A 113,410-nucleotide genomic window follows, 5' to 3' on the forward strand; every position below is an offset into this window, starting at 1 on the left:
TTCGAGGCCTATTGGGGTGACGACAAGGACATCTCGCAGGATGCGGTGCTGACCGAGATCTGCACTAAACTCGGGATCGATCCGGCGCAATTCCTTGCCGGCATCGGCGACCAGGCGATCAAGGATCAGCTCAAGGCCAACACCGAGGAGGTGATGGCGCGCGGCGGTTTCGGCTCGCCGACGATCTATCTCGACAAGACCGACATGTATTTCGGCAACGATCGCCTGCCGTTGATCCGCGAGGCGCTGGCACGCGTCAAGGCGCGGGCCGCCTGATGCCGAAAGCCGTCGTTTGCCGCGAGCTGGGCCTGCCCGAGCGCTTGCAGCTCGAGAACTTTACCTCGGCGCCTTTGCAGCCGGGCCAGGTGCGGGTCGCGATCCGCGCCGCCGGGATCAACTTTCCCGACATCCTGATGGCCGCCGGCGAGTACCAGCTCAAGCCGCCGCTGCCGTTCACGCCGGGCTCGGAAGCCGCCGGCGATGTCGTCGAGGTCAATGACGCAGCCGGTGTCGCAGTTGGCGACAAGGTGATCGTCAAGATGCGCTTCGGCGCCTATTGCGACGAGACGGTTGCAACGCCGTCGCAACTCGTGCCGGTGCCGTCGACCTTCGACTACGCGGAAGGCGCGACCTTCCTGGCCGCGCATGGCACCGCCTATCATGCGCTGATCGACCGCGGGCAGATCAAGCCGGGCGAGGTGCTGCTGGTGCATGGCGCCGGCGGCGGCGTCGGACTTGCCGCGGTCGAGATCGGCAAGCTGCTCGGCGCCACCGTGATCGCCGCGGCTTCGAGCGAGGACAAGCTTGCGATCGCCAAGGCGCGCGGCGCGGACCATCTCGTGCTCTATGCGCGCGAGCCGTTCCGCGATGCGGTCAAGCGCCTCACCGACGGTCGCGGCGCGGATGTCGTGTTCGATCCTGTCGGCGGCGAGGTGTTCGAGAATTCGATGCGCTGCATCAACTGGGGCGCACGGATTCTCGTCGTCGGCTTCACCGGCGGCATCGGTCTCGCCCGCACCAATCTGTTGATGATCAAGGGCGCGAGCGTGCTCGGCGTTCGCGCCGGCGAGGCAGTGCGCAAGGATCCCGCACTCGGCGAGGTCAGGTTCAAGGCGCTGAGCGAATGGGCCGAGGCCGGCCGGGTGCGGCCGAATATCTCGCACCGGCTGCCGCTGGAAGACTATGCGAAGGCGATGCGGCTGTTGATCGAGCGCAAGGCGATCGGGCGTGTGGCGCTGCTGACGAGGCCGTGAAGCCATAGATCCGTCGGGCAGGCGGCTTGCCAGCGTCCGCCATGCACCGATAGCAGACCAAATTCTGCAGTGCAGCCAAATGACGCGATGGGCCCGGCGTTCAAGGAATCGAACCCAGGTCCGTCGGGTGATATCCTCTGCCGGCTGAGTGTCGTTGCAGGGGGGAGGATATGACATGCGTATCGCTGTGATGGCGGCCGGTGCCCTCGGCGGTTATTTCGGAGCACGTATGGCCGCGGCAGGGCACGACGTGTTCTTTATCGCACGCGGCTCCAACCTCGAGGCGATCAGAAAGAACGGTCTCAAGGTCGAGAGTGTGCTCGGCAATCTTCATTTGCCCGAACCCAACGTGACCGATGATCCTGCCATGGTCGGTCCGGTCGATATCGTGCTGTTCGCGGTCAAGCTTTGGGACAGCGAGACGGCAGCCAGGTTGTCTCTCCCCCTGGTCGGACCGCGCACCCGGGTGATCCCGCTGCAAAACGGGGTCGATAGCGCCGAGAGGATCGCCCCGATTCTCGGCGCCGACAATGTGGTCGCCGGAAGTGCCTACATTGCTACAGTGCTGTCCGCGCCTGGCGTCGTCACCCACACGAGCCAGTTCGCGCGCATGGTCTGCGGCAGAACCGACGGTAAGCCCGATGACGGCCTCAAGGCCTTTGCCGACGCCGCTCAAGCGGCCGGCATCGACATCTCGGTGTCCGACGGGATTGACCGCGAGCGCTGGCAGAAATTTGTATTCCTCGTCGGACTATCAGGCGCGACCGCAACGGCTCGCCAGCCGCTGGGGCCGATCCTGGCCGACCCGGATACGCGAGCGTTCTTTTACAGCCTGATGAGCGAGGTGGTGGCGGTCGGCCGTGCCAAAGGCGTTCCCATTCCGGAGAATTTTGCCGAGGACCGAATGAAATTCGCGGAAGCCTCGCCGCCCACCTTCAAGGCTTCCATGCTGCACGATCTCGAACGCGGCAACCGGCTCGAACTCGACTGGCTCGCCGGAAAGGTGGTGGAGTTCGCCCGCCCGCTTGGCATTCCTACGCCAGCCAACAATGCGGTCTATGCCATGCTCAAGCTGCACAGGATGGGTAACGCCCACGCCTAGTCCACCTGACGATTTGTGCTGAATTGCCCCTCTCGCAAGAACGCGATGGTCTGCGCGATCGCATCGGCGTTGCGCACCAGCCAGGGATGCGAGGTGCGGATCACGATGTGATCGGCCATGCCCTCGAGCCTGGTGTTGGTAACCGACACCCGGCCGTCATGCGGTCGCGGCAGGGCCATGGAGGTGATCGGATAGACCGAACGGTTGCCGGCAATGATGCCGGCGGAATAGTCGATCGGCGGCAGCAGCGCGCTGGTCGCGGCATCGCGGCGGGTGACGAGCTGCTGGCCGGCCGGACCGAAATAGGCGCGATAAGCCGCGAGGTTCTTCAGGCGGTCGGCGATCTCGCTGCCGCCGTTCGGTGTGCCCAGCATCACGACGCGGCCGAGCCGCGCCGGGCGATGCCTTGCCAGATAGACGCGCGCCAGAAGACCGCCCATGGAATGGCAGACGAAGTTCACGGAGCCGTCGAGGCTCTCCGCGAATTGATCAAGCGAAGGATGGATGTCCTCGGCCAGCGCGTCGAGCGGCTTGCGCCGGCTGTCATAGTCGAGATTGAGGGTGGCAAAGCCGGCAGCCTTCAGTGCCAGCTCCATCCTGCGCAACGAGCGCGCCGTCCTGCTGATGCCGTGCAGCAGGACGACGCCGTCAAGTGTGAACGCCGCTTGACGCCGTTCGTTCACTTATAGTCGCGCTCTTGCCACCACGGGAAATAGTCGGGCATGTCCGACGACACCTTATTCTTGAACTGCGCGGGGCGCTTTTCCAGGAACGACACCACGCCTTCCTTGACGTCGTCGGAGCGGCCGCGGGCATAGATGCCGCGGCTGTCGACCTTGTGCGCCTCCATCGGATCGTCGGCGCCCATCATGCGCCACATCATCTGGCGGATCAGCGCCACCGACACCGGCGCGGTCTTGGCCGCGAACTCCTTGGCGAGCGCACGCGCGGTCGGCAGCAGATCGTCCGGCGGCACCAACTTGCTGACGAGCCGCCCGGCAAGCGCTTCCTGCGCCGGGAAGACGCGGCCGGAATAGCACCATTCCAGCGCCTGCGAGATGCCGACGATGCGCGGCAGGAACCAGCTCGATGCGGCTTCCGGCACGATGCCGCGCTGGGAGAACACAAAGCCGAAGCGCGCGGCGTCGGAAGCGATGCGGATATCCATCGCAAGCTGCATGGTGACGCCGATGCCGACCGCCGGGCCGTTCACGGCAGCGATCACCGGCTTCAGGCACTTGAAGATGCGCAGCGTCACTTGCCCGCCGCCGTCACGCACCTGCGGATCGCTGTAGTCGACGCTGCCGTCGGCATTGCGCTTGACCGGGCCGCGCCGCGCATCGCGGTCGAACGTGTTGGCGCCGGAGGAAAGATCGGCGCCGGCGCAGAAGCCGCGGCCCGCACCGGTCACGATGATGGCCCTGACGTCGTCGTCCTTGTCGGCTTTGTCGAACGCGTCGATCAGCTCCTGCTGCATCGTGGCGTTGAAGGCGTTGAGCTTGTCGGGCCGGTTCAGCGTGATGGTCAGGATCTGCTCGGCGACCTCGTACTTGATCGTCTCATACGCCATGGGGATGATTTCCTCTCGGTTTTCTTGAATGAACGGCGCTGGCGCGCGTCTCCATCCAGTTAACCCGGCAATCATCCGTTGTGAAGAAGAGGGATGCGCGGGCCTGGCTCCGCGCATCCTGACTTGCGTTGAGGCGCTGCTTTACTTCTTCGGCGGCGCGGGCCACGGCTTCTGCGGGCCGCGCAGGCCTTCGAACGCCTTGCCCATGCCGAGCACGCCGATGTCGTCGAAGCGGCGGCCGATGATCTGGACGCCGATCGGAAAGCCCTTCTTGTCGTAGCCGGCGTTGATCGACAGCGCCGGGTTCTCCGACATATTCCACGGCACGGTAAAGCAGATGTGCTCGAACGGCTTTGCCGGGTCGTTGAGCGGCGCGGCGAACTCCGCCGGGAAGTTCACCACCGGCGATACTGGCGAGATCACGTAGTCGACCTCGCAGAACAATTTCGCGGCGGCCGCGCGGATCGCCATCGTCATGTTGAAGCCGCGCACCACATCGACGCCGGAGAGCTTTGCGCCGGCTTCTGCCCAGTTGAGGATGTAGGGCAGGGTCTTGCCGCGGTCGGCCTGCGACAGTTTCGACAGCTCGTCCCAGGTCCTAGCGCGCCAGAAATTGTCGAGCCCTTCGAGCATCTCGGGCGTCAGGATGCCGTCGATCTCGGTGATGACGGCGCCGGCGGATTCGAACGCCTTCGCAGCCTTCACGACGACCTCGCGAACCTCCTTCTCGACCTTCTGGCCGGAGCCGGCGTCGAGCATCAGCCCGATGCGCAGCTTGCGCGGCGACTTCTCCAGCGCCTTCCAGTTCACCTCGAGCGCCGGCAGGCTCATGCCGTCGCGGCGATCGGGACGCGACAATACGCTCATCATCAGCGCGGCGTCGTCGACGGTGCGGGTCATCGGACCGGCGACGCGGCCGACATAGGGCGGGTCGATCGGCACGCGGCCGAGGCTCGGTTTCAATGCGACGAGGCCGCACCAGTTGGCCGGCAGCCGCACCGAGCCGCCGATATCGGTGCCGAGATGCAAGGGACCATAGCCGGCAGCGCCTGCCGCGCCCGCGCCGGCGCTCGAGCCGCCGGGGTTCTTGCTGACATCCCAGGGATTGCGGGTCAGGGGATGGAACGAGGACAGGCCCGACGACAGCATGCCGTAGTCCGGCATCGTGGTCTTGGAGAAGATCACGCAGCCGGCCTCGCGCAGCCGCGCCGCAGGCGGTGCATCCTTCTCCGCGGGCGCCAGCTTGACGCTCGCCGCGCCCAGCGGCACCGGCTGCCCCTTGGTCGCGACATTGTCCTTGATGGTGGCGGGAACGCCATCGAGCGTGCCGGCCGGCTCGGCCTGCTGCCAGCGCTCGGTCGAGGTCCTGGCGACCTTCCGCGCCCCTTCCGGGTCGTACAAATACAGCGCCTTGATGTGCGGCTCCCAGGTCGCGACCTGGGAGATGATTTCCTCCAGCACCTCGGACGGCGAGAACTGCTTGGCACGATAGCCGGCGAGCAGGTCGACGGCGGAGAGATCGTGCAGCGACGTGATGGCGTCCCCTTTGGGCTTATGCATGCGCACCTGCCGGCATGCGTTTCTCGATGATGCGGGCGAACATGCTGGCGCCGATCGGCAGGATCTTGTCGTCGAGAACGTAACCGGGATTGTGAACGGGCACGGAGCCGTCATGGCCGACCCAGAAATACGCGCCGGGAATGGCCTGCATCATGTCGGCGAAATCCTCGCTGCCCATCTTGGGTGTCGAGCGGGTGATGACCTTGGCCGGGTCGACGACGGTGCGCGCGACTTCCTCGACCACGCGGGACTGCTCTTCCTGATTCACCAGCACGCTGAAGCCGTCGCGGATCTCGACCGAGATTTCGGCGCCATATGCCGCCGCAAAGCCGGCGGAGATTTCGCGCATGCGCTTGCGGATCAGCTCACGAATCTCGTCGGAGAAGCAGCGCACCGTGCCGCACATCCAGGCTTCGCCGGGAATGACGTTGTACGCCGACCCGGAATGGATCTGCGTGATCGACAGCACCGCAGCCTGCAGCGGATCGACGTTGCGGCTGACGATCGACTGCAACGCCTGTCCGAGCGTCATTGCGATCACGACCGCGTCCTTGGAACGCTCCGGCATCGCGCCATGCGCGCCGTAGCCCTGGATCCTGATGTCGAAGAAGTCGGCTGCGGCCATTGCCGGGCCCGGCAGGATCGCGATCTCGCCATGGTTGAGGTCCGGCGCGTTGTGCAGGCCATAGACCTCGTCGCAGGGGAACTGCTTGAACAGGCCGTCCTTGATCATGGCGCGCGCGCCGCCGAGGCCTTCCTCGGCCGGCTGGAAGATGAAATGCACGGTGCCGTCGAAATTGCGGGTCTCGGCGAGATAGCGCGCCGAGCCGAGCAGCATCGTGGTGTGGCCGTCATGGCCGCAGCCGTGGAAGCGGCCGGGGATGGTCGAACGCCACTTCAGATTGGTGTTCTCCTCCATCGGCAGCGCGTCCATGTCGGCGCGCAGGCCGATCTTCTTGGTGCTGTTGCCCTTGCCCTTGAGCACACCGACCACGCCGGTGCCGCCGAGGCCGCGATGCACCTCGATGCCCCAGCTCGTCAGCTTGTCGGCGACGATGCCCGAGGTGCGGACCTCCTCGAAGCCGATCTCGGGATGCGCATGCAGATCCCGTCTGATGGCGGTGAGTTCGTCGGCAAAACTGTCGATGCGCTCAATGGTCGGCATGGCTCTCTATCCGTTTGTGCGTGATGGGGAGGTGGGTGTGAAAGTAGGGCCGTTCGGCTTGATACGAATGCCGGGACGCAAATGTTTCCACGGCAGCGTGGCGGTATCGGCGGGCATCGCGCCGGGGGCGGCGCAGATCAAGAGCTTCTCGGCGATCGGCTCGAAATCGGCGCGGAAATGCACCGAGCTCTTGTTGACCAAAATCTTCTGTGCCGTCGGCTCGATGCCGACATAGCGGTACATCGCCTGGTCGGCAAGCTGGGCCTTGTAGGAGCCGACCACGACGCGCACGTTGCCGACCCGCAGGCAGGCCGAGGGGCCCATGTCCATGTCGCGGCCGCCGAAATAGGGACCGGGAGCCACGAATTTTCCATCCGAGAGCTGCTCGACGACAAAAGTCTCCCGGTATGGCGCGTCGCCGGGAATGCCGGACTTGCCACCGAGCTCGAGCGTGACTGATGCGCCGACACCGGCGGTGTGCGCGGCCTTCGCGGATTGCGGGTCGTAGATCACGCCGGTTGCGGCACTCGCCCTGTTGCGCACCAGTGCGCGCAGCATGCCGGTGGTGTCGGAATCGCCGCCGGCGCCGGGATTGTCCTGGGTGTCGGCGATGATAATCGGCTTGCTGGCCGATTTCGCCAGTTCCATCGCCAGCCGCACGCCTTCGTCGGGCGAATAGATCCGGCCGTCGAAATCATCCTCATGGCTCTCGACCAGGGCGACGACCTTGTCGGCGGCGGCATCCGCATCGGCCTGGGTCCGGCCGTAAGCGAATACGCTCGGCCCGCAATCCCTGAAATCGGCGGCCGGGAAGCCCGGCGCAAACGACAGCGTCGGCACCGCGTCGCTCTCGAGGGCGGCGAGCTTCTGATAGATGCCCTTGGTCGGCTGGTCGTTGGTGCATTGCCAGCTGATCGGGATCAGGAACGGCAGTTGCCGGAATGCCTTTGCGAAGCGCTGCCTGGACTTGAGCATCAGCGCCAGATGCCGGGCGCAGGCGCGGCCGGTTTCGGCCATGTCGACATGCGGATAGGTGCGGTAGGCAATCAGCGCATCGGCATGCTCGATCATCTTTGGCGAGACATTCGCATGCAGATCGAGGCTCGCCACCAGCGGCAGCTCGTTGCCGATCGCCTTGCGCACGCGGGCCAGCGTTTCGCCTTCGCCGTCGTCATAATGCTCGGTGACCATGGCGCCGTGCAGGTCGAGATAGACGGCATCGATCGGTCCGGCCGCGGCGATGCCGTCGACCATTTCCGTCACGATCCGCTCGAACGCATCCTTGCTGACATGCGCCGACGGGCTCGCCGCGGCGAAGATCGTCGGCACCAGCTCCCAGCCATTGGCTTCCGCCGCCTCGACAAAGCCGGCGAGGCCGACATTGATCTTGCGCATGACCTTGAGCACGTCGGCGCCATGCGTCATCGACGGCCAGCCGCCGCCATGCACGAAATCGTCATAGGTTGCCTTCGTCGGTGCGAAGGTATTGGTCTCGTGCAGGAAGCCGCCAACGGCAATGCGGGTCATCAAGTCGGTCTCGATACGTTTCTTCGATCATGATGCGATCATAACGACGCGCGTCATGATCTCATCTCGTTGGTTGGAGCGTGATCTCCGGGGAAGACCGGCGTCCACCTTCAGGGCCACGCTCTAGCGCGCGACGTTAAGCGTGTCGTCGCGCCCAGCGCAAGCCGGGGAGCACCAGCGGATTTGCATGCCCTGTGGGCGGAAAGGCTTGAGGCTAAAGACCTAGGCCGTCGCCACAATGCCTTCCGAAACGGGGCGGAAGTTGGCGAAGTCCCAATCGCGTCCGGGCGCCGCATCGAGCAGCGCGCGGGTATAGGCCTGCTGCGGATTGGTCAGCACCTCGGCGGCCGGTCCCTGTTCCACGACGCGGCCATGCTGCATCACGGCGACGTCGTCGCAGATTTGTGCGGCGACGCGCAAATCATGCGTGATGAACAGCAGCGCGATGCCCAGCCGGCGCTGGATTTCGTCAAGCAGATCCAGAACCTGCGCCTGCACCGAGACGTCGAGCGCGGACACCGCCTCATCCGCGACGAGCACGTCGGGATCGAGCGCCAGCGCGCGCGCGATCGCGATGCGCTGGCGTTGGCCGCCGGAGAACTGGTGCGGATAGCGCGAGATCGCGTCGGGCGGCAAATGGACGAGCTCGAGCAGCTCGCGCGCCCGCGCCAGCGCATCCTTGCGCGGCATGCCATAATTGACCGGGCCTTCCGCGATGCTCTCGCCGACGGTGACGCGCGGATTGAGCGAGCGGTAGGGGTCCTGGAAGATGATCTGGATCTTCTGGCGATGCGGCTGCAACAGCCGGCGCGACAGGTCGGAGATCTCGCGGCCGGCGAGGCGTACCCCGCCCGAGGTCGGATCGATCAGGCGGACGATGCAGCGCGCCACCGTCGACTTGCCGGAACCGCTTTCGCCGACGATGCCGAGCGTGCGGCCCTTGCGCAGAGTGAGCGTGACGTTGCTGGCGGCGGCGACCTCGCGGGCTTTGCCGTACAGCGACCGCTCCCGGTAGACCTTGCTGAGCTCGTTGGCTTCCAGCACCACGGGCTCGGTCGTCTCCGGGCGCGGCGCGCGCGGCACCAGGCTCGGCACCGAGGACAAGAGGTTGCGGGTGTACTCCATCTTCGGATTGCGCAGCACGTCCTGCAGCGGGCCGGTTTCGACCAGGCGGCCGTGCCGCATCACCGCGACGCGGTCGGCGATCTCGGCCACCACGCCCATGTCGTGGGTGATAAACAGAACCGCGGTGCCGTGATCGCGTTGCAGGTCGCGGATCAAGGTGAGGATCTGCTTCTGGGTGGTGACGTCGAGCGCGGTGGTCGGCTCGTCCGCGATCAGGAGCTTCGGCTCCAGCACCAGCGCCATCGCGATCATGATGCGCTGGCGCTGACCGCCCGAGAGGCGGTGCGGGTAGGAGGAGAAGATGCGCTCCACGTCCGGCAGCCGCACATGCTCCATCATCGCCAAAATCTTCTGGCGCCGCGCGCGGGCATCGAGATCTGTGTGGGCGCGCAGCACCTCGTCGATCTGGCGGCCTACCGGCACCACGGGATTGAGCGCGGTCATCGGCTCCTGGAAGATCATCGCCATCCGCGTGGCGCGGAGTTGCCGCAGCCGCCGGTCGCTGGCGGTGAGCAGTTCCTCGCCGACCAGTTTGACGCTGCCGCCAGACGGCACCAGCGTGCCCTTCTGCTGCAGGCCCATCACGGTGAGCGATGTCACCGACTTGCCCGAGCCGCTTTCGCCGACCAGGCACAGCGTCTCGCTTTCACGTACCTGCAGCGAGAGGTCGTCGATGATGCGATGCGCATCCGCCTTGCGGCCGAGGCCGACGACGAGATTGCTGATGTCGAGGACGACGTTGGTCATGTCAGGGTCTCTTGGCGCTGTGAAGGAATTTACCCACTGTCATTCCGGGATGGTGCGCCAGCACCAGACCCGGAATCTCGAGATTCCGGGTTCGATGCTTCGCATCGCCCCGGAATGACGGCTTCAGAAGAGCTGAAGCCGTCACTTGCCCTCACGCTGCTTCATGCGGGGATCGAGCGCGTCGCGGGCGGCGTCGCCGATCAGGTTGACGCTGAGAATGGCGATCGAGAGCAGCAGCCCCGGCCAGAAGATCAGCGACGGCTTGACCTGGAAATAGGCGCGGCCCTCGGCCATGATGTTGCCCCAGGTCGGCGTTTCCGGCGAGATGCCGGCGCCGAGGAACGACAGGATCGCCTCGGTCAGGATCGCGGACGCGCAGACATAGGTGCCTTGCACGATCAGCGGCGCGATCGTGTTCGGCATCAAATGCCGCCACATGATCTTCGGCAGGCTGGTGCCGAGCGAGATCGCGGCCTCGACATAAGGTTCCTCGCGTGCGGTCAGCACCACCGAGCGCACCAGCCGCGCCACGCGCGGGATCTCGGGGATGGTGATCGCGACCATCACGGTCCAGATGCTGGCGCCCGACAGCGACACCACGGCGATCGCGAGCAGGATGGCGGGGATCGCCATCAGGCCGTCCATCACGCGCATCAGCACCGCATCGACCCAGCGGAAGAAGCCGGCGACGAGGCCGATCAGAAGGCCGATGGCGATCGAGCAGACGGCGGCGCCGAGCCCGATCACCAGCGAGATCCGTGCGCCGTAGATGATGCGCGACAACAGGTCGCGGCCATAAGCGTCGGTGCCGAGCAGATATTGCGCGCTCGACGGCTTCAGCCGCTGCGACGGCGTCAGCAGCAGAGGATCGTGCGGCGCAAGCAGCGGCGCGAAGATCGCCATCAGGATGATGAGGGCGAGGCTGATCGTCGCAACCGCGATGATCGGCGTCGACGTCAGGAAGCCGAACTTGACGCGGAACGGCCGGGTAACGGGAAGCGAGGATTCGGGAAGGGTTTCGATCGCCATTGCTCAGTACCGGATACGAGGATCGAGCAGGGTGTAGGCGAGGTCGATCAACAGATTGACCGCGACGTAGATACCCGACGTCAACAGGATCATCGCCTGGATCACCGGATAGTCGCGCGCCAGCACCGCATCGACGGTGAGGCGGCCGATGCCGGGCAGATTGAACACGCTCTCGGTGACGACGACGCCGGAGATCAGCAGCGCGAAGCCGGAACCGATCACCGTGATGACCGGCACGGCGGCGTTGCGCAGCGCATGGCGCAGCAGCACGCCGGTCTCGCCGATGCCCTTGGCCCGCGCCGTGCGCACGTAATCCTCGCCGAGCACATCGAGCATCGAGGCCCGCGTCATGCGTGCGATCAGCGCGACATAGATGAAGGAGAGTGTGCAGGTCGGCAGGATGAGGCGCTGGAAGAACGGACCGAAGCCGGCCGAGATGCTCTTGAAGCCCTGTACCGGAACCCAGCGCAGATCGATCGCAAAGATCTGGATCAGCACATAGCCGATGACGAACACCGGCACCGAGAAGCCGAGCACGGAAAGCCCCATCACGAAGCGGTCGATCCAGGTGCCGTGCTTCCACGCCGCGATCACGCCGAGCGGCACCGCCACCAGGATCGAGAGGATGATGGTGGCCAGCGCGACCGAGATCGAGGGCTCGAGGCGCGGGACGATCATTTCGAGGATCGGCTTGTTCGAGATCAGGGAGACGCCGAGGTCGCCGTGCAGCAACTTGGCGATCCAGGTGTAGAACTGGATGTAGATCGGCTCGTTCAGACCAAGCGAGGTCCTGATACGTTCGAGCTGTTCGGGAGTCGCGTTGTCGCCGGCGAGGATGGCGGCCGGGTCGCCCGGCGTCAGCCGCAGCAACAGGAACACGAACAGAGCCACCACGCCCATCACGGGAATGGCGGCGAGGATGCGGCGAAGCAGATATCCGAGCAAATTTGATCCGTTGGGTTGTGGTCGATGAAGTCCCCAGCGGGACCGTTGCACACCAGACCGTAGCACAGATGGTAGCAGACTCACGGTAGAACTTGAGCAAGTCCCATGCCATCGGTGCTGCGGATTTTGCGGTGCAGCTAATCAGTCCTGTTGGCCGCGATTATTCCTCCGGTGAAGTTTGAAGCAGTCCACTGGAAGGTGGATTGATTTCAGCTTTGCGCGCGTCGGCGGGCACGTCGAGCCCGGCACCGAACGTCGGCGCCATCGGCGGCGTGTCGAGGTCGCGCCAATCGTCGATCGCCTGGGCCACCATCTGCGCCGTCGCCGCCGACAGTGTCCAGCCAAGATGACCGTGGCCCGTATTGTAGAACACGCCCGGAATCCGTCCGGCGCGAACCACCGGCATCATGTTCGGCATCATCGGGCGCAAGCCCGCCCATGGCACGACTTTCGACGTGTCGATCTCCGGGAAATGATGCCGCACCCAGTCCACCAGCGGTTGAATGCGATCGGCGCGAATGTCGCGGTTGAAGCCGTTGAACTCGGCGGTGCCGGCGACGCGGAAGCGGTCGGCGCCGAGCCGGCTGGTGACGATCTTCGCAGCTTCATCGAGCAGGCTGACGGTTGGGGCCGCATTCCGGCTTTGCGGCGCATCGAGCTGCACCGTGATCGAATAGCCCTTCACCGGATAGACATTGACGCGGTCGTTGAGCAGGCTGGCGAAGTGGCGGCTCGCCACGCCGGCGCAAATCACGATCCCGTCCGCCTGCAGCTGCTGGCGCGTCGCGACCGCAGCATCATGTGAAGCAGCTTCGTTCCAGCCGATGCGGAAGCCGTCATCGCCGTGTGCGATCGTGTCGACGTCGGCTTCATGGACGAAGCTCGCGCCACGGCGGATGCAGGCGTCGGCAAGCCCACGCGTGAATTTGTGAATATCGCCGGTCGCGTCCGACGGCGTGAAGAAGCCGCCATAGCAGGTTGTCTGCAGCGCGGGTTCGATGACGCGGATCTCGTCCGGGGTCACCGGCCGGCGGTCGAGCCCGCCTTGCTGCAGCAGCGCGTTGACCTTGAGGCCGGCTTCGAAGCCGGCCCTGTCGTGATAGACGTGCAGGATGCCGCGGCGTTCGAGATCGAAGGCGATGTTTTCGCGCTCTGCGATCGAGAACAGATGCTTGCGCGCTTCGATGGCGAGCTTCGTGGTCTCGATGGTGTTGCCGCGATAGCGCGTGATGTGGCCTACGAACTCGCCGATCCAGGAATATTTGTGCCAGCTCGGCTTCGGGTTCATCAGCAGCGGCGCGTCGCTTCTCAGCATCCAGCGCAGCCCCTTGAGGATGGTCGCGGCGCTGTTCCACACCTCGGCGTTGCTGGCGGAGAGTTGTCCGCCATTGGCGAACGAGGTTTCCATCGCGGCGTAGCGATGCCTGTCGAGGACAGTCACCTTGTAGCCGCGTTCAAGCAGGGCATAGGCCGTCGTTACGCCGGTGATGCCGGCGCCGATGATCGCGATGTGTGGCATGATAGTTGTCAGGCTCCCGTGGGTTAGAGTCGCCGAACCGCCGGTGAAACCGGCATCGGCGCCCCATCTGTCACGGTACCTGAGAGCTTGATCCGCATCGGGCTGTGGCCAGAAGCGAACTATCCCCTTCGGTGGACGTCATGGCCCTTGATGTGCGGCCATGTTCGTCTCTCTCCAGATCGTCCTGACGATACAGTCCTTTTGCCTGAGAGTTTCCGGGGCGGTTGCTCCGTCGGCGCCGAAGCCAACAACACGATTGTTGTCGGTTCGATCTCTCCCGCATCGTCGCGTTGGACGGCCGGACCGTAGGCGAAGCCTTAAAAATGGACAAGGCTAAATTTCGATCCGGCAGTGCCAACGTGTTGTGCAGTGCAAATCGATGTCAGTCCAGCGTCGCCAGCAGTGCCGCCATCAGGCGGCCGCGTTCGGCGAGGCTGTCGACCTCGATGTGCTCGTTGAGCGTATGTGCATCGGCGCCGCGAACGCCGAGGCCGTCGAGCGTGGGGATGCCCATCGCGCCGGTGAAGTTGCCGTCCGAGCCGCCGCCGGCGCTGCCGTGCGGCAGATCGAGACCCATCGCTGCAGCAAGGCCTTTTGCCTTTTCATAGAGCGCCATGGTGCCCGCATCGGGCTCCCACACCGGGCGGGTGACGCCGCGCGTCACCTTGAACGTCACGTCGTTGGCGGTGCCCGACAGTGCCAGCATGCGCTCGACGCCACGGTCGAGATCGGCCTGGCGCTTGGCCATGCTGAGCGCTTCGCCGGTACAGGTCGTCGCGACGCAATTGACCCACTGGCCGCCATGCACGATGCCGACCGAGAAGGTGCAGTCCTCGGTGGTCATGCCGTCGATGGCGATGATCTGCCGCGCCATCTCGCGGATCGCGGAGCGACCGGAAGACAGCGTTGCGCCGGCATGGCTGGGCTTGCCGGTGGCTTCCAGGTTGAAGCGCGCGATCGCATAACGGCCGGTGACGACGCCGTTGTTCGGACGGCCGGGCTCCGGCACCAGCACATATTTGTTGCGCGCGGCTTCCGCCTCGATGATGTCGCGCGTCGACGGCGTGCCGACCTCTTCGTCGGGGGTGAACAGCACGGTGATCGGCAGCGGAGTCGTGAAGGAGGCGCGCGCCAATTGCCTGATCGCCTCGATCGACAGGTAGTTGCCGCCCTTCATGTCGAAGATGCCCGGCCCGAAGCACTTGTTGCCTTCGCGCCGCCACTTCAGCTTTTCGATCGTGCCGACGGGGTGAACGGTGTCCAGATGGCCGGCGATCAGGATGCCGGGCTGGCCTTGTTTCGGATGGGGGAAACGGGCGCGGACGCAGCCCGCGAAGCCCTGGCGTCCGGCGATGCGCTCGATCGTCGCACCCATGATCGCCATCTCGCGGGCGGCGAGATCGAGCATGCGTTCGACCGCGGCGGCGTCCCAGGTCGGGCTTTCGCATTCCACCCAGCTGCGCAGGCCCTGCAGCATCGTTTCGGAATCAAAGGGGAGATTGGCGGGGTTCATCGTTGTTCTCTCTTGTTGTTCTGACGGCGCCGGCATCGCGCGCGCGTTACGAAAATCTCAGCCGACGATTTTGTAAAGCCAAAATCTGGCGCGCGGCCTCATTCGTTTGTGTACGTCCGATGCGACCTGAAACCGATTGACGCGCTTGGCGCTTGGTGCAAGTCTCAATTTCACAAGCCATACAGCATGTTAGTTCGCCTAAATAACGAACCACATGCATAACGAATAAGCCGGCTTTGACCAGTTACACGTCAGGAGAGATTGCATGTTCCCTATCTCGCGTTGGAAACACCGCACGCTAGCGGCCGCGTTGACGGCGCTCGCGCTGTCGTTCGCGCCGCAGGAATTGTCATTCGCGCCGCAGGCGATGGCCGCGGGCAAGACCATCACCGCGGTGATGCACTCGGATCTGCGCGTCATCGATCCGATCATGACCACGGCCTACATCACCCGCGATCATGGCTACATGATCTATGACACGCTGCTGGCGACGGATTCCAATTTCAAGATCCAGCCGCAGATGGCGGACTGGAAGGTTTCCGACGACAAGCTGACCTACACGTTCACGCTGCGCGACGGTCTGAAGTGGCACGACGGCGCGCCGGTCACCGCGGAAGACTGCGTCGCCTCGCTGCAGCGTTGGGGCAAGGTCGACGGCATGGGCCAGAAGCTGATGGACTTCGTCGCGAGCCTGGAGGCGACCGACGCCAAGACCATCACGCTGAAGCTGAAGGAACCCTACGGCCTCGTGCTGGAATCGATCGGCAAGCCGTCATCGCGCGTGCCGTTCATGATGCCGAAGCGTCTGGCCGAGACGCCGCCGGACAAGCCGATCCCGGAACAGATCGGCTCCGGACCGTTCAAATTCGTGCAGGCGGAATTCCAGCCGGGCGTGAAGGCGGTCTATGAGAAGAACAAGGACTACGTGCCGCGCAAGGAGCCTGCGAGTTGGACCGCGGGCGGCAAGGTGGTCAAGGTCGACCGTGTCGAGTGGGTCACGATGGCCGATGCGCAGACCGCGGTGAACGCGTTGCAATCCGGCGACATCGATTTCATGGAGAACCTTCCGTTCGACATGCTACCGGTGCTCGAAGCCAATCCGGATCTCAAGATCGACGTCCTGAACAAGTTCGGCTTCCAGACCCTCGGACGCATGAACTTCCTCTATCCGCCGTTCGACAATCCGAAGGTGCGCCGGGCTGCGTTCCTGGCGATGAACCAGAAGGACGTGCTCGACGCGCTGGTCGGCAACGCCAAGTACCAGAGGATCTGCGGCGCCTTCTTCGTCTGCGGCACGCCGCTCGAGACCGACGTCGGGGCCGAAACGCTGGTGAAGGGCAACGGCCTGGCGGAAGCCAAGAAGGCGCTTGCCGCATCCGGCTATGACGGCACCCCCGTGGTGATCATGGCGCCGGGCGACGTCACGACGTTGAAAGCCCAACCGGTCGTGGCTGCGCAGCAGTTGCGCGAGGCCGGCTTCAAGGTCGACCTGCAGGCCACCGACTGGCAGACCGTGGTGACCCGCCGCGCCAGCCAGAAGCCGCCGAAGGAAGGCGGCTGGAACATGTTCTTCACCAACTGGGTCGCGGCCGACGTCTCCGACCCGATCGTCAACGCGTCGATCACCGGTCGCGGCAAGAATGGCGGCTGGTTCGGCTGGGCCGAAGACGCGAAGATCGAGGAGTTGCGTGACAAGTTCGCGCGCGCCGGCTCGGCTGAGGAAAAGAAGAAGATCGCCGCGGAAATCCAGACCGAGGCCTACGATCAGGTGATCTACGTTCCGCTCGGCCAGTACACCATTCCGAGCGCATGGCGGAAGTCGCTGACCGGTGTGCTCGACGGCCCGGCAACGCCGATCTTCTGGAATATCGACAAGTCCGAGTAAGCTTGCGGCTTGACGCAAAACAAATGGCCGGGACTTGTCCCGGCCATTTTTCTTTTCGCGCTATCGCTTGTCAGGTGTGGCTGTCGCGGAGCTGCTCCAGTCCGTCGCTGAGCGGTGGTCCGCCTTGTGGTGCGTGCTGCGGCGGGGAGGGGCACTCCTTGCGCTGATCGGGTTGGTCGGTTGCGCGCTGCGCGGATGGATCGTCGTTCGGCATCGTCATGCTCCAATTGCGGCATGACAACGAATACGCAGTGCACGGGTTCCGAACCGGCGACCGCTAATCGCCGTGGCCTGGTGTTATGCTGCTCGGGCTCGACAAGCTCGTGAGCTGTGTCTGTCTGGTGCCGGTTCCGCTCATCCAGACCGCCGCTCCAGCGGCAAACGTGAGCAGTCCGTACACCATGATCGCGCCGCGGATCCATCGCCGGTAGATCGCGCGGTCGTCGGGCGCAGCGTTGCGGAAATTCTGGGCATTGAGCCCGTTGCTGCAATGAGCCGCATCGTCGCCATGCTCGAGAGTAAGGGCACCATGATCGCGCGCCGTTTCGCTGGCAATCCGATTGCTCTTTGCAATCTCCATCGCCGATCTCCGACCAAAATTGATTTCGAAATGCAACAGCCGCGAAAATCCGCGGCCGGAATTTCCAATGCGGGTAAGACTACGACAATCAGCGATCGCGGCGTGTGAACTGCGCCACAGCCGGGAAACACGACGCTGGCCCGCTCGGGTGCGTGTGGCATGCGAAGGTTGGTGCGGGCGGTGGGACTCGAACCCACACGACGTTGCCATCGAGGGATTTTAAGTCCCTTGCGTCTACCAGTTCCGCCACGTCCGCGTTGCGCCAGGCGCGCCGATTTCTAGCGCGTTTGGGCGCGGAGTGGAATTGTCATTATCCGGTGCTAACAGGTGAGCTTTCAAAGGCTTAAGCGGCGGCCCGCAATTCCATTTGCCTCGGCGGCCGAGCATTGGGATAAGCAGCGCGCCGCCGCGATTGAGCCTCAATCCGGACACCGGTGGCTGCTTTAGGCAATCTCAACACTGTCCGGTTAAGAAAGCTGAATGTCTGTTCGTTTCCCACGCCGCCTGAAGCTGTCGCGCGCGGCGGCCGTCATCGCGCTGCTCGCCTCGGCTGCGGGCGTTTCCGGCTGCGCGCAGATCGGCGACACCGTGCCGTCGGCATTCGCCGATCCCGCCAAGTACGAGCTTTATGATTGCAAGCAGCTCGAGAACGAGCGCAGCAATCTCAAGACCCGCGCGGCGGATCAGGAAAAATTGATGGCCAAGGCGGAGACCGGCGTCGGCGGTACTGTCGTCTCCGAGATGGTCTATCGCAACGAGCTGATCTCGATCCACTCCCAGCAGAAGCTGGCGGATGAGGCCTGGCGCAAAGGCAGGTGCCATGAAAGCACGCCGGACACGCCTGCGGCCGCGGCCCCCGCGGCTTCCACGCCGGCGGCGAAGGGCCCGCGCGCACCGCGAGGCCTCGTCCACTAAGCTTGCGTTTCCAGACGGGTCGGTCGTGATTGGCCGAGCTCAGGCTCGCCAGTCGTAGATCCAGTCCTGCCGCGCCAGCATGCGCTCCGGACCGATGGCGCGGATCGCCAGATCGCGCGCGATCGCCGCCGGCCCGCGCAAATGATAGATGCGGCCCTGCTGTCGCGCCAGGCGCTGCACTTTCAGCACGCGCCCGCGCCGCACCCGTGCGTAGCGCGTCAACGCCGCGGGAATGCCCGCGGTGTTTTCCCCGGTGCCGTCGCTCAAGGCCTTGGCGAGCACGGCCGCATCCTCGATCGCCATGCCGGCGCCTTGCGCGGCGAACGGCAGCATCGCATGCGCGGCATCGCCGAGCAGCGTCACCGCGCCTTCGCTCCAGCGGCCGATGTCGGGCAGGGTGAACAGCGCCCATTTGCGCCAGCCGTCGACCGCGCCGATCAGCATCCGCGCCGTCGCGGGCCAGCGCGCGGTGGCGAATGCAGCCTTGATCTCGTTGATGTCGCCGGGCTCGCTCCAGCCCGGCCGGTTCCAGGTGCCCGATACGATCGCGACCACGTTGATCTGGCGTCCGGCCGAGATGGGATAGGCGACGAGATGTGCGTCCGGTCCCATCCAGAGCTGCACGCGCGGTGCGGTGTATTCACGCGGCAGGGCGGTGGCGTCCAGCGTGCCGCGCCAGGCGATCAGGCCGGAGAATTGCGGCTGTACATCCGGAAACAAATGCCCGCGCACCGACGACCAGATGCCGTCGGCGCCGATCAGCGCGACGGCCAATTCCTCCTGCCGTGAATTGCCGCGGCGTTGCACGACGGTGAGGCCTCGCGCATGCTTGGTCACATCCTCGAACTGGCAGCCGAGCCGCAGATCGATATCGGGATGGTCGCTCGCGGCGGCCTGCAGCGCCGCCTGCAAATCGGCGCGGTGGATCACCCAATAGGGTGCGCCGGCGCGGAACTCGGCGGCCTGGCCAAGCGGCATCCGTGCGATCTCGCCACCGGCCCGCGCGCTCAGGATGTTGACGGATTCAGGCGTGACCGCGCGCCGCGCAAGCGGTTCCTTGAGCCCGAGCTCGACCAGGATGCGGCTGGCATTGGGAGAGAGCTGGATGCCGGCGCCGGCTTCCTCGAGCCGTTCGGCCTTCTCCAGCACGACGACGCGAAAGCCCTGTGCCGCCAGTGTCAGCGACGCCGTCAGTCCTCCGATCCCGGCGCCTGCAACGATGACGGTTCGCGTCAGCGCCACGGAGCGGTCAGGCGACCTTGTCTTTCAGCACGCATTCCGGCGGTCGCGCTTCGCCGGCCGCGAGGTCGGATGCGAAGCGATAAAGCGTCGAGCAGTACGGGCAGATAATCTCGTTGTCATTGCCGAGGTCGAGGAACACGTGCGGATGGTCGAACGGCGGGTTGGCGCCGACGCACATGAACTCCTGCGATCCGATTTCGATCACCGAGACACCGGCATCGTTATGGAAGTGCGGGACGACGTGGTCGGACATATTCTCACCTTGATGGCAACGATGGGCAGACGCAATCAACAGCATGCGGCATCGCGAAATGCCGCGCACCATACTGGCGGGAACAGTTGATTCCTAGAGCCCCGATGGCTCATTTGCTCATGCAAATTCGACACAATCTTGTCGTCCCAGAGAAGCCCTCCTTTGGTCGGAGCCGTTGTGTCGCAAAAACGGCACACTATCTCCAAGGCGAATAAAACTAGAGGTTTTATCGGGATGAATCGGGTGCGCGTCAGCTTGGCGGTGGTCGGCGTGGCAGCAAGTGCTGCCGTGGGCGCGGCTATTTGGCCGCACGCCCGTGATGCCGGCACCGTGCTGGCGGCGCGGGACGATCCCGCTGCGCTCGCCGACATCAGGCTCAATTCCGTGCTGCGCAACAACCCGGCGTTGATCGCGGACAATATCGAGGCGGCACTGGCTTCCGGCGATGCCGACCTTGCGGCCAGCTTTGTCGAACTCGCCGGCGAGAAGAGCATCGCACTTAGTGACGATCTCACCAAGCGCGTCGATGACGCGCGCGCCGAGCAATCATCCAGCATGCATTACGCCAAGGGCTTCGCCACCGGCCTGGTGACCGGCAATGCCGACGATGTCGCAAGCCTGTCCGGCACGGTCGCCGGCGACCTGTTCGTATTCGGTGATGTCCGGGACGTCGTGCGCGAGGGCAAGCACCTCGTGATGGGCGAGGACACCGACCAGCTGGTGCTCGGCCTCGCGGCCGCCGGGCTCGCGGTGACCGCGGCCACCTATGTGTCGGTCGGCGGCGCCGGGCCGCTGCGCGCCGGGCTGACGCTGGTCAAGGATACGCGCAAGGCCGGACGGCTGAGCGAGGGGATGATCGAATGGGCCGGGCGTTCGACCCGCGAGGTGGTCGACCAGCCGGCGCTGCGCGAGGCGGTCGCATCCGGCTCGGTGCTGCGGCCGGTGCAAACCGCAACCGCGATCCGCGCGGCCTTCCGCGCCGAGAAGGCCGGCGCGCTGGTGCGCGTCGCCAAGGACGTCGGGCGCATCGGCGAGGCGGCCGGGGTTCGCGCTGCGCGGGATACGCTGAAGGTCGCCGAGAATCCGAGGGAGATCGCGCGGGCGGCGCGGATAGCCGAGGTCAAGGGCGGCCAGACCCGCGCGATCCTGAAGCTGCTCGGCCGCGGCGCGCTGCTGCTGGCGGCCGGCGCATTCAATCTCACCATGTGGCTGTTCGGCGCGCTGCTGGCGCTGTTCGGCTTCCTGTCGTCGATCAAGGCCACCACCGAACGGGCCACCGCCGGGTGGCTCAGACGAAGCAAGGTGCTGCGCCTGAAGCAGCAGATGGCCGCTCAGGCTACCTTGGCGAGTATGCCCGCCCAGGGTTAGGCTTGCGGTCGCCTGTCGATCGCCAATCGCAAATCCCAAGAACAAACGGAATGGATGATGCCGAGTTTCCATCACGGCGATGTTGAAATTGCCTTTATCGACGAAGGCGCGGGCGAACCGATCGTGCTGGTGCACGGCTTTGCCTCGAGCAAGAACGTCAACTGGATCTACCCGACCTGGGTGTCCGATCTCGTCAAGGCCGGCCGTCGGGTGATCGCGCTCGATAATCGTGGCCACGGCGAATCCGCCAAGCTCTACGATGCCGCGCAGTACGAGATCGCGACCATGGCCGGCGACGTGATTGCGCTGATGGACCATCTCGGAATCGCGCGCGCCGACATCATGGGCTATTCGCTGGGCTCGCGGATGACCGCGATCCTGGCGCGAGAGAATTCCGATCGGGTGCGCTCGGCGATCCTTGGCGGGATCGGCATCGGACTGATCGAGGGCGGCGGCCCCGGCGAGGCGGTCGCGCTGGCGCTGGAGGCGCCGTCGCTCGACGATGTCACCGACCCGGTCGGCCGTACCTTCCGCGCCTTTGCCGATCAGACCCGCTCCGACCGCCGCGCGCTCGCCGCCTGCCTGCGCGGCTCGCGCCGCCTGATGACGCGCGAGGAGGCGGCCGGCATCCGCGTGCCGGTTCTGATCGCGGTCGGCAGCAAGGACGAGATTGCGGGCTCGGCGTCAGCGCTCGGCCGGATCATTCCGGGTTCGGAGGTGCTCGACATTCCGAACCGCGATCACATGCGGGCGGTCGGCGACAAGGTCTACAAGACCGGGGTCACCGACTTCCTGTCGCGGCGAAAATAGATCGTCGGCTTCATCCCTGGCGAAGGCGCGCGCGGCCGCGATCAGCACCACGAAGGTCGCGACCCACACCATGCGCGCGCCGTAGCGGTCGTGCGGTCCCGAGATCACGCCGCAGACAAAGGCATTGCCGAGCAGGGCGAGAGTGACTGTGCCCGCCAGCAACGTCAGATCGTCGAGCCGCCGCTGCCACAGTCCTCGGCCGAACAGGATGACGACCAGGAGCATCGAGCCCAGCGCGACCGGCACGTGGATGCGGTTGATCGCGGTGAAGTCGAGGTGCCAGCGTTGCTGCCGCGCCGCGCGCATCGGCCTGACCTGTTTGGGAATGTAGCGCTCGATGATGCCGTAGGTATGCGGGATCCAGCCATTAGCGCCTTCGCCTGTCGCGACATGCATGAGCTGGTCGGCGGTTGCCGTTAGCGCCGCCTTTGCCTGCCATTCCGGATATTCGGCCAGCGAGCGCAGCACGATGGTGCCCATCTCGTCATTCAGTCCCTTGAAGCGGCCGAGCGTGTTGAACATGCTGTGGCCCCACAGGAAGTCGTCCGCGGTCGGCGGCAACTCGTTGCGATAGGGGCAGAGCTTCAGCTTCTCCGTCGCGCAATGATCGTGCAGGTATTGCGCGACGATGCCATCCTGCAGCATGCGGCCGAAGGCGACGCCATAGCCGCCGGGCGTCCAGGCCAGCTGTCCGGACAGCGCAAAGTTCGCCGCCAGCAGCATCGCCGCGCCGGCGACGGTGGTCAGGCTGCCTTGCACGAGGCCCGCGAACGGGATGCGCTGCCCGAGCCATGGACGCAGCATCCAGCCGACGCAGCACAGGCCGAGCAGCACCGCCAGCGTCGCGCTGTGCGTGGCGGCCGAAAACGCGATGAACCCGAACAGCACCGCCTTCTCCAGCGTCGAGATCCGTTCGCCGTGCAGGATCAGGATGAAGAGCGCGAGCACCGAAAGGCCGGCGAAGATGTCGGTCAGCAGCATGCTGGCCAGCCAGGGCAGGGCGGTGGTTGCGATCAGCGCGAGGCTGATCGCGATCAGCCGGACCGGCCGGGCGAGGCCGAGCACGCGCAGCGTCAGTTGCAGGATCCACAGCGTCGCCAGGGTCTGGATGCCGAGGTTGAGCCAGAAATCCGATGTCTCGCCGACATGGAGGTAGATGCCGAATACCGTGGACCGGCTCGGCACCAGGTAGCCCTCATACCAGCGCGCCAGATAGCCGCCGGTATCCCATTGGAGCAGCGGATAGCCGTTCCAGAAGGCAGGGGCGAGCAGCAGGAGGGGGATGGCAATGGTCGCGATCCAGACCGACCGTGCATCGGTCAGGCGGGCACCTAAACTCCGGGTATTGATGATTTTCCCCCTTTTATTGGGGCCGACCATGCCCAAAACCACACGGGGGACGAAATCCGCCAATAGTTGCAGAAGCACGGCTTGATTTCGGCAAAATCCCGACCAATTGCCCTAGACGCCGGCCCGGGGGTGTTCGGCTGGGGTTTACCGTACTGAGCCATCCCGGGACGCGCTGGGTCCATCGTGCTATAACGCACATCAGAACAACCGAATTGCGAGAGCAGCTATGGCAGTTCATCAGGTCAATCCGCAGGGAGGCAAGCTTGCGGCGCTCGATCCGATCTGGGATCGAATCCGCGGCGAGGCGGAGGACATCCTGCGGCGCGAGCCGGAACTCGCATCCTTCATCTATGCGACCGTGCTGCATCATGAGCGGCTGGAAGATTCGGTGGTCCATCGCATTGCCGAGCGGCTCGATCACGCCGCGCTGTCGGGCGATTTGATCCGCCAGACCTATGGCGAGGCACTGCGCGACGAGCCCGATATCGGCAACGCGTTCCGCGCCGATCTCGTCGCCGTCTATGACCGCGATCCGGCGACCTCGCGCTTCATCGATCCCTTGCTCTACTTCAAGGGCTTTCACGCGCTGCAGACCCACCGTCTCGCGCACTGGCTCTATCAGAAGGGCCGCAAGGATTTTGCCTTCTACCTGCAGAGCCGCTCCTCGGCCGTGTTCCAGACCGACATCAACCCGGCCGCCAGGATCGGCCGCGGCATCTTCCTCGATCATGCCACCGGTTTCGTCTGCGGCGAGACGGCGGTCATCGAGGACGATGTCTCGATCCTGCATGGCGTCACGCTCGGCGGCACCGGCAAGGAGAACGAGGATCGCCATCCGAAGATCCGCCACGGCGTGCTGATCGGCGCCGGCGCCAAGATCCTCGGCAATATCGAGATCGGTCATTGCGCGCGCATCGCGGCCGGCTCGGTCGTGGTCAAGCCGGTACCGCACAACGTCACGGTCGCGGGCGTGCCGGCGAAAATCGTCGGCGAGGCCGGCTGTGCCGAGCCGTCGCGCACCATGGACCAGATGCTCGGCGCGATCGGGCTTTGATTTCACTCGCTTTCTGATCGCGGCGAAAAAGCGCCCAAGCAAGAGTCGTGTGCGCAACATCACGTCGCCAAAGCCTGAAAAGGCTCTGGCGATCTTTGCCGTCTCGTCCTAAAACTCCCCCGAAAATCATCGACCCGATTGGAGACGGCCGTGGACGTTCAGGAAGTCAGGAAGCTCGACGCGTATCTCAAACGCGTGTTCAGCAATCCCAAGATCCGCGTGGTGCCGCGGCCCAAGAAGGACGACTCGGCCGAGGTCTATATCGGCGAGGAGTTCATCGGCGTGCTGTTCGTCGACGACGAGGACGATGATCGCTCGTTCCAGTTCCAGATGGCGATCCTGGAAGAGGATCTGGCCGAGTAAGGCGGAACAGCCTCGCCTTCACACGTCGTTACGACGAACTCGCGACAAAATTGCAGAGCGATCTTGCGCTGGAGCGACCATCCTTCGCGGACACGTCGCTCCGCTTGCAATGACAGTGTCATCCCTTCGCGCTGTGCATCTGCGCGGAGAGACGGTTCATCGCGGTGGCGATGTCGCGCCACTGCGCGAGCCAGCTGCGCGGAAAGCGAAAGATCAGGTCGGCGCCGTCGATGCGCCGCTCACTCAGGCACATGCCGGGCGTCGAGGTGTCGCGCGTGCAGCGCGCGGTCAGCTGCGGCTCGCTCGCGGTGAACAGGTCCTCGCCGCCATAGGGCGTGCCGTCGCGGAACGCGCGCGCCGTCAGGCCGTCATCCATGTTTGCGCGCTCGTCGAGATAGCGCGGATAGATCGTGCGCAGGCGCATGTCCGGCGCGAGTGAATCGTGGTGCGCCGCGATCGATACGAAGATCCTGTCGATCGGCTGCACCTTGTCATCGACCGTATCGGCGCTGTAGTGCTTCGGCGCGGCGGGCGCGTCCAGCGACGGATAGAGGAAGCTCAAATCGACGCGCTCCTGCGGCCCGGAGTGGCGCTGGATCTTCATGCGCACCGCCATCGTCGGCACGTTGAACAGCGTGCCGCCGACGCTCACCGGCAGCCGCGACGGATCGCTCGGCGGGATGGTCGTGTAGGTCGGCCACAGCAGATAGGCGACAAGCGCGACCGCGCCCGCCGCGATCACCGCCGAGGCGATGATCGGAACGAGATGCGCGCGCGGGTTGCGGCGGGTGTCGCGGGCGAGATGTTGGGCGGTCGAGAGAAGCGTCATGAGCGAGGCTGAGATCAGGTCGGGAGTGGCCGAATCATCTGCCGAATATGCCACGTAGCGGGGAATTTCCGTACGATTCCAATGGAATCCGGGACCGAATGGCCATGCGCAAACGCCGCGCCTGATGTGTCCGGTTAACCTTTCCTTAAGGATGATGTGGCGGCAGGCTGCCAATTCTGCGAAGCAGGGCGGGTGGCCTGTTGCGTAGCGGAAGTTCCGATGTCGCCCGATACCTTGAATTCCCTGTTCTCGCTCTTGATCGGTTTCGCGCTCGCGGGCGCGCTGGCCAACGGTTACCACGCGATGGCGGAGCGCCCGGCCGGTTTCGGTCTGCTGCAGGAGGGCGCGGCGCCGAAGACCTTCGCCGCGGTCCCGTTCCTCGTCTTCGCCGCACCGTTCATCATCATGCGCAACACGCTGCGCGGGGCGCGCATCGAGCGCCGCCGCTTCGAATTCGTGATGATGGCAACCGTCATCTCCGGCTTCTGGAGCCTGATGTCGGGCACCTTCTTCGTGATGACGCTGCGCGCTGCGGGCGTGCTGGCCTGATCCGATCATGATCCGCGGCCGATCACGGTCGCGCTTGCTTGAAACCATGTCGGCCGTCGTGCCAAGGTCTCCTGCGATCAGGGCTTCGGTTCTGATTGAATCAGAAACCGAAGCTCTGGATTTTCGTTTCGACGCGTTTTCTTCACGCGAACCGGTGTCCACTTCGCTCGAAAACGCTCCAGGGAGACCTCAATGGCGATCTACGAACTCGACGGGCAGGCGCCCGATCTTCCCGCCGACGGCAGCTATTTCATCGCCGACAATGCCGTGGTGATCGGCAAGGTCCGCCTCAAGTCCGCCGCGAGCGTCTGGTTCGGCGCCGTGCTGCGCGGCGACAATGAGTGGATCGAGATCGGCGAGGGCTCCAACGTCCAGGACAATTCCACCCTGCACGTCGATCCCGGCTTTCCCCTCAGCATCGGCAACAACGTCACCATCGGCCACAATGCGATCGTGCACGGCTGCACGCTGGAAGACGGCGTGCTGATCGGGATGGGATCGATCGTGATGAACGGCGCGCGGATCCGGCGCGGCAGCGTGGTCGGTGCCGGCTCCGTCATCACCGAGGGCAAGGAGTTTCCGGAAAATTCCCTGATCGTCGGTGCGCCCGCGCGTGTGGTGCGTACGCTTGACGCTGCGCAGGCCGAAGCGCTGTCGCGGCCGGCGAAGTCCTACGCCATCAGGGGCCCGCAATACAAAACGGGACTGAAGAAGATCGGCTGAAGCTTCAGCGCTTGCGGCCGCGCTTGCGCGCGGCGTTCGGTGCGGCGGGGCGAGGCTTCGCTGCGCCTTGCGGTCTCGTTGCCTGTTGAAGTCTTGTTGCTTCCTGAAGTCTTGCGCTCTTGCGCAGCGCATCCTTCAGGTCGATCGGAATGCCGTGCTTCTTGAGCAGGTCGGCGAAAGCTTCGTCGGCGAGCTCCTGCAAGGTCGCCATCCGGTCGCGCCCGAGTTGCTTCAGCTTGTCGAAAGTGTCGTCGTCAAACTCGATCAGCTTGCGCAAATTGCATTGCTCCCAAACTGTATTGCTCCAACGCCTGCGGGAACCGGCGTTTTGCGGACTCGTTGACGTCCGCAAGGGAGAATTGCCATGCGCAAATTATCTGTCACCACCGCGCTCGCGACAATCGCGATTGTGCTGACGCCCGCGGTTACCGTCGCCCAAGGTACCGGGAGCGGCGCCGGGACCGGCAGCCCTTCGTCAGCCAGCCCGACATCGCCGCAAGCCACGTCGCCGCCGGCCGGGACCAACAGCGCCGGGACCGCGCAATCCTCCGGCGGCCCCAATACCGGCAGAGGCGTTACCACCGGATCGGCATCGACGACCGAGAGCGTCGACAAGGCCATCGCCGACGAGAACGAAAAAGTCGAGCGCCGTACGAAAGGCATCTGCCGCGGCTGTTAACTTCTGAAGGCCGTGCTTTGATGAACGCGGGTCGCGCAGATGTGAGCGCGACATAGGCGCGCGGTAGAAGCCGCGGTCCTAGATTGAGCTAGCATACGCAGGACGCGGCGGAGGAGGCTTGAAAACAAAGCCTTTGAAAAGAGGAGTAACGGGTAATGTTGCGTAAAACGATGATTGCCTTGCTGGCGACGGCCTCGGTCGGTCTGTTCACCGTCGATGCTGCGTCGGCACGCGGTGGCTTCGGTGGTGGCGGCTTTCATGGTGGCGGCGGCTTCCGCGGCGGTGGCGGATTTGGCGGCTTCCACGGCGGCGGCGCTGCATTCCGGGCGATGGGCGGAGGCGGTGGCTTCCGGTCGGCTGCGATCGGCGGCGGCGGTTGGGCCGGCCGCGGCTGGCACGGCGGAGGCTGGCGTGGTGGCGGCTGGAACGGCGGCTACTATCGACGCGGCTGGGGTGGCTGGGGCTATCCGCTCGCGGCGGCAGCGGTCGGCTTCGGGGTGGGCTATGGCGCCTACGATTACTATGACGGCTACTACGGCAATCCATACTACGCCGGCTACGGCTATGACGACGGCTACGGCTACGGTTACGGCGGTTGTTACGTCGTGCGCCGCGGCGTGATGACACCGTATGGCTGGCGCGTTCGGCCGGTGCAGGTTTGCAATTGAGCCATTCGCTCATGCATGGGCGGTCCATTCGCTCGCCATGCTGATGGTCTTGCAATGATCGGCGCGGCCGGCGTTTCGATGCCCGGCCGCCGCGTTGTCTGTCGCGCACTAGTGTGCTGAATGCGAAGTTCGTGCGATTTCGCGGCAGCCACTTTCACGAACTTCGCATTCATAAAGCACACTAGAATCATAAGTTTGCTAGTGTCCTTATCGAATCCGAAGTTCGCTCCGAAGGTCCGGCAAATGATGCGAACTTCGGATTCGGGACACTGGTATGCAGCTTGCACCGCCTTGCAGCAGTCCGTGCGTGAGCGCGCCGCGAAAACAGATGGCCCGGCCGCGATTGAAGCCGGGCCCAGAGGACATCCAAGATGCTGACCATTCCTGACCTGACATTGCTGCTCATGGTGGTTGTTGCGAGCCTTGCCGTTGCGCTGATCTACATGCTGCGCGAGCTCGAGCCGAAGCTTGCGCGGCTGCGACTGCGAGGTGGTCGCGTCTTGCGCGATCGCACCGAATAGGGCGGCAATTCCGTTCGTCGCGGCTTTGGCCGCGGTGATGCTGCGCATACAGAGTCGTCAGCCGAGCACGCCGTGTTTCTTCAGGCGATCTGCGTCTTTCGCGCGGCGAGGGCCGCCTTCGGGATCTCGAGCCGGAGCTTTCCTGGTGGGCGGTCCCGAGCGGGATTCAAGGACCCCAAAAAACAAGGCCGTCGACGTAGTATACCGTCAACGACCTTGCCAGCCCCGGATATTGAAATCGGCTCACGCCATCCGGTCATTCGAAGATGACTCGGATTCGAAGGCCGATATGTGAACCAGTTCACAAAGTCAGGATTAATTCACGGTAACGGGCACTCATGATCGGCCGCCGCCGGCAGCCCTCGAGCGCGAAAGTTCCCGTTAATTGATGATCTTGCTCGGGATTTGGCGCATTTTTATGGCTGGTCACCTGGGTGAGCGGGGTCTGCGGGGGCGTCAACCGCGCGACCTGTGGCGCTTCCGGTTGGCGCTACGGGTGGCCTTCGAGCGCTTGCGCGGCGCGGGCTCGGCGGCCGGCTCGTTGGCCTGCGCACTCGCCAGCGACTGGCGCAAACCCTCGACCTGTTCGGTCAGCGCGGCGACCTGGTCGGAGAGCCTCTTCGCATCGGCCGCCTGCAAGGCGAGCTGCTTGCGCATGGTCTGCAGCTGGTCCTGCACCTCCTGCAGCTGGTCGATGGATTCCTGCTGGGTCGCCTCCATGCCCTTGGTCTTTTCCACCAGGGCCTCGGAGACCTGCGCGGTCCGCGCCTGCAACTGCCGCGCGGCGACCATGCGGTCGGTCTCCGGCACGTTGCCGGTGTAGGCGCGCCACAGCGCGATCGAGCCGATCCCGAACAGCACGAGCACCAGCGCCACGGCGCCGATCGCAATCGGCTGCACGCCAATCAGGCTGCTGGCTTGTGAATTCCGGGGGGCAAGTTCGACCATGCGACCAACAACCGGACATCAATTGAAAGGTCCGAAATAGCACAAACCCCGGCGCGGGCAAAACCGGGGGGTGTGTAGACCACTGCGGCAGCAGCGAAATTTGTATCATATGTTAGTTTTCGACCGTGCTGCCCGGCCTGCTCGAGGCACGATCGGCCTCTGGCCGACCCGAACTCAACCTCCCCGAATTCAGCCTCTGGGCGCGATCAGGCCGACCCGCATGTCCTTTGCCAGATAGACGCAAGCGCCGTCTGCGAGCACCCGGCCGTCGGCGATGCCCAGCACCAGCCGGCCGCGCCTGGCCTGGCGTATGTCGACCTCATAGCGCACCAGCCTGACATCCGGCGTGATGTGCCCCCTGAACTTGACCTCGCCGACCCCGAGCGCGCGGCCCTTGCCGGGCGAGCCCGACCAGCCGAGCCAGAAGCCGATGATCTGCCACATGGCGTCGAGGCCGAGGCATCCGGGCATCACGGGGTCGGCGGCAAAGTGACAGGCGAAGAACCAATGGTCTGGCGCAATCTCGAGTTCGCTAGCGACATGGCCCTTGCCGAACGCGCCGCCGTCCAGGCTGATCTCGGTGATGCGGTCCATCATCAGCATCGGCGGTGCCGGCAGCTGCGCATTGCCCGGGCCGAAATAGCCGCCTTCGCTCGAGCGCAGCAGATCCGGCTTGCTGTAGGACGATTGCGGTGCGTGAAAATCGTGCGGATTGAACAAGATGGCCACCGATGTTCGGGTTCTGGCTGAAGCTTAGCTGCGGCTGCGCCGCGTGGCTCTTGGCCGCGCGGACATGGGTTTGGCGGGTAAGCGCAGCGCGGCGGCCATGAAGGCCCAGATGTCGCCGGTCAGCCTTGCCGGATCCGGCCGTCTTTCGCTCGTGAGCGCGCCGATCAGCGCCTGGCGGATGCCGCCGATCATCAGCGCGATGGTGAGGTGAGGGTCGATGCCGCCGGGCACGATCCCGTCGCGCTGGGCCGCTTCGATCATGCGGGCGCCGGCGTCAAGCTGCCGGCCGGTGAAGGCGGTCTCGACATCGAGCACCTCGGGCGCGCGGCTGAGCGGTCCGATCACGAGGGGCGCAAACGGGTGGTCATAGTGAAAGGCGACATAGGCGCCGATCCGCTCCTTTTCCCGGTCCGCCCAGTCCGTGGCGGACAGCTTGGCACCGCCGAACGCCGCCGCATCAAGTTGTTCATAGAAGCCTTCGACCACGGCGGCGATCAGGCCGGCCTTCGATCCGAAGTGGTGGTAGGCGAGCCCGACCGAGACCTGCGCCCGCCTTGCGACGGCCTGCATCTCGAGGTGCCCATGGCCCTCGATGAGCTCGGCCTGCGCTGCCGAGAGCAGCCGTTCCCGTGTCCCGAGGCTCGCCGCGTCCATCGTGGCCCCATAAGCTGAATTGAATTCAATTCAATATCGCCGATGCTAGGATGTCAAGCCGCCGACGTGGATGGCAAAGCGAGCCGGTGAAGGAAGGCGATGGCGTTTGCGATCAAGACCGAGATCCGAAATCCGCGGGCGAAGGTGTTCACCTTCACCGCGCAGAAGACCATGTACGGCGGCAAGCACATCGCGGCCGATGACATCGTGTTCGTGTTCGCGAGCGAGGGCGGCAGCGGCCTGATCGCCCGCGCGGCGACGGCCGGCCCGAGACCGAGCTGAATTTCAAATTCTATCGCCAGGCCACCAACAAGATCGTCGGCATCTCAGACGAGACCGCGGCGTTTCTCGAGCGGTTCTTCTAGTGTCCCGAATCCGAAGTTCGCATCATTTGCCGCACCTTCGGAGCGAACTTCGGATTCGATAAGGACACATAGCAAACTTATGATTCTAGTGTGCTTTATGAAATGTGAAGTTCGTGAAAGTGGCTGCCGCGAAATCGCACGAACTTCGCATTCAGCACACTAGGCGTCGGTCGACGCCGCTCAAAAAAGGTGCGGCCACCCTTTGGGGGAAGGGTGGCCGCGCGCGAACCGGTCTGGGACGGGGAGGGGTGGGGATGTGACCGGGTCGCGAACTCGAAATTTCCTGTTCTGCTCAGCGCGAGCTTGCCGTTGCAACTGCCGGGCGGTTGTCACCGAGCGAGACCCACACATTGGGATCGCCCTGCGACTGCCGCTTGACGAAGCGGTAGCCAGTGTCGGTCCAGGCGACGATGCTCTCGTTCTGGTTATCGAGCACGAACTCGCCCTTGTCGGTCTTCACCGTCAGCACTGCGTGGCCTTCGCCCTTCTTGTCGCGGACCACCGTGATCAACAGCGCCTCGCGGGGCCAGCCGGCGTCCATCAGCATCTTGCGCTTCAGGAGCACGTAGTCCTCGCAGTCGCCGTAACCGTCGGATGGCAACGACCATTTCTCGATCACGCCCCAATGATCCATGTCGGTCATCGGCTTGATGGATTCGTTGACCCACTTGTTGACCCGTACGAGGTCCCGCCAAGCGGTCTGCGACAACACGATGTCGCGTGGTTGCGTCGCGCCGCCGCGGCATTCGCCCGGATTGTCGGCACAGAATTCGACCCAGCCGATCGGCGAACGCGCAACGTCACCCAGGCTGGCGTAGACCACGTCGCCGGCCTTGGCCGACACGCACGTCGCAAACAGAATGGCGGCAACCGCCAAACCTTTCCCCTGTCCCCTGAACCCAAACATCGTGGCCCCCGTTCTTCTTGTTGGGACCACGTTTCGCACAAAGCTTTTGCGCCGCCGCTAAGTACGCAAAGTAGATTTGACGCGAATACTGGTAAAACCTGCGGCGAATTCGAACTGTACTTGAATCGAATTCGTGTAAAATTTGAAACAACTGCAATTGATTCAAATTTTATGCATTAACGCCGCGCGCGCTGCGCCAGCGCGATTTGTTGCGCCAAACGCTGCGGCCGTTAACCGCCGATTTTCACCGGGCCAAACGCGCCGAAGGCGGCCACCGGTGCACCGGTGGCCGCCTTCGCGGGCCAAAAAAGGGGTCTTGAGCGGTTTTCGCTTTACCTCGCGGTAACGCTCTCTTCGAGCGTTTCCGCCGATTGCTCGTGGACGAACTCGAGCGCGAAGCCTTCCTCGAGATTTCGCACCACGCGGGACTGTACCCGCCCGAGCATCACGAGCGATTTCAGCGGCGGGCGGTTCTCGGCAGCAATCGCAGCACCGGACAAGGAAAGGTCGATGATGCGGCAGGTCATCCGCGTGCCGTCTTCCTGGGTCAGCAGGGCGATCGGGTTGCGCGGCACGATACGGTCGTGGCGGCGATCCTCGGGCAGATTGAGGATGTCGCGGTTGGCGAGCCAGGTCAGCTGTGCGGCGAGCTTGTCGCGCTTGCGCGCGGTGGCGCCGATCGTCATCGCAAAGCCGTTGTCGATGATGCGGGTGATGCGTCCCTCGACCCGGCCGATATGGTCGAGATAGGCGATCACACGGTCGCCGACATTGCCGATGCCCGGCGCCAGCAAAGCTAGGCCGCCCGGCGACATGTTGATAATCTGGCAGGGAAACTCGCGCCGGTCGGGCAGCATGTAGCGGCCGAGCAGGTGCACCTTGACGCGCTGGAAGCGCCGCCGCTCCTCGGCTACGGGGACGACGGTAGTTTTCTTCTGTGCAAACGACATCACGACAAACCCGGCCACCGTCCATTCGGAGCCCCGACGACCCTAAGGCTGATAGGGTTAACGGGGCGTTACGGTTGTGAAAGGGAACTCGGACACGGAGCGAGAGAGACGAGCGACGAACACGTGCACCGTACCCGAGGACGTCAGGCTCATTCATGTGCCGCGTCAGGTTCTCCGAACCATCGCGATGCGGCTTGAGCAGTTTCCTCCAGATCCGGCTCAATGTCTGTGGCCCAAGCCACAAACCCGTCGGGTCGCACCAGCACCGCCCTCAAGCCGAGCCGATCGCCGACCTCGCATGCGACATAGCCGATCCGCCCATGCCAGCGATCGGCAAGCGTTTGCAGGGGCGCGCGCCGATCAAAGTCCAGCAGCAGGCCGCGACCATCCCTGAGCAGCTCGCCGAGCTTAGCCCCGCAGGCGAGCTCGAAGTCGGGCGCGCTGCGGCCCGCCAGCGGATGGTTGCTGCCAAGATCGTAGCGCAGCGTAACGCCCCACACGCGCTCGGCAAAGTAGGTCGCGCCGTCTGATGTCGCGATCAGGTCGCGGATGATGGCTTCGAGCGCGCGCGAACTTCGGCTTGGCCGCATCAGCGCGACTTGGGCGCGCGACCAGTCCAGCACCTGCGCGCCCACCGGATGCCGCTCACGCGAGTAGCTGTCGAGCAGGTCCACCGGTGCGTCGCCGCGGATCGTGGCCGCGAGCTTCCAGCCGAGGTTCATCGCATCGCCCAGCCCGAGATTGAGCCCCTGGCCGCCGAGCGGAGAATGGATATGCGCGGCATCGCCCGCGAGCAGCACGCGGCCCTTGCGGTAATCCGTCGCCTGACAGGTGCGATCGGTCCAGGTGGTGGCAAGCCGGAGCGCCGTCAACGTGACGTCCGTGCCGGAGACGCGGCGCAGCACCGCCTGCACATGCTCGCGCGTGATCGGCCGGGTTCGGTGGAAGGCGCCGCCGTCGAACTCCACCGTCGCGATCGTGCCGGGCCGTGCGTAGGTATACATGCCCGTCGGCGTGTAGTGACGGCCGGTACGGAGCTTGTCCGGATCTGATATCTCGACCTCGACCGAATAGCCGGTGAACTCGGGATCGGTGCCGACGAATTCAAAGCCGCCGGCCTTGCGCACCATGCTGCGGCCGCCGTCACAGCCGACCAGCCAGGGCGCATGGAACGTCTCGGCACCGGCGCGACCGGTGACGCCGTCGTCCGACTGATCGAACGCATCGACACTCAGGTCGCGCCTGATCTCAACCCCCATCGCGGTTGCGCGCGCGGCGAGGGCGGATTCGAGCGCCTCCATCTCGACCGCCATGCTGGTGCCTGCCGGGCTCGGCAGACGAAACGGCCATTTCGACGTGTCGAGATCATCGTGAAAGAACTGGATGCCGGCAAAATGGCCGGCCGGGCGGCGCGGATGTTGCATCCAATGTGTGCCGTTTGGCGTACTGGCCGTGCCATCCTGCACACGCTGAGCCACCGCGATGTCATCCAGCATCCCGCGACGATAGAACGCCTCGATGCTGGGCGCCGAAAGGCCGCGCATGCCGAAGGGCAGCCGCTTCAGCGGCGAATGCGGGTCGGCGGCCTGCTCCAGCACCAGGACCGAGCACCCCGCGAGCCGCAGCTCGCAGGCGAGCATCAAGCCGACGGGGCCGGCACCGGAAATCACGACATCATGGGGAAGGGGGCGGCTGGCGTGCATGAACTGCTCCTTTGTCGGTGTTCGACCGGAGCGGTTCGTCGGGTTGAGAACCACACGGACGAACATTGGGCGCCTGGATGGCGTCCGGTGTTCGTCGTGGGGATCTCATGCACGAGGCAGGAGACCAGAGCTTTCGCTTTCGAAAGGACTTCGTTTCCGAAAGGACTTTCGTTCTCGAAAGGACTTGGGCTTACCAAGCCAAGTCTGCCTTTTCCGACGCGGCGTATATAGCTGCGTGGCGTTCGATCCGCAACGGAAGATGCGCGGCTGCGGATTACTGGAACAATGCGCGGCCGCGATGTCGCGGCGCGACTGTATCGGCGTTGCCTGGTTCGTCGACGCGGCGCGCGCCCGGGCGGGGCGCAAGATCGTCCGGCGTCTTGATGTTGCTCGCGAGTCCTGCGGCTTCGAATGCCTTGATCAACCACCAGCCGAGGTCGATCTGACCCGGCAGCAGCCCGAGCTTCGCGGAGCCGGGATAGGCGTGGTGATTGTTGTGCCAGCTTTCGCCCATGCTGATCAGGCCCGCGATGCCGACATTGTAGCCCTGGGCCGCGACGCCTTCGATGATCCAGGTCTGTCCGCCCTTGCGATGCGAGTAATGACCGATCAGCCAGTGACCGGTGACGCAGACGGCGACGCGGACGCAGATGCCCCAGACCAGCCAGCTCCACGAGCCGATCGCGAGGAACAGGATCGCCCAGGGCAATTGCTGCCACATCCAGGTTCGCTCGACGAAGGCGTAGAAGGGGTCATCGGCGAGCCGCCGTTCGAGCCGGAATTCGGGCGGGTGTTTCGGCACCAGCGTGCAGTGCAGTTGCCACCACGCGTCGCGCCAGAAACCCGCGCGGTGGCAGGAGTAGTCGTGACACGCCGTCTGGCGCTGCGCCCAGTCGCGGAAATCGTGCAGCCGCACCATGCCGTAGGGGCCGGCCATCCCGACCAGCGTGCCGAGATAGACGCAGAGCCGCTCCAGCCACAGCGGACAGTCGAAGCTCGCATGGATCAGGCGGCGGTGCATGCCGACCGAATGCCCGAAGCACAGCGTGATCGCGCTGGTGACGATGAATAATGCGAACGCGCTCCACGTGAACAGCAGCGGCCCGAGGATGATCGCGACCGCGGTCATGCTGCCAAGCCACAGCGACTTCGCCGGCGCCCATCGCACGCGCCCGTCCAGCGGATCGGTGCTGGCGTCCACGAAGATTCGCTCCGAGCCGGGTTGCGGCTTCATTCCGTCACCTGAGGTTGCATCGCAGGTTGCGGTGAAGCGATCGTCGCTGTCAATCGGCCGCGCACGTCCGTCATGTCGCAGCCCATATTGGCGTCTGCGGCGGATTCACCTAGGTGACGGCGCCCGGCGGATACGGGGTGTGCGGAAGCGGCGCGGTGAGGTTATTTGGCCTCGGCGTCCATTTCCGGTTCGACAGCCGTTTCCGGTTCGACTGCCACCGCTGGTGGTTCAACAGCCACGGCTTTCAGCATCTTTCGTTTCGCCGCGCGGACCTCAATCTGCAGCGGCGGCTGATAGGATTCGCTTGGCGGCACGAAGACGAAGGCATGGTGTCCATCGCCCTTGTTGAGCTTGAGAAGATCGTTGCGGAACTGATCGGCGACGACTTCGCCAACGAGATTGCCGTTGAAGTAGATATCGATCGCGACCCTCTTGTCGGGGTGTTGGTTGTACAGCGCCCAGCCGGAAATCCTTTTTTCGTTGACGACGTCGACATGGCCGGTGATCTCGCCATACAGACTCTCGATGCCGGCCTCGATCACCTCGAGGTCGCTCCTGTAGATCGATCTCGTCACATCGAAGCTGAAATTCGCCGTATCGACGCATTGGTCCAGCAAGCCCTGTCGATGCTCCTTCATCCGTTGCAGCGTGTCCAGTTCGCCCAACTTGACGTACATGCCGACGATACCTTCGATACCAGGATTCATGGTGTCATTCCCCGCAATGCTACCAGCCAATTCGCCCTCGGCTGCTTTCACAATCGATGCCTCCTTGCGGAAAATACTCCGCCAGGACGAGAAGCGCCTCGTTCCGCCAAGGTCTGTCATCAAGACCTTCATGACAGGCCTTCATGACATCCCAATCGTCCTGACTTAAAGTCGGCTCGGCCGAACCCGGCCCAACGACAAGGACAGGGAGAGCGAACCGATGGAGCAGATCCGCGTCTGCACGCATGATGGACCTGGAGCCAAGCCGGTAATCCGGACAGTGCCATGGCCGGAAATCGGCAAAAAGGCGGCCTTGATCAAGGTGGGTGCCTGTGGCGTTTGCGGAACCGATCTGCACATCCTGAAGGGACATTGGCCGAAGCCGTTGCCGTGGCCGTTCACGCTCGGCCATGAGCTCGGCGGCGTGATCGTGGAATGCGGCGCGGAGTTCACCGAGGATTTCATGAGCAAGCCGCTGCAGGTGGGATCGAAGGTGATGATCCCGCCCTTGATGCCGTGCGGCCGCTGCTACTACTGCATCCATTATCCCGAGAGCGCCAACAAATGCCTGACGCCGGTCTATTACGGCCGCTATCTCGGTTTCGACAAGGCGCCGCACATGTGGGGCGGCTGGGCTGAATATGTCTATGTCGATCTCGACATGCTGCCCGGCACCAAGATCTACAAATTGCCCGACGACATGTCGCTGCGGCTCGGCGCGCTCTCCGAGCCTCTGACCTCCTGCATCCGCGCCTTCAACCGCGCCACCCGCGCCGGCGGTTTCAGCTGGGGCGACACGGTGGTGATCCAGGGCTCGGGGCCGATCGGTATCCTCGCGGTCGCCGCCGCGCAGGAAATGGGCGCGGGGCGCGTGATCTGCGTCGGCGCGCCGGAGGCGCCGCGCCTTGCGCTGGCGCGCAAGTTCGGCGCCGAGGCGACCGTCGATATCGAGCAGCTCAAGACGCCGGAGCAGCGCATCGAGGCGGTGCGTGACATCGTCGGCGGTTTCGGCGCCGACCTCGTCATGGACTGCTCGGGCCATCCGACCGCCGGCCCCGAGGGCATCGAGATGCTGCGCGACGGCGGCACCTATGTCGAGATGGGGCAGTTCACCGATGCCGGCTCGATCAACACCTCGTGGCACCGCATCTGCACCAAGGATCTCAACGTGCTCGGCTCCTGGGGCTTTACCGGCAACGACCTGCCGCTCGGCGTCGACATGCTCTACCGCACGCGCAACAAATATCCCTGGCTCGACATGCAGACGATCTATCCGTTCACCGAGGACGGCGTCGCCCGCGCGGTTGCCGACGCAATGGCGATGAAGACGGTGAAGTCGACCATCGTGCCGTGGCCGGAATTGGTCGGGTGAAGCAGATCGCGGATGCTGCAAATCCTGCTGCAGTGCTCCCAAGGATTTGTGTCCAGGGTGCGGCCGATTGGGCCCTGATATCGCTCGCCGGGACGACGGCCCGGCGCTAACATCGGATCATGCATTCGAACCGTGTGCCGCCGAGCGCGACGTTTGCGTGGGGAAACGTGTCCGAGGACTTCGCGCTGTTCAGAACCCTCAGCGCGGAGCAGCGGCTGATCGCCTTTGGCGCAATGACCCGGCGCGACCTCGTGCGCGGCGAGCTGCTGGTCGAGCAGGGCGGCGCCTCCGACGCGCTGTTCCTGGTGCTGCATGGCGCGCTCGCGGTGTACCGAACCAGTCATCCCGAACCGATCGCGGAACTTCGCGCCGGCGAACTGGTCGGCGAGATCGGCTTCTTTGCCAATATCCCGCGCACGGCCAACGTGATTGCGATCCGCGACACCAGCGTGCTGGTGTTGACGCGCGCCGCCTATACGACGCTGGCGCGGGAAACGCCCGAGATCGTCGAGGCGCTGCTGGCTGCGCTCGCGCGGCGGTTTGCCACCGAGACCGCGCGTCTGTTGCCGCTCCGGGCGTCGCCGAAGGCGCGCACTGTCGCGCTGATCCCGGGCGGACGGGAACCGGTGCCTGCCGCCTTTGAGCACAGGTTGCGCGAAGGCCTTGCCGCTGCGGGTGCCGAGATCGTCGACCTCGCGCGGGTCCAGGCGATGTTTCCCGGCCGCGCGCTCGACGCATCCGAGGTCGCCGACTGGCTCAACAGGATCGAGTACGACGCGCCGCTGGTGGCCTATTTCGGTGGTCCCGACGCATCGGAGTGGGCGCGCAAAACCATCCGCCAGGCCGATCTTGTCGTGTTCGCCTGCCGTGGCCATGCGCCGACGCCCGATCTGACCGAGATCGAACGCTTCGCCTGCGCCGTGCATCCGGCGTCGACGCGGCGTCTCGTCCGGGTTCATGACGTCAGGCGCCACGAGGTCAGCGGCACCGCGGCGTGGCTGGCGCGGCTGCCCTGCTTCATGCATCATCACGTCGCGCTCGAGGACCAGCTCGACATCGACAGCCTGGTTCGCTTCCTGTGCGGTCGCGCCGTCGGATTTGTCGCCGGCGGTGGCGGCAGCCTCGGCACCGCGCATGTCGGCGTCTACAAGGCGTTTCGTGAGCGCGGCGCGATGTTCGACATCTTTGTCGGCACCAGCGTCGGCTCGGCGATGGCGGCGGGCTTTGCCAAGAACTACGACGCCGAGCATCTCGAGCGCGGCACGCATGAGATCTTCGTCTCCAGTCGCAGCTTCCGCCGCCCGACCTGGCCGCGCTACGCCTTGCTGGACCACAAGGCGTTCGATGCCGCGCTCGCCGATCAGTACGGCCACAATTGCCGGATCGAGGACTGCTGGCGGCCGTTCGCGGCGGTCGCGACCAATCTGTCGACGCACAGTCTCGAATTGATCCGCACCGGTCTGCTGTGGCACGCGGTGCGGGCGTCGAGCGCCATCCCCGGTCTGCTGCCGCCGTTCTATACAAAGGACGGCTCGATGCTGGTCGACGGATGCCTCGTCGACAACGTTCCGCTGGCGCAGATGCACCAGATGAAGAGCGGACCGAATCTGGTGGTCCATTTCGGCGACCCGGCAACCGAGATGTTCGACGTCGACTATGCCGCGCTGCCGGGGCGGCTAGAGCTGTTTGCGTCGCTACTGACGCCGTTCCGCAAGAAATTGCTTCCGGCCGCGCCGAGCGCCGTCAACGTGCTGTGGCGAAGCCTCGTCGCGCATCAGCGCTATGATACGCTGCCGACCACGCCGCTCGACATGGTGATGCGTCCCCCGACGCCCGACGGCATCGACGTCACCGATTTCGACCGCCATCAGGAAATCTTCGAATCCTCGTACCGCTGGGCCCGCGAGACCATTGCTGCCTCGGAGGCGGCACATAATCCTGCCATTGCGGCCATCGTCGCGTCGGCCAACGAAGCGGACAAGGGATCGGACATGGTCGCCGACGAGGGCGTGGATCGCGCGACAGCGACCGCGCCGGTTTCTGAGCAGGCCCGGGTCGGTTGAGCGGCTTGCGGGCGCCGGCGAAGTCGACCATCGTGCCGGACCGAATCCGGAGAACACGATGCCTTTCGATTTGATCCTGCGCGGCGGACGGGTGATCGACCCGTCGCAGAAACTCGATGCCGTGACCGATGTCGGCTTTGCCGCGGGCAAGGTCGCTGCGCTCGGCCGTGAGTTGCAAGCCGATCCCGCCACCGAGGTCCGCGACGTCTCGGGGCTGATCGTCTCGCCGGGGATCATCGACCTGCACACCCATGTCTATTGGGGCGGCACCTCGCTCGGCATCGATGCGGAGGAGTTTTGCCGCAACTCCGGCGTCACCACCTCGGTCGACACCGGCAGCGCCGGCCCCGGCAACTTTGCCGGCTTCCGCAAGCATGTGATCGAGCCGAGCCAGGTCCGTATCCTCGCCTATCTGCACGTCTCGCACGCCGGCATCTTCGGCTTCTCGGATCGCGTGATGGTCGGCGAGAGCGAGGAGCTGCGGCTGATGAATCCAATCGATGCGGCGCGCGTCGCCGACGAGAACCGCGACCTGATCGTCGGCATCAAGGTGCGGGTCGGCCTGTTCGCCTCGGGCACCTCGGGGCTGGTGCCGCTCGAGATCGCGCTCGAAGTTGCCGAGCAGGTCGGCATGCCCCTGATGGCGCATATCGACCATCCGCCGCCGAGCTATGAGGAGGTGCTCGCGCGCCTGCGTCCGGGCGACGTGCTGACCCATGCGTTCCGTCCGTTCCCCAACACGCCCGCGACCGCGCAGGGCACGGTGAAGAAGGTCGTCCTGGAGGCGCGCGAGCGCGGCGTGCTGTTCGACATCGGCCATGGCAAGGGCTCGTTCGCCTTCAGGACGGCGCGCGCGATGCTCGCCAACGGCTTCTATCCCGACACCATCTCCTCCGACATCCATCAGCTCTGCATCGACGGCCCGGCATTCGACCAGGTGACGACGATGTCGAAATTCCTCTGCATGGGGATGCCGCTGCCGGACGTGATCGCGGCGTCCACCGTCAATGCCGCGATGGCATTGCGGCGGCCCGAGCTCGGCAGCCTCAAGCCGGGCAGCGTCGGCGACGCCACGCTGCTCTTGGTCCGGCAGGGGACGTTCGACTATGTCGATGTGGTCGGCGAGCACCTGACCGGCGATCGCAAGATCGCATCCGAAGGCGTCGTGATCGGCGGACGCTGGTGGCATCCGCGTTAGGATTGATCGCCGCCGCGGGCATCGAGGTGACTGGCATGATCTTCTGGATCGCGGGTGTGGCTGGACTGGCGATCGCCTATCTGCTCGGTTCGACGCCGACGGGGTATCTGGCGGGGAAGCTGCTGAGGGGCATCGATATCCGCCAGCATGGCTCCAAATCCACCGGGGCAACGAACGTATTGCGAACCCTGGGGAAGTGGCCCGCATTGGCGGTGCTCCTTGTCGACGTGCTGAAAGGCGTAGCGGCAATCCTGTTCGCCCGCTGGTTTTATCCCTGGTTGTACACCTTGCCATCCGTCACGCCGCCGGCAGCGCTTGATCCGCAAACCTGCGTGTCCTGGGCTGTCTGCCTGGCCGGGCTTGCCGTGTTGCTAGGGCACGGCCGTTCGATCTGGCTGAATTTCACCGGCGGCAAATCCGCTGCGACCGGGCTCGGCGTGTTGCTGGCGATGTCCTGGCCGGTAGGCCTCGGCGCTGCGGCGGCCTTTGGCGCTGTGGTGGCTGTCTTTCGGATTGTCTCCCTCGGCTCGATGCTGGCGGCATTGACGGCGATCGTCCTCGTCTGCGGCCTGGAGCAACCGTTGCCCTATCGCTTGCTGGTGATCGCAGGCGGCATCTACGTGATCGTGCGCCATCGTGCCAACATTCAGCGGCTGCTGGCCGGCACGGAGGCGCGGCTCGGGCATTGATAAGTGGTTCGGATTTCCTCAGAGAAGGCCGATCGATCAATCCGATGATCCGGCCTCGAGCGCTCCGGAGCGAAGCCGGTACCGGTTCGCGTTAAGAAAACGCGTTTGAACCATGGATATGGAATCCCGTTCCGATTCAATCGGAACGGGGAAGGCTCTAGTCGGCGACGACCGGCCCGAAAGGCTGCCACCGCTCACCGGTGAAGCGCATCATCCGGAACTCCTTCACCACGCGATAGTCGGCGCGGCTGGTATTGATGGCGAGGCCGGGCAACGTCGTCCCTTGCCAAATTTCAACTAGATCAGCGAATGCAGAGCCATGACCGCGGCCTCACGGCTCTCCATCGGAACAAAGAAGCTTACCGAATGCGATGACAAAACATACTTGTCGGCGATGATTCCGTGGCGTTGCAGAATCTGAACCGCCTTGTACGGCAGGTCCGAGGAAATACCGCCGAAGCAAGTGAGGCTCACCGAACTCAGCGTCTCGCGCTGTTTGCGCAGGTCTTTGCTCCGTTCCAGTGTACGCAGCAACGCGTCGAGTGTCTCAGAATCGCAAGTCATCATGATGCGGGTTTTTTCGGCGGTGAAAGCCGAGGCGAGGAGTTGCGGCCAAGGCAAGCCATTTTGCTGGAGATGCTGCGCGAACTTCTCAAAGCCTTGATTGAGGTCCGCCGAATCGATCTCCACATGCTCGATGCGAGCCATCGAGTTGACGGCCAGGACTTTTCCGTTCTCCATGTCTGCGACCTCCTTCATCACTTGCGTGCTGTGTCGCGCGCCGCCCCACTTTCTCAGGACCAAAGGCACGTTTTGGCTGTGGGCCAGCTCCACGCTGCGAAAGTGCAGGACCTTGGCGCCCCAGAAGCACATTTCGGACAGGGATGCGAAATCCAGCTGACGCAAGGGTTTTGCGTCCGCGACGATGCGCGGGTCAGCCGAGCAAACTCCGTCGACCTCCTTGATGATCTCGCAGCACTCCGCCTTGAGCGCCGCAGCCATGGCGACCGCGGTGGTATCGCTGCCACCTCGGCCAAGCGTCGTGATTTCCTTGGTCAGCGGGTTCACGCCCTGAAAGCCCGCCAAAACCACGATGCGTCCACGATCGAGTTCTTCGCGCACGCGAATGGGCCGCACGTCCAGAATGCGTGCGGAGGAATGGGACCCGTCGGTCATGACACCGGCCTGACTGCCGGTAAAGCTGATCGCCGGCACGCCGAGATCAGACAGCGCCATGCTCATCAAGGACATGCTGATGCGCTCGCCGGTGGTCAAGAGCATATCGAGTTCGCGGCGATTGGGGTGCGGGCTGACCTGATAGGCCATCCTGACGAGTTCATCGGTGGTCTTGCCCATCGCTGAAACGATCGCCACGACACGATGACCACGGCCATGCAAATCGGCGACACTGCTCGCGGCCGCGCGGATTCTTGCTGGTGTTTCGAGACAGACGCCTCCGTATTTTTGCACGATGATGGGATTGCTAGGCATTGTTGCCCGCGTCGTGTTGGAAGGCGCAGCTGAACCCGATCAGATCGTTCTCCCCTTCGACGCCTTTGCGGTCTTTGATCGTTTTGCCACGACCCGCACAGCGCCCCGGTCGCGCTTCTTGCGATCCGCTTCCGCGTGCTGAGCTTTCGTCCCGCCGCGGTGAGCGGCGTATTCCTTGCCGTCGATCGGCGCGACATGTGGTGGATCTCGATCGAGATACGGTCGCCCGATTCCAAAATCCGGTCCACGCGCATCGATCCATTTCCAAAGGGCCTCGGTGGAGACCCAACGCTCCGCCCGCGTCGCGCCTCTGACGCTCACGACATCGACGGCAAGCCCGTGGCCATAGCCGCCGCGGAAGCTCCCGCCATGGTATGACTTGTCGGACGCCGCCTTCAGGCCGCTCGCGATCGATTGACGGTAGTCATCGCGGAACGCGCTGGTGATGCCAGGCGCCAACCCGGCCTGCTCCGCCGCGTAGAGCGCGTGAAACAGCTTGAGTTTGAAGCTCCGATCCACCCCTCCAATCACGTAGTCGATCATCGGCATGCCCATTCGCTCCGCCGCCTTCGGATCCTTCCACGTGAAATCGTTATCGACGCGCCTGGTGAACGTCCTGGTGACAGTCACCGTCTTGCGCTTCTTCTTGACGGTCACTTTCCGCTGCTCTTGTACGCTGATGGTGTCTTGCTTCGGCGTCCGCTGGTAGAGCGCCCACAGGTACCGGTCGATGCAGACATCGACGACGAGGCACTCCTCGAAAATATCCAGGGGTCTCGCGGCCTCCTCGGTGTCACCAGACACTGGAGGCGGGCTCGCCGTCGCCGCTTGCACCGGCGATGTTTCGACCGGCAGCGTCTGCGACGAATCCGGCAAGGCAGCCACGACGATTGACTTCGGCTCGCTCGAGGTTGCTGTCGCATCAGGGGGCGTCGCCGGCACCGATTCAACCGCCATCGCCGCATCGGCGTTGGCGACAGCGTTACCCATGACGCCTGCCTGCGGCGGGGCCATCGTGTCGGACGCCGGCCCCGTTAGGGGTTCTGCAGCCATCGCTGCTTCAGCATTCACTTTGCTGACGTTGTCGACTGCCGTGGCCTGTCGCGTATCAGCCAGTTCGGCGTTGGCGGCGAGAGATGGTGCGAGGTCCTCGATGGACACTGCGCCGCTGTTCCCGATGCCGGCAGAGCCGGCAAGCCAGGCAAGGAGCCAACCTGCGAGAACGACCGTCCCGCACAACTCCGGAGTCGCAATTCGCCGCGGGTTCATCACCCCGTAGCCTCCAAAGGCTCGATCCGAGCCCTGTTGCACCGCCCAGCACGCGACGGCATCGATCATTCGGATCAAAATGGAAATGCGCAATGGGCGGAAGCCGTAGGCGCTACGCTTTTCCAGAAAGTGTTGCCCGACCGCAACGCGCGGCCGCGAGCAACCCGGCACGGCGCGTGCTGCTGCGTTCGGTGATTCACCTGCGCTCGAGCTTTGATTCCCATTTTGGGTCAAAAGCCGCCCATAGCGACCGAGCCGGGTGACTTCCGGTTCACCTCGAAGAGCCGACGTTCGCGATCGTCATGCAGACCGTCAGCTATGCGCCAGAGGACTAAACCGCTCGCGCGGTAGGGCGCGACGGCTGGCAGCACGGCTGAGAGGATAGCGCAACGAGGCGTCCTGTCTTGAGATGAGGGGTTCGCAACCTTCACTCAAAACAGGAGCATCCCCATGACCGACGAGGCAGTGAGCCCGCTGCGCCGGCGCATGATCGAAGACATGACGATCCGGAAGTTCGCGCCGAAGACCCAACATGACTATGTGCAACGGGTCAAGAACTTCGCGGCGTTTCTCGGGCGATCACCTGATACGGCGAGTTTTGAGGACGTGCGGCGCTACCAGCTGCATCTGGCATCGAGCGGCGTTGGCGTGCCGACCATCAACCAGACCGTCTCGACGCTGCGGTTCTTCTTCAGGGTCACGCTCAAGCGCCACGAGATCGTCGAGCACACCCACGTCATTCACGAGCCGCGCAAGCTGCCGGTGGTGCTGAGCCCAGAGGAAGTGGCGCGGCTGCTCGATGCGGCACCGGGGCTGAAGTACAAGGCGGCGCTGAGCGTGGCCTACGGCGCCGGCCTGCGCGCCGCCGAGGTGGTCTCGCTCAAGGTCGCCGACATCGACAGCAAGCGGATGATTATCCGCGTCGAGCAGGGCAAGGGCGGCAAGGACCGCAACGTCATGCTGTCGCCGCACCTGCTTGATCTGCTGCGGACCTGGTGGAAGGCGGCGCGGCCGCAGGGCTGGCTGTTCCCCGGCCGCGATCCGGCGCAGCCGATGACCACGCGCCAGCTCAATCGTGCCTGTCATGCCGCCGTGCAGATGGCGGAGATCAACAAGCGCGTGTCGCTGCATACCCTGAGGCACAGCTTCGCCACCCATCTCTTGGAGCAGAACATCGACGTGCGCGTGATCCAGGTGCTGCCCGGTCACGCCAAGCTCGACACCACGGCGCTCTATACCCGGGTCGCCACCAAGACGATCAGCGAAGTGATGAGTCCGCTGGAACACATCGCGATCAAGATGAAGGAGGCTCGGCCACCCGGCTGACGGCGCCCGTGTCCCGCCCGGTTCTGGAGGTTGCGGATATCCTCCGCAGCCATGGTCCGGCGTGGCGCAAGGCCCATGCCGGCCACGTCAGCCTCGACCAGTTGAAGGTGATGTCGGCGATCGAGCGCTGCCGCACGGCAGCCCTCGGCGGCCATGTCGCGCGCTGTGAGAACTGCGCCTACACGACGATCGCCTACAACTCCTGCCGCAACCGGCATTGCCCGAAGTGCCAAGGCGCTGCGGCGAAGCAGTGGCTCGCCGATCGCGAAGCCGAGCTGCTGCCGGTGCCGTATTATCACGTCGTGTTCACGCTGCCGGCTCGGATCGCCGACATCGCCTATCACAACAGGGCTGCCATCTACGACCTGCTGTTCAAGGTCTCGGCCGAGACCATGCTGACGATCGCCGCCGACCCGAAGCATTTAGGGGCCAGGATCGGCATCACGTCGGTGCTGCACACCTGGGGCTCGGCCATGACCCACCACCCCCATGTGCACATGATCGTGCCGGGCGGCGGTATCTCCCTCGATGGTCAGAGCTGGGTACCCTGCCGGCCGGGCTTCTTCCTGCCGGTGCGCGTGCTCTCACGACTGTTCCGGCGCCTGTTCCTGGGTCGCCTTGCTGCCCTCCACCAGGCCGGGCGCCTCAGCTTCTTCGGTAACGACGCTCATCTCGCCGGAGCACAATCATTCGCCGCATTGCTTGCAGCGTCGCGCAAGACGGAATGGGTCGTTTATGCCAAGCGTCCGTTCGGCGGCCCACAGGCCGTGCTGGCCTATCTGTCGCGCTATACACACCGCGTCGCCATCGCCAACAGCCGCCTGATCGCCCTCGACCAGCAAGGCGTCACCTTCAGATGGAAGGATTATCGGGTCGATGGCCGCAATCGTCACAAGCGGATGACGCTCGCCACCTTCGAGTTCATCCGCCGCTTCCTCATCCACGTGTTGCCAAAGGGCTTGCACCGCATCCGCCACTACGGCCTGCTGGCGCGGGGCCCCTGCGCCGACAATATCGCACGCGCGCGCGAACTGCTCGCCGTCAGCGATCGTGAGAATGAGCCCACCGAGACCATCGCCGCCGGCAAGCCGCCGTGCCCATGCTGCGGCGGTCGCATGATCGTCATCGAGGTCTTTGAGCGAGGCGCAACGCCCAGCCATCAACAGACCGCGCCAACCCGCGCCATCAGGATCGATACGTCATGAGCGCGCAACCGTCATTCTGCAAAGCTGCTCGCCATGCCCGCCGCTCATCGACCGGCCACGGCGGAGCGCACCTGAACGCTCATCGGTCGTCGCCCATCCGTCCATCATTGATCGCGTTCGACGCCGCCCACCGCCCATTCAATGATAGCGACAGCGTCGTGCCGACCGCTGCACCGGTTCGAACTCCATCGGCCAGGTCGCCTGCAGAGCTCAAATCCCCATAGAGCCCGCCGCACTTTCCTGCCCACCATGCGCGGTTTCCTTGTATGGGCTTTGTCAAGGGAGGCGTTTAAATAGGCGATAGGTCGGCGCATCTTTTCCTTCGTCAGTTTCTTTGTTCGATCTGAGGCCGTTTCTTCGTCCCGACCCGCACTTCGCTTGCGCTGGCGCGCGCAGAAGCTGTCAAGGTTGGCCGCCGCACGAATCGTACGACAGGCTCCGCCGTTGCCAGGCCACACCTTGACAGCTTCGAGCACGACGGCATCGCTTGGTGCGATCGGGATGACGATCGGAGGGGAGCCCGCTTGCGGGCGCGATCAATCGCGCCACAACCTTGTATCCGGTGGGTCCAAGGACCCCGAACCATGATGCAGTCATGCGCATCGGCAGCGAAGCTCCGAAGCGGCGGACCCATTCTCCCTTTCGGCATCGAAGCCAAGGAAACACGTCGGGACCCCGCCACCTCGAACCGTCATCGGCGACACCGTCACAGGCGGACGGAAGGCCGAAACTGTTGGGGTGTCCTTCCTCCGTTCATGATGCCGGCCGCAGAACGACGCCGTCCGGCACTACGCCCTCCCGCACGAGTCGCCACAGAGCGATCAGGAGCTTGCGCGCCAAGGCCACGATCATGGTCTTGCGCGTCCCGCGGGCATTCTCGGTACGAGTTCGAAACCACTGCGCCAAGACGCTGTCCTTCTGGAATCTGAGAAATCGCCACGCCAATTCGATCATGCCTCGTCTCACTCGGGCATTGCCGGAACGGGTCAGCCCTCTCTCCCGGCGTTTTCTGCCGCTTTCGTCAGGCGAGCCAGTGAGGCCGGCATAACGCGCTATCGCCCTTCGGTCGCGCATGCTTCGCGATAGTACCTCCTGCACCAGCATGTCGCCGGTCTCGACACCAACCCCGATTACCCGCGCCAACAGGCGCTCCATTGCGTGTGGTCCATCACTGGGCGTTTGCTTGAGACGCTCCAGGCGAGCCTCCTCGATCTGCCGTATCTGATCGCTGACGAGCCGCCGGCGCGCCATGTCGCGACGCAGCTCAGCCAGGGTGTTGGGCGGGATCGGCTCTCCTTCGGGGGTGCGCAAGCCGTCAAGGCGTTCGGCGGCTTTCTTCAGCTTGGGATTGAAGCCGCGGATGCCGAGCCGTATCAACGCTGCTTTCATTCGGTTGACGATCCGACTTTGCTCTCCGACAAGGCTCTCGCGCTCACGGGTGGGGCGCTTGGCATCTTCGTCCTTGATTGTCGGGATCGCGACCATCTTGCAGTGATCACGCTCGCCCCGCAACCAGCCGAGAAAAGAGCGTTTCAGCAGTTCGGTGTCGAGACGATCGGTCTTGGCGCGCCGGTGCTCGCGCGATACCGCTATGCTCGATGCGTGAATGACATGCGCCTCGATGTCGCGCACCCTGAGCCAGCGGGCCAGCCAGAAACCGTCACGGCCGGCCTCGAAAGCGACCGCGATGCGTTCGATGCGGTGTCCTGCCTTCCGCGCCTCTTCTCGCCAGCGATTGAGCAGCTTCAGCAAGGCGTTCTCGTCGACCTCAAGCTTCTTCGACGGCTGGCGCTCGACACCAGGCACAATCCCCGCAACGAGCCAGCTCGACAGGCTCATCTCGATCACAGCGATCAGCGTACCGTCCGGTTTGAGGGGTGTGAGGGATCGGCTCAGGTCGTTCAACTTCTGCATGGGGTGCTCCATCGGTTCACATCAGCGCCGATGAATGCCATATCCTCACCGTCCTCACCGCCGCCGCCCGCACCATAGCATCTCCCTTGGAGGCTTTCGGACGCCGGCCGCCCGAATGTGCCGCGCCGTCAATCATGCGGCCGGCATCCGAAACCCTTCACAAAACCGGAAGTGCTCGCATTCACCCCATTTCTAAAAATTGCCTTACCTCCTCGAGAAATTGGGCCATTCCGGGATCGTTTTCCAACAGTACGTGATTTTTGCCAGGGAGAGATACAAACCTCGAACCAGGAATAGCTGCGGCTAGGCGGCGGCCTTCTTCTATGGGCTGCATAATTTCTTCTCGGGCATGTAAGACGAGCGTGGGTACAGAAACTTCGGGCAATAGCTCAGTAATGTCGAAATTGCTCACTGTCTCGTAGTAGCGAACAGCGTTCTCTGGCGAGGTAGATTTTCGCTGCATGATGTTGAAGGCGGCTGCCTGTTCAACGGTCGCTGTCGGAGCGAGCTGTGATGTCAGCAATTGTCTGAAAGTTGGCTCATCTGAATTCCAACCCACTCGTATTAACGTTCTAGTGGCATTGTAGCGATCGAGGTCTGCTTCGGTCACGGATGGCCGCTTGCAGCGTCCGGTAGCGAAACCTCCATAGAGGATCAACTTTGATACACGGTTTGGGTAGCGGTTTGCGAAAGCCACACTGACCGCGCAGCCTTGTGAATAGCCGAAGAGTGGAAAACGTTCCAACCCGGACGCATCAACAACAGCTTTTAGATCAATCACCCAAGCATCAAGCGACATTTCACTTACGTCCCAATCGGACAAGCCGCTTCCTCGTGCGTCGTAACGAACAAGAGTGTTTCGCCTCGCAAGCTCTACCAGCATGTGGCGGTAAATTGGCAATTCCCAATCGAGCTCCAGATGGCTAAGCCAGTTTGCGGTTTTTACCAAAGGCGGCCCGGTCCCAACTCGCGAGTAAGCCAGTCGCACACCGTCAATTGATCTACAATATTGTACCTGCTGGGCCGAGGGGACGCTCCGACTAGCGTCGACCGCCTCGTTAAGTACGGCAAAATAGATGTCCACCGGTCGCTCAATATTTTTCAGTTTTTGCAGACCCCGCGACGCAAAAGAGACATCGATCTTGCGATCCACCTGATCATAGACGACAGCTGATACGCAAATTCCACCAGGGTCACAAATACCTTCCAATCGCGCGGCGATGTTTACACCGTCCCCGAAAATGTCGTTGTCATCAAATATGATGTCACCAACGTGGATGCCTATACGAAATTCGATACGCCGATCCTGTGGCCCATTAGGATTATGCTCAGCCATGCTACGTTGGATTTCAACTGCACTGCGGATCGCATCGACTGAGCTGCCAAACTCAACCAACATACCGTCGCCGGTCGTCTTGACGATACGGCCTCGGTGAGAAGCTATAGACGGATCAACGATCACTTTTCTGACGGTCTTTAAGCCGGCGAGCGTCCCTTCCTCGTCAATTCCCATCAGGCGGCTGTACCCAGCAACATCCGCCGCCAGCACGGCCGCCAGCCGTCGTTCCATCCGTTCGCCCGTCAAGGACTTGCTCCCAGATTGGTGATTTCGGCATCAAAGCATATTGGGTTGGCGTCGGGCTAGGTCCCATATCGGCTGTGGGTCAAAAGCCGTCCACGGCGGCCGAGCCAAGGGACTTCCGGTTACTCTCGAAGAGCCGGTGGTCATGCAGACCGTCAGCTTAGGGGCCAAAAGCCGACTTCATCGACTTTCCCCGGCAGATCTAAGGCAGCATCGCCCCGTCCGGCCAAACTAGGGCAGCTATAATGTGAAACGCGGATCGGCTGAGAGCGCCGATCGGGCGACGTAGTCGAGTTCGCCCCGTGCAATCCCGATATCCATCAACTCTCTGTCGCTCAGATCGTCCAGCGCAGCACGCAGCCTCTCGCGTTTGCGCCACTCACGAAATGCATTCCAATATGCCTCGAGGGGACTGTAAAACTGCCGCCTTGCCGTTGCTGGTCCAAACTCACTGGTTCCGTGGATGGTGCTCATTGGAATGTCCAGGTTGGTCTATTTCTGCCAAGCGAGATTGCGGGCACATCCCCTGGCGCGCTTAACAGTTGGCTTACATTTCCCTTACGGGCAGCTTATTCTTGGGGTTTCAGAGGTGGCCGCGAGAGGGAATGCAGCTTGCGTTTTCTTTTTGAGGATTACGCATTGGATACCGACAGGCGCGAACTGCAGCGCGCAACGGAAGAGGTCGTTGTCGCACCCCAAGTATTCGACCTGATTGAATACCTGATCCGGAACAGGGAGCGCGTCGTCAGCAAAGACGACCTCGTCGGCGCCGTTTGGAAGGGTCGCGTCGTCTCGGATGCCGCGCTAACGACTCGCCTGAACGCCGCCCGAAGCGCAATCGGCGACACGGGCGAGAAACAGCACTTGATCAAAACATTGCCGCGCAAAGGTTTCCGCTTCGTTGGCGCAGTGAAGGAAGACCGGAGGCCCGCAAATGAGACGATTGGCCCAATTGAGCGAACCGGCGAAGCGCCGCCGCGCCTATCCATCGTCGTGCTACCCTTCGCGAACCTGAGCGGTGATCGTGAGCAGGACTATTTCGCGGACGGTATAACCGAGAGTCTGACCACGGACCTGTCGCGCATCGGTGGTTCATTCGTAATGGCACAGAACAGCGCCGTCTCATACAAGGGCAGAGCTGTCGATGTCCGCCAAGTCGGCCGCGAATTGAATGTTCGCTACGTGCTCGAAGGCTCAGTGCAACGCAGCGGCAAGCGACTTCGGATGAATGTTCAGCTGATCGATGCCAGGAGCGGCCAGCATCTTTGGGCCGATCGCTTCGAGAAGCCTGTCGTCGACCTGTTCGATATGCAGGACGAAATCGTGTCGAGGCTCGCCGGTGCATTAGGTGCCCAGCTCATCGAGGCTGAGGCGCGACGAGCCGAGCGTACGCTGCATCCCGATGCGATGGACTTGTACTTCCAGGGCCGGGCCTGGTTCATGAAGGGGATTAGCCTTGAATGCGTGACGCAAGCGCGGGGCTTCTTCGAACGCTCGCTGGAGTTCGATCCCGGCAACGTCGAAGCAATGATTGGTCTGGCAAATGTTGATACGGTAGTTGGAGGTAGCTTTACGACGGATGATGGGCCCGCGCGGCTTGCGGCGGCCGAGGCGATGATGAACAAGGTATTGTCGATTAGGCCGAACAGTGCCTCAGCCCACATGGCTCGGGGTTGGGTCCAGACCTTTACGAACCGGGCCGCCCAAGGCATCCGTGAGTTCGAACATGCGTTGGCGCTGGCTCCGAATTTGGTCCACGCTCATGCTGCCCTTGGTTTCGCCAAATCCTACATAGGTCGCGCTACCGAGACCGAAGGTCATATACTCGAAGCTTTACGGCTCTCTCCTCGCGACGTTTTCGCTTACCAGTGGGCGTGTTTTGCGGGCGTGGCCAAGCTACTGCTTGGTTCAGACGTCGAAGCCGTCAGTTGGCTGCGACGAAGCACCGAGGCGAACCGTAACTTTCATCTCGCTCATATATCGCTCGCCGCTGCCTTGGCCTTGACCGGCGCGCTCGATGAGGCGCGAACTGCTGCGAGAACGGGACTTGCGCTCAACTCAGGTTTCACCATTCGTCGCTTGCTCGCAGCTCAACAAAGCGACAATCCAATTTACCTTGCCGGGCTGCAGCGCTTGTGTGAAGGCTGGCGCCTCGCTGGCGTGCCGGAAGGGTGATGAGCGCTTCGGGCCGACTTCGGTGCTTTACTGCCCTGCGTCGGCTTTGGGTCAAAGTGCGACATCTGGGCCTCCGGGGCCGGTATCAGTTGTACTCTCGTATCCGGACATCTCCGCGATGGCCCGGAGGTCAGGAACGATGACAGAAGCCGACATCTGAGCTGGCCTTCGGCACGTCTGCGTTGGTTGGCTGGACAATCGAACTACCCACCAAGCGAACGGAAACTCAATTCCTAGTTGCTTTCGAGCTCCTGTAGTCGACAACGGAGTTCGTTGTCGACAGTTGCTGCATAACGGCTGTCACTTTGATACCAGTCGGGAGCAAAGTCGGTGCATCGTAGTCTCATCTCGATCGCCTTGTGGCTATTCTTCTGCATGTCTACTGCAAGGCTGCTTCGAGAAAACGGACTGGAATAGGACGAGCTATCCTTTCGCGTGTGGGAGCGCGCGCTGAACGAGGATAAGACGACGACGCACATGCAAGAGGCGTTTGCGCGATTTCGGAATATTGGAAATGTATCCCTGAGTTGCCCGACGTGTCAAGTTGCCTTGTCGAACGCCGGCAGCCGCCAGCTCCTTTGCATGGGGTTGTTTTCGATATTTTGGCCGCGCGCAGCTGCGGCGGTCGCTTGGGGGCGAAGGGGGTCTGCGGACAAGCCGATTGCTTATTCGGTCTTGTCGACGTTCCAGAACACCGGCGGCGCCGGGCCTTCCAGCACGCCGGCGAGCGATTTGCGCCAGGCGCTCGGCAAGCGGAACTGGCCGAGCGGGATATAGATCACCTGCTCGTAGGCTTGCTTTTGAATCTCGACCGCGACCTTCTTCTGCTCTTCAGGGGAGGTGGCGCGCGCATAGGCGTCGCGCATCTGCTCGAGCTTGGCGTCTTCGGGCCAGCCGAACCACGCCCGCTTGCCGTTGGCGGCGATCTGGTTGTTGACGATCGGGTTCATCACCTCGGTCGCGCCAGTGAAGGTGAAGAACAGGTTCCAGCCGCCTTCCTTGGGCGGCTTCTGGCTGGCGCGGCGGCTCACTACGGTCTGCCAGTCCGTCACCTGCGCGTCGACGTTGAAGCCGGCCGCGCGCAACAGCTGCGCCGCGACCGTCGGCGGCCCCTTCAGCGTCTGCACGTCGCCGGGGATCATGATCACGACGGGCGTGCCGTCATAGCCCGAGGCGGCGAGCGCCTTCTTCGCCTCGGCCATGCCGTTGCCCTTGATCAGCGTCTCGGCGCCGGCGTCGCTGGCGAGCGGCGTGTCGCAGGCGAAATAGGAGCCGCAGATCTCGTAATATTTCGCGTTGCCGACGGTGGCGTCGAGCACGTCCTTCTGGTTCATCGCCAGGAATGCGGCGCGGCGGACCTTGGCGTTGTCGAATGGCGGGTGCAGGAAATTCATCCGGCCCTCGATCTGGAAGCCGAACTTGTTCAGCACGGCCACGGTGAGGTCGGAGTTCGCCTCGAGCACCGGCAGCAGGTCGACCGACGGCTGTTCCAGGAAGTCGATCTCGCCGGATTGCAGCGCGTTGATCGCGGTCTGCGCGTCGGGCATCGTGACCCATTCGACGCGATCGACCTTCGCGACCTTGCCGCCCGACAGCCAATCCGGCTTGTCCTTGCGCGGCACGTAGTCGGCGTTGCGCTCATAGACCGCTTTCACGCCCGGCTGGAATTCCGCGCTCACGAACTTGAACGGCCCGCAACCGATCTGCTCGGCGATCTGCTTGCCCGGCGGCGTCTCCGCGAGCCGCTTCGGCATCATGAAGGCGACGTAGGAGGAGGGCTTTGCCAGCGACTCCAGCACGAGGCCGTACGGCTCCTTGAGCTTGAGCACGATCGTCTTCGGCCCGCTCGCCTCGAGGGAAGCGGTGAATTCGGCCAGCTTCTGCGCCATGCCGTCGACGGCGGTCCAGCGCTTCAGCGAGGCGATGCAGTCCTCCGCGGTGACGGGCGCGCCGTCATGCCATTTCAGGCCGTCGCGCAGCGTGAAGGTGTAGGTGAGCTTGTCGTCCGAGATCGTCCAGTCCGCCATTTGCGGGCGGACCTTGAAGCTCGAATCGATGCCGAGCAGCGTGTCGTAGACCATGTAGCCATGGTCGCGGGTGATGTAGGCGGTGGTGAAACCGGGATCGATGATGCGCAGGTCCGAATGCATCACGGCGGTGATGGTCTTGCCCTTGCTCGCGGCAAGGGCGCGCGATGACAGGACGGCTGGCGGTACGCCGGCCGCAAGCTTGAGGAGCGTTCTGCGCGAAACTTCGACCATTCGCCGTCTCCCGATCTGCCCTTGCGCCGGCATGCTTCACCAATCCGTTGTTGAAAGCAAGCAAGAGCCGCGCCATCGCGTTCGGTCCGGTTGCGAGGTTGCAAAGCCGTGTGCGCTCACTGCTTGAGCACGTCGCCGAGCAGGCGCTGGTTCCGGGCTTCGCCGCGCTCAGCACGTCCCGACGAGGTTGAGGAGGACTTAACCGGCTGCTGACACTTGTATCGCCTGGGTTAGCCGGGGTTGGACACCTTTCCGGTAGCTTGTTTGATGAGTGTTCGGCGGTCGAACCGCCGCGTCCCTTTGAGAGGCAAGACGTTGAGAGGCAAGACGCCATGCGCCGCGGTCTGCTCGTTCTTCTCGTGTTCATCGGCGTGGCGGTGTCCGGTCAGGACGTACGCGCCGCGGAGTTCGGCACGCGATACAGCTACCAGCAGCTGCAGGACCTGACCGAGAAGGGGCCCAAGGGCGAAGCCCTCGCGCTAGGCTATGTGAGCCTCACGCACTCCTTCATCCTGCCCTACAAGATGACTGGCTACTATGCCCTGATGGTCAAGGGCTCCGGCAAAGACCTCAACGGCCGCCCGCTCAACGTTTACCACGAGCTCTCGCAGGAGAAGATCGAGCAGATGCAGCGTGCCGGCGCGCTGCCCAATCCGCTTCCCCCTTACCGGCGCACGATCTTCGAATACATGTTCGGCTACGTGTTGTGGTGGTGCATTCCGGCGGCGCTGCTCGTCATCGGGATGTTCTCGATGCTTGGGATCGGCTCCGGCAAACGCGGTCAGGCCTGACCGATCTGGTTGGCGGCCTCGTCGCGGCGGGTCGCGAGCGCGCCCCAAAGCAAATGCCGCGCGCCGCCGCCGGCACCGCACAAGTCCGCATCCTGCATAGGAGCCTGCGCTTCCTGCCGCACCTCGCAGGCTGTTCGGACCCCGATCCGCCGTGTAGGCTCGCGATCTGCCGGCCAGCAATCAATAAGGCCACATCCCGCAAATCCTAAGGGAACAAGCAGTCGAGGGAGACCGAAAGAACCGTCATGACCGATATCCGATACGTAGCACCGCGCACGCTTGACGAAGCGATTGGCGCATTTGCTGCCGCCGGGAGTGCCGCCCGCATTATGGCAGGGGGCACCGACTTATTGGTGCAAATGCGCTCCGGCCTGGTGCGGCCGGGACTGATCGTCGACATCAAGAAGATCGGCGAGATGACCGAAATCAGCGAAACCGCCGATGGCGGTTTCCGTGTGGGTGCCGCCGTCTCCGGCATGGAGCTCGCCGAGCATGCGCGCTTTGGCAAGGTGTGGCCCGGCGTGCTCGAGGCCGTGAACCTGATCGGCTCCAAGCAGGTGCAAGGCCGCGCTTCCGCCGGCGGCAATCTCTGCAACGGCTCACCGGCCGGCGACAGCGTGCCGGCGATGATTGCGGCGGGTGCCGTCGTCACCGTGCAGGGTCCGAACGGCCGGCGGGACATGAAGGTTGAGGATGTGCCGGCCGGACCTGGCCGTACCAACCTCAAGCCGGGCGAGATCCTGGTCAGCTTCACCTTGCCGCCGCGGCCGAAAGGCTCGGGTGACGCGTACCTGCGGATGATCCCGCGCACCGAGATGGACATCGCGGTGGTCGGCATCGGCGTCAGCCTGACCTTGAAGGATGGCGTCTGTACCGCGGCCCGCGTCGGCCTCGGCGCGGTGGCGCCGACCGCGCTGCTGGTTGAGCCTGCGGCGAAGGCGCTGACCGGCTCGAAGCTCGACGATGCCGCGCTCGAAGCCGCCGCTGCCGCATGCCGCGCCGCCTGCCGTCCGATCGACGACAAGCGCGGCACCATCGCCTACCGGATCAAAACCGCCGGCGTGCTGCTCAAGCGCACCGCCGCGATCGCCGCACAGCGCGCGGGAGGACTCTAGCACCATGGCGAAACTGCACGTCACCACCTCAGTCAACGGCGAGCCGGTCGAATTCCTGTGCGAGCCCTACGAGACCATGCTCGACGCGCTGCGCGGGCAACTGGGGCTCACCGGCTCGAAGGAGGGCTGCGCGTCCGGCGATTGCGGCGCCTGCTCGATCACGCTCGACGGCCGCCTGGTCTGCTCCTGCCTGATGCTCGCGGCCGAGGCCGAGGGCCACGAGATCGGGACCATCGAGGGCATGGCCAGAGGCGAGAAGCTGCATCCGTTGCAGCAGAAGTTCCTCGAGCACGCCGCGCTTCAGTGCGGCATCTGCACCTCGGGCATGCTGGTCGCCTCCGAGGCGCTGCTCGCCAGGAATTCAAACCCGACCGAAGAGGAAGTCCGCTTCTGGCTCGCCGGCAATCTCTGCCGGTGCACCGGTTACGACAAGATCGTCCGCGCGGTGATGGAGACCGCGGCTGAAATGCGGGAGGCTCGCCCATGAACGTCGTCAACAACAAATGGATCGGCCAGCGCACCATCCGGCCCGATGGCGTCGACAAGGTGACCGGCCGCGCGGCGTTTGCCGCCGACACCACCATGCCCGGCATGATCTGGGGCAAGGTGCTGCGCAGCCCGCATCCGCACGCCCGCATCAGGTCGATCAACACCGCCAAGGCCGAGGCGCTGCCCGGCGTCAAGGCGGTGGTCACCGCGCGCGACATCGTCGACTTCACGATCGAGAAGGGCGCCGTCATGCTCGGCATCCAGGACATGCGCTGGATGTGCCGCAACGTGATGGCGCGCGACAAGGCGCTGTTCCCCGGCCATCCCGTCGCCGCCGTCGCCGCGACCACGGAGGCGATCGCGACCGAGGCCTGCAAGCTGATCGAGGTCGACTACGAGGTGCTGCCCTGGGCGATCGAGATCGACGACGCGCTGAAGGCTGATGCGCCGATCCTGCACGAGTTCAACAAATTCGACGGCAAGCCCTCGAACATCATGGGCCGCCTCGAATCCAAGAAGGGCGACATCGCGCAGGGCTTCAAGGATGCTGAAGTCATCATCGAGCGTTCCTTCACCACACGCCCGGTGCATCAGGGCTATATCGAGCCGCATGCCTGCCTGATCTCGGTTGCGGCCGACGGCAAGACCACGATCTGGTCGTCGAGCCAGGGCCAATTCATGGTGCGCGCGATGACCTCGATGCTGACCGGCATCCCGCAGAGCGACATCCGCGCCATCCCCGCCGAGATCGGCGGCGGTTTTGGCGGCAAGACCATCGTCTATCTCGAGCCGCTCGCCACCCTGCTCGCCAAAAAATCCGGCCGCCCGGTGAAGATGGTGATGACCCGCGAGGAGGTGATGCGCGCCACCGGGCCGACCTCGGGCTCGAAGAGCACGGTGAAGATCGGCGCGAAGAAGGACGGCACCATCGTCGCCGCCCATGGCAGCTTCTATCTGCAGGCCGGCGCCTTCCCGGGCTCGCCGATCCGCGGTGCGGTCGGGTGCAGCTTCGCGCCCTATGACATCCCGCATGTGCTGTCGGAGGGGTTCGACGTCTGCTCCAACCGCTCCAAGGTCGCGGCCTATCGCGCGCCCGGCGCGCCGATCGGCGCTTATGCGGTGGAGTGCGTGCTCGACGAGCTTGCCGAGGCGCTCAAGATGGACCCCTTGGCGCTGCGGCTGAAGAACGCGGCGAAGGAAGGCACCAAGGCGGCGCACGGCCCGGTGTTCCCACGCATCGGCTATATCGAGACGCTGGAAGCCGCCAGGAACCATCCGCATTATGCCGCGCCGCTCGGCAAGCTGCAGGGCAGGGGCGTCGCCTCCGGCTTCTGGTTCAATGCCGGCGGTGAATCCTCCGCGCAGGTCAACATCACCGAGGACGGCAACGTCGTCGTCACGACAGGGCACCCCGATATCGGCGGCTCGCGCGCCGGCATCGCCAATATCTGCGCCGAGTTGCTCGGCATCGACTACAAGCGCGTCTCCGTCATCATCGGCGACACCCAGACGGTCGGATTCTCCAACCTCACCGGCGGCAGCCGCGTGCTGTTCGCCTCCTCGATGGTGGTGACGCAGGCCGCCGACAAGGTGATCGCGACCTTGCGCGAGCGCGCGGCGAAGGTCTGGGAGATCGACCCTGAAGCCGTGAAGTGGGAGAACGGCGCCGCGCATCCGGTGAGCCCGAATGCCGGCCAGTTCGAACCGCTGACGCTCGCCGACCTCGCCGAGAAGGCGCCGTCGCAGGGCGGTCCGATCGGCGCCAGCGTGCAGCTCAACACCCAGGGCGCCGAGGGCGGCTTCGGCACCCATATCTGCGACGTCGAGGTCGATGTCGATCTCGGCATCGTCCGCGTCGTTCGCTACACCGCCGTGCAGGATGTCGGCCGCGCCGTGCATCCGAGCTATGTCGAGGGCCAGCTGCAGGGCGGCGTCGCGCAGGGCATCGGCTGGGCGCTGAACGAGGAGTATATCTACAACAAGGACGGCAAGGTCGATAATCCCGGCTTCCTCGATTATCGCATGCCGGTCTGCTCCGACCTGCCGATGCTCGACTGCGCGCTGGTCGAGGTGCCGAACCCGAAGCATCCGCAGGGCGTCAAGGGCGTCGGCGAGGTGCCGCTGGTGCCTGTGATGGCCGCGGTCGCCAACGCCGTCCACAACGCGCTCGGCAAACGCTTCTACAGCCTGCCGATGTCGCCGCCGAAGGTGTCGGAGGCGCTGGACGCACCGACGCAGCAGGCCGCGGAGTAGGGAGCGTAGGGCGGGTTACGCCAACGCAAACCCGCCCTACGGTTCTACTACGGTCGCCGCGTAGCCCGGATGAGCGAAGGGATATCCGGGGGGAGACCGGCCCCGCATGTCGCTGCGCTCATGCGGGCTACTCGTTGCCATCGCCGCCGCAAAGGGCGATTGACGTAACCGGCATTGCCTCGGCAAGATCGATCGGACGCATCAGGCTCACCGTGAACGGCTGAGATGACCCACCCCGACGAGCTGTCAGCCTACATGATCTTCGGCCGCAGCGATTGGGCGGCCTTGCGCGCCAGCACGTCGCTGACGCTCTCGGACGCCGATCTCGCGGCGTTGCGCGGCTTGAACGAGCCGATCAATTCCGCCGAAGTCAGCGACGTGTATCTGCCGCTGACGCGCTTGTTGAACCTGCATTTCGCGGCGGCGCGCAACCTTGCGCACGTCAAGGCGGAGTTTCTCGGCCGCCCGGCACGCCGTTCGCCCTACATCGTTGCATTGGCCGGCAGCGTCGGCGTCGGCAAGAGCACCTTTGCCCGCGTGCTGTGCGCGCTGCTGGCCCGCTGGGCCGATCATCCGCGGGTCGAGCTGGTGACGACCGACGGCTTCCTGCATGCCAACGGCGTTCTCGAAGAGCGCGGGCTGATGCGGCGCAAGGGTTTTCCCGAGAGCTACGACCTGCCGCGCATGCTGCGATTTCTCGCAGCGGCGAAGGCGGGCGAACGCGAGCTCGAGCTGCCGGTCTATTCGCATCTGATCGGCGATATCGTGCCGTCGGAACGCCAGGTCATCCAGCAGCCGGACATCCTGGTCTTCGAGGGCCTCAACGTGCTGCTGGCGCGCGGCACGGCGCCGGTGGTGGTGTCGGATTTCTTCGACTTCTCGATCTATCTCGATGCCGATGAGGCCGACATCCAGTCCTGGTATGTCGAACGCTTCCTCAGGTTGCAGCCGACAGCGTTCCGGAATCCCGCCTCCTATTTCCACCACTACAGGGACCTGCCGCCGGGTGACGCGCGCGAGGTCGCGGAGCGGCTGTGGCGCGAGCATCATCGCGCCAATCTCAGGGAGAACATCTTGCCGACGCGGACGCGGGCCGACGTCGTGCTGCGCAAGCGCGCCGATCACTCGATCGGCGAGGTCTGGCTGCGCGAGACGTAGAAGTAGCCCGGATGAGCGAAGCGATATCCGGGGAGGCTGATCCCGCATGTTGCGGAGCCCTTCATCGGGCGCGCATTCGTGCGACCCGTTGGCTCATGCGGGCTACAGAACAGTTCCGCTTACCGCAGCTCCTTCCCCAGCTGCGCAAGCACCGTCTCGCAGGTCATCAGATCCAGATGCCCGCCGCCGGCGTTCTTGAAGAAGGTGATGTCGCTATCCGACAGCCGCCCGGCGACCTTGCCGCCGGCGAGATCGTAGTGATCGCCGAGCACGTCGCTCTCGGCGATCGCACCGCTCGCGATCGGTTGCAGGATGTCGCCGACGCCATCGAAGGCGGATTCGCGGCGGTCGACGAAGATGCGCGAACGCCGCGCCGCCTCGTCGTCGGACTCGCGGGTCTCCGGGGTGAAGCCGCCGACCAGATCGAGATGGGTGCCGGGCTTAAGGTTGGCGCCCTTGACCAGCGGCTCGCGCGAGCGGGTGCAGGTGGTGATGATGTCGGCCTCGCGTGTCGCGGCGTCGAGATCGGAGACGGCCTCGGCCGCGATGCCGTCGCCTTCCAGCAGCGCGGCGAGCTCCTGGGCGCGTTCAACTGTCCGGTTCCAGACCCGCACCCGCTTCAGCCGCGGCCGCACGGTGCGGTGGCCGCGCACCAGCCAGCGCGCCATCTCGCCGGCGCCGACCACCAGCAGCGTCTCGGCATCCGGCCGCGCCAGGTGTTTTGCGCCGAGGGCGGAGTCCGCGGCGGTCTTCCAATGGGTGATCTCGGCGGCGTCCATCACCGCGAGCGGACGCCCGTCATTGCCGTCGAACAGCACGCAGACCGCCTGAACCGCCGGCAGCTTGCCGTGGGCGAGGTTGCCGGGAAAGCTGGTGTAGAGCTTGGTCATCATGAAGCGGCCGGCATCGACCGCGCTGCGCGTCACCAGCTGCTGGCCCTTGTCGTCGCCGAGATAGCCGTCGTGCACCGCGATCTTCGGCCGTCGGTGCGCGGCCTCGATCGCCTCGATCAGGACCGGAAAGCTCAGGACGCGGTTGACCTCGCTGTCGTCGACGATATGCACGTGGTATCTCCTCTGGAGCGCCCCTCGCGCTCTCGCCGGATGTCCCCCAAATCTGTGCGGACTGGATAGCGCGTGGGGGCGGCTAGTCAACCGGACATGCACCGCCGGGCGTCCCTTGCTATCCTGCGGACCTGATTCTCTCGCAGGTTTTCGCAAGCCGTGGTTGCATTCATCGTCGCCGTCCTGATCTTCATCCTGCTCGGCGGCGCCGCGCTTGCGACCATGGCGATCCATGCCCGGCTCGCCGATCATCACCGCAGCGACGAGACCAACACCTCGGTACGCCTGGTCGCGACGCTGTTCGTCACCATGCCGTCGCTGTTGCTTGGCCTGATGATGAACAGTGCCGCCAACACCTATGTGGCGGTCGATCGCAATCTGCACGTCTTCGCCACCGACCTCATCCTGCTCGATCGCAGCCTGCGGCCGCTCGGGCCGAGCGCCGAGGAGCCGCGCAAGCGGCTGCTCGCCTATGTCGAGCAGGTGCTCAAGGATGTTCCGATCTCCAGGGCAAGCGCCGTGTCGGAGCGCCTGCTCGACGAGGTCGGCACCAGCCTCCGCGAGCTGCGGTTCGACGACGAGCAGAAGGTGGCGCTGTGGAACGACGCGCGCTCGGTCTATCGGCAGGCGGTGCAGCAGCGCTGGACCTTTGTCGAGCAGTCCGACGGCTCGTTTCCGTCGCCGCTGATCTGCATCCTGGTCGGGTGGCTGACGCTGATGTTCGCCACCCTCGGCTTTCGCGCGCCGCGCAACGCGGTGGTGATTTCGACCACCGTCGCCGCCGCGGCGCTGATCTCGGCCGCGATCTATCTGATCCTTGAAATGAGTACGCCGTTCTCCGGCCCGATCCAGCTCTCCGACCGCCCGCTGGTGCGCGCGGCGGAGGAGATCAGGCGGTAGCACATTCGGTGTTGTAGCCCGGATGAGCCAACGGGTCGCGCGAACGCGCGCCCGATGACAGGCTCCGCGATATCCGGGCGGCTCCCGCATGTCGCTCCGCTCATGCGGGCTACGGGACGGTATCGGCACGCGCCTGCGGCTTTATTCCCCTCGCATTGATCGCCATCCCGAAAATTCTTCGCGCGCCGTCAGCGGAATAGTGCGCGCCCTTCGGCGTCCTTACGCATGCAAGCCATTTGCATTCGAACAGGAGACATCATGAAGACATCGATCTCGCTCGCGCTCGCCACCGCCGTGTCGCTTGCGTTCGCCTCGGCGGCCTTTGCCGCGCCGCCGACCAAGACCGGAACCACCGCGAAGGGCTCGGTCCTCACCGACGCCAAGGGCATGACGCTCTACACCTTCGACAAGGATTCCGAAGGCAAGTCGGCCTGCAACGGCCCGTGCGCGACGAATTGGCCGGTCTTGAAGGCTGACGCCAGCGACAAGGCTGAAGGCGGCTACACCATCATCTCGCGTGACGATGGCTCCAAGCAGTGGGCCTACAAGGGCAAGCCGCTCTATACCTTCGCCAAGGACCAGAAGGCCGGCGACATCACCGGCGACGGTTTCCTGAACGGCGCCTGGCATCTCGCGCAGCCCTGAGGGCTTGCAGGCGGATTGAGCGTAGGCGGGTTAGCGCCAGCGCAACCCGCCATCTCTCCGCACGCGAAACATGCGGCGGGTTAGTTTGAGGCTAACCCACCCGTCGATCGTGCCTGAGGCGACGATCGCGCCTCACGCCCTGCGCTTCAGCGCCATGCCCATGCTGATCCAGCTCACGCCGGCGCAGATCAGGTCGACGCTGAGGAAGATGCCGAGCACGTAGAGGCTCGAGACCGGCCAGCGCGCCAGGATCATGGCGCCGAGCACCAGCGTGATCAGGCCGGAGATCGCGACCATTCCCCACGGCGCTTCCGAGTTCATGCCGAACGCGAGGAAGATGCGGACGATGCCCGACACCACCAGCGCGATGCCGAGGAACAGCGTCAGCGTCGCCGCGGCGAGCAGCGGGTTCTCGAAGGTGATGAAGCCCGCCACGACATAGAGCGCGCCGAGCAGCAGCCAGAACAGGAATTTGCCCCAGGTCTTGAACTGGAACGCGTTGATGATCTCGGCGACGCCGGCGACGATCATCATGGCGCCGACGAACAGCACGCTGACGACGGTGGCGAAGAAGACGCTGCCGAAGGCGAGCACGCCGGCGATCAGGTAGATCACCCCGAGGGCGACGATCCAGCCCCACTTGGCGCGGAGGTTGGAAAGCCCGGATCCGAGGCTGTGAGGAGGTGTGGCGGGTGAGCTGGACGCAGTGGACATCGTATCGCTCCCGAATACTTGATGAAACCATGCTACCATAGGTCAAGGCCCGGACAAGGGCGGGTGCGCAGCTGGCACGAAATGCATGCTGGCACCAAAGGCGCCGCGACACGTTTATTCAATTCGTCCGGCGTGTTGCCGCGCAGCATTCGTCGGTTTTGACGATGGCCGGCCCGCATCGGACGATGGACTGTCCGAACCGCAGCGCAAGCGGTCCGGATCGCGCATCCACAGAGGAGGTCGACATGCCCGCCACGCACGACAAGGATCACGTCTACAAAATCCTGGAACTGGTCGGATCATCGGACAAGAGCATCGAGGCGGCGATCGAGAACGCCGTGAGCCGCGCGTCAAAGACGATCCGGGAAATGAAGTGGTTCGAGGTGGTGCAGACGCGGGGCCATATCGAGGACGGCAAGATCCGGCACTATCAGGTGGCGCTGCGGGTCGGCTTTACGCTGGAGTAGGGCGTTCAGGTCGCTTGCGCCTTGCAGCCTGCAGGATTACTCGGGACCCATGGGTGCGATCGGCATCCGGCTTTCCCTGCGCCCTCTGTCATCAGAGCGGCGAAACGAAATGCAAAACTCGCGCTGCAGAGGCCGCGAGAATGCCGGTGCATGACTCACCGGCCGCGCAACACATTCGCTGTCGTCCCGGCCTAGTGCGCAATAGCGCACGGGGGGCCGGGACCCATAACCACCGAAGGTGATTATTGCGCGACGCTGGGGCCACAGCCTTCCTTGCCAATCCAATCCTGTGGTTATGGGTCCCGGCCTTCGCCGGGACGACGAATGGAAAGTGTCGTGCCCATCACCGTCGCGACAGCGGCGCGGGGGGCGGTGGGGCGGTGGCGCCGGCGGCGAGGGAGCGCTGCACCATCACGGTGTCGGACCAGCGGCCATACCGATAGGCGACACCGGGCAAATGCCCGACGCGGGCGAAGCCGAAGCGGTCGTGCAGCGCGAGCGAGGCGGCGTTGTCGCTGTCGATGTAGCCGATCATCTGGCGGAAGCCGGCGGCGGCGCAGGTGTCGATCAGCTCCTGCAGCAGCCGGCCGCCGACGCGCTGGCCGGTGAAGCGGTGATGCACATAGATCGAATGCTTCACCGTGTAGCGGTAGGCCGGACGCTTGCGGAACAGCACGACATAGGCATAGCCAACCACCTCGCCGTCACAGATTGCGACGAGGTGGGGCAGGCGGGTGTTGCGCAGATTCTTGCGGCGGTCGCGCAGATCGTCGGGCTCCGGCGTGCCGCTGTCGTCGACGCTTTCCTCGACGCCGCGGCGGATATGTTGGCGGTAGATCGACAGCATGGCGTCGACGTCGCTGTCGCGGGAAGGACGGACGGTGATCTTGTGATCATTCTCCATTGTGTTGCGTCCGTTCGCCTATTCGGACACGACATAGGTGTAGAAGCGGACACGGCCGGAGTCGTCGATCTCCTTGTAGATGCCCTGGACCTCGACCTCGAAGCCCGGGAACGCATTGAAGCTCGCCTCGAACATCTTCAGGTAATCGATCATTGGCTTGCTGCGTTCCGACAGCCGCTCGCCGGGCACGATGGTGGCGATGCCGGGCGGGTAGACCACGAACGGCGTCGCGGCGACGCGGCCGAAGATCTGGTCGATCGGCAGATAGTCGACATCGTTGCGGATGAGATATTGTGCGGCCTGGCGCGGCGACATCGCGATCTCGGGCAGGTGCTCGGGCAGGAATTGCCTGGCCTGCAGCGTGCTGACGCCGCCGTCGCGGAAGAAGCGGTGCATGTCGCCGCAGAGGTCGCGCAGCCGCACCCCGGTGTAGCGTTGCGGGCGACGGCGGAAGAATTCGGGGATGACGTCCTCGATCAGCGCGTTGTCGTCGTGCAGCTTCTTGAAGGCGACGAGCCCCGACACCAGTGTGCCGGCCTTGCTGGCCTCGACGCCGGGCGTCAGCAGGAACAGCAGCGAGTTGAGGTCGTTCTTCTCGGCGACGATCTGGTTCTCGCGCAGATATTGCGCCACCACCGGCGCGGGGATGCCGTGATCGGCATAGGCGCCGGTGGCGTGATCGAAGCCCGGCGTCAGCAATGTGAGCTTGTTCGGGTCGGTCATCGCGAAGCCCGCGGTCAGCTCGGGAAAGCCGTGCCAGGTCTCGCCGGGACTGAGCTGCCAGTAGGACGGATTGGTCGCGAGCTGATCGGTCGAGATCGTCTCCCAGGCGACATTGTGCACGCCGTTCTCGCGCGCGACGTCGGGGATCTTCACGCGATCCGGCACGAACGGCTCGAAGAACCAGCGCCGCTCGGGGCGCGTCTCCTTCTCCTCGAACTCGCGCTTCACGGCGCGGATCTTCTTGCGCAGCTCGATGCCGAGCCGGATCGTGTCGTCCCACAAGACTTCGCCGGAGCGGCCCTTCATCATCTGCGCGCCGACATCGAGCGAGGCGAACAGCGGGTAGAACGGCGACGTCGAGGCGTGCTGCATGAAGCTTTCGTTGAAGCGGCGATGCTCGACCCGGCGCTTCTGGCCCTTGATGTGGCGGTCGCGGATGTGGATCTGCGAGGCCTGCGAGAAGCTCGCGAGCTGCTTGTGGGTCGATTGGGTCGCAATGATGCCGGGCGCCTCGGGGCCGAGATCGGACAGTCCCATGGCGAAGCGGCCGGCATAGATCGGGTGGAATTTCATGAAGCCGGCCCAGGCCTCGTCGAACAGGATGTAGTCGCAGAGATGGCCGATCCGCTTGAGGATCATCTCGGCCGAGTGGATGGTGCCGTCATAGGTACACTGCTCGACCACGGCGACCCGGAACGGACGCTCCTTCTTCCAGGCGTTCTCGTCCTTGACCAGCGGGTGCTTGCGGATGTGGTCGCGCAGCGTGCCCTCGTCGAGCAGGTCCCAGCGCATCGGCCCGATCAGGCCCCAGGCGTTGCGCACCGTCGGCACGTAGACCGGGATGCCGCCGCCGATCAAAAGCGCGCCGTGATGCGCGGCCTTGTGGTTGTTGCGGTCGAACAGCACGAGGTCGCCGTCGGTGACCAGCGAGCCGAGCGCGACCTTGTTGGAGGTCGAGGTGCCGTTGAGCACGAAATACGTCTTTTCAGCGCCGAAGATCCGGGCCGCCTCCTTCTGCGCCCGCAGCGCCGGCCCTTCGTGGGTGAGGAGGTCGCCGAGGTCGAGCACGGAATTGTCGAGGTCGTCGCGGAACACCGCTTCGCCAAGGTGTTCGACGAACACCCGTCCGATTGGGCTGCGGCTGTAGAACACGCCGCCATTGTGGCCCGGGCAGGTCCAGAGCTGGTTGCCTTCCTCGGCATAGTCGACCAGGGCGCCGAAGAACGGCGTCTTCAAATTCTCGGCATATTGCTTCAGCCTGGAGATCAGGTTCTTGGCGATGAAGGGCGGGGTTTCCTCGGACAGGAACACGTAGCCGTCGATGAAATCGAGCACCTCGACCGGCAGGTCCTCGAACCGCTTGCGCCGGATCAACAGGATGATCGGGAAGTCGAGGCCGCGCCGGCGCATCAGGTTGATCAGCGCCGCGGTCTTGCCCTCAAGTCCCTTCTTGCCCCAATCGACCACCATGCAGCCGATCGCGGCGTCGGTCTGCACCGCGATCTCGGCATCCTCCAGCTTGCGGGCGCGAACCACCTCGAAGCCGGAGCGCTCGATCTCGGCGATGATCTGGTTGAAGCGGATGCCCTCGAGGTCGTCGGCCTCGAACACCGGCGCAGCGAACAGGAAGTTGAAGCGTTTGAAATAGTCCATGCGTGTCCCCGAACTGGTCCGGCGCTGACGTGTCGGCACAATTCATGACAGGCAGATGACAATGGGGCGGATGGGGGATCGAATACGTTGTTGGGGACGCAATCCCTCACTGCACGGCGTCAGCCCGTGGATATTCGAGCTGCGCGGCGACGAAATCGGCCGTATCACGGCCATAGCGTGTCTCGATCCCGGCAAGCGCCCGGTCGAGCGCCTGCGCGGGCGGCGCGGTGCCGACCGCGGGCAGCAGACGATCTGCGGACCAATCCGGCGCCACGACTTGCGGATAGACGCGCAGGCCGTTGCGGGTCGTGACGACGTCGTCGGTCGCGGCGAAGGTCACGGCATGCGAGCGGTAGGTGCGCGACCAGCTGTCGGCGACCAGCGCCAGCGAGACCTCGTCGACGCCGGGGGCAAGCGCGAGGCCGAGCTGTTCCCGGTTCCAGAACGCCAGCGTGTTCCGGATGGCGGTCAGCGCGAAGGGACGCGTGAACTTGAAGGCGTTGCTGTCATGCCGCGCGTCCCAGCCGGGCAGGCCGATCTCGCGCGCGACGGCCTCAGCCCTGGTACGGCCGGCGATCGCCTCGATCAGGGTCAGCGACATCGGCATCGAGGCCGAAATCCCGGTCGTCGTCGCGACGCCGTGGTCGACCACGATGCGGCGGTCGGCGACATAGCGGATCTCAGGATGTTTGCTGCGCCAGTTCTTCAGGTAAAACCAGTGCGTGGTGGCGCGCCTGCCGTCGAGCAGGCCGGTCGAGGCGAGCACCTTGGCGCCGGCGCAGACGGCGACGATCACGGCGCCTTTCTCCGCCTGCTGCCGGACCCATTGCATGACCGCCGGATCGTCGTCGCGGCTCATCGCCGGCACGATAACGTAGTCGGCGCCGTCGCCATGTGCGGCATCGAATGCGGCGATGGTCGCATCAGGCTCGACCTTCAGCACCGGGAACAGCGCGACTGGACCGGGTCCCGTCGCCAGCGTGACGACATCGGCAACATCGGCGCGCTTGAGGATGCCGTAGGGCATCAGATAGTCGGTGGTCTCGGTCATGTCGTTGATGCCGGGTATCGCGATCAGCGGGCGCGACCGCTTCGGCGGCTTCAGCGCCGCGAGCATCGCGTCGTGCTCTTGCGTCGCGATCGGCGGCGGAACGCGGAACGCCGATGCGGCGGGCAGGGTGAAGAGCCAGATGCCGCCGATGATTGGAACCAGCGCGGCAACGGCGATGCCGCTCCACGCGAGAAGCCGCCAGGTCATGATGATCGATCTCAGAATATCCGCGTGCGTCGCCCGGCACGCAAGCTACTCGCTGGTCACGTCGACCAAAACGGCGAAATTCCCGCAAAAACGGACACGCGAACAACGCGGCTCACAGGCATAGCCCGGACAAGCGACAGCGACATCCGGGGCGGTCCTTCCCCGCATGTCGCTCCGCTCATGCGGGCTACGCGACGCGCTCAGTAGACGAGGTTCGTACCCGGCGGCTTTTCCAGTGCCGCCGCCAGCGTCCGATACTCTTCGCATTCGGTGCCACAGATCTCGGCGATCCGCTGCAGATGATACTGCGCCTGGTCGCGGTTTCCCTGTTCGATCTGCCACAGGCCGTAGTAGTTCCACGTCAGGACGTGGTTCGGATCGGCCTTGAGCGCACGTTCGTACCAGACCTGCGATTGCTTGTAGTCGCCGAGCTTGCGATAGGAGTAGCCAATCAGGTTCGCGACGTTCGGCTGATCATCGCGGCCGAGTGCGTGCAACTGATCGATCGCGGCGGCGTAGTCGTTGCGTTCGTAGATTGTCGCATAGGCTGCGCGATAGCCGTCGCGGAACGCCGGGTCTTCGAAGCCGGACTGCTTGAAGGGCTTCTTGACCTTGTGCGTGGTCTTTCTGTCCTTCTGCTGGGGATAGGACGGCGCGGGAGTGCCGTAGCTCGACCCGTATGGGTCGCCACCACCACCACCGCCGCCACCTCCGCCAGCCGCGACGGCGGTCTGCGGTGGGAACAGAATGATCGGCGCTGTCAGGAATGCCGCAAGCATCATCGGTGACTTGATCATGTACGCCTCCGATTTGACAAGGACAGTTATTGACCTGAAGCACTAACTCCCGATCGCGCGAGACATTCCGCGCGGTTTGAGAAATTGTTTGCCGAAGCGGCAATCGCACTGTCTCTTCGGGACGTCGCGCTTTCACGTGCACGCTGGCTGAGTGTTTCGTTCGCGCCATCGGACATCGGAGTCGAAACTGACATCGGTGTTAGAATCGCACTCAGATGCTCAATGGCCATCTGGACCCGCGGCAAGGAGGACGATCGATGATGAAAACGGACCTCGCCGAGATCTACCGGAACTACATTGCCTGTTTGAATCGCCAGGACTGGCCGCAACTCGGTCAGTTCGTTGACGAGGATGTGTGCCACAACGGCCGGCGGCTCGGGTTATCCGGCTATCGCGCGATGCTGGAAGGGGACTTTCGCGACATCCCGGACCTTCGCTTCAACATCGTTCTGCTGGTGTCGGATGCGTCCAACGTCGCGAGCCGGCTGGCGTTCGACTGTTCGCCGAAGGGCGCGTTCCTCGGTCTCGGCGTCAACGGCAAGCGCGTCTCGTTTGCCGAAAACGTGTTCTATGAATTCCGCGACGGGAAGATCGTGCAGGTCTGGTCGGTGATCGACAAGGTTGCGATCGAGGCCCAGCTGTAGCGGCGGAGCCTGGATGAGCGTGACGCCGCTACTTCCGCTCCGGATGCCAGGCGCCGTCCCAATCGGCCGCCGGCGGATCTTGCCTGAACGCTGCGACGCGCGCCTTCATGGCGATCGACGGGCCGTCGCCGGGCGCCGCCGCCAGCGCCGCGGCGAAGGCTTGCTCGGCGTCATCCCAGCGGCGCTCGCGATAGGCGGCGAGACCATCCGCGTAACGCTGCCGCAACTCGGTCTGCGCCGGCGTCAGTTCGTCCTTCTTGCCGAGGATCTCGAACACCGCGACCGGCTGGGTCTGCCCCATCACCACGAGGCGGTCGATCTCGCGCAGCTCGATGGTTGCGGCGCAGGCCGCGGCGGTGGCCTCCGAGATCAGGCTGCGGCTGCCGTAGAACTTGTTGGCGCCTTCCAGCCGCGAGGCGAGGTTCACGGTGTCGCCGAGCACGGTGTAGCTCATCATGAACTCGGAGCCGATGCTGCCGACCAGGGCCTCGCCGGTGGCGATCCCGATCCGGATGTCGCAATCGGCCGGAATCACGCGGACGCCGAGCAGTTCCGGCAGATCCTTGCGCAGCTGGTTGACCTGGCCGATCATGTCGATGGCGGCAAGCGCGGCCAGATGGGTCTGCTCGGCCTCCTCGACGAAGGGCGCGCCCCAATAGGCCATGATGGCGTCGCCGATATATTTGTCGATGATGCCGCGATGCGCATGGACCGGCGCCGACATCGTCGACAGGTAGAGGTTCATGATCTTGACGAGGCCGCTCGGCGTCACGCCCTCGCTCAGGCTGGTGAAGCCCTTCATGTCGCAGAACATCACCGTCATGACGCGGCGCTGTCCTTCGGTCGCGGCGATCGCGGGCTGTTCGAGCAGGCCCTCGGCGATCCGCGGATTGATGTAGCGGCCAAACGTCTCGCGGATGCGCTGGTTGTGCCGCAGCGTCTCGATCATGCGGTTGAAGGCGGCCGACAGCTGGCCGATCTCGTCCTGGGTCGTGATGGTGATGGCGCCGTCGAGGCGGCCGGCCTCGACCTCGCGGGTGCTTTCGAGCAGGCGCATCACCGGCCGCGTGATGCCGCTGCCGACCAGCATCGCGAACACGAAGCCGAGGATCGCGGCAATGGCGGTCACGACGCCGGAGATGATGATCGCCCGCTGCTGGGCACTCATCACCTTCGCAGCGGCGGAAGCGACCTGCGCCAGCATGTCGGCACGGATGCCCTCGATCCTGGTGTTGAAGTCGTCGCGCAGGGCGTCGGCGCGCAGCGTGGTCGCTTTCGCCGCCGCAAAGTCCTTGGCGTCGATTTGCTCGAGCAGCGTCTTGTTCTCTGCGTTCAGGCGCATCAACAGGTCGTTGACGGCATTGTCGATGCGGTCATCGAGGCGTCCGAGCGCGGCGTTGTCGGATGGCGTCGAGGGATCGGCGATGATCGCATCGATCAGCGTGCGCGCGGCGTCGGCCTCGCGCTTGATCAGGGGCTCGATCTCGTCGAAGGCCTTGCGCGCGCTTTCGTAGCCGGAGTCTTCGCCCGGCGCCTGCATCTTCGCCATCATCATCCGGCGCATGGCGAGCGACCGCTCCAGCGCGCGGATGTTGACGCGGGCGAGGTGGCCATAGGCGGGGATGTAGCGGTTGGTGAGCTCGTCGAGGAGATGGCCGACCTGGCCCGCCATCACCATCGACAGCAGCGAGGTGACCACCGCGAGGATGATGAGTCCCGCGGCAATGCCGACGATCTTCTGCCTGATCGAATTCCGAAACATGCCCAACCCGGCCGCAGCTGCAATGAGCGGGTCCACCCCGCCGTGGCGGCCAGACAGCTAATAGAGTTCCGCGGGGCGGGGTGCAAGCGACCGGCGCCTGCCATCCCGTCCCCAGGCGGGTGCCGGCGGCTAGCGCAGGCCCTCGTAGACCATCAGGCCGCGCGCGATGGCGAGCTTGCGCAGGGTCCGCGGCACGAACCGCTCCTGGGGATGCAGGTAACGCCACGAGGTCAGCACCAGGTCGTGCAGCCGGCCGACGTCGTCCTCGAACGGGGCGAGCAGGCCGGTGAGGCTCGCCGGCATGTGGACGCGGCTCGTGAAGGGCAGCAGCAGCAGCTCGAGATGCGCCTTGGCGCCGCTCTCGGTCGTGGCGGTGATGCCGGCGATGGCCGGCAGGGTCTCTTCGACGACGCAGGTGATGATGTCTTCGATCTCGCCGCGGCTCGCACCGGTGAACAGGGCGGAAAAGCTCCGGTTCTTGAGGTCGCAACCGAGCAGGGCGGAGGTGCGGGTGCCGGCGACGCGGAACGGAAATCGGGTCTCGCCGTCATAGGACAGCACGAAGATGTCGGACAGCAGTTCGCGTACCGCGGACGGCTCGAACTCACTCCGGTCAGGTGCACGTGCGGTGCCGCGCTTCGCATTCCAATATGCGAAGAACTCGCGGCTCGAGCTGTGTTTCATCTAAACCTTGCCCGGCACCTGTCTCGGCGGGACACATCTGTCCCGGTTTTGCTCAGGCGCCTTCCCTTCTCTGTTGTGCAGGGAAGGCTGTGCAGCGTCCATGCCGTGGCCGCGCTTTGGGCGGCTTATCGGCAGCTTTGTGTTGTTAACGTAAATTTAACTATGTCCTTGGCCCCCGCGGAACCAGTGGGTAGGGTCCGCGCGTTCCCGTTCGCGCCGGCTGCCCCAAGCGCCGGCGCCGTTGGTACACAGGTGGCGTCAAACAGTTTGGTCACCGTGCGGGGAGGGTGGGGATTTTCTCCCGATCCCTCCGGGGCACGAGAAAGACCAGCAGACCAGGGAGGGCGTTCTCAGCGCCCTCCCTTTTCTTTTGTCCCGATTCCGCACTGCGCGACACCCGGTGTCCGATTTTGGGATTGTGCACTTGCACAGGGGTGCGAAAGCCGCCTATCTCTGATCCACCGCCGCATCGAGGTCGCCGACCCCTTGGACTCCCATCCCGAATCCCCGCTCGCGCCGCCGCCGGAGGCGCCGCGCGAGCCGATCCTGACCTTGCCGCCGGCGCTCACCGCCTACATCCTCCTGATCGCGGTGATTCATCTGCGGGTGCTGCTGCCGCCGGAGCTGGAGAACTGGACCATCGACGTCTTCGGCTTCATCCCGAAGCGCTACGATTCGACGCTGCTCGACATCACCTTTCCGGGCGGCGAAGGCGCCAAGGTCTGGACCTTCGTCACCTATTCGCTGCTGCACGCCAACCTCACCCATATCGGCTTCAACGTGCTGTGGTTGCTGCCGTTCGGCAGCGCGCTGGCGCGGCGCTTCGGCGCGCTGCGTTTCTTTGTCTTCATGGCGGTGACGGCGGCCGCCGGGGCGCTTGCGCATCTGTTGACCCATGAGCACGCGATCGCGCCGATGATCGGAGCGTCGGCTTCGGTGTCGGGGACGATGGCGGCGGCGATCCGCTTTGCCTTCGTGAAGGGCAGCTTCCTGTCGTTCAGCCGTGGCGATGCCGAGGCGGCGGCCAAGGTGCCTGCGCTGTCGCTGTGGCGGGCGCTGCGCAACGGACGGGTGCTCGCCTTCCTGGCGATATGGTTCGGCGTCAACATCCTGTTCGGCGCCACCTCGCTGTCGCTCGGCGGCGAGGGCGCGAGCGTCGCCTGGCAGGCGCATATCGGCGGCTTCCTCGCCGGACTGCTGCTGTTCTCGTTGTTCGATCCGGTGCCGCGCACGCGGGACGATGCTGCAGATGCGTCGTCGGTGGATCAGTCGGGGCGCGTCTGATCGCCGCTTGCGGCCTGGATCGAATTCCTCCATCATCTTTGTGACGCAGAAACAAAGCGGGCCGACAAATCGAGCCCTGCTACTCGCCGCGCCCCGGAACCGAAATCGGCGCGGAACTGTTGATTGAAGACTCTGGCGAACAGGCTCGGCTCCGCTCAAGCGGGGCGCGAGCGGATTCAGGGAGGCCGACAATGACGGTACGTTCCATTCTCGATGCAAAAGGCCATCAGGTCATGAGCGTCGCGCCCGGCGCGAAGCTCTCGGCCGCGGTCAAGCTGCTCGGCGAGCGTAGGATCGGCGCGGTGCTGGTGATGGAGCAGAGCCGCATGGAGGGCATCCTGTCGGAGCGCGACATCGTGCGCGTGCTCTCTGAGCGCGGCGCGGGCGCGCTGGACGAACCGGTCAGCGCGGTCATGACCAAGAAGGTCGTGAGCTGCCGCGAGTCCGATACGGTCAGCGGCATCATGGAGATGATGACCACGGGGAAATTCCGCCATCTTCCTGTCGTCGAGGACGGCAAGGTGGTCGGGCTGATCTCGATCGGCGACATCGTCAAGCGGCGCGTCGAGGAATATGAGCGCGAGCAGGAGGCGTTGCGCGACTACATCAAGACCGCCTGAGCGCTACTTCCCGGTGCTGCCCGCGCCGCTAGACGGCGGCGCCAGGATGTCGATCGCTTCCTCGATTGCGCTGATGGAGCGTTCGGCGGCGCGTATCCCGTGCGCGATCAGGTCGTCGGCGCGGTGGAAGTCGAACCAGCCGATCTGACCGACCCGCGGCGAGATCAGCATATCAGGCGGATCGCCGGCAAGGCGTGCGCGGGTGATGCGGTCCTGCATGATGTTGAAGGCGTCGACCATGACGCTCGAGATGCCGGGCCGGCTGGCGCTGCCGAAAAACTCCCGCTTCACGGTACGTTCGGCGGAGAAGAAGCGGCCAAACCGGCGCTTCGGCGGCTCCGGCTCAAGTTCGGCCTCGGCGGTCACCGCAACCGTCACCTCCGGCGCGGCGGACGGGCCGTGATTGTAGATCGTGGTCGAGTGCGCGAACACGTCGCTGGAGAGGTTCGCCGCAATGACGATCTCGGCGCCGAGCGCGCGCGCGGCCGAGACCGGCACCGGATTGACCAGCGCGCCGTCGACCAACCAGCGGTCGCCGATCAGGACCGGCGCGAAGATGCCGGGCAGGGCGTAGGAGGCGCGCATGGCGTCGACGACGCGACCCTGGGTCAGCCAGATCTCGTGCCCGGTGCGCACTTCGGTGGCGACGCTGGCGAACTTGACCGTGAGGTCCTCGATCATGACCTGGCCCAACGCAGCCTCGATCTCGGCGGCCAGCTTGGCGCCGCGGATCAGGCCGGAGCCGTTGAGGCGGATGTCGAGGTAGCCGAGCACGCTGCGCGGCTGCAGGCCGCGCGCCCATTGCTCCAGCGTCTCGATATGGCCGGCCGCATAGGCGCCACCGACCACGGAGCCGATCGAGGTGCCGACCACCACATTGGGGACGATGCCGTGGGCCAGCAGGGTCTTGATGATGCCGATATGGGCAAAGCCGCGCGCGGCGCCGCCGCCGAGCGCAAGCCCGATGACCGGCCGGCGAACCGTTCCCAGGCCTACCTTGTCGGGGCCGTCGGAGCTCTTGTGGCCTCGGCCCATCCAGCTATCCAACACGACAAATCTCCTGCCAGCGCGAGACTAGGCTGCGCAGCATGGCTGCGCCAGCGTCGTCCGTCTTCATGGTTAGTCCCACAGGCACGATTCATGCCCCGGGTAGTCCGCGGTAGGCAGGGAATGTGACTGGACCGCGACGATAGGGCTAACATCGGCTTGATCGCGCGGTTCCAAATGGCGGGCACCGCCCACCCGGACTGTGACAAAGCCTTGGACGCCCCCTGGATCCCCTTGGACGAAGGCTTGAATTTGCCGCGTTTTCGTTGAAAAGCATGATGATGACTTCGAGGGGCAACGGCATCGGCGGATGCGGACGGGGCATGCGGCTCCTTCCGCTGTTGACGCTTGCGGCATTTTTGCTCGCCCTGATCCCCGGTTCCGTATCTGCACAGTTCTTCAGCGACCGGCCGCCGCCGATTCCGCCCGCCTCGGTCCCGGAGGTGCCGTCCGGTCCGGCGCTCAACCTGGCGCCGCCATCGGGCGGCGGTTCAGGGCCCGTTCTGCCTGGTCCGCTGAACCAGCCGACCATCGTCCAGCCCTCGATTGCGACCGTGCCGCCGGTGGTAGCAGCGCCGCCGGCCGGGTCGCCGGCCGCGGGGCAGGCGGTGCTGTCGCTGACGGCGCGGTACGGCAAGGACCTGCCGGTCATCAATGCCGGGCTGGTGTGGCGGGTGTTCGCCGACAAACCTGACGACAACGGCACCTACAAGCTGGTCCGCGAAGAGCGCGGGGCGACGCCCAACGTGGTACTGCCGCCCGGCAACTATGTCGTCCATGTCGCGCTCGGCCTCGTCAGCGCGGTGCGCGCCGTCAGCCTGAAGTCGGAGACCGACCGCGAGTCCTTCGTGCTGCCGGCCGGGGGCCTGCGGATCGAGGGTCGGGTCGGCAGCAGCAAGATCCCCGCCAACCAGATCTCGTTTGCGATCTACAAGGGCAGCCAGTTCGACGGTTCGGACCGTGGACCGATGGTGCCGAACGTTGCCGCCGGCGACGTCGCGCTGCTGCCCGAGGGCACCTACTACATCGTCTCCAACTATGGCGACGCCAACTCGGTGGTGCGCTCCGACATTCGCGTCGGGGCGGGCAAGCTGACCGACGTCACCGTCACCCATCGCGCCGCCGTCATCACCCTCAAGCTGGTCAGCGAGCGGGGCGGCGAGGCGCTTGCCAACACCGCCTGGTCGGTGATCACGCCGGGCGGCGACGTGATCAAGGAATCGATCGGCGCGTTCCCGCGTGTCGTGCTCTCCGAGGGCGAGTATCGCGCGATCGCCAAGAACGAAGGCAAGGTGTTCGAGCGCCCCTTCAATGTCGTCAACGGTGTCGATGGCGAAGTCGAGGTCGTGGCGCGCTGACGTCCGGCCGGTCCTGCATTTCATGCAGCTGTCATAGTCTCTAATGTGAACTAACCATCGCGCGGATTTGAGCCGTCATAATCGCTCGCGGCGATACCGGGCCTGCCTATTTTTACATGACGTTAAGCCGCGGCATGACTTGGATGCCGTGGGGACTAGTGTTTGCGTGGGGCGCGCCATGGTCATGGCCAACAAGAAATCAGCTAAAGCATCGGCCAAATTCAATTCCGAGATGTTCGCCGACGTACCGGTTCTGCAACGCAAGTGGCAGGCCGCGGTCCGTCCCGGCGAAAAGCTGCCGCACTATGAAGACGTGATGCTCGGCAGTCTCGGCCGGCTCGCGGATCATATCGTGCTGCTGCGGAGCGTCGATGGCATGCTCAGCGTCTCGCATGCCGGCCGCTATGTCCAGACATGGCTGAACGACGAGCGCTGGGACATTCCGCTCAGCGCCCTGCCGCCGGATTGCGCCACCGCGTTGACCGAAGCGGCCGCAAACGCGCGCGAGAACTGCCGGCCCTATCTGGCGTCGGCGCATTGCGTCCGCGACGGGCTGGTGCGGACCTTCGACGTGCTGGCGCTGCCGACGCGGTCGCGCTGGGGCGGTATCCTGGTCGGCGTCTATGTCAACGAGCGCAATGCGCAGTACAATCTGCTCGATACGATTTTCTCGGCCACCGACGAGGGCGTGCTGTCGCTCGCCGCGATCCGCGATGCGCGCGGCGAGCCGGCCGACTTCCAGATCGTGCATCTCAACCAGGGCGCCGCAAGGCTGCTGATGCAGCCTGCGACCGAATTGCTGTGGCGCCGGCTCAGCGCCGGCGGCAATCCGCTTGCGGCGTCAGCGGTGATGAGCCGTCTGCGTGGATTTGTCGGCGGCGGCCCGGGCGGGCAGTTCGAGATCGACAGCGGCGATCGCTGCCTGCGGCTCGGCGTCACGGCGTTCGGCGACATGCTGTCGCTGACCGTCTCCGACGTCACCGCGCTGAAGCAGCGCGAGCTGTCGTTCCGCCTGCTGTTCGAGAACAACCCGATGCCGATGTGGGTGTTCGACGCCGGCACGATGGAATTCCTCAGCGTCAACGACGCCGCCGTTCAGCATTATGGATACAGCCGGGAAAAGTTTCTCGGCATGACGCTGCGCCAGATCTGGCCGGTGGATGAGTGGAGCGTGCACAGCGCCGCCTTGCGCGAGATCGGCGACGTCTATCAATCGAGCCGCGACTGGCGGCACATCAGGGCCGATGGCAGCGAGATCCACGTGCTGACCTTCGGGCGCAAGGTGGCGTTCGAGGGCCGCGACGGCTATCTGGTCGCGGTGGTCGACATCACCGAGCGCCGCGCCGCCGAAGCGCGGATCGCGCATATGGCGCACCATGACGGTCTCACCAATTTGCCGAACCGCGATTTCTACCAGGAGCGCCTGCGCGAGGCGCTGGAGCGCGGCCGGAGCGGCAACAAGCGCGTCGCGGTGATGTGCATCGACCTCGACCTGTTCAAGAACGTCAACGACTCCTTCGGGCATCCGATGGGCGACCGGCTGCTCAAGCTGGTGGCGGGGCGGCTGCTCGAGGTGGTCCGCGACGACAATGTGGCGGCCCGCCTCGGCGGCGACGAATTCGCGATCGTGCTTGCGGCCGACGTTTCGCCGAACGAGGCGAGCGCTTTCGCCGAACGGTTGATCGAAGCGCTGAGCGCGCCCTACAACATCGACGGGCTCGAGGTCGTGGTCGGCGCCAGCGTCGGCATCGCGCTGTCACCGGGTGACGGCACGACGTCGGAAGAATTGATGCGCAATGCCGACATGGCGCTGTACCGCGCCAAGTCCGAGGGCGGCGGCGTGCACCACTTCTTCGAACCGGAGATGGATCAGCAGGCGCAGAAGCGCCGCGACATGGAGCGCGATCTGCGCGCGGCCTTCAGCAACGGCGAGTTCGAGCTGCACTACCAGCCGCTGGTCGATATCGCGGCCGACCGCATCTCTGGCTTCGAGTCGCTGCTGCGCTGGCGGCACCCGCACAAGGGCATGGTCTCACCTGCGGAGTTCATCCCGGTTGCCGAAGACATCGGCCTGATCGTCGCGCTCGGCGAATGGGTGCTGCGCGAAGCCTGCTCGGAGGCGATCAAGTGGCCCGCCGACGTCAAGGTCGCCGTCAATCTGTCGCCGGTGCAGTTCCGCAGCCGCAATCTGGTCCAGGCCGTGATCTCGGCGCTGGCGCATTCCGGCCTGTCGGCGCGGCGGCTCGAGCTCGAGATCACCGAGTCGGTGTTCCTGGCGGAAACCGAGGCCAACCTCGCGATCCTGCATCAGCTGCGCGAGCTGGGCGTCAGCATCTCGATGGACGATTTCGGCACCGGCTATTCCTCGCTGAGCTATCTGCGCAGCTTCCCGTTCGACAAGATCAAGATCGACCGCTCCTTCGTGAAGGATCTGGCGCGGCGCTCCGATTGCCTCGCGATCGTGCGCGCGATCTCGGGCCTTGGCCGCAGCCTCAGGATCACCACGACCGCGGAAGGGGTCGAGACGACAGACCAGCTCGACTGGCTGCGCGCCGAAGGTTGCAACGAGGTGCAGGGATTTCTGTTCAGCGCGGCGAGGCCGGCCGGCGAGATCGCGGCGCTGCTGAGCAGTTTTGCGGAGCGTGCGTCGAAGGCGGCGTAGTCGTCATGCCCGACAATGGCGAGGGCTTTTGTAGCCCGGGTGAGCGAAGCGACACCCGGGACGAGTGTCCCGCATATCGCTCCGCTCATGCGGGCTACAAGGCTATACCCTAGAACCGCGTCACGATATCCGACAGGGCCGGGCGCGGGCGGTCCTCGCTCGGCCTGGTCGGGGTGCCGATGTGAATGAGCCCGGCGAGCTTCTCGTCCGGCTTCAGGCCGAGGCCGTCGAGCACGTCGCGGTCGAAGACGAACCAGCCGGTCAGCCAGCAGGCGCCGTAGCCGAGCGCGGTCGCCGCGGTAACGATGTTCATCGCGCTGGCGCCCGCCGACAATTCCTGCTCCCACGGCGGCACCTTCGGGTGCGGCTTGGTGAAGGAGACCACGCCGATCACCAGCGGCGCGTCGGTCAGGCGTTTCTTCTCGACCTCGATGTCGGAGGCCGGCGCCCCGGGATTCTTCCGGGCGAAGACCTTTGCGATCACGTCGCCGGCCCGCGCGCGGGCATCGCCCTCGAACACGATGAAGCGCCAGGGCGCGAGCTTGCCGTGGTCAGGCACGCGTGCGCCGATCGTCAAAATGGTCTCGAGCTCGGCCGCGGACGGGCCCGGGCCGGTCATCTCGCGCGGTTTCATCGAGCGGCGCGTCTTCAGGAGTTCAATGGCATCGGGCACGGAAATGTCCTTCAAGGGGAGTCGTGCCCCCAAGATGGGGACACGACCAGGCCAATGAAAGCCAGTTTAGACCGATTGTGAAGATCAGGCGACGGATCGCGCCCGCTTCACGTCGGGCGGCGTCGCCTCATCGACCAGCGCGGCGATCGCCTCATCGGTCGGCATCACGGTCTGCCGCTCGCTGCCGAGACGGCGGACCGAGACCGAGTGGGTCTCGGCTTCCTTCTTGCCGACGACGAGCAGGGCCGGAATCTTGGCCAGCGAGTGCTCGCGGACCTTGTAGTTGATCTTCTCGTTGCGCAGGTCGATCTCGACCCGCAGCCCGGCGCGGCGCGCTGCCGCCGCCACCACCTTGGCGTACTCATCGCCTTCGGAGGTGATGGTCGTGACCACGAGCTGGGTCGGCGCCAGCCAGAGCGGGAAGTTGCCGGCATAGTGCTCGATCAGGATGCCGATGAAGCGCTCCATCGAACCGCAGATCGCGCGGTGCACCATGACAGGCGCCTTCTTCGAGCCGTCATGATCGATGTAGAACGCGCCGAACCGCTCCGGCAGGTTGAAGTCGACCTGGGTCGTGCCGCACTGCCAGTCGCGGCCGATGGCGTCGCGCAGCACATACTCGAACTTCGGTCCGTAGAACGCGCCTTCGCCCGGATTGATCTCGGTCCGGATGCGGTTGCTGCCCTTGGCCTTGATCTCCGACAGCACCGTCGCCATCACGCGCTCGGCGTGATCCCACATCTCGTCGGTGCCGACGCGCTTCTCCGGCCGCGTCGAGAGCTTGACCGTGAGCTCGCCGTCGAAACCGAAATCGGCGTAGGTCGACAGGATCAGGTCGTTGATCTTGAGGCACTCGTCGGCGAGCTGCTGCTCGGTGCAGAACACATGGGCGTCGTCCTGGGTGAAGCCGCGCACCCGCATCAGGCCGTGCATCGCGCCCGACGGCTCGTAGCGATGCACGACGCCGAACTCGGCGAGCCGCAACGGCAGGTCGCGGTAGCTCTTCAGCCCGTGCTTGAAGATCTGTACATGGCCCGGGCAGTTCATCGGCTTCAGCGCGAACCAGCGCTTGTCCTCGGCCTCGTCGCCGGCGGACTGCGCCGCAAACATGTTCTCGCGGTACCAGTCCCAATGGCCCGAGGTCTCCCACAGCGCCTTGTCGAGGATCTGCGGGGCGTTGACCTCGTTGTAGTCGCCGAGCAGCCGGCGCCGCATATAGGCGATCAGCTGCTGGAAGATGGTCCAGCCCTTGGGGTGCCAGAACACCACGCCCGGGCCTTCCTCCTGGAAGTGGAACAGGTCGAGCTCGCGGCCGAGCTTGCGGTGGTCGCGCTTCTCGGCTTCCTCGATCTGCTTGAGATAGGCGTCGAGGTCTTCCTGCCTGGCGAATGCCGTGCCGTAGATGCGGGTCAGCATCGGATTGTTGGAGTCGCCGCGCCAATACGCGCCCGCCACCTTCATCAGCTTGAAGGCGTTGCCGATCTTGCCGGTCGAGGTCATGTGCGGGCCGCGGCAGAGGTCGAACCAGTCGCCCTGGAAGTAGATCTTGATCGGCTCGTTGCCGGGAATGGCGTCGACCAGCTCGACCTTGAAGGCCTCGCCCTTGTCGCGGAACACCTGCTTGGTCTTCTCGCGATCCCAGACTTCCTTGGTGAACGGCTTGTCGCGCGCGACGATCTCGCGCATCCGCTTCTCGATCGCGGCAAAATCTTCCGGGGTGAACGGCTCGTTGCGGAAGAAGTCGTAGTAGAAGCCGTTCTCGATCACCGGGCCGATCGTGACCTGGGTGCCCGGCCACAGCGACTGCACGGCCTCCGCCAGCACATGCGCGGCATCGTGCCGGATCAGTTCCAGCGCGCGCGGGTCTTCGCGGCCGATCAGCTCGATCTTGGCGTCGGCCTCGATCGGATCATTGAGATCGGCAAGCGTGCCGTCGAGCGCCATCGCGACGGTGCGCTTGGCGAGCGAGGGCGAAATGCCTTTGGCGATGTCGAGACCGGTGGTCCCTCTCGGGAAATCGCGCCTCGCTCCATCAGGGAAGGTGAGGGCGATCTTGTTCACGGGTTCTGCGGGTTTGAGGTTAGAGAGGCTGTACTGGAATCCGGATTCGGATTTGGGTGGCGTTTCTGCCATGGTGACTCCTGTAGCTCACTCCTGCGAACGAGCGCAGGTAAGCGGAAAGCAGCGGTATAGCAGGGGATTTGACGCCTGCAATCCGGCAATATCAAGAAAATGGGCCACCGGCCGCACGGATTTGAACAAGGCTCGGCTGCAGGCGACGCCACGGATCGTTGCGACGCTGCCGATCATCGTCTAACGTCCGGCGTCCGTTTTCCGCCATCGCGCGATCCGCAAGGTTCATGTTTTCCCGTCTCCTGTTTTTCGTGGCGTTGCTTCTGATCCCGGGCGTGTTGCGGGCGGAAGAAACACCGGTCCAGAAGGCCGGATTTGCGAAGAAGCTGACCATCTATCTCGCCCATGGGCCAGCGAACGCCTGCGGCGCCGGCTGCGATCGCTGGATCGCGATCGAAGGCGAGATCGATCGGGAAGCCGCTCAGCGGATTCGCACCTTCCTGTTTGCCGTCAAGGACAGGCAGCTTCCGATCTACCTTCATTCGCCGGGCGGAAACGTCGAGCAGTCCTATGGGATCGCGCGGTTCCTGCGCGCGCACAAGGCAATCGCCCGGGTCGGCCGTACCATCGTGCCGGCCTGTTCCACCGGCACGCAGATCGACGCCGCATGCCTGAAGATCAAGGCTGCCAAGGGCGAGGTCGAGGCCGAGCTCGCCACGCGCAACGCGATGTGCGTGTCGGCCTGCGCCTATCTGTTCCTGGGCGCGACCAGCCGCGAAGTGGCGCCCGATTCGGTGCTCGCGGTGCATAACTCCAAGCTGATGTTCGTCGTCCACGGGCATCCGCCTGCGCAGGTCGTCGCGGACTTCAGGCGGCGCGAGATGGTGAGCGCCGATCGCGACCGCAACGTATTCCTCGCGGCGATGGGCATCAGCCATGAGCTCAGCGACCTCATCAAGTCCGTGAAGTTCGAGGACCTGCACGTGCTGACGCGGCCGGAGCTCTATCGATTCGGCATCGATACGCGGCCGCTGCCGGAAACCCTGTGGGCGGTGGAGAAGGAGACACGGCCCTATGTTCGCAAGATCGTGCAGCAGAAAAGGGCCGACGGCAGCGCGTTCCGCATGATGGAGTGGCGGCTGTTCTGCGAGAGCAAGGATCGCGGGCGGCTGATGTTCGTGCGCGAGTTCGAGGAGGGGGCAGCCGGCAAGAGCACGGTGCTGATGATGGCCGGCGCGACCAAGACCGTTGCATTCGGCCGGTCGGCACGGTTCGGCAAATACGAGGTCTGGAGCGAGGCGGTGACCTCGGACATCGTCAAGGCGATGCTCGCGGCCCCGCATCTGCAGATCGGCGAAAGCCCGCCGGCAACCGACGCCAAGCCTGACGCCAAGTCCGACGTCAAGTCTGACACCAAGTCCGGCCTTGCGACATTCGATATCGGCACCACCGGGCTGGAGCAGGGCTGGACGCAGCTTCTGGCATCATGCCCGGCGGCGACCGCCGGCCCGAAGCCTGCGAGCCCGTTGCCGGCCGCCGCGTCGCCGAGTGTCAGCGCGGTGCCAGCGGCGTCGCCGTCGCCATGAGCGCAAGAGGCGCTGTTCGATCAGGTGCCATGCATTTAGATGCAGTTGCATCGATCTCGGCGTCTGCTAACAACGCGGCGTGAAACGCTTCGCTCCCACCGCATTGATGCTCGGCAACATCGTCACCGGCTGCTCGGTGCTGGCGCCGGCCGGCATGCTGGCGGAGTTGTCCGACGGACTCGGCGTCACGATCCACACCGCGGGTCTCCTGATCACCTTCGGCGCGATCGTGCTGTGCGTGGGCTCGCCGGTGACGGCGTGGTTGACCAGCCGGATCGAGCGGCGGGCGCTGCTGACGGCGACGCTGCTGGTGCTGACGCTGACCAATGCGGCATCCGCCTTTGTGCCGAACTACGACAGCCTCCTGATCATTCGGCTGGTGATGCTCGCGGTCGGCGTGCTCTACACGCCGCAGGCGGCGGGCACCGCGGCACTGATCGTGCCGGTGGAGAAGCGCGGCAGCACGATTGCCTACATCTTTCTCGGCTGGTCGCTCGCCGCCGCGATCGGGCTGCCGCTGATCACCTTCATCGCAAGCCGCTACGGCTTTCGCGCGACCTATGGCGCGATCGCGCTGACCGGGCTCGTCAGTTCCCTACTGCTGTGGTGGCGGCTGCCAGGCGGATTGCACGGCGCGCCGGTTGATCTCCGAACCTGGGTCGATCTCGGCCGCAATCCGATGGTCATTCTGCTGCTGTCGATCACGACGCTGCAGATGTCCGGCCAGTTCGTGGTGTTCACCTTCATGGGGCCGCTGCTCGCCAAACTGACTGGCGCCAATGCGGACGCCGTCGGGATCGTGTTCGCGCTCTACGGCATCTTCGGGTTCGTCGGCATCGTGATCGCAACGCGCGTGGTGGATTCCTGGGGCGCCTGGAAGACCTCGGTCCTGTTCACCGTGCTGCTTCTCGCAGGCGTCGCCGGCTGGGCGCTGAGCGCCGGCGCCTACGCCCTGATGGCCGCCTCCGTCGCGGTGTGGGGCCTCGGCTTTGCATCGACCAATTCGATGCAGCAGGTACGCCTGGTCGGTGCGGCGCCGGCGCTCGCTTCGGCGTCGGTCTCGCTCAATACCTCGGTGCTGTATATCGGCCAGGCCATCGGCTCCGCGATCGGCGGGTTGCTGTTCGCCCGCGAATGGCTGCACAGCGCAGGCTACGTCGCCGCGGCCTTCGTCGCGGCGGCGCTTGCGGTCGTGGTCGTCACGCGGCCGCGACGGACGGCCGCCACCGCCGCGGCCGAGTGAACGGTTGGCTTTCACGCTTGTGTTCGCGAGAGCATCCCAAGCAACGATCCGCGTGAGGAACATCAGGGGGCTCGGCTGCGCGTCACCACCTCACGCTTTGGCTGGGCACGATGAACGCCGTCGTGCTTGGCTTGTTCGGATTGTGGGTGAAGTAGCCGTAGGCGGCGACGATCACGACGAGCAAGGCAAGCACGGCCAGCAAGTCGATCTGCCGGGGATCATGACCGTTGTGGCTGATTTTCCAGCGCATTGTTGTTTCCTCCCCAAGGGGGCAATGAAACAATGCGCCAACTATCGCCACAGTTCCGCCGGGCAGCAATGCGCGCCGCGCTTGGACGTACCGCAGCAATCGATCAATTGTCGTTGACGCCGCGTCAGCCTTCGTTGACGCCGCGCCAGCGGCCATAGCGCCAGGGCAGGTACCAGCGTGCCCCGGGCGGCTTCGTCAGCGGGACATTATCGATCCCGGATGTTCCCCAGGGCTGGCAGCGCAGCAGCCGCGCCAGCGTCATCCAGCCGCCGCCCCACAGGCCGAAGCGTTCGATCGCCTCGTCGCCATAGACCGAGCAGGTCGGCAGATGCCGGCAGTTGTAGCCGACCAGCGGCGACAGCGTGTGCCGGTAGATCCAGATCAGGGCGCGGCCGAGGTTGCGCGGCAAGCGGCGCATGGTGCTGGCACAGTCCATGCATCGTGGATGATGTGTCGTTGAATGGTCTGTCGGCGGCATACGCAAGTATGTACGTAGTCTTGCGGGGGTTCCAAGCCAAGGAACTGTTTTCTTGCAGATATTTACGCCACAGTTCGTTATTATTGCACAGCACCGATGGCGCTGCAGCAAGGGCTCTATGGACGGTCCGGGTCAGCAACGCTACCGTTCCCATAACGCGCCGCTGACAGAATCGTGGCGCATTGCCATGGGGCCATTGCCACCGCTCGCATCACCAAGGGCTTGGGGGAAGGAACCAAATTGAGGCTCGTCAAGTCGCTCTCGTTGCGCAGTTGGGCGCTTACCGGCGCCGTTGCTCTTTGCTTCGCGGTTTCCGGCACCGCCGCCATGGCGGGCGGTTCCGCGCAGGCCAATTCGACCCTCGAAGAGCGCAAGCTGCCGATGAAGTTCAGCTGGATCGCCTGCCAGCCGAATTGCCGCGGCTGGGTGTCCGCGGTCGGCATCATCACGGCCGATAGTCCCAGGGAATTCGACGAGTTCGCGCGCGGCCGCCAGCTCAACGGCGCCACCATCGTGCTCGATTCCAGCGGCGGCTCGGTCAACGACGCGATCGCGCTCGGCCGCCGCTTCCGCGGTCTCGGCGTGCTGACCACGGTCGGCACCAGCGTCGTCAATCAGGCCGCGCAGGGCGGCCGCACGAGCGTTCTGCCCGATGCTTATTGCGAGTCGATGTGCGTGTTCCTGCTGTTGTCGGGCAAGACGCGCTACGTTCCGCCGGCCGCCCATGTTCGCGTACATCAGATCTGGATGGGCGATCGCGCCGACGACGCCAAGGCGGCGAGCTACACCGCGCAGGACCTGATGATCGTCGAGCGCGATATCGGCCGTCTTGCCAAATACACCTTCGATATGGGCGGCGCGGGTGATCTGCTGGCGCTCTCGCTCAGCGTGCCGCCGTGGGAGGACCTGCACGAATTGTCGGCGGCCGAATTGCGGCTGACCAATCTCATCACCACCGATGCGGTTGCCGACGTGCTGCCGCGGCAGGACAACAGCAAGGACAACGCTATTCCCGTCGCCGAGGCGAAGCCGAAGAACAACGATCGCTTCTTGAGCAGCGCGATGGAGGGCGAGGCGTCGCAGGCGAGAGCGACCAAGACCGCCGAGGTCGTGGTGCCGACCGGCGGCAGCGCAGCGCCGGCGCCGGTCCAGCCCGCGCAGTAAGAACGCACATTGTCGCGTCGTTCCGGGACGCGTAAGCGGACCACAGATGCGCAATTGTGCATCGGGGAACCTCGAGATTCCGGGTTCGATGCTGCGCATCGCCCCGGAATGACCTGACATGCAATTTTACGCCGGCTGCTTCGCCTTGGCCTCGATCTGGCCGATCGCATCGACCACGGCATCGAAGGTCAGCAGGGTCGAGGCATGGCGGGCCTTGTAGTCGCGCACCGGCTCGAGCAGCGCGATATCGGCCCATTTGCCGCCCTGCGGGGGCTGGCCGTTTTCCTTCAGCATCTTGCGGACCGTCTCGCGCAATTCGCGCAGCTCGTCCGCGGTCGAGCCCACCACCCGGCTCGCCATGATCGAGGAGGAGGCCTGGCCGAGCGCACAGGCCTTCACGTCATGGGCGAAATCCGTCACCACGGGACCGTCCATCTTGAGGTCGACCTTGACGGTCGAACCGCACAATTTGGAGTGGGCGGTGGCGCTGGCGTCCGGGTCGGCCAGCCGTCCGAGGCGCGGAATATTGCCGGCCAACTCGATGATCCGCTTGTTGTAAATGTCGTTCAGCATGGGGACAGATGCCTGGTTCCGGCGGTGCCGGGCGCTCTTGGCGGCTGGGTTGCACCGTCCTATATATGGACGGCAACGCCGGAAACATAGCCCGGCCATGCAGCCACCGCGGCCCACCTCCGCCGCGGCGGTGCTACAATTGTGGGACTCAGGCGCCCGGCGGTCGAACCATCCGCCCCGTCTGCCCGGTGACACATCCGGACCAAGGTCAAATCCGAGGGCCGGTCGAACGGAGAAGACATGGACGCCTTGATCAAATCGATTCGCCCCAACAAGCCGGCCGACGCGAAGCCCGGCGAGCTCGACCCCTCAGAATTCATGACGGCGGCCGTCCGCGCCGACCAGCCGCGCCCGTCGCGGGCGGAGGCGGAGGACGCCGTGAAGACGCTGCTCGCCTATATCGGCGAGAACACCGGCCGCGAGGGACTGCTCGACACGCCGCGCCGGGTCGTCGAGGCCTATGACGAGCTCTATCAGGGCTACCACCAGTGCCCGGCCGAGGTACTGAACCGCACCTTCGGCGAGACCGCCGGCTACGACGATTTCGTCCTCGTCCGCGACATCGAGTTCACCTCGCAGTGCGAGCATCACATGATGCCGTTCTACGGCAAGGCGCATATTGCCTATACGCCGGTGGAGCGCGTCGTCGGCCTCTCCAAGCTGGCGCGGCTGACCGATATCTTCGCCCGCCGTCTGCAGACCCAGGAGCATCTCACCGCGCAGGTCGCGGCTGCGATCGACGAGGTGCTGAAGCCCCGCGGCGTTGCCGTGCTGATCGAGGCGGAGCATACCTGCATGTCGGTGCGCGGCGTTGCCAAGCATGGTGCATCGACCTTCACCAGCCGCTTCACCGGCATGTTCCGCGACAATCCGGCGGAGCAGCAGCGTTTCTTGTCCCTGGTGCGAGGACCGAACCGGTAACCTCGCATTTTCCTGAGCGAGGTTTTCCGTGTCCGCAGCGACCCACGATCACGACCGCGAGGAGGGGCTGGCCTTCCAGCCTAAATTCGACGCGGCAGGTCTTGTGACCTGCGTCGCGACCGATGCCGCGACCGGCGATGTGCTGATGGTCGCGCACATGAACGACGAGGCCCTGCGCAAGACGATCGCGACCGGCGAAGGCTGGTACTTCAGCCGCTCGCGCAATGCGCTGTGGCGCAAGGGCGAGAGCTCGGGCCAGACCCAGCGCGTGGTCGAGATCCGGATGGATTGCGATCAGGACGCGGTGTGGATCAAGGTCGAGCAGATCGGCGCCGCCTGCCACACCGGACGGCGCTCCTGCTTCTATCGCGCGGTGAAGGACGAGGGCGGGCATGTCAGCCTGTCCTTTGTCGACGCCGAGAAGCTGTTCGATCCGGCGCAGGTCTATCGCAAATAGATCATTGATCTGAATCAAGTACAGCGCGGCGAAGTCGTGTACTTCGTGGCCCCTGTTACGCCATGCGCAAGCCGTTGCGCATGGTCGTCACTGGGGGTGAACTGTGGCGCATCGCCTGATACCGCTTGTTGGGTTTCTTGCCTGGGCTGTGTGGCCGATCGGCGAGGCGCAATCGCAAACGACCGAGCGTGCGCCCGATACGATGGCCGCGCGCGTCCTTGCCTGTGCGCCGTGTCACGGCGCCGAAGGCGAGGGCACCAGCGACGCCTATTTCCCGCGGCTGGCCGGCAAGCCGGCAGGCTATCTCTACAACCAGCTCATCGCATTCCGGGATGGACGGCGGAAATATCCGCCGATGAACTACCTGCTGGAGTTTCAGACCGACGATTACCTGAAGAAGTTCGCCGAATATTTCGCCTCGCTCAGGCCGGCATTTCCGCCGCCGGTCCCGCCGGTCGACAGCAAGGAGATTCTGGCGCGCGGCGAGACGATCGTGAAGAACGGCGATCCGCAGCACGGCATTCCGCCCTGTTCGGCCTGTCATGGTCCTACATTGGGGGGCATGGAGCCCGGCATTCCCGGCCTGCTTGGCCTGCGCGCCGCCTATATCAGCGGCCAGCTCGGCGGCTGGCGCTACGGCACGCGGACCGCGTTCGCTCCCGATTGCATGCAGATCGTCGCGAGCCTGCTGACGGAGGACGACGTGAAGGCGGTGGCAGCCTACCTGTCGTCGCGTCCGGCGCCGGCGGATCCATCCTTCGCGCCGCGAGGCAGCCTTCCGATGCCGCTCGAATGCGGCAGCGAACCGCATTGAAGGGATCGTGCCGATGTCGCGAACCTTAACAGGACTGCTTGTCGGACTGATGCTGGCACTGTCGCCGATTGGGGCATCGGCGCAGCAGAAGGCGGCCGATCCGGCCGTGCTCGCCAAGGGCGAGTATCTCGCACGCGCCGGCGATTGCATCGCCTGCCACACCGCGCGCGAAGGCAAGACCTTCGCCGGCGGGCTGCCGATGAAGACGCCATTCGGCACGCTCTACACGTCGAACATCACGCCCGACCCGCAGACCGGGATCGGCACATGGACGTCGGATCAGTTCTACCAGATGATGCACAATGGCCGCTTCCCCGATGGCGGCCTGGTCTATCCGGCGATGCCGTTCGCCTCCTATACCAAGGTGACGCGCGAGGACAGCGACGCGATCTACGCCTATTTGCGCACGGTGCCGCCGGTCAGGCAGCTCAACAAGCCGCATGACCTGACATTCCCGTTCAACAACCGCTCGCTGATCATTGGCTGGCGCACGCTGTTCTTCAGGGAAGGCGAGTTCAAGCCTGATCCGACGAAGTCGGCGGAGTGGAACAGAGGTAACTATCTGGTCGAGGGGCTAGGGCATTGCGGGATGTGTCATACCCCGATCAATGCGCTCGGCGGCAGCAAGCAGTCGCAGGCCTTCGAGGGCGGCCTGATCCCGATGCAGAACTGGTACGCGCCGTCGCTGACCTCCAACAAGGAGACGGGGCTCGGCGACTGGACGATCGAGGAGATCGTCGACTATCTGCGCAAGGGCGTGTCCGCCAAGGGCGCCGTGTACGGACCGATGGCCGAGGTCGTCTACAACAGCCTGCAATATCTCAATGATGATGATGCGCGCGCGATGGCGGTCTACCTGAAGGGCCTTGCGCAGGGCGGTCCTCCGGAGAAGGCGTCGACTTCGCTACCGTCGGCCGAGAGCAGTCTGCTGCTGTCCTTTGGCAAGTCGATCTATGACCGCGACTGCGCAAGCTGTCATGGCGCGACCGGGCAGGGCATGCCGCCGGATTATCCGCCGCTTGCCGGCAATCAGTCGATCCAGATGGTCTCCGCGGTGAACCCGATCCGGATGGTGCTCAATGGCGGGTATCCGCCGGGCACGTTGGGCAATCCGATGCCCCACGGCATGCCGCCGTTCGCGCAGAAGCTGTCGGATGACGAGGTCGCGGCTGTCGTGACCTACATTCGAACGGCTTGGGGCAATCGCGGCGAGCCGGTGTCGGCGCGGCAGGCCAACGAACTGCGGGCAGCAACGCTGAACTAAAGCATGATCCGGAAAAGTGCGAAGCGGTTTTCCGAAACGATCATGCTCAAACAAAGGAGCTAAAGCGCGATGACTAGTCAACCTCGTCTCGTCGCGCGTTAAGGGGAGCGCGATCATGATCAACTCGTCTTCGCCGCAACCGCCGGCATCGGGCTCGGAAGACGATGATGTCGAGACCATCGTACGCGCCGGTCCGGGCGGCGCGGTCGCGGTCGCGGGCATTGCGACGGCCGTCGTGGTCGGGTTGTGGTTTGCATTCTATCTACTGGTCTTCCTGCCGCGGAGCGTTCCCTGATGGCGAGCGAGACTGACCACAGCCTCGGCGAGGCCGTTGCCGCACGGATCGAGCGGCGCTGGGCGACGCTGTCGATCGTCATTGTCGGCGTCCTGGTCGGCATGGCGACCTATATCGGCATCCATCAGGCGACGATGCCGCAGGGCCGGGTCGAAACCGCCGATCCCAAGACGCTGCATCTGTCGGGCGAATTCGTCGAGAGCAATCTCGGCAGCGAAATGCTGGCCGACGGATCGGTCACCGTGCGTGCGATTGGCCAGCAATATTCCTTCACACCGCAATGCATCGTGGTGCCCGCGGAGACGCCGATCACCTTCCGCGCCACCAGCGCCGATGTCGTCCACGGTTTCCTGATCGAGGGCACCAACATCAACACGATGCTGGTGCCGGGCTACGTCACCGACCTGCCGGTGCGCTTCAAGGCGCCGGGCGATCACGTGATGCCGTGCCAGGAATTCTGTGGCATCGGCCACCAGGGCATGTGGGGCAAGGTCAAGGTGGTCGACAAGGCTGCGTTCCGTGACATGGCGGCAGCGAAGCGGAGGCTGACCTGTGTTGATTAACAAGCGGCTGATCGCGGTGCATTTCTGGCTTGCCTTCATCGTGTTCGGCGTCGCGCTGGTGCTCGGCGCCTGGCAGATGTTCGTGCGCAGCCCGTTGAACGCCTGGCATTTCAATCCGGAATTCTACTATCGCTCGGTCACCGCCCATGGCTCGGCGATGGGATACGTATTCCCGACACTGATCGCGATGGGATTCGGTTACGCGATCACCGAAGCCTCGCTCGAGAAAGAGCTGGTTGGACGGCGCTGGGCCTGGGTGGGCTTCTTCCTGGTCGCCGTCGGCGCCGTTGTCGCGATGATCCCGGTGTCGCTCGGGCTCGCCTCGGTGCTCTACACCTTCTATCCGCCGATGGTCGGCAATCCCTTCTATTACATCGGCGTCGTCATGGTCGTGGTCGGCTCATGGATCTGGGTCGCGCTGATGGTGACCAATTTCGTGATCTGGAAGCGCAAGAACCCGGGCAAGCCGGTGCCGCTTGCGATGTATGCCAATGTTGCGGGCTCGTTCCTCTGGGGCTGGACCGCGGTCGGCGCGGCGCTTGAGATCCTGTTCCAGATCCTGCCCGTGGCGCTTGGGCTGAAGTCGACGATCGATGCGGGGCTGGCCCGCGTCTTCTTCTCCTGGACGCTGCATGCCATCGTCTATTTCTGGCTGATCCCGACCTACATCGCCTATTACACGATCTTTCCGCGCGCGATCGGCGGCCGGCTCTTCAGCGACCCGATGGCGCGGATTTCGTTCATCCTGTTCGTCGTGGTGGCGATGCCGATCGGCGTGCATCACCTGTTTGCCGACCCGCAGGTCGGCGCCGGATTCAAGTTCATGCATTCGGTGTTCACCGGCCTCGTCGCGCTGCCGACGCTGCTCACGGTGTTCACGATCTGCGCCTCGGCGGAGATTGCCAGCCGCCTGCGTGGCGGCCGCGGCGCCTTCGGCTGGATCGGCGCGCTGCCGTGGTCCAATCCGATCATGCTGGCGACGGCGCTGTCGCTGGTCATGCTCGGCTTCGGAGGCGCCGGCGGTCTGATCAACATGAGCTATCAGCTCGACGCCACCGTGCACAACACGCAGTGGATCACCGGCCATTTCCACCTGATCTTCGGTGGCGCCATCGTGATCATGTATTTTGCCATCGCCTATGATCTGTGGCCGCATCTGACCGACCGTGCGCTGGACAGTTTTGGCCTGATGCGCACGCAGCTCTGGCTGTGGTTCATCGGTATGATCGTGACCACCTTCCCGTGGCACTATGTCGGTATTCTCGGCATGCCGCGCCGCATGGCGTATTACGACTATGCCAACCCGGCGATCTCGCCACAGGCCTTGTCGGTCACGATGTCGGCGATCGGCGGGCTCATTCTTCTGATATCGGGCCTGCTGTTCCTGCTGGTGCTGATCCGCGGGCAGTTCGGCGCGCGAGGCGAGGCGGGTGCGTACCGCTTCGCGGTCCCGTTGCACATGCCCGCGCGGATTCCGGTCGCGCTCAACTCATTCGGCCTGTGGCTCGCGTTGATGGTCGGTCTCACCGTGGTGAACTATGGTTTCCCGATTGCGCAGCTGATGGCGCTGAACGAGACCAGCGTGCCTGCGGTCTATGTCGGAGCCGGCCGATGAGCGACCAGCCGCTGTTCTCGCTTCGCAATCCGTGGTTCGGCGCCAGCGTCGGCATCACGGCCGCCATCGCCGTGCTGTCGGCCGTCGCCGGCCTGATCTGGTTGCCGCTGGCGCAGCCCAATTTGAAGCTTGCGGGGGTCTGGGATGCGATCTGCAGCGCGGCCGGCGTTCCGCGTGCCGCCGTGCAGGAGCCCGGCATCAAGCCGGATTTCAAGACGTCCAATGTCATCATGACGTCGGAGATGCTGACCAAGGCAGATCAGGTCTCGATCGGGCGGGGCGCAACGCTGGCGCAGCGCTGCGCGATCTGCCACGGACCGCAGGGCGTCAGCGACGCCCATTCACCGAACCTCGCCGGGCAATTTGCCGCGGTGACCTACAAGGAGCTGAATGACTTCAAGACCGGCGCGCGGGTCAGCGTGGTGATGAGCCCGTTCGCAGCGGCGATGAGCGATCAGGACATGAAGGATGTCGCGGCCTATTACGCCTATCTGCCGCGGGTGCCTTCGAACAATCTGGATACCGCGCGTCCCGCGCCGGCGATCGTGGTGACGGGCGCCCCGATGCGCAACATCGCGCCTTGCGGCTCCTGCCACGGCGATGTCGACAACAAGGCGGGAAGCCCCTGGCTGGGCGGCCAGTCGGCAGTCTACATCAAGGCACAGCTCGAGGCCTTTGCATCCGGGGCCCGCCGCAACGACATCAGCCAGCAGATGCGCAACATCGCGCGCCAGATGACGGCCGAGGAGATCGACCAGGTCGCGCACTACTACGAGGCCCAGCCCTGAATCGGCGCTATTAACGCGCCATTAACCATAATTACGGCACCTTGACGGGACATGGGTGCCGATTGCCGGCGCCCGGCAAGGCACCCGGACAGATGGCGGTCGACCTCTTCAATGCGACGGCTTCGGCAGGTGTCGATTCCTCGCGCCTGAAGGTGGCGAGCTCGATCAAGCAGGCGGCCGCGACCACCGGCACGAGCTTCGAATATCTGCTCACCACCGCGAAGATGGAATCCAATTTCAATCCGCGGGCCGGCGCCACGACCTCGTCGGCGCATGGACTTTATCAATTCATCGACCAAACCTGGCTCGGCACCGTCAAGGAGGCCGGAAGCCAGCTCGGCTATGGCCAGTACGCCGACGCCATCACCAGGAATTCCGACGGCAGCTATTCGGTCAGCGATCCCTCGGCGCGCGCCGCGGTCATGAAGCTGCGCGACGATCCGGACGCGGCGTCCTCGATGGCGGCGGTGCTGACGCAGTCCAACAGCTTCAAGCTTACCGGCAAGCTCGGCCGCCGTCCGACCGATGCCGAACTCTACATGGCCCACTTCATGGGCGTCGGCGGCGCCGGCAAGTTGATCTCGAGTGCCGAGGACAGCGCGAGCGCGAATGCGGCCGCGATGTTTCCGAAGGCGGCAGCCGCCAACCAGTCGATCTTCTACGACAGGGCGGGCAGCGCGCGCAGCGTCAGCCAGGTCTATTCGGTGCTGACCACGCGGTACGCCGCGGCCGCGAACTCCAAGGATACGCGCACCGCCTTCGCGGCGGCGGGCGGCGACACCATGTCGCCTTACGCGATCGCAGGCGCCGCGCCGACCGCAGCGCTGACCATGGACACCGCGTCCTATCTCTCGACCTTCCCGGACTCCCGGTCGGCCGCGCCCGTCGCTGCGACCTCGGCTGTGGCATCGGCACAGCCGGCGCCGACCTTCCGCTCGCTCTACCAGGCCGGCGACCGCTCGGAGCCGATCTCCCCGGCGGTGCAGGAGCTGTGGGGCAATTCCGCCTCGCTGACGTCATCGGCGACGCCGAAGGTCCGCGCGCCCGGACGGCTCGACCTGTTCAGCGATCCGAGCGGCACCTACAGCAACGGCTAGCGCTGTCTTGCTGCGCGCGCGAAGCCGCGCGCCGTTGCGGCTTTAACGAAACGTCAATAATCCCAAACGTTTATGGTGAACCCTTTGTTAAGCGTCATGGTTTATTTTTCCTTGTGGTGGCGTCGTATGTCGATGCCGTTTCGTTGCGTAAGCCGGAAGGACCATGATCGTTCGGCAGTTTATTAGTTGGATTAGGACCGCTCCAGCAGGTGAGCGAGCAGAGGCAACGCGGGCGTTGGCCCGGGCCTGGCTCATCTCGGATCTCACCGAGGACGACCGCATCGCAGCCGAAGGCGCGCTGCTGATGCTGCTCGACGACCCGTCGCCACTGGTGCGGCAGGCGATGGCCGAGGTGTTCGCGCGCAGCGCGGACGCACCCGCCGCAATCGTGCAGGCGCTGTCGGCCGACCAGCCGGCGATCGCGCTGCCGGTGCTGGAACATTCACCGCTCTTGATCGATGCCGACCTCGTCGACATCGTCGCCACTGGCTCCGACGAGATGCAGTGCGCGATCGCGCGCCGCACCAATCTGCCGGCCTCCGTCGCCGCCGCGATTGCCGAGGTCGGCTCGGCGGCCGCCGCGCTCGAGCTGATCGAAAATCCTTGCGCCGGCCTCGCGCCGTTCTCCTGGGATCGCATCGTCGAACGCCACGGCCATCTCGCCGCCATCAGGGAATCGATGCTGCAGCTGGAGGACCTGCCGTCGGCAACGCGGCTGGCGCTGGTCGCAAAGCTCTCCGACACGCTGGCGCAGTTCGTCGTCACGCGAAACTGGCTCGGTGCCGATCGCGCCGACCGGATTGCCGGCGAGGCCAGGGAACGCTCCACGGTGAACATCGCCGCGCGCGCCTTCGGCGACGACATGCAGAACCTGATCACGCATCTGCGCGCCACCGGGCAATTGACCGCCGGGTTAATCCTGCGCGCGCTGCTGTCGGGCAATCTCGATCTGTTCGGGGCGGCGCTCGCTGAACTCTCCGGACTGCCCTATGGCCGCGTCTCCGCGTTGTTGAACGACCGCGGCGGCAACGGCCTGCAGGCGCTGCTGCGCCGCGCCGGCTTGCCGGAATCCACCTACGCCGCGTTCCGCGTCGCGCTCGAGGCCAGCCACGAGGTCGGCTATGTCGACAGCGGTGACGGCGCGGCGCGGCTGCATCGCCGCATGGTGGAGCGGGTGCTGACGCATTGCGAGACAGATCATTCGGCGGCCGAGCCGCTCCTGATCCTGCTGCGCCGCTTTGCGACCGAATCGGCCCGCGAGGACGCACGGATGTTCTGCGAGGAGCTCGCCGCGGAAGACGCCATCGCGGTGCTGCCCTACGACGACGATCTCATCGCGGCCTGAGGGCCGCGCTTCCTTCCCATCGATGGATGCTTGAGTGGGCTGCGCAACGCGAGCAGCCGGCCGCGCGGCTATTCGCCGGGCACGATGCTCGGCGCGAGGATCGCCTCGAGGTGTTCGGGACGGTCGCGGTTGGCGTGGGTCAGGAATTCATCGGCGATGCCGCGGAGCTGCTTGCTCAGCACGCCGGCGACGACTGCGGTGTCGAGCTTGGTGCGGTTGCGCACGATCGCCTGCACGGCGTTGATGTGGTGGGCGATCAGCTGCGGCGGCACGGCGCCGAGATCCGGCGCGTGCTCGATGATGCGGCACAGGCTCTCCGCGGCTGCGGCGGCCGACGGATAGCCGAATGTCGCGGCATCGCCCTTGATGTCATGCGCGGCGCGGAACAGCTCCTCGCGCGTCTTGTCGCTGAAGCCCTCGCGCAGCACGGTGGCGTGCGCGGCGGAGAGGCGGTCGGCCTCGATCGTCATCCACTCCTTGAACTCGCCCGACAGCCCGGCGAGCGCCTTTTCGGCGCGGCCGACCGGATCGTCGAGATCGCTCTCGGGGACGCGCAGCAGCATCTTGCGCAGCGGATTGGGCTGCGTGATCACGTGGTGCGTGCCGAAACTCTTGACTTCGATCGTCCCGGGTTTGTCTTTCGCCATGGCGGTATCCTAGATGGCCGAGCGCGCCTTTTCGAGCAGCGACGGCTGTTGCAGCACCTCGACCTCGCCGCTACCGCGGCGTTCGGGGCCGATATAGGTGTTGGTGGTGTTGCGGCGGCGGTCGGGGCCGAAATAGGTCTTGGTCTTGATGAACGGGCGCGGGTTGGCGACCACGTTCATGATGCGCTGGTAGAGGCCCTTGGCCGAGATCGGCTTGGCCAAAAATTCGGTGACGCCGGCATCGCGCGCCACCGTGACGCGACGCTTCTCGGAATGTCCGGTCAGCATGATGATCGGCGCGTAGGGATTACCCTTGGATTCCGGCTGCCGGATCATCTGCGCAAGTTCGAGCCCGTCGAAGATCGGCATCGACCAGTCGGTGATGACGATGTCGGGCACGTAGTGCGTGTACATCTCGAGCGCGGTGGCGCCGTCCTCGGCCTCATACACCTCGCGCGCGCCGAACGAATGCAAAAGCGTCCGCAGGATGCGGCGCATGTGCGGATTGTCGTCGCAAATCAAAAATCGCAGCTTGTTGAAATCGATGCGATACATGGTCCGGCCCTGATAGGGCATACCGGGCCAATGCGGTATTACCCGACGTTAACCATATCCCGCCCGGGGTTAATGATTGGTTGCCGGGCAAGGAGGCAGACGCCGTCAGTAGCCGAACTGCTCGCGCAGGATGCGTTCTTCCAGCGAGTGGCCGGGGTCGAACAGCATCCGCATTGCGATCGTCTTGTCGGACAGCACCTCGACCCGGCGGACGTCGCGGACCTCGTCATGGTCGGCGACCGCGGCGACCGGGCGCTTCTCGCCCTCGATCACCTCGATCACCACGAAGGCGGAATTCGGCAGCAGCGCGCCGCGCCAGCGCCGCGGCCGGAACGCGCTGATCGGGGTCAGCGCCAGCAGCGCCGCGTTGATCGGCAGGATCGGCCCCTGGGCGGAGAGGTTGTAGGCGGTCGATCCGGCCGGCGTCGCCACCAGGATGCCGTCGGCCATCAGCTCGGGCATCCGCTCGTGCTCGTCGATCAGGATGCGCAACTTGGCGACCTGGTAGGTCTGCCGGAACAGCGCGACCTCGTTGATGGCGTGATGCAGATGCACGGCGCCGTGGATGTCGGTCGCGCGCATCAGCAGCGGATTGATCAGCGACTCCCGCGCGGCGGCAAGCCGGGTGCGCAGATCATGCGTCGAATATTCGTTCATCAGGAACCCGACGGTGCCGCGGTGCATGCCGTAGATCGGCTTGCCGCTGCGCATGTTGGCGTGCAGCGTCTGCAGCATCAAACCGTCGCCGCCGAGCGCGACCACGACGTCGGCATCCGCGGGTAGATGGTTGCCGTACATTTCCGTCAGCTGCTCGAGCGCCGACTGCGCTTCCACGCTCGCGCTGGCGACGAAGGCGATCTTGTCATACCGCTTGGAGCTGGCCATTCGCTCACGAACTCGTTTGGCACGGAACACGCCGCGCTCGTCTATACATCCCGGGCGGCCTTGTCGAGATGGTCCGGGAACGGACCGCATGCCACGCCGGCGCCGCCAAACTAGCGCAGTTTGTTGCTGGATTGCGTAAATCGGGGCGCAGGGAGTGAACGATATGGCTAACAGTCTTGCGACACGGCTCGCCGCGGCGTTGCTGGTGGCCTGTCTTGCGACCGCGGCGCGAGCCGACGATGACGTCCCGCAGCCATCGCCGTCGCCGAGCGCGCAGGCCCCAAGCGGCCAGAACCCAAGCGGCCAGAGCCCAGGTGGCCAGAACCCGAGCGGCCAGAAGGGGCGGGCAGGACGCGGCGGCGAGGCCGGCTCCGGCGCCAACGCTGCGGCCAGCGGCTCGACCGCCGAGCAGCACCGCCTGCCGCCGGACTCCACGACCAAGCAATCGGTCGCGCTGCCTTCCCGCACGCTGAACTTCAGCGCGACCGCGGGCTCGATCCGCGTGTTCGACGACAAGGGCGAGCCGCTCGCCGACATCGCCTATACATCCTACCAACTCGACGGTGCCGAGAAGGCGAATCGGCCGGTAACCTTCCTGTTCAACGGCGGTCCGGGCTCCGCGTCGGCCTGGCTGCAATTGGGCAATGTCGGGCCGTGGCGGCTGCCGTTCGACGGCGCGGTGTCCTCGGCCGCGCCCGAGCTGCAGGCCAATGCCGATACCTGGCTCGATTTCACCGATCTCGTCTTCATCGACCCTGTCGGCACCGGCTACAGCCGCTTTGTCACCACCTCGGAGGAGGCGCGCAAGCGCTTCTTCACCGTCGACGGCGACGCCAATTCGGTCGCGCTGGTGATCCGCCGCTGGCTGGAGAAATACGACCGGCTGACCTCGCCGAAATATCTCGTCGGCGAAAGCTATGGCGGCATTCGCGGGCCCAAGGTGGTGCGCAATCTGCAAATGCAGCAGGGCGTCGGCGTCCGCGGCCTGGTGCTGATCTCGCCGGTGCTCGATTTCCGCGAATATACCGGCTCCAGCCTCCTGCAATATGTCGCAAGCCTGCCGACCATGGCGGCGGTCGCGCGACAGGCAAAGGGCCCGGTGACGCGTGAGGATCTCGCCGACGTCGAGAGCTACGCGCGCGGCGATTTCCTGCTCGACCTCGTCAAGGGGCAGGCCGACACCGAGGCCACCACGCGGCTCGCCGACAAGGTCGCTAGCCTGACCGGCATCGATCAGGTGGTGAGCCGCAGGCTCGCCGGCCGTTTCGACATCGGCGAATTCCGCCGCGAGTTCGATCGCAAGAACGGCAAGGTGACCGGCCGCTACGACGCCTCCATCGAGGGCTTCGATCCTTATCCGGATTCCAGCTATTTCCGTTTCAACGATCCGTCCGGCGATCCGCTGATGGCGCCCTTGACCAGCGCCGCCGTCGACCTCACCACGCGCAAGCTGAACTGGCGGCCGGACGGCTCCTATCATCTGCTCAGCGAAAGCGTGAACAAGGCCTGGGAGTTCGGTCACGGCATCAGTCCGGCGGAGTCGGTGACGCAGCTTCGCCAGGCGCTGGCGCTCGACCCCAACCTGAAACTCCTGGTCGGCCACGGCCTGTTCGATCTCGCCACGCCGTACTTCGCCTCGAAGATCATCCTCGATCAGTTGCCGGCCTTCGCGGGCCCGGGCCGCACCAGGCTCGCGGTCTATCCCGGCGGCCACATGTTCTACTCCCGCGACGGCTCGCGCCAGGCGTTCCGCAAGGAGGTCGAGGCGCTGATGAGGTAAGGGGATGTGGCGGTGTGGATTGCGCCGTCGCTGCAAATACGGTCGTCGTCCTGGCGAAAGCCAGGACCTATAACCACCAAATTCGATTGTGAACGGGATCGCGGCCCCGGCGTCGCGCAACAAATTCCGTTTGGGGTAATGGGTCCTGGCTTTCGCCCATAGGCGCTAAGATAGTTTGATCATAGTCTGATAGTGGCGCTTATGTCTGGGTGGCTCGCGTAGATGTCGCCGGAGAGCGTGACTGGCTCTGCAGAGTAGAGCGATTGCGGGCTGTGGAATGATCGCTTGCCGTAGCGAAGCGACGAGCTGGCGCAGCAGACGCCACGTCACTGGGTGGGTCAGGCGGCGTCGGCCAAGCGGGGAGAGTCTTCGAGTTCGTCGACGAGCGGCTCGAGCAATAGAATGATCAGCAGATGAGCGAGGATATGGGGTCTGGCGGACCGCTCGTCGGTTCCGGGAGGTCCCTTCAGGCCAATCAGGCTTTTCAGCCGCTTGAAGCCGAGCTCAATGCGCCATCGCAGCCGATAGAGGGCGAGGATATCTGCAGTCGTGAAGTCCTCTGGCCTGAGTGAGGTCACCAGGATCACCCAATCTGCGGCGTCAAGTGTTTGCCTGGAGAGCTGATGACCTCCCTTTTGTGCAGTCCGGCGCGCCTTGCGTCGCGCAGCCGCAGCAGCTTGCGCCGGCTTCTTCGCGGCAACCAGACGCACTGCGAGCGGCGGCGCACCTGACTTGCGCTTTATCCAAATCGGCCGATCGATCAGGCCACGCGCCGAGGCGTTGCGCAGTTCGGCAGTGAGGTCAACAAGATTACCTTCGGCATCGAGCCAGCGCGCGCTCTTCCAGCCGGCCCGGATCACGAAGTCCGCATCGGCATCGACGAGATGCGCCATGCGCTCCGGTTGCAGATAGGCGCGATCGGCAAGACGGATCTCACCGGCAACCGCCGGTATCCGATCCAGCGTCTCGCCCGCTCGCTGATCGGTCAGTTCGAAGTGACCAAAGCGCTCCTGCGGAAGATCGAACGCGCTATGGATACGCCACACTGCGTTCTTGTTCCTGCCGCTCGTCCCAGCCTTGGGGACCGTCGTGGCGTCAACAATACGGATCAGACGACCGCGGCTCGCCTTCGGCGCCGCGTCGGCAAGCGCCTGCTCGACCAAGATTGCCAGCCAATCTCCGCACTGACGTAAGCGATACAACAGAGCCACGTTGGAGATATCGACAAGCCCAACCGACGTGGCCCATGCCGCCGTCAACCGCAGCCCTTTCTCACCAAGGCAATAAGCCAAGATCAGGCGCAGCAAGTCGACCGCATTGCTGATCTCCCGCGGACGGACAAACGCCTTCGTCTTGCGCGCGCTAATGTTCAGAGCCTCGGCTCCGCCAAGTCGGGCGACAACGCGCGCCCAATCTTTGTTCACAAGCGATTCGTGTGCCATTCCATCTTGGAATCACAAGCGAATCCAAGGCGCAAATCCTATTTTAGCGCCTATGGGCTTTCGCCAGGACGACATCGATAGTGTGACACGGCCGACATCCACCTTCGTCGTCCCGGCCCCCGTGCGCAATTGCGCACTAGGCCGGGACGACACTGAATTGCGCGACATGCTTCGCGCGAAAACGCTTAGCGCTCACGGCTCCACGGGAAGAGGGAGGCCGGGAAATCGGCCGCATAGCGGTGACCGATCGGCGGGCGGGGCTCTTCTTGCGGAGGATTCCGGTCAGGCTCGACCACCTTCCTGTAAAGATGCCAGGTCGCATGACCAAGCACCGGCAGAACGACGCAGAGACCGACGAAGAATGGCAGTGAGCCCACCGCCAGCAATACCGCAACGATCAATCCCCACGCGGCCATCTCAATTGGATTCATCATCACGGCCCGTATCGAGGTGCGGATCGCATCGATCGCGGTCGCATGACGGTCGAGCATCAGTGGAAAGGAGACGACGCTGACGCATAGGGCAACCAAGGCGAAAAGGAAGCCGACGCCGCATCCGACGATGATGAGCGACCAGCCTTCGGGCGTCGTCAACACACGCTTTGCGAAATCAGGGATGCTCGCAGCCGGCGCATAACCGAACGTCATGATGTAGATCGCGTCCGCGGTGGCGATCCAGACCCCGAACAGAACGAACAGAAGAACGCCAAGTTCGAACATGGCGCCGAACGACGGCGCGCGCAGCACCTGCATCGCATCCCAGGCTCCTGGCTCCTCTCCGCGTTCGCGCCGTCGGCTCAGTTCGTAGAGGCCGAGGCCGGCGAAAGGACCGATCAGGGCGAAGCCGGCGGCGAGCGGAAACAGCAGCGGCAGCACCGAATAGCCAAGCACAAGTCTGAACAGGACAAGTCCGAGCACGGGATACATCACGCACAGGACGATTGCGTGGGTCGGGATGGCCTTGAAGTCTTCCCAGCCGAGGCGCAACGCGTCGCCCAGGTCGGAAAGGCTGATCTTGCGAACGACGAAGGCGGTAGAGACGCCAAACAATTGCAGCTTGGGTCGTGCGAACACCGTGGTCATGGTTCCGGTCTCCTTGCTTGTGGCCGCAGGGGAACGGAGCGCCATCAACACACGCACATCCGCCTCATGCGCGAAAATCGCGACTGAGTCCGGCAAATCAGATTCAACCAGAAGGAGCTTGCCGGACGACGCCTGTCGCAACCGGTCAAGTAAAACTAGTCCGATGCGCGGCAGAAGCAAGGTGGCGAATGCGGTCGGGAGAATTGTGCAGATGCACAAACGAGGTCTTGCGATGCACCATGCGATTGGGGAGGGTCGATCAGTGTTCGCGGCATCCAATGCATTCCCGCCAACACGCGCCGGACAGCGGCGGGCATTACTCCTCTATTGACGTCTGGCTCGATGGGTACCATGTTGATGCTTGACGCCCCCAGCTCCGATGAGGTTGCGGCCGTGACGTTGAGTTTTTGTCATGTCCCAGCATCGCGACCGGCAGAATGGGCGAGGCAAAAGCCACGGTGATGGTGAACGTGAGACCATCCCTCTGACGTGAGCTCCGCCCTTTCGTTCGTCTCCGCAGCCTTCAATGGCAAGGAGGAATGAGGGATGGCTGTAGCGATTTTACTGCTCCTGGTTGCCGTCGCCTCGGTGCTGTTCCACCTCTACAGCCCCTGGTGGTGGACCCCGATTGCCTCGAACTGGAGCTATATCGACCACACGATCAACCTGACATTCTGGATCACCGGAGCGGTGTTCTGCGCGGTGATCGTGTTCATGGCCTATTGCGTCCTGCGCTTTCACCACACCGAGGGACGGCGCGCCCACTACAATCCCGAGAACAAGAAGCTCGAATGGTGGCTCAGCATCGGCACCGCGATCGGCGTCGTCGCCATGCTGGCGCCGGGCCTCATCGTCTGGCACCAGTTCGTCACCGTTCCCGCCGACGCGACCGACGTCGAGGTCGTCGGACAACAGTGGATGTGGAGTTATCGGCTTCCGGGAAAGGACGGCCGGCTCGGCACGTCAGATGCGCGCCTGATCAGCTCCGACAATCCACTCGGGTTGAATCCCAATGATCCGAACGGGCAGGACGACATCGTCGTGCAAAACGAGGATCTGCATCTGCCGGTCGGGAAGCCGGTGAAGGTGCTGCTCCGCTCGATCGACGTCCTGCATGATTTCTACGTGCCCGAGTTCCGGGCGAAGATGGATATGATCCCTGGCTCGGTGACCTACTACTGGCTCACGCCGACCCGGACCGGAACCTTCGACGTCCTCTGCGCGGAGCTTTGCGGTGCCGCGCACGCACAGATGCGCAGCAAGGTCGTCGTGGAAGAAGAGAAGGAATATCACGCGTGGCTGGACAAGCAGCACACGTTCGCCGCCTTGTCCGGCCAGCGCAACGTCGCGAAGGCCGCGTACAAGACTGGCAGCGAATGAACATGCCGACGAGGATCGGCCGGATGATCGGCCGGAGATGAAGTGAACTCGTCGCTGAGCGGAAGACCAAGGAGGGTATTCCGATGGTCGATATCCCGTTTGATGAGGTCGCAGGCATCCCGCCCGCCGAAGTAGGTGAGGTCGAGCTCTATCATCCGCACAGCTGGTGGACGAGGTACGTCTTTTCGCAAGACGCCAAGGTGATCGCCGTCCAGTACTCGATCACGGCGATGTCGATCGGAATGGTCGCGCTGGTGCTGTCGTGGATGATGCGGCTGCAACTGGGGTTTCCCGGCACGTTCTCCTTTATCGATGCCAACCAGTACCTTCAGTTCATTACCATGCACGGCATGATCATGGTGATCTACCTGCTCACGGCGTTGTTTCTTGGCGGCTTCGGCAACTACCTCATCCCGCTGATGGTTGGCGCGCGGGACATGGTCTTCCCTTACGTGAACATGCTGAGCTATTGGGTCTACCTGCTCGCGGTGCTGGTGCTGGCCGCGACGTTCTTCGTGCCGGGCGGGCCGACCGGCGCCGGTTGGACGCTTTATCCACCCCAGGCGATTCTCTCCGGTACCCCCGGGCAGGACTGGGGCATCGTTCTCATGCTGGCCTCGCTGATCCTGTTCATCATCGGCTTCACGATGGGCGGGCTCAATTACGTGGTAACAGTATTGCAGGCCCGCACACGCGGCATGACCTTGATGCGCATGCCCTTGACGGTGTGGGGCATCTTCACCGCGACCGTGATGGCCCTCCTGGCGTTCCCGGCGCTGTTCGTGGCCTCGGTGATGCTGCTGCTGGACCGCCTCCTTGGAACCAGCTTCTTCATGCCGACACTGGTCGAGATGGGCCAGCTGACCAAGTATGGCGGCGGCAGCCCGATCCTGTTCCAGCATTTGTTCTGGTTCTTCGGCCACCCCGAAGTCTACATCGTCGCGCTGCCGGCGTTCGGCATCATCTCGGATCTGATCAGTACGCACGCGCGCAAGAACATCTTCGGCTATCGCATGATGGTCTGGGCGATCGTGGCGATCGGGGCGCTGAGCTTCGTCGTGTGGGCGCACCACATGTATGTCAGCGGCATGCACCCGTATTTCGGGTTCTTCTTCGCCACCACGACGCTCATCATCGCGGTCCCGACCGCGATCAAGGTCTACAACTGGGTGTTGACCCTTTGGCGCGGTGACATCCATCTAACTGTGCCGATGCTGTTTGCGCTCGGCTTCATCGTCACCTTCGTCAATGGCGGCCTGACCGGGCTGTTCCTCGGCAACGTTGTCGTCGACGTTCCACTGTCGGATACGATGTTCGTCGTCGCGCACTTCCACATGGTGATGGGGATTGCGCCGATCATGGCCGTGTTCGGCGGGATCTATCATTGGTATCCGAAGGTCACCGGGCGGATGCTCAATGACGCGCTCGGACGCTTCCACTTCTGGGTGACGTTCATCGGGGCCTATGCGGTGTTCTTCCCGATGCACTATCTCGGCCTGCTCGGGATGCCGCGCCGCTATCACGACATCGGCGAGACCTCGTTCGTCCCGGCCTCCGCCCATGACCTCAATGCGTTCATGAGCGTGGCGGCGCTGATTGTCGGCTTCGCTCAGCTCGTCTTCCTGTTCAATCTGGTCTGGAGCCTGTTCAAGGGAAAAGAGGCGGGCGGCAATCCCTGGGGTGCCACCTCGCTGGAATGGCAGACGCCGGAGACCCCGCCGGGGCACGGCAACTGGGGCAAGGAGCTCCCCGTCGTCTATCGCTGGGCCTACGATTACAGCGTGCCCGGTTCCGCGAGGGACTTCATCCCGCAGAATGAACCGCCGGCCAAGGTGCTGGCCCAGGGAGCCCATCCGTGAGTGCCATCGTCCTGTTCATTTCTACGATTGCAGCGATCGCGGGATGGTGGCTCTCGCAGCAACGGCTGGCCGCCAAGCCGTGGCTGGAGCAGGGCATTGCGGTGGATCTTCGCGGCGATCTCGGCTCTTCGGTGCCGGCGGCGAAAATCGGCCTCGGTGTTTTTCTCGCGGTGGTCGGTTCGCTGTTCGCGCTCCTGATCAGCGCCTACTCGATGCGCACCACCATGGTGGACTGGCGCGAGTTGCCGCTGCCGAGGCTGGTGTGGTTCAACACCGGCGTCCTCGTCATCAGCAGCATGGCGCTGCAATGGGCGCTGATGGCCGCGCGCCGCGACGACCATGAGGGCCTGATCGCGGGCCTGTTGGTCGGCAGTGCATCGGCCGTGATGTTCCTGATCGGGCAGCTCGTGGTGTGGCAGCAGCTCAACATCGCCGGCTATGCCATGGCGTCGAATCCGGCCAATTCCTTCTTCTATCTGATCACCGCGCTCCACGGGCTGCACCTGACCGGCGGCCTGGTGGCGCTCGGCAGGGCGACCGTAAAACTGTGGCGTGGCGCGCCGATGACGCAGATGCGCCTGAGCGTCGAGCTTTGTACCATCTACTGGCATTTCCTGTTGTTGGTCTGGCTGGTCCTGCTCGGTCTGCTGACGGGCTGGACAGACAATTTCGTCGACATCTGTCGCCAGTTGCTCACCTAGCGAGGCAGGAAGCGATGACCGAAACCACACTCGCAACCCCCAAGGCGCTGCCCGGAACGATACCCGGATTGCGCGGCATCGCCGCCGACTGGGCCTCGGACCAGCGCGCGTTCAAGAACGTGTCCTGGGGGAAGGCCATGATGTGGATCTTCCTTCTGAGCGACACCTTCATCTTCAGCTGCTTCCTGCTGTCGTACATGACGGCGCGAATGTCGACGACCGTGCCGTGGCCCAACCCCAGCGAAGTATTCGCGCTCAATATCGGCGGCCAGCACATCCCGCTCATCCTGATCGCGATCATGACCTTCATCCTGATCAGCAGCAGCGGGACGATGGCGATGGCGGTCAACTTCGGTTACCGCCGGGATCGCGTCAAAACGGCCGCCTTGATGCTGGCCACCGCGGCATTCGGCGCGACGTTCGTCGGAATGCAGGCTTTCGAATGGACCAAGCTGATCATGGAGGGCGTGCGGCCCTGGGGCAACCCGTGGGGCGCACCGCAATTTGGCGCTTCCTTCTTCATGATCACCGGCTTCCACGGCACCCACGTGACCATCGGCGTGATCTTCCTGATCGCCATCGCGCGAAAGGTTTGGCGGGGAGACTTCGACGTCGAGCGGCGCGGCTTTTTCACGAGCCGCAAGGGCTATTACGAGATCGTCGAAATCATGGGCCTGTACTGGCATTTCGTCGATCTGGTCTGGGTGTTCATCTTTGCCTTCTTTTATCTCTGGTGAGGTCGCGCATGACAGAAGCAGCGGTACATGTGGAAGGGCAGGCAGCACAGCATGCGCTACACAGCTATGTGCATGGTGCGGTGGCATCGGGCGCCGCGCATGCAGAGGGCCAGCAGCACCCGATCAAGCTCTATCTCGTGGTCTGGGGATGGCTGTTCGTGCTCAGCACTTGTTCCTATCTCGTCGACTATTTTGGTATCCACGGCCACCTGCGATGGTCGCTGATCCTGCTGTTCATGGTGCTGAAGGCCGGCCTGATCGTCGCTGTGTTCATGCACATGGCCTGGGAGCGGTTGGCGTTGGCCTACGCCATCCTGTTGCCGCCGGTGCTGGTGCTGGTTTTTGTCGGGATCATGATGTTCGAATCCGACTATACGCATCTGCTTCGGGTGATGTTCTTCGCGTCAGCAAGCTAAGAAATGGACGGCCACGACCGCGTGGGTCATGCTGGACAAGGCAAAGCGTCCTGAAGGCGGAGGACTCGCCACATCGTCCGGAACCCTGCGAAGCAGGCCTTTGGCCGATGGCTTTTTCGAACCGACGAGGAATTAGTCTCGTGCAAATCAATCGTTCAATTCTTCGCCGGAGCTATGCCAACATCGGAGATTACGTCGCACTGACGAAACCGCGCGTGATGTCGCTGGTCGTCTTTACCGCACTGGTCGGTCTCATGGTCGCACCAGGCGGCATCGATCCCTTCACCGGTTTCGCTGCTCTTCTCTGCATAGCCGCGGGAGCTGGCGCCGCAGCTGCGCTCAATATGTGGTACGACGCCGACATCGATGCGGTGATGGCGCGTACCGCCATCCGTCCAATTCCCAGCGGCCGCGTATCGCGCCCGGAAGCATTGGCCTTCGGATTGATGCTCGGCACGTGCGCCGTCCTGGCTCTCGGCACCTTGCTGAACATGGCCGCTGCTGCGCTGCTTGCTTTCACTATCTTCTTCTACGTCGTCGTCTACACGATGTGGCTCAAACGCCGAACGCCGCAGAATATCGTTATTGGCGGTGCCGCCGGCGCGCTCCCTCCGGTGATTGGCTGGGCTGCGGTCACGGGACATGTTGGGCTCGAGCCGCTCATCCTGTTTCTGATCATCTTCCTCTGGACGCCACCCCACTTCTGGGCACTGTCGCTCAATCTTGCTGGAGAATACGCCCGTGCCGGTGTGCCGATGTTGCCGGTCGTGGCTGGCAAGACAGAAACAAAGCGCCAGATTCTTCTCTATTGCGTGCTTTTGGTTCCGATCTCACTGCTGCCTTGTGCGCTGGGGTTCGCGGGAGCCGTCTACGGCGCGGCCGCGGCGACGCTGGGAGCGATCATGATTTTTCTCGCATGGCAGTTGCGCCGGAGCGACGACAAGGAAAGGCGGCCTGCTCGTCGCTTGTTCGTGTTTTCGATGCTCTATCTGGTCCTGCTTTTTGGGGGGCTGCTGATGAATGCTGCACCCTACGCTCAGTCCCACTGACTGGACGCATTCGAATCGACAGCCGCTGGGCGTTGTTCGGAAAAATCGAATATTGTTGCCGAGCGGGCTTGCGCTGCCGGGCAGCTCAGTGATTGAAGTTCGCAGGCACCCGCCAGGGACGGCCCTAGCGCTCGTCCCGCATTTATGGACTTCGCTGGGAGACGAGTCTCAAGTCTTGGTCTGCCGACATCGTCTGGAGCCCGTGCATATGTGGCCCGCTCGCCGGGTTGCCCAACAGGATCCAGGCGATGGCGCCCGTGGCCAGCATTCCGCCGCAAATAACCAAAAGGTCCCGCCTCATCGCGCGTCCTCCGTATGCGGCCATTTCCAAGCATAAATCAGGCCAATCCATTTGGGCCCGGGCAGGTGCGGCGCATGGGATAGCGTTGGACAAGTAGGACAGGCTCGCCCTAAGCTTCGGCCGTTGCAGCAACCAGGCGCGGTTCAAGAATGGACTGGTCCTACTATCTCGGGGGCACTGCCATTGTCCTGCTCCTTCTTGCCTATCGGCTGCATGGCGGGCTGTTTAGGAAGAATTCACGGCGGGACGAGAAACTAAATCGACTGATTGATGAACGCATCGGACGCTTGGACCTGAAGCGCCGCAACGATTGAACCGCCCTGAAGCGGCACCTCGAGGCCAACGCAACGCCACTCTCCGGAATTATCCTCACGGCGACGGCAGAGCTACCTTGGTCTCCCGAGATGACCATCTCGGCAGATGATGCTTTTTTGTGATTTGAAAAGAGATATTTGAGCAATCGAATGAAGGTCTGGGTCTATACCGACACAAGCAAGCCCGTTGGCGAGCCGGAGCATCTGAAGATTTTCGCGACCAATGATGCCGCGCAGTCGTGGTTCAAGCGAAACGTCCCGGGGGGCGCCGCATTTGCTTACGAGATTATTCTGGGGCCACGTTACCTCGCCAAGACGCTCCTCGTGCTGTCCGTCCTGCTTCTTGGCATCGCCGATCTCTACACCACCAACACGATCCTGAATCTCGGCCTCGGCGAGTTGAACCCGTTCATGCATGTCGCTCAGACATGGCTCGGCCCCTGGTGGCTTATTCCGAAGCTCGGTCTGACCTATTTCATGATGTGGCTGCTTTGGCGCAGCAACAACCCCTACAATATCGCGATCGTGGCGGCGTTTTGCTCCACGCCCGTACTCAATAATCTTCTGATCATCGCAAGCACGAAGTAGCGAGGAACACCAGTGGTGCCTCCGCCAGGGCAGGCGCGAGACATCGCTGGCTTCATATCGGTTCGCTCGCTACGGCGATTACTGGCAGTAGTCCCAGAATCCTTGCGTGCGGGACGGATCGGTATAGTACCAGCACATGCCGGGCGCCGGCGCGGCACCGGCCCATGCCGCGGCCGTTGCCGCCGTCACGACCCCGATGGCAGCGCCGGCTGCGATTGCGCCGCCCCTTGGCCAGTAATACCGGCCCGGACGCGCCCATCCGCCGCCTCCCACCACCGTCCGGCCGCGAACCGCGACGTTGCCGCGGGGCCCGACGACGGCGGTGCGGCCGCGATAGGCGCCACCGCGCGGCCCAACGGCTGCGCCACCACGGTGAACGACGGCGCCGCCGCGGGGACCGACCGCTGCGCCGCCACGGCGGCCGGCCGCGCGGACTGCAACGACGTCGGATGATTGCGCGACGTGATTACCGATCGGCATCGCGCCGAGCAGCGCTGCGGACGCCGATTCAAGCGGTATTGCCGCAATGATCGAGGCGGTGAGGATGGACGCTGCAAGCATCGTAGTACGCTTCAAGTCAAGCATCAGTGTATCTCCTCCTAAATTCGGCTACGTCCACCGGTCGATCCGGTGGGCGCGGCGCTGTCCTCCGTCGATCAGCCCGCTGTACTCGATGCCGTCCGAGTTCGAAAAGACGAGACTGCCCGAGAGATGACCGCTGGACATCTGGGTCGCGTCAAGGCCCGCGCCGCGAACGGCGTCGCTCGGATCTTCAATTCTCGAAATGGGAAGGCGCGTCAAAACCTCGGCAGGCAGCATGTCGCGCCTCACTTGAACGGAAGCCGCCCGGCATCGGCGCGACGGCCTCATTGCACGTTCTCATGCTACGCGCTCCGTCGCGACGTTACAACCTTGGCCAGTAGCGTTGAGCGGTTTGGCCGCGGCGATCTGTCTCAGCCGTACGTCTCCACGATGAAGTCGATCAGCGCGCGCAGCTTCGGCGTCATCTTGCGGTGCTTCGGCCACAGGATCTGGCGCGCGCGGCTCTGCGTCGTGTAGTTCGGCAGCAGGACCTGCAGCCGTCCCGCGGCGATATCGTCGGCCAGCAGCTCGTCGCGCATCAGCACGATGCCGGCGCCCGCCAGCGCCGCATAGCGGATGCCGAACGCGCTGTTGATGAAGAGGCGGCTCGCGACATCGACATGCACTTCGCCCTCCGGCCCCGAGAATGTCCATCGCTGCCCGTCCGACCAGCCGGGGTAGCGCAGGCATTCATGGCGGGCGAGATCGGCCGGATGGGTTGGCGTGCCGCGTTCGGCGAGATAGCTCGGCGCGGCGCACACCACGCCTGTATAGGGCGACAGCGAGCGCGACATCATGGTGGAGTCGGTCAGCGTGCCGACCCGGATCGCCGCATCCAGCCCTTCCTCGAGCAGATCGACCATCCTGTCGCTGAGGATGAGGTCGACCGAGACTTCCGGATGTTTCTTCATGAAGCGGACCAGCGCGGGCGCCAGGCTGTACGACCCGAAGGCGACCGAGGTCGCCACGCGGAGCTTGCCGCGCGGCGCGCTGAGCGCCTCCTCGACCAGCGCATCGCCGGCCTCGGCCTGTTCAAGCAATTGCTTGCAGTGATCGAGATAGCTGCGGCCGAGCTCGGTGAGGCCCTGCCGCCGGGTCGACCGGTTGATCAATTGCGATCCGAGCCGGTCCTCGAGAAATCGGATATGCTTGCCGATCATGGTCGGCGACATCCGCAACTCCTTGGCCGCCGCGGTGAAGGAGCCGAGATCGGCGACGCGGGCGAACACGGACATGCTGGTCAGTCGATCCATGATTATAAACCAATGGTTATTTCACTGCGCATCAAGGCGCTACTTATTGGGTGCTGGAACTA

At 64.4% G+C, this 113,410-nt stretch carries 108 protein-coding genes, 1 tRNA gene, 1 pseudogene and 2 riboswitches (1 of these 112 only partly in view); of the genes and pseudogenes, 57 read left to right on the top strand and 53 right to left on the bottom strand.

Annotation, left to right across the window (positions count from 1 at the left end):
* The 3 genes from J2R76_RS02650 to J2R76_RS02660 all read left to right on the top strand — a co-directional run.
* Positions 1 to 276, top strand: the end of a protein-coding gene (locus J2R76_RS02650; RefSeq protein WP_076830190.1) for a 2-hydroxychromene-2-carboxylate isomerase. The gene continues 336 nt to the left of window position 1, outside the view; 276 of the gene's 612 nt are visible here — the last part of the coding sequence; its start codon lies off the left edge, out of view; the stop codon is at positions 274 to 276.
* Complete coding sequence (locus tag J2R76_RS02655; protein WP_076830187.1) at positions 276 to 1,253, top strand: NADPH:quinone oxidoreductase family protein; 978 nt, start codon at positions 276 to 278, stop codon at positions 1,251 to 1,253. The genes J2R76_RS02650 and J2R76_RS02655 overlap by 1 nt, the downstream gene beginning before the upstream one ends.
* Before the next feature lie 175 nt (positions 1,254 to 1,428).
* The gene (locus J2R76_RS02660) at positions 1,429 to 2,355 is read left to right on the top strand and encodes a ketopantoate reductase family protein (RefSeq protein WP_076830185.1); all 927 of its coding nucleotides are present in this window, start codon (positions 1,429 to 1,431) and stop codon (positions 2,353 to 2,355) included.
* On the opposite strand, the gene J2R76_RS02665 is transcribed toward J2R76_RS02660, so the two are convergent.
* The 10 genes from J2R76_RS02665 to J2R76_RS02710 form a co-directional block, all read right to left on the bottom strand.
* Entirely contained in the window at positions 2,352 to 3,038 is a 687-nt protein-coding gene (locus J2R76_RS02665) for an alpha/beta fold hydrolase (protein WP_076830182.1), read from the bottom strand. The two genes, J2R76_RS02660 and J2R76_RS02665, sit on opposite strands and share 4 nt — an antisense overlap.
* Positions 3,035 to 3,925: a crotonase/enoyl-CoA hydratase family protein gene (locus J2R76_RS02670; RefSeq protein ID WP_076830179.1), complete on the bottom strand. Its 891-nt coding sequence runs from the start codon at positions 3,923 to 3,925 to the stop codon at positions 3,035 to 3,037. Before J2R76_RS02670 ends, J2R76_RS02665 begins: the two co-directional genes overlap by 4 nt.
* Before the next feature lie 141 nt (positions 3,926 to 4,066).
* Positions 4,067 to 5,485 (bottom strand): amidase, encoded by a 1,419-nt coding sequence (locus tag J2R76_RS02675; RefSeq protein WP_076830177.1) that lies wholly within the window; start codon positions 5,483 to 5,485, stop codon positions 4,067 to 4,069.
* A complete protein-coding gene (locus tag J2R76_RS02680; protein WP_076830174.1) occupies positions 5,478 to 6,650 on the bottom strand; it encodes a M20 aminoacylase family protein in 1,173 nt (390 codons plus the stop codon). The genes J2R76_RS02675 and J2R76_RS02680 overlap by 8 nt, the downstream gene beginning before the upstream one ends.
* A gap of 6 nt (positions 6,651 to 6,656) precedes the next feature.
* Positions 6,657 to 8,177, bottom strand: a complete 1,521-nt coding sequence (locus J2R76_RS02685) for a M81 family metallopeptidase (protein WP_076830171.1) — start codon at positions 8,175 to 8,177, stop codon at positions 6,657 to 6,659.
* 222 nt (positions 8,178 to 8,399) lie between these two features.
* Positions 8,400 to 10,049, bottom strand: coding sequence for an ABC transporter ATP-binding protein (locus J2R76_RS02690; protein ID WP_076830168.1), 1,650 nt, complete (start codon positions 10,047 to 10,049; stop codon positions 8,400 to 8,402).
* A gap of 141 nt (positions 10,050 to 10,190) precedes the next feature.
* Entirely contained in the window at positions 10,191 to 11,078 is an 888-nt protein-coding gene (locus J2R76_RS02695; protein ID WP_057019082.1) for an ABC transporter permease, read from the bottom strand.
* Positions 11,079 to 11,081: 3 nt separating this feature from the next.
* The gene (locus J2R76_RS02700; protein ID WP_028336105.1) at positions 11,082 to 12,023 is read right to left on the bottom strand and encodes an ABC transporter permease; all 942 of its coding nucleotides are present in this window, start codon (positions 12,021 to 12,023) and stop codon (positions 11,082 to 11,084) included.
* A 160-nt stretch (positions 12,024 to 12,183) separates the two neighbouring features.
* A complete protein-coding gene (locus tag J2R76_RS02705; RefSeq protein ID WP_076830165.1) occupies positions 12,184 to 13,542 on the bottom strand; it encodes a D-amino acid dehydrogenase in 1,359 nt (452 codons plus the stop codon).
* Between the two features lie 65 nt (positions 13,543 to 13,607).
* Positions 13,608 to 13,722: riboswitch (glycine riboswitch) on the bottom strand.
* Between the two features lie 3 nt (positions 13,723 to 13,725).
* Positions 13,726 to 13,832, bottom strand: a riboswitch (glycine riboswitch).
* A gap of 92 nt (positions 13,833 to 13,924) precedes the next feature.
* A complete protein-coding gene (locus J2R76_RS02710; RefSeq protein ID WP_026192961.1) occupies positions 13,925 to 15,055 on the bottom strand; it encodes a M20/M25/M40 family metallo-hydrolase in 1,131 nt (376 codons plus the stop codon).
* A gap of 265 nt (positions 15,056 to 15,320) precedes the next feature.
* On the opposite strand from J2R76_RS02710, the gene J2R76_RS02715 reads away from it, so the two are divergent.
* On the top strand, positions 15,321 to 16,940 hold the full coding sequence (locus tag J2R76_RS02715) for an ABC transporter substrate-binding protein (RefSeq protein ID WP_026192960.1): 1,620 nt from the start codon (positions 15,321 to 15,323) through the stop codon (positions 16,938 to 16,940).
* Between the two features lie 277 nt (positions 16,941 to 17,217).
* On the opposite strand, the gene J2R76_RS02720 is transcribed toward J2R76_RS02715, so the two are convergent.
* A complete protein-coding gene (locus tag J2R76_RS02720; RefSeq protein WP_143271055.1) occupies positions 17,218 to 17,556 on the bottom strand; it encodes a hypothetical protein in 339 nt (112 codons plus the stop codon).
* A 133-nt stretch (positions 17,557 to 17,689) separates the two neighbouring features.
* Positions 17,690 to 17,776 (bottom strand) — tRNA-Leu (locus J2R76_RS02725).
* A 224-nt stretch (positions 17,777 to 18,000) separates the two neighbouring features.
* On the opposite strand from J2R76_RS02725, the gene J2R76_RS02730 reads away from it, so the two are divergent.
* Positions 18,001 to 18,435, top strand: a complete 435-nt coding sequence (locus J2R76_RS02730) for a hypothetical protein (RefSeq protein ID WP_057019078.1) — start codon at positions 18,001 to 18,003, stop codon at positions 18,433 to 18,435.
* A 39-nt stretch (positions 18,436 to 18,474) separates the two neighbouring features.
* Here the strand turns inward: J2R76_RS02730 and J2R76_RS02735 are convergent, their stop codons facing one another.
* Entirely contained in the window at positions 18,475 to 19,677 is a 1,203-nt protein-coding gene (locus J2R76_RS02735) for an FAD-dependent monooxygenase (protein ID WP_076830160.1), read from the bottom strand.
* Between the two features lie 7 nt (positions 19,678 to 19,684).
* Positions 19,685 to 19,930, bottom strand: coding sequence for a zinc-finger domain-containing protein (locus J2R76_RS02740; protein ID WP_018272338.1), 246 nt, complete (start codon positions 19,928 to 19,930; stop codon positions 19,685 to 19,687).
* Between the two features lie 234 nt (positions 19,931 to 20,164).
* Between J2R76_RS02740 and J2R76_RS02745 the strand changes: the two genes are divergently transcribed.
* On the top strand, positions 20,165 to 21,298 hold the full coding sequence (locus J2R76_RS02745) for a hypothetical protein (RefSeq protein ID WP_076830158.1): 1,134 nt from the start codon (positions 20,165 to 20,167) through the stop codon (positions 21,296 to 21,298).
* A gap of 57 nt (positions 21,299 to 21,355) precedes the next feature.
* A complete protein-coding gene (locus tag J2R76_RS02750) occupies positions 21,356 to 22,108 on the top strand; it encodes an alpha/beta fold hydrolase (RefSeq protein ID WP_076830251.1) in 753 nt (250 codons plus the stop codon).
* 3 nt (positions 22,109 to 22,111) lie between these two features.
* Here the strand turns inward: J2R76_RS02750 and J2R76_RS02755 are convergent.
* Positions 22,112 to 23,488: pseudogene (locus J2R76_RS02755) on the bottom strand (hypothetical protein); the annotation flags it as partial.
* Positions 23,489 to 23,684: 196 nt separating this feature from the next.
* On the opposite strand from J2R76_RS02755, the gene cysE reads away from it, so the two are divergent.
* Both cysE and J2R76_RS02765 read left to right on the top strand, forming a co-directional pair.
* The gene (cysE, locus tag J2R76_RS02760; RefSeq protein WP_076830155.1) at positions 23,685 to 24,512 is read left to right on the top strand and encodes a serine O-acetyltransferase; all 828 of its coding nucleotides are present in this window, start codon (positions 23,685 to 23,687) and stop codon (positions 24,510 to 24,512) included.
* 150 nt (positions 24,513 to 24,662) lie between these two features.
* Positions 24,663 to 24,875 carry a DUF3126 family protein gene (locus tag J2R76_RS02765; protein WP_021077729.1) on the top strand — a complete coding sequence of 71 codons (213 nt, stop codon included), beginning with the start codon at positions 24,663 to 24,665 and terminating at the stop codon, positions 24,873 to 24,875.
* Positions 24,876 to 24,993: 118 nt separating this feature from the next.
* Here J2R76_RS02765 and J2R76_RS02770 read toward each other — a convergent pair whose 3' ends face one another.
* Positions 24,994 to 25,704, bottom strand: coding sequence for a hypothetical protein (locus tag J2R76_RS02770; RefSeq protein WP_076830248.1), 711 nt, complete (start codon positions 25,702 to 25,704; stop codon positions 24,994 to 24,996).
* 219 nt (positions 25,705 to 25,923) lie between these two features.
* On the opposite strand from J2R76_RS02770, the gene J2R76_RS02775 reads away from it, so the two are divergent.
* Positions 25,924 to 26,253 carry a DUF6949 family protein gene (locus J2R76_RS02775; protein WP_076830152.1) on the top strand — a complete coding sequence of 110 codons (330 nt, stop codon included), beginning with the start codon at positions 25,924 to 25,926 and terminating at the stop codon, positions 26,251 to 26,253.
* 192 nt (positions 26,254 to 26,445) lie between these two features.
* A complete protein-coding gene (locus J2R76_RS02780) occupies positions 26,446 to 26,976 on the top strand; it encodes a gamma carbonic anhydrase family protein (protein ID WP_076830150.1) in 531 nt (176 codons plus the stop codon).
* A gap of 4 nt (positions 26,977 to 26,980) precedes the next feature.
* Here J2R76_RS02780 and J2R76_RS02785 read toward each other — a convergent pair whose 3' ends face one another.
* Complete coding sequence (locus J2R76_RS02785) at positions 26,981 to 27,253, bottom strand: hypothetical protein (RefSeq protein ID WP_057019071.1); 273 nt, start codon at positions 27,251 to 27,253, stop codon at positions 26,981 to 26,983.
* 87 nt (positions 27,254 to 27,340) lie between these two features.
* Here J2R76_RS02785 and J2R76_RS02790 point away from each other — a divergent pair, with 87 nt between their 5' ends.
* From J2R76_RS02790 to J2R76_RS02800, 3 genes are all read left to right on the top strand, one after another.
* Positions 27,341 to 27,655, top strand: a complete 315-nt coding sequence (locus tag J2R76_RS02790; protein ID WP_076830147.1) for a hypothetical protein — start codon at positions 27,341 to 27,343, stop codon at positions 27,653 to 27,655.
* 155 nt (positions 27,656 to 27,810) lie between these two features.
* Entirely contained in the window at positions 27,811 to 28,323 is a 513-nt protein-coding gene (locus tag J2R76_RS02795) for a hypothetical protein (protein ID WP_253623743.1), read from the top strand.
* A 371-nt stretch (positions 28,324 to 28,694) separates the two neighbouring features.
* Positions 28,695 to 28,844 carry a hypothetical protein gene (locus J2R76_RS02800; protein WP_156436402.1) on the top strand — a complete coding sequence of 50 codons (150 nt, stop codon included), beginning with the start codon at positions 28,695 to 28,697 and terminating at the stop codon, positions 28,842 to 28,844.
* 456 nt (positions 28,845 to 29,300) lie between these two features.
* Here J2R76_RS02800 and J2R76_RS02805 read toward each other — a convergent pair whose 3' ends face one another.
* The 3 genes from J2R76_RS02805 to J2R76_RS02815 form a co-directional block, all read right to left on the bottom strand.
* Positions 29,301 to 29,792: a hypothetical protein gene (locus J2R76_RS02805; protein WP_076830140.1), complete on the bottom strand. Its 492-nt coding sequence runs from the start codon at positions 29,790 to 29,792 to the stop codon at positions 29,301 to 29,303.
* Between the two features lie 189 nt (positions 29,793 to 29,981).
* Entirely contained in the window at positions 29,982 to 30,512 is a 531-nt protein-coding gene (gene fabA / locus J2R76_RS02810; RefSeq protein WP_076830245.1) for a bifunctional 3-hydroxydecanoyl-ACP dehydratase/trans-2-decenoyl-ACP isomerase, read from the bottom strand.
* 33 nt (positions 30,513 to 30,545) lie between these two features.
* A complete protein-coding gene (locus J2R76_RS02815; protein WP_076830137.1) occupies positions 30,546 to 31,175 on the bottom strand; it encodes a TetR/AcrR family transcriptional regulator in 630 nt (209 codons plus the stop codon).
* Positions 31,176 to 31,274: 99 nt separating this feature from the next.
* On the opposite strand from J2R76_RS02815, the gene J2R76_RS02820 reads away from it, so the two are divergent.
* Complete coding sequence (locus J2R76_RS02820; protein WP_244558903.1) at positions 31,275 to 31,457, top strand: hypothetical protein; 183 nt, start codon at positions 31,275 to 31,277, stop codon at positions 31,455 to 31,457.
* Positions 31,458 to 31,832: 375 nt separating this feature from the next.
* On the opposite strand, the gene J2R76_RS02825 is transcribed toward J2R76_RS02820, so the two are convergent.
* From J2R76_RS02825 to J2R76_RS02845, 5 genes are all read right to left on the bottom strand, one after another.
* Positions 31,833 to 32,447 (bottom strand): transglutaminase-like cysteine peptidase, encoded by a 615-nt coding sequence (locus J2R76_RS02825; RefSeq protein ID WP_026192955.1) that lies wholly within the window; start codon positions 32,445 to 32,447, stop codon positions 31,833 to 31,835.
* Between the two features lie 332 nt (positions 32,448 to 32,779).
* Positions 32,780 to 33,397 (bottom strand): PilZ domain-containing protein, encoded by a 618-nt coding sequence (locus tag J2R76_RS02830; RefSeq protein WP_028342942.1) that lies wholly within the window; start codon positions 33,395 to 33,397, stop codon positions 32,780 to 32,782.
* Between the two features lie 149 nt (positions 33,398 to 33,546).
* Positions 33,547 to 35,100, bottom strand: coding sequence for an FAD-dependent monooxygenase (locus J2R76_RS02835; RefSeq protein WP_076830241.1), 1,554 nt, complete (start codon positions 35,098 to 35,100; stop codon positions 33,547 to 33,549).
* Positions 35,101 to 35,374: 274 nt separating this feature from the next.
* The gene (locus tag J2R76_RS02840; protein ID WP_076830134.1) at positions 35,375 to 36,334 is read right to left on the bottom strand and encodes an acyl-CoA desaturase; all 960 of its coding nucleotides are present in this window, start codon (positions 36,332 to 36,334) and stop codon (positions 35,375 to 35,377) included.
* A 161-nt stretch (positions 36,335 to 36,495) separates the two neighbouring features.
* The gene (locus J2R76_RS02845) at positions 36,496 to 37,173 is read right to left on the bottom strand and encodes a hypothetical protein (RefSeq protein WP_143271051.1); all 678 of its coding nucleotides are present in this window, start codon (positions 37,171 to 37,173) and stop codon (positions 36,496 to 36,498) included.
* Between the two features lie 88 nt (positions 37,174 to 37,261).
* On the opposite strand from J2R76_RS02845, the gene J2R76_RS02850 reads away from it, so the two are divergent.
* The 4 genes from J2R76_RS02850 to plsY all read left to right on the top strand — a co-directional run bounded on the left by J2R76_RS02850 (position 37,262) and on the right by plsY (position 42,363).
* The gene (locus J2R76_RS02850) at positions 37,262 to 38,413 is read left to right on the top strand and encodes a zinc-binding dehydrogenase (protein WP_076830128.1); all 1,152 of its coding nucleotides are present in this window, start codon (positions 37,262 to 37,264) and stop codon (positions 38,411 to 38,413) included.
* A 167-nt stretch (positions 38,414 to 38,580) separates the two neighbouring features.
* The gene (locus tag J2R76_RS02855) at positions 38,581 to 40,476 is read left to right on the top strand and encodes a patatin-like phospholipase family protein (RefSeq protein ID WP_253623744.1); all 1,896 of its coding nucleotides are present in this window, start codon (positions 38,581 to 38,583) and stop codon (positions 40,474 to 40,476) included.
* A gap of 58 nt (positions 40,477 to 40,534) precedes the next feature.
* On the top strand, positions 40,535 to 41,674 hold the full coding sequence (locus tag J2R76_RS02860) for an amidohydrolase/deacetylase family metallohydrolase (RefSeq protein ID WP_076830122.1): 1,140 nt from the start codon (positions 40,535 to 40,537) through the stop codon (positions 41,672 to 41,674).
* 35 nt (positions 41,675 to 41,709) lie between these two features.
* Positions 41,710 to 42,363 (top strand): glycerol-3-phosphate 1-O-acyltransferase PlsY, encoded by a 654-nt coding sequence (gene plsY, locus J2R76_RS02865; RefSeq protein WP_076830239.1) that lies wholly within the window; start codon positions 41,710 to 41,712, stop codon positions 42,361 to 42,363.
* A gap of 297 nt (positions 42,364 to 42,660) precedes the next feature.
* Here the strand turns inward: plsY and J2R76_RS02870 are convergent, their stop codons facing one another.
* Together J2R76_RS02870 and J2R76_RS02875 are read right to left on the bottom strand one after the other, a co-directional pair.
* Positions 42,661 to 43,854, bottom strand: coding sequence for an aspartate kinase (locus tag J2R76_RS02870; RefSeq protein WP_076831683.1), 1,194 nt, complete (start codon positions 43,852 to 43,854; stop codon positions 42,661 to 42,663).
* A 39-nt stretch (positions 43,855 to 43,893) separates the two neighbouring features.
* Positions 43,894 to 45,192, bottom strand: a complete 1,299-nt coding sequence (locus tag J2R76_RS02875; RefSeq protein WP_244558926.1) for a peptidase M15 — start codon at positions 45,190 to 45,192, stop codon at positions 43,894 to 43,896.
* A gap of 381 nt (positions 45,193 to 45,573) precedes the next feature.
* Between J2R76_RS02875 and J2R76_RS02880 the strand changes: the two genes are divergently transcribed.
* On the top strand, positions 45,574 to 46,449 hold the full coding sequence (locus J2R76_RS02880; RefSeq protein WP_194295397.1) for a site-specific integrase: 876 nt from the start codon (positions 45,574 to 45,576) through the stop codon (positions 46,447 to 46,449).
* An 8-nt stretch (positions 46,450 to 46,457) separates the two neighbouring features.
* Entirely contained in the window at positions 46,458 to 47,654 is a 1,197-nt protein-coding gene (locus tag J2R76_RS02885; RefSeq protein ID WP_076831677.1) for an IS91 family transposase, read from the top strand.
* 753 nt (positions 47,655 to 48,407) lie between these two features.
* Here the strand turns inward: J2R76_RS02885 and J2R76_RS02890 are convergent.
* The 3 genes from J2R76_RS02890 to J2R76_RS02900 form a co-directional block, all read right to left on the bottom strand.
* Positions 48,408 to 49,568, bottom strand: a complete 1,161-nt coding sequence (locus J2R76_RS02890) for an IS110 family transposase (protein ID WP_083715145.1) — start codon at positions 49,566 to 49,568, stop codon at positions 48,408 to 48,410.
* Between the two features lie 181 nt (positions 49,569 to 49,749).
* Positions 49,750 to 51,153 carry an alpha/beta fold hydrolase gene (locus tag J2R76_RS02895; protein WP_307720402.1) on the bottom strand — a complete coding sequence of 468 codons (1,404 nt, stop codon included), beginning with the start codon at positions 51,151 to 51,153 and terminating at the stop codon, positions 49,750 to 49,752.
* 237 nt (positions 51,154 to 51,390) lie between these two features.
* Positions 51,391 to 51,624, bottom strand: coding sequence for a DUF1127 domain-containing protein (locus J2R76_RS02900; RefSeq protein WP_076831674.1), 234 nt, complete (start codon positions 51,622 to 51,624; stop codon positions 51,391 to 51,393).
* A 138-nt stretch (positions 51,625 to 51,762) separates the two neighbouring features.
* On the opposite strand from J2R76_RS02900, the gene J2R76_RS02905 reads away from it, so the two are divergent.
* Positions 51,763 to 53,325, top strand: coding sequence for a winged helix-turn-helix domain-containing protein (locus J2R76_RS02905; protein WP_057017589.1), 1,563 nt, complete (start codon positions 51,763 to 51,765; stop codon positions 53,323 to 53,325).
* 665 nt (positions 53,326 to 53,990) lie between these two features.
* On the opposite strand, the gene J2R76_RS02910 is transcribed toward J2R76_RS02905, so the two are convergent.
* Positions 53,991 to 55,586 carry an ABC transporter substrate-binding protein gene (locus tag J2R76_RS02910; protein WP_076831671.1) on the bottom strand — a complete coding sequence of 532 codons (1,596 nt, stop codon included), beginning with the start codon at positions 55,584 to 55,586 and terminating at the stop codon, positions 53,991 to 53,993.
* Between the two features lie 332 nt (positions 55,587 to 55,918).
* Here J2R76_RS02910 and J2R76_RS02915 point away from each other — a divergent pair, with 332 nt between their 5' ends.
* The 5 genes from J2R76_RS02915 to coaA all read left to right on the top strand — a co-directional run bounded on the left by J2R76_RS02915 (position 55,919) and on the right by coaA (position 61,392).
* On the top strand, positions 55,919 to 56,377 hold the full coding sequence (locus J2R76_RS02915; protein WP_076831669.1) for a hypothetical protein: 459 nt from the start codon (positions 55,919 to 55,921) through the stop codon (positions 56,375 to 56,377).
* 254 nt (positions 56,378 to 56,631) lie between these two features.
* Positions 56,632 to 57,492, top strand: coding sequence for a xanthine dehydrogenase family protein subunit M (locus tag J2R76_RS02920; protein WP_076831740.1), 861 nt, complete (start codon positions 56,632 to 56,634; stop codon positions 57,490 to 57,492).
* A gap of 4 nt (positions 57,493 to 57,496) precedes the next feature.
* Positions 57,497 to 57,979 carry a (2Fe-2S)-binding protein gene (locus tag J2R76_RS02925; RefSeq protein WP_057017586.1) on the top strand — a complete coding sequence of 161 codons (483 nt, stop codon included), beginning with the start codon at positions 57,497 to 57,499 and terminating at the stop codon, positions 57,977 to 57,979.
* Entirely contained in the window at positions 57,976 to 60,234 is a 2,259-nt protein-coding gene (locus J2R76_RS02930; RefSeq protein ID WP_076831666.1) for a xanthine dehydrogenase family protein molybdopterin-binding subunit, read from the top strand. Before J2R76_RS02925 ends, J2R76_RS02930 begins: the two co-directional genes overlap by 4 nt.
* Before the next feature lie 225 nt (positions 60,235 to 60,459).
* Positions 60,460 to 61,392 (top strand): type I pantothenate kinase, encoded by a 933-nt coding sequence (coaA, locus tag J2R76_RS02935; protein WP_076831663.1) that lies wholly within the window; start codon positions 60,460 to 60,462, stop codon positions 61,390 to 61,392.
* A 119-nt stretch (positions 61,393 to 61,511) separates the two neighbouring features.
* Here the strand turns inward: coaA and J2R76_RS02940 are convergent, their stop codons facing one another.
* On the bottom strand, positions 61,512 to 62,456 hold the full coding sequence (locus J2R76_RS02940; protein WP_076831661.1) for an ornithine cyclodeaminase family protein: 945 nt from the start codon (positions 62,454 to 62,456) through the stop codon (positions 61,512 to 61,514).
* 159 nt (positions 62,457 to 62,615) lie between these two features.
* Here J2R76_RS02940 and J2R76_RS02945 point away from each other — a divergent pair, with 159 nt between their 5' ends.
* A complete protein-coding gene (locus J2R76_RS02945) occupies positions 62,616 to 63,356 on the top strand; it encodes a DUF4239 domain-containing protein (RefSeq protein WP_076831658.1) in 741 nt (246 codons plus the stop codon).
* Positions 63,357 to 63,614: 258 nt separating this feature from the next.
* Positions 63,615 to 64,001 carry a hypothetical protein gene (locus tag J2R76_RS02950; RefSeq protein WP_210262721.1) on the top strand — a complete coding sequence of 129 codons (387 nt, stop codon included), beginning with the start codon at positions 63,615 to 63,617 and terminating at the stop codon, positions 63,999 to 64,001.
* A 132-nt stretch (positions 64,002 to 64,133) separates the two neighbouring features.
* Here J2R76_RS02950 and J2R76_RS02955 read toward each other — a convergent pair whose 3' ends face one another.
* Entirely contained in the window at positions 64,134 to 64,715 is a 582-nt protein-coding gene (locus J2R76_RS02955) for an HdeD family acid-resistance protein (protein ID WP_057017581.1), read from the bottom strand.
* A 245-nt stretch (positions 64,716 to 64,960) separates the two neighbouring features.
* Here J2R76_RS02955 and J2R76_RS02960 point away from each other — a divergent pair, with 245 nt between their 5' ends.
* A complete protein-coding gene (locus J2R76_RS02960; protein WP_026192947.1) occupies positions 64,961 to 65,182 on the top strand; it encodes a dodecin in 222 nt (73 codons plus the stop codon).
* A 343-nt stretch (positions 65,183 to 65,525) separates the two neighbouring features.
* Here the strand turns inward: J2R76_RS02960 and J2R76_RS02965 are convergent, their stop codons facing one another.
* The 4 genes from J2R76_RS02965 to J2R76_RS02980 form a co-directional block, all read right to left on the bottom strand.
* Positions 65,526 to 66,086 carry a GNAT family N-acetyltransferase gene (locus J2R76_RS02965; RefSeq protein ID WP_076831652.1) on the bottom strand — a complete coding sequence of 187 codons (561 nt, stop codon included), beginning with the start codon at positions 66,084 to 66,086 and terminating at the stop codon, positions 65,526 to 65,528.
* 18 nt (positions 66,087 to 66,104) lie between these two features.
* Positions 66,105 to 68,462 carry an Orn/Lys/Arg decarboxylase N-terminal domain-containing protein gene (locus tag J2R76_RS02970; protein WP_076831649.1) on the bottom strand — a complete coding sequence of 786 codons (2,358 nt, stop codon included), beginning with the start codon at positions 68,460 to 68,462 and terminating at the stop codon, positions 66,105 to 66,107.
* Between the two features lie 106 nt (positions 68,463 to 68,568).
* Positions 68,569 to 69,720 (bottom strand): DJ-1/PfpI family protein, encoded by a 1,152-nt coding sequence (locus tag J2R76_RS02975; protein ID WP_076831647.1) that lies wholly within the window; start codon positions 69,718 to 69,720, stop codon positions 68,569 to 68,571.
* Between the two features lie 200 nt (positions 69,721 to 69,920).
* Complete coding sequence (locus J2R76_RS02980; RefSeq protein WP_076831644.1) at positions 69,921 to 70,517, bottom strand: lipopolysaccharide assembly protein LapB; 597 nt, start codon at positions 70,515 to 70,517, stop codon at positions 69,921 to 69,923.
* 257 nt (positions 70,518 to 70,774) lie between these two features.
* Between J2R76_RS02980 and J2R76_RS02985 the strand changes: the two genes are divergently transcribed.
* On the top strand, positions 70,775 to 71,161 hold the full coding sequence (locus tag J2R76_RS02985; protein ID WP_076831641.1) for an ester cyclase: 387 nt from the start codon (positions 70,775 to 70,777) through the stop codon (positions 71,159 to 71,161).
* A gap of 28 nt (positions 71,162 to 71,189) precedes the next feature.
* On the opposite strand, the gene J2R76_RS02990 is transcribed toward J2R76_RS02985, so the two are convergent.
* Positions 71,190 to 72,923, bottom strand: coding sequence for an adenylate/guanylate cyclase domain-containing protein (locus tag J2R76_RS02990; protein ID WP_076831638.1), 1,734 nt, complete (start codon positions 72,921 to 72,923; stop codon positions 71,190 to 71,192).
* Between the two features lie 129 nt (positions 72,924 to 73,052).
* The gene (locus tag J2R76_RS02995; protein ID WP_057019672.1) at positions 73,053 to 73,607 is read right to left on the bottom strand and encodes a PAS domain-containing protein; all 555 of its coding nucleotides are present in this window, start codon (positions 73,605 to 73,607) and stop codon (positions 73,053 to 73,055) included.
* A gap of 486 nt (positions 73,608 to 74,093) precedes the next feature.
* Between J2R76_RS02995 and J2R76_RS03000 the strand changes: the two genes are divergently transcribed.
* Both J2R76_RS03000 and J2R76_RS03005 read left to right on the top strand, forming a co-directional pair.
* A complete protein-coding gene (locus tag J2R76_RS03000) occupies positions 74,094 to 74,891 on the top strand; it encodes a rhomboid family intramembrane serine protease (RefSeq protein WP_057019671.1) in 798 nt (265 codons plus the stop codon).
* Between the two features lie 191 nt (positions 74,892 to 75,082).
* Entirely contained in the window at positions 75,083 to 75,511 is a 429-nt protein-coding gene (locus J2R76_RS03005) for a CBS domain-containing protein (protein ID WP_057019670.1), read from the top strand.
* Positions 75,512 to 75,514: 3 nt separating this feature from the next.
* On the opposite strand, the gene J2R76_RS03010 is transcribed toward J2R76_RS03005, so the two are convergent.
* The gene (locus J2R76_RS03010) at positions 75,515 to 76,561 is read right to left on the bottom strand and encodes a patatin-like phospholipase family protein (protein WP_057019669.1); all 1,047 of its coding nucleotides are present in this window, start codon (positions 76,559 to 76,561) and stop codon (positions 75,515 to 75,517) included.
* A 278-nt stretch (positions 76,562 to 76,839) separates the two neighbouring features.
* Here J2R76_RS03010 and J2R76_RS03015 point away from each other — a divergent pair, with 278 nt between their 5' ends.
* Both J2R76_RS03015 and J2R76_RS03020 read left to right on the top strand, forming a co-directional pair.
* A complete protein-coding gene (locus tag J2R76_RS03015; protein ID WP_028342693.1) occupies positions 76,840 to 77,916 on the top strand; it encodes a hypothetical protein in 1,077 nt (358 codons plus the stop codon).
* Between the two features lie 178 nt (positions 77,917 to 78,094).
* Positions 78,095 to 80,578 carry a bifunctional diguanylate cyclase/phosphodiesterase gene (locus tag J2R76_RS03020; protein WP_076831635.1) on the top strand — a complete coding sequence of 828 codons (2,484 nt, stop codon included), beginning with the start codon at positions 78,095 to 78,097 and terminating at the stop codon, positions 80,576 to 80,578.
* Positions 80,579 to 80,687: 109 nt separating this feature from the next.
* Here J2R76_RS03020 and J2R76_RS03025 read toward each other — a convergent pair whose 3' ends face one another.
* Together J2R76_RS03025 and thrS are read right to left on the bottom strand one after the other, a co-directional pair.
* The gene (locus J2R76_RS03025; protein WP_076831733.1) at positions 80,688 to 81,251 is read right to left on the bottom strand and encodes a nitroreductase; all 564 of its coding nucleotides are present in this window, start codon (positions 81,249 to 81,251) and stop codon (positions 80,688 to 80,690) included.
* Between the two features lie 84 nt (positions 81,252 to 81,335).
* A complete protein-coding gene (gene thrS, locus J2R76_RS03030) occupies positions 81,336 to 83,384 on the bottom strand; it encodes a threonine--tRNA ligase (RefSeq protein WP_076831632.1) in 2,049 nt (682 codons plus the stop codon).
* A 227-nt stretch (positions 83,385 to 83,611) separates the two neighbouring features.
* Between thrS and J2R76_RS03035 the strand changes: the two genes are divergently transcribed.
* On the top strand, positions 83,612 to 84,910 hold the full coding sequence (locus tag J2R76_RS03035; protein WP_076831629.1) for an ATP-dependent Clp protease proteolytic subunit: 1,299 nt from the start codon (positions 83,612 to 83,614) through the stop codon (positions 84,908 to 84,910).
* 106 nt (positions 84,911 to 85,016) lie between these two features.
* Positions 85,017 to 86,153, top strand: a complete 1,137-nt coding sequence (locus J2R76_RS03040) for an MFS transporter (protein WP_076831626.1) — start codon at positions 85,017 to 85,019, stop codon at positions 86,151 to 86,153.
* An 82-nt stretch (positions 86,154 to 86,235) separates the two neighbouring features.
* On the opposite strand, the gene J2R76_RS03045 is transcribed toward J2R76_RS03040, so the two are convergent.
* Entirely contained in the window at positions 86,236 to 86,403 is a 168-nt protein-coding gene (locus J2R76_RS03045) for a hypothetical protein (protein ID WP_016843922.1), read from the bottom strand.
* A gap of 124 nt (positions 86,404 to 86,527) precedes the next feature.
* Entirely contained in the window at positions 86,528 to 86,839 is a 312-nt protein-coding gene (yidD, locus tag J2R76_RS03050; RefSeq protein ID WP_076831624.1) for a membrane protein insertion efficiency factor YidD, read from the bottom strand.
* Positions 86,840 to 87,121: 282 nt separating this feature from the next.
* On the opposite strand from yidD, the gene J2R76_RS03055 reads away from it, so the two are divergent.
* Positions 87,122 to 88,045 (top strand): hypothetical protein, encoded by a 924-nt coding sequence (locus tag J2R76_RS03055; RefSeq protein ID WP_076831621.1) that lies wholly within the window; start codon positions 87,122 to 87,124, stop codon positions 88,043 to 88,045.
* A 126-nt stretch (positions 88,046 to 88,171) separates the two neighbouring features.
* On the opposite strand, the gene J2R76_RS03060 is transcribed toward J2R76_RS03055, so the two are convergent.
* On the bottom strand, positions 88,172 to 88,618 hold the full coding sequence (locus J2R76_RS03060) for an iron-sulfur cluster assembly scaffold protein (RefSeq protein WP_057019663.1): 447 nt from the start codon (positions 88,616 to 88,618) through the stop codon (positions 88,172 to 88,174).
* A gap of 240 nt (positions 88,619 to 88,858) precedes the next feature.
* Between J2R76_RS03060 and folE the strand changes: the two genes are divergently transcribed.
* From folE to J2R76_RS03110, 10 genes are all read left to right on the top strand, one after another.
* The gene (gene folE / locus J2R76_RS03065) at positions 88,859 to 89,539 is read left to right on the top strand and encodes a GTP cyclohydrolase I FolE (RefSeq protein ID WP_016843918.1); all 681 of its coding nucleotides are present in this window, start codon (positions 88,859 to 88,861) and stop codon (positions 89,537 to 89,539) included.
* 28 nt (positions 89,540 to 89,567) lie between these two features.
* The gene (gene hisI / locus J2R76_RS03070) at positions 89,568 to 89,996 is read left to right on the top strand and encodes a phosphoribosyl-AMP cyclohydrolase (protein ID WP_057019662.1); all 429 of its coding nucleotides are present in this window, start codon (positions 89,568 to 89,570) and stop codon (positions 89,994 to 89,996) included.
* A 202-nt stretch (positions 89,997 to 90,198) separates the two neighbouring features.
* Positions 90,199 to 90,810: a c-type cytochrome gene (locus J2R76_RS03075; RefSeq protein ID WP_309143524.1), complete on the top strand. Its 612-nt coding sequence runs from the start codon at positions 90,199 to 90,201 to the stop codon at positions 90,808 to 90,810.
* 13 nt (positions 90,811 to 90,823) lie between these two features.
* A complete protein-coding gene (locus tag J2R76_RS03080; protein WP_076831618.1) occupies positions 90,824 to 92,074 on the top strand; it encodes a cytochrome c in 1,251 nt (416 codons plus the stop codon).
* A gap of 115 nt (positions 92,075 to 92,189) precedes the next feature.
* Positions 92,190 to 92,369, top strand: a complete 180-nt coding sequence (locus tag J2R76_RS03085; protein WP_016843914.1) for a hypothetical protein — start codon at positions 92,190 to 92,192, stop codon at positions 92,367 to 92,369.
* The gene (locus J2R76_RS03090; protein WP_057019660.1) at positions 92,369 to 92,932 is read left to right on the top strand and encodes a cytochrome c oxidase subunit II; all 564 of its coding nucleotides are present in this window, start codon (positions 92,369 to 92,371) and stop codon (positions 92,930 to 92,932) included. The genes J2R76_RS03085 and J2R76_RS03090 overlap by 1 nt, the downstream gene beginning before the upstream one ends.
* Positions 92,922 to 94,547, top strand: a complete 1,626-nt coding sequence (locus J2R76_RS03095) for a cbb3-type cytochrome c oxidase subunit I (protein WP_076831616.1) — start codon at positions 92,922 to 92,924, stop codon at positions 94,545 to 94,547. Before J2R76_RS03090 ends, J2R76_RS03095 begins: the two co-directional genes overlap by 11 nt.
* Positions 94,544 to 95,335 (top strand): c-type cytochrome, encoded by a 792-nt coding sequence (locus J2R76_RS03100; RefSeq protein ID WP_076831613.1) that lies wholly within the window; start codon positions 94,544 to 94,546, stop codon positions 95,333 to 95,335. Before J2R76_RS03095 ends, J2R76_RS03100 begins: the two co-directional genes overlap by 4 nt.
* Positions 95,336 to 95,427: 92 nt before the next feature.
* Positions 95,428 to 96,432: a transglycosylase SLT domain-containing protein gene (locus tag J2R76_RS03105; protein ID WP_143271131.1), complete on the top strand. Its 1,005-nt coding sequence runs from the start codon at positions 95,428 to 95,430 to the stop codon at positions 96,430 to 96,432.
* A 163-nt stretch (positions 96,433 to 96,595) separates the two neighbouring features.
* On the top strand, positions 96,596 to 97,777 hold the full coding sequence (locus tag J2R76_RS03110; protein WP_076831608.1) for a DUF2336 domain-containing protein: 1,182 nt from the start codon (positions 96,596 to 96,598) through the stop codon (positions 97,775 to 97,777).
* 68 nt (positions 97,778 to 97,845) lie between these two features.
* Here J2R76_RS03110 and J2R76_RS03115 read toward each other — a convergent pair whose 3' ends face one another.
* The 3 genes from J2R76_RS03115 to J2R76_RS03125 all read right to left on the bottom strand — a co-directional run bounded on the left by J2R76_RS03115 (position 97,846) and on the right by J2R76_RS03125 (position 99,864).
* Positions 97,846 to 98,424, bottom strand: a complete 579-nt coding sequence (locus J2R76_RS03115) for an Hpt domain-containing protein (RefSeq protein WP_016843908.1) — start codon at positions 98,422 to 98,424, stop codon at positions 97,846 to 97,848.
* Positions 98,425 to 98,433: 9 nt separating this feature from the next.
* On the bottom strand, positions 98,434 to 98,979 hold the full coding sequence (locus J2R76_RS03120) for a response regulator (RefSeq protein WP_028336173.1): 546 nt from the start codon (positions 98,977 to 98,979) through the stop codon (positions 98,434 to 98,436).
* A gap of 105 nt (positions 98,980 to 99,084) precedes the next feature.
* On the bottom strand, positions 99,085 to 99,864 hold the full coding sequence (locus J2R76_RS03125) for an NAD kinase (protein ID WP_028336174.1): 780 nt from the start codon (positions 99,862 to 99,864) through the stop codon (positions 99,085 to 99,087).
* 163 nt (positions 99,865 to 100,027) lie between these two features.
* Here J2R76_RS03125 and J2R76_RS03130 point away from each other — a divergent pair, with 163 nt between their 5' ends.
* Complete coding sequence (locus J2R76_RS03130) at positions 100,028 to 101,644, top strand: S10 family peptidase (RefSeq protein ID WP_076831605.1); 1,617 nt, start codon at positions 100,028 to 100,030, stop codon at positions 101,642 to 101,644.
* Positions 101,645 to 101,982: 338 nt separating this feature from the next.
* Here the strand turns inward: J2R76_RS03130 and J2R76_RS03135 are convergent, their stop codons facing one another.
* Positions 101,983 to 103,086: an IS4 family transposase gene (locus J2R76_RS03135; protein WP_253623745.1), complete on the bottom strand. Its 1,104-nt coding sequence runs from the start codon at positions 103,084 to 103,086 to the stop codon at positions 101,983 to 101,985.
* 185 nt (positions 103,087 to 103,271) lie between these two features.
* Positions 103,272 to 104,168 (bottom strand): DUF2189 domain-containing protein, encoded by an 897-nt coding sequence (locus tag J2R76_RS03140; RefSeq protein ID WP_026192934.1) that lies wholly within the window; start codon positions 104,166 to 104,168, stop codon positions 103,272 to 103,274.
* A 546-nt stretch (positions 104,169 to 104,714) separates the two neighbouring features.
* On the opposite strand from J2R76_RS03140, the gene J2R76_RS03145 reads away from it, so the two are divergent.
* The 8 genes from J2R76_RS03145 (at position 104,715) to J2R76_RS03180 (ending at position 111,513) form a co-directional block, all read left to right on the top strand.
* A complete protein-coding gene (locus J2R76_RS03145; RefSeq protein WP_076831602.1) occupies positions 104,715 to 105,548 on the top strand; it encodes a cytochrome c oxidase subunit II in 834 nt (277 codons plus the stop codon).
* Positions 105,549 to 105,631: 83 nt separating this feature from the next.
* Positions 105,632 to 107,407, top strand: a complete 1,776-nt coding sequence (gene ctaD / locus J2R76_RS03150; protein WP_057019653.1) for a cytochrome c oxidase subunit I — start codon at positions 105,632 to 105,634, stop codon at positions 107,405 to 107,407.
* Complete coding sequence (locus J2R76_RS03155; protein ID WP_076831599.1) at positions 107,404 to 108,108, top strand: cytochrome c oxidase subunit 3; 705 nt, start codon at positions 107,404 to 107,406, stop codon at positions 108,106 to 108,108. The genes ctaD and J2R76_RS03155 overlap by 4 nt, the downstream gene beginning before the upstream one ends.
* A 14-nt stretch (positions 108,109 to 108,122) precedes the next feature.
* Positions 108,123 to 108,845: a heme-copper oxidase subunit III family protein gene (locus J2R76_RS03160; protein ID WP_057019651.1), complete on the top strand. Its 723-nt coding sequence runs from the start codon at positions 108,123 to 108,125 to the stop codon at positions 108,843 to 108,845.
* An 8-nt stretch (positions 108,846 to 108,853) separates the two neighbouring features.
* Positions 108,854 to 109,261 carry a cytochrome C oxidase subunit IV family protein gene (locus J2R76_RS03165; protein ID WP_050384760.1) on the top strand — a complete coding sequence of 136 codons (408 nt, stop codon included), beginning with the start codon at positions 108,854 to 108,856 and terminating at the stop codon, positions 109,259 to 109,261.
* 140 nt (positions 109,262 to 109,401) lie between these two features.
* On the top strand, positions 109,402 to 110,310 hold the full coding sequence (locus tag J2R76_RS03170) for a heme o synthase (protein WP_057019650.1): 909 nt from the start codon (positions 109,402 to 109,404) through the stop codon (positions 110,308 to 110,310).
* 450 nt (positions 110,311 to 110,760) lie between these two features.
* A complete protein-coding gene (locus J2R76_RS03175) occupies positions 110,761 to 110,925 on the top strand; it encodes a hypothetical protein (RefSeq protein ID WP_168856726.1) in 165 nt (54 codons plus the stop codon).
* 150 nt (positions 110,926 to 111,075) lie between these two features.
* A complete protein-coding gene (locus tag J2R76_RS03180; protein WP_057019648.1) occupies positions 111,076 to 111,513 on the top strand; it encodes a DUF5658 family protein in 438 nt (145 codons plus the stop codon).
* Between the two features lie 78 nt (positions 111,514 to 111,591).
* Here the strand turns inward: J2R76_RS03180 and J2R76_RS03185 are convergent, their stop codons facing one another.
* The 3 genes from J2R76_RS03185 to J2R76_RS03195 form a co-directional block, all read right to left on the bottom strand.
* Positions 111,592 to 112,098 (bottom strand): hypothetical protein, encoded by a 507-nt coding sequence (locus tag J2R76_RS03185; RefSeq protein ID WP_076831596.1) that lies wholly within the window; start codon positions 112,096 to 112,098, stop codon positions 111,592 to 111,594.
* 24 nt (positions 112,099 to 112,122) lie between these two features.
* Positions 112,123 to 112,332, bottom strand: a complete 210-nt coding sequence (locus tag J2R76_RS03190; RefSeq protein WP_076831593.1) for a hypothetical protein — start codon at positions 112,330 to 112,332, stop codon at positions 112,123 to 112,125.
* Positions 112,333 to 112,466: 134 nt separating this feature from the next.
* Positions 112,467 to 113,348 (bottom strand): LysR substrate-binding domain-containing protein, encoded by an 882-nt coding sequence (locus J2R76_RS03195; protein WP_076831590.1) that lies wholly within the window; start codon positions 113,346 to 113,348, stop codon positions 112,467 to 112,469.
* Positions 113,349 to 113,410: the final 62 nt, after the last annotated feature.

Source organism: Bradyrhizobium sp. USDA 4532 (assembly GCF_024171315.1).
Classification (GTDB): domain Bacteria; phylum Pseudomonadota; class Alphaproteobacteria; order Rhizobiales; family Xanthobacteraceae; genus Bradyrhizobium; species Bradyrhizobium australafricanum.

Coding starts and splice junctions, on each gene's coding strand:
- J2R76_RS02995 (WP_057019672.1), bottom strand. CDS start 73,607: ATGAAACACAGCTCGAGCCGCGAGTTCTTCGCATATTGGAATGCGAAG.
- J2R76_RS03140 (WP_026192934.1), bottom strand. CDS start 104,168: ATGACCACGGTGTTCGCACGACCCAAGCTGCAATTGTTTGGCGTCTCT.
- J2R76_RS02840 (WP_076830134.1), bottom strand. CDS start 36,334: ATGAAGCCGCAACCCGGCTCGGAGCGAATCTTCGTGGACGCCAGCACC.
- J2R76_RS02730 (WP_057019078.1), top strand. CDS start 18,001: ATGTCTGTTCGTTTCCCACGCCGCCTGAAGCTGTCGCGCGCGGCGGCC.
- J2R76_RS02950 (WP_210262721.1), top strand. CDS start 63,615: ATGAAGACATCGATCTCGCTCGCGCTCGCCACCGCCGTGTCGCTTGCG.
- J2R76_RS02740 (WP_018272338.1), bottom strand. CDS start 19,930: ATGTCCGACCACGTCGTCCCGCACTTCCATAACGATGCCGGTGTCTCG.
- J2R76_RS03135 (WP_253623745.1), bottom strand. CDS start 103,086: ATGGCACACGAATCGCTTGTGAACAAAGATTGGGCGCGCGTTGTCGCC.
- J2R76_RS03085 (WP_016843914.1), top strand. CDS start 92,190: ATGATCAACTCGTCTTCGCCGCAACCGCCGGCATCGGGCTCGGAAGAC.
- J2R76_RS02800 (WP_156436402.1), top strand. CDS start 28,695: ATGCTGACCATTCCTGACCTGACATTGCTGCTCATGGTGGTTGTTGCG.
- J2R76_RS02850 (WP_076830128.1), top strand. CDS start 37,262: ATGGAGCAGATCCGCGTCTGCACGCATGATGGACCTGGAGCCAAGCCG.
- thrS (WP_076831632.1), bottom strand. CDS start 83,384: ATGGCAGAAACGCCACCCAAATCCGAATCCGGATTCCAGTACAGCCTC.
- J2R76_RS03180 (WP_057019648.1), top strand. CDS start 111,076: ATGAAGGTCTGGGTCTATACCGACACAAGCAAGCCCGTTGGCGAGCCG.
- J2R76_RS03185 (WP_076831596.1), bottom strand. CDS start 112,098: ATGCTTGACTTGAAGCGTACTACGATGCTTGCAGCGTCCATCCTCACC.
- J2R76_RS02790 (WP_076830147.1), top strand. CDS start 27,341: ATGCGCAAATTATCTGTCACCACCGCGCTCGCGACAATCGCGATTGTG.
- J2R76_RS02890 (WP_083715145.1), bottom strand. CDS start 49,568: ATGCAGAAGTTGAACGACCTGAGCCGATCCCTCACACCCCTCAAACCG.
- J2R76_RS03040 (WP_076831626.1), top strand. CDS start 85,017: ATGCTCGGCAACATCGTCACCGGCTGCTCGGTGCTGGCGCCGGCCGGC.
- J2R76_RS03195 (WP_076831590.1), bottom strand. CDS start 113,348: ATGGATCGACTGACCAGCATGTCCGTGTTCGCCCGCGTCGCCGATCTC.
- J2R76_RS03160 (WP_057019651.1), top strand. CDS start 108,123: ATGACCGAAACCACACTCGCAACCCCCAAGGCGCTGCCCGGAACGATA.
- J2R76_RS02655 (WP_076830187.1), top strand. CDS start 276: ATGCCGAAAGCCGTCGTTTGCCGCGAGCTGGGCCTGCCCGAGCGCTTG.
- J2R76_RS02875 (WP_244558926.1), bottom strand. CDS start 45,192: ATGATCGATGCCGTCGCGTGCTGGGCGGTGCAACAGGGCTCGGATCGA.
- J2R76_RS03005 (WP_057019670.1), top strand. CDS start 75,083: ATGACGGTACGTTCCATTCTCGATGCAAAAGGCCATCAGGTCATGAGC.
- J2R76_RS02955 (WP_057017581.1), bottom strand. CDS start 64,715: ATGTCCACTGCGTCCAGCTCACCCGCCACACCTCCTCACAGCCTCGGA.
- J2R76_RS02925 (WP_057017586.1), top strand. CDS start 57,497: ATGGCGAAACTGCACGTCACCACCTCAGTCAACGGCGAGCCGGTCGAA.
- J2R76_RS02910 (WP_076831671.1), bottom strand. CDS start 55,586: ATGGTCGAAGTTTCGCGCAGAACGCTCCTCAAGCTTGCGGCCGGCGTA.
- folE (WP_016843918.1), top strand. CDS start 88,859: ATGGACGCCTTGATCAAATCGATTCGCCCCAACAAGCCGGCCGACGCG.
- J2R76_RS03190 (WP_076831593.1), bottom strand. CDS start 112,332: ATGCTGCCTGCCGAGGTTTTGACGCGCCTTCCCATTTCGAGAATTGAA.
- J2R76_RS02680 (WP_076830174.1), bottom strand. CDS start 6,650: ATGCCGACCATTGAGCGCATCGACAGTTTTGCCGACGAACTCACCGCC.
- J2R76_RS02745 (WP_076830158.1), top strand. CDS start 20,165: ATGAATCGGGTGCGCGTCAGCTTGGCGGTGGTCGGCGTGGCAGCAAGT.
- J2R76_RS02880 (WP_194295397.1), top strand. CDS start 45,574: ATGACCGACGAGGCAGTGAGCCCGCTGCGCCGGCGCATGATCGAAGAC.
- J2R76_RS02830 (WP_028342942.1), bottom strand. CDS start 33,397: ATGTCGTTTGCACAGAAGAAAACTACCGTCGTCCCCGTAGCCGAGGAG.
- J2R76_RS02960 (WP_026192947.1), top strand. CDS start 64,961: ATGCCCGCCACGCACGACAAGGATCACGTCTACAAAATCCTGGAACTG.
- J2R76_RS02795 (WP_253623743.1), top strand. CDS start 27,811: ATGTTGCGTAAAACGATGATTGCCTTGCTGGCGACGGCCTCGGTCGGT.
- J2R76_RS02870 (WP_076831683.1), bottom strand. CDS start 43,854: ATGCCTAGCAATCCCATCATCGTGCAAAAATACGGAGGCGTCTGTCTC.
- J2R76_RS03130 (WP_076831605.1), top strand. CDS start 100,028: ATGGCTAACAGTCTTGCGACACGGCTCGCCGCGGCGTTGCTGGTGGCC.
- J2R76_RS02825 (WP_026192955.1), bottom strand. CDS start 32,447: ATGTTTGGGTTCAGGGGACAGGGGAAAGGTTTGGCGGTTGCCGCCATT.
- J2R76_RS02900 (WP_076831674.1), bottom strand. CDS start 51,624: ATGAGCACCATCCACGGAACCAGTGAGTTTGGACCAGCAACGGCAAGG.
- J2R76_RS03110 (WP_076831608.1), top strand. CDS start 96,596: ATGATCGTTCGGCAGTTTATTAGTTGGATTAGGACCGCTCCAGCAGGT.
- J2R76_RS02715 (WP_026192960.1), top strand. CDS start 15,321: ATGTTCCCTATCTCGCGTTGGAAACACCGCACGCTAGCGGCCGCGTTG.
- J2R76_RS02675 (WP_076830177.1), bottom strand. CDS start 5,485: ATGCATAAGCCCAAAGGGGACGCCATCACGTCGCTGCACGATCTCTCC.
- J2R76_RS02815 (WP_076830137.1), bottom strand. CDS start 31,175: ATGGACGCGGCGAGCCTCGGGACACGGGAACGGCTGCTCTCGGCAGCG.
- J2R76_RS02660 (WP_076830185.1), top strand. CDS start 1,429: ATGCGTATCGCTGTGATGGCGGCCGGTGCCCTCGGCGGTTATTTCGGA.
- J2R76_RS03015 (WP_028342693.1), top strand. CDS start 76,840: ATGACTTCGAGGGGCAACGGCATCGGCGGATGCGGACGGGGCATGCGG.
- J2R76_RS02845 (WP_143271051.1), bottom strand. CDS start 37,173: ATGAAGGTCTTGATGACAGACCTTGGCGGAACGAGGCGCTTCTCGTCC.
- J2R76_RS02980 (WP_076831644.1), bottom strand. CDS start 70,517: ATGATCAAGTCACCGATGATGCTTGCGGCATTCCTGACAGCGCCGATC.
- J2R76_RS02685 (WP_076830171.1), bottom strand. CDS start 8,177: ATGACCCGCATTGCCGTTGGCGGCTTCCTGCACGAGACCAATACCTTC.
- J2R76_RS02930 (WP_076831666.1), top strand. CDS start 57,976: ATGAACGTCGTCAACAACAAATGGATCGGCCAGCGCACCATCCGGCCC.
- J2R76_RS03175 (WP_168856726.1), top strand. CDS start 110,761: ATGGACTGGTCCTACTATCTCGGGGGCACTGCCATTGTCCTGCTCCTT.
- J2R76_RS02770 (WP_076830248.1), bottom strand. CDS start 25,704: ATGACGCTTCTCTCGACCGCCCAACATCTCGCCCGCGACACCCGCCGC.
- J2R76_RS03120 (WP_028336173.1), bottom strand. CDS start 98,979: ATGTATCGCATCGATTTCAACAAGCTGCGATTTTTGATTTGCGACGAC.
- J2R76_RS03145 (WP_076831602.1), top strand. CDS start 104,715: ATGGCTGTAGCGATTTTACTGCTCCTGGTTGCCGTCGCCTCGGTGCTG.
- J2R76_RS02670 (WP_076830179.1), bottom strand. CDS start 3,925: ATGGCGTATGAGACGATCAAGTACGAGGTCGCCGAGCAGATCCTGACC.
- J2R76_RS03165 (WP_050384760.1), top strand. CDS start 108,854: ATGACAGAAGCAGCGGTACATGTGGAAGGGCAGGCAGCACAGCATGCG.
- J2R76_RS02985 (WP_076831641.1), top strand. CDS start 70,775: ATGATGAAAACGGACCTCGCCGAGATCTACCGGAACTACATTGCCTGT.
- J2R76_RS03075 (WP_309143524.1), top strand. CDS start 90,199: ATGGCCGCGCGCGTCCTTGCCTGTGCGCCGTGTCACGGCGCCGAAGGC.
- cysE (WP_076830155.1), top strand. CDS start 23,685: ATGGCAGTTCATCAGGTCAATCCGCAGGGAGGCAAGCTTGCGGCGCTC.
- J2R76_RS02780 (WP_076830150.1), top strand. CDS start 26,446: ATGGCGATCTACGAACTCGACGGGCAGGCGCCCGATCTTCCCGCCGAC.
- J2R76_RS02975 (WP_076831647.1), bottom strand. CDS start 69,720: ATGACCTGGCGGCTTCTCGCGTGGAGCGGCATCGCCGTTGCCGCGCTG.
- J2R76_RS02690 (WP_076830168.1), bottom strand. CDS start 10,049: ATGACCAACGTCGTCCTCGACATCAGCAATCTCGTCGTCGGCCTCGGC.
- J2R76_RS03115 (WP_016843908.1), bottom strand. CDS start 98,424: ATGGCGAAAGACAAACCCGGGACGATCGAAGTCAAGAGTTTCGGCACG.
- J2R76_RS02775 (WP_076830152.1), top strand. CDS start 25,924: ATGTCGCCCGATACCTTGAATTCCCTGTTCTCGCTCTTGATCGGTTTC.
- J2R76_RS03080 (WP_076831618.1), top strand. CDS start 90,824: ATGTCGCGAACCTTAACAGGACTGCTTGTCGGACTGATGCTGGCACTG.
- coaA (WP_076831663.1), top strand. CDS start 60,460: ATGACCCACCCCGACGAGCTGTCAGCCTACATGATCTTCGGCCGCAGC.
- J2R76_RS02750 (WP_076830251.1), top strand. CDS start 21,356: ATGCCGAGTTTCCATCACGGCGATGTTGAAATTGCCTTTATCGACGAA.
- J2R76_RS03105 (WP_143271131.1), top strand. CDS start 95,428: ATGGCGGTCGACCTCTTCAATGCGACGGCTTCGGCAGGTGTCGATTCC.
- J2R76_RS02705 (WP_076830165.1), bottom strand. CDS start 13,542: ATGCCACACATCGCGATCATCGGCGCCGGCATCACCGGCGTAACGACG.
- J2R76_RS02970 (WP_076831649.1), bottom strand. CDS start 68,462: ATGGACTATTTCAAACGCTTCAACTTCCTGTTCGCTGCGCCGGTGTTC.
- J2R76_RS03060 (WP_057019663.1), bottom strand. CDS start 88,618: ATGCTGAACGACATTTACAACAAGCGGATCATCGAGTTGGCCGGCAAT.
- J2R76_RS02835 (WP_076830241.1), bottom strand. CDS start 35,100: ATGCACGCCAGCCGCCCCCTTCCCCATGATGTCGTGATTTCCGGTGCC.
- J2R76_RS03020 (WP_076831635.1), top strand. CDS start 78,095: ATGGTCATGGCCAACAAGAAATCAGCTAAAGCATCGGCCAAATTCAAT.
- J2R76_RS03100 (WP_076831613.1), top strand. CDS start 94,544: ATGAGCGACCAGCCGCTGTTCTCGCTTCGCAATCCGTGGTTCGGCGCC.
- J2R76_RS02915 (WP_076831669.1), top strand. CDS start 55,919: ATGCGCCGCGGTCTGCTCGTTCTTCTCGTGTTCATCGGCGTGGCGGTG.
- J2R76_RS02965 (WP_076831652.1), bottom strand. CDS start 66,086: ATGGAGAATGATCACAAGATCACCGTCCGTCCTTCCCGCGACAGCGAC.
- J2R76_RS03090 (WP_057019660.1), top strand. CDS start 92,369: ATGGCGAGCGAGACTGACCACAGCCTCGGCGAGGCCGTTGCCGCACGG.
- J2R76_RS02820 (WP_244558903.1), top strand. CDS start 31,275: ATGGCGTTTGCGATCAAGACCGAGATCCGAAATCCGCGGGCGAAGGTG.
- J2R76_RS02990 (WP_076831638.1), bottom strand. CDS start 72,923: ATGTTTCGGAATTCGATCAGGCAGAAGATCGTCGGCATTGCCGCGGGA.
- J2R76_RS02860 (WP_076830122.1), top strand. CDS start 40,535: ATGCCTTTCGATTTGATCCTGCGCGGCGGACGGGTGATCGACCCGTCG.
- J2R76_RS02710 (WP_026192961.1), bottom strand. CDS start 15,055: ATGAACCCCGCCAATCTCCCCTTTGATTCCGAAACGATGCTGCAGGGC.
- J2R76_RS03125 (WP_028336174.1), bottom strand. CDS start 99,864: ATGGCCAGCTCCAAGCGGTATGACAAGATCGCCTTCGTCGCCAGCGCG.
- plsY (WP_076830239.1), top strand. CDS start 41,710: ATGATCTTCTGGATCGCGGGTGTGGCTGGACTGGCGATCGCCTATCTG.
- ctaD (WP_057019653.1), top strand. CDS start 105,632: ATGGTCGATATCCCGTTTGATGAGGTCGCAGGCATCCCGCCCGCCGAA.
- J2R76_RS03035 (WP_076831629.1), top strand. CDS start 83,612: ATGTTTTCCCGTCTCCTGTTTTTCGTGGCGTTGCTTCTGATCCCGGGC.
- yidD (WP_076831624.1), bottom strand. CDS start 86,839: ATGGACTGTGCCAGCACCATGCGCCGCTTGCCGCGCAACCTCGGCCGC.
- J2R76_RS03045 (WP_016843922.1), bottom strand. CDS start 86,403: ATGCGCTGGAAAATCAGCCACAACGGTCATGATCCCCGGCAGATCGAC.
- J2R76_RS02805 (WP_076830140.1), bottom strand. CDS start 29,792: ATGGTCGAACTTGCCCCCCGGAATTCACAAGCCAGCAGCCTGATTGGC.
- J2R76_RS02695 (WP_057019082.1), bottom strand. CDS start 11,078: ATGGCGATCGAAACCCTTCCCGAATCCTCGCTTCCCGTTACCCGGCCG.